Origin of the sequence: Chromobacterium sp. Panama (assembly GCF_003052555.1) — a bacterium.
GTDB lineage: Bacteria > Pseudomonadota > Gammaproteobacteria > Burkholderiales > Chromobacteriaceae > Chromobacterium.
Genome location: NZ_QARX01000001.1, coordinates 2,231,140 through 2,344,833, shown reverse-complemented (window position 1 = coordinate 2,344,833; position 113,694 = coordinate 2,231,140). Strand labels below are relative to the sequence as shown.

General features: G+C 65.1%; 99 protein-coding genes and 1 pseudogene (2 of these 100 cut by a window edge). 53 read left to right on the top strand and 47 right to left on the bottom strand.

The annotated features are described in order from the left end of the window. Positions 1 to 827 carry the end of a TonB-dependent receptor gene (locus DB032_RS10515; protein ID WP_233246679.1) on the top strand. 1,747 nt of this gene lie to the left of the window's left edge, so the window shows 827 of its 2,574 coding nt (coding positions 1,748-2,574); its start codon lies beyond the left edge, outside the window; its stop codon occupies positions 825 to 827. A gap of 154 nt (positions 828 to 981) precedes the next feature. Here the strand turns inward: DB032_RS10515 and DB032_RS10510 are convergent, their stop codons facing one another. The 3 genes from DB032_RS10510 to DB032_RS10500 all read right to left on the bottom strand — a co-directional run bounded on the left by DB032_RS10510 (position 982) and on the right by DB032_RS10500 (position 5,330). Then, a complete protein-coding gene (locus DB032_RS10510; RefSeq protein ID WP_107799439.1) occupies positions 982 to 2,355 on the bottom strand; it encodes an aminotransferase class III-fold pyridoxal phosphate-dependent enzyme in 1,374 nt (457 codons plus the stop codon). A 64-nt stretch (positions 2,356 to 2,419) separates the two neighbouring features. Continuing rightward, entirely contained in the window at positions 2,420 to 3,934 is a 1,515-nt protein-coding gene (locus DB032_RS10505) for an aldehyde dehydrogenase (RefSeq protein WP_107799438.1), read from the bottom strand. Next, on the bottom strand, positions 3,924 to 5,330 hold the full coding sequence (locus DB032_RS10500; RefSeq protein ID WP_107799437.1) for an amidase family protein: 1,407 nt from the start codon (positions 5,328 to 5,330) through the stop codon (positions 3,924 to 3,926). The genes DB032_RS10505 and DB032_RS10500 overlap by 11 nt, the downstream gene beginning before the upstream one ends. Positions 5,331 to 5,633: 303 nt before the next feature. Between DB032_RS10500 and DB032_RS10495 the strand changes: the two genes are divergently transcribed. The 3 genes from DB032_RS10495 to DB032_RS10485 all read left to right on the top strand — a co-directional run bounded on the left by DB032_RS10495 (position 5,634) and on the right by DB032_RS10485 (position 7,529). Continuing rightward, positions 5,634 to 6,590, top strand: a complete 957-nt coding sequence (locus DB032_RS10495; RefSeq protein WP_107799436.1) for a LysR family transcriptional regulator — start codon at positions 5,634 to 5,636, stop codon at positions 6,588 to 6,590. Between the two features lie 7 nt (positions 6,591 to 6,597). After that, positions 6,598 to 6,864, top strand: a complete 267-nt coding sequence (locus DB032_RS10490; RefSeq protein WP_146176645.1) for a hypothetical protein — start codon at positions 6,598 to 6,600, stop codon at positions 6,862 to 6,864. Between the two features lie 299 nt (positions 6,865 to 7,163). After that, the gene (locus DB032_RS10485) at positions 7,164 to 7,529 is read left to right on the top strand and encodes a DOPA 4,5-dioxygenase family protein (protein ID WP_107799434.1); all 366 of its coding nucleotides are present in this window, start codon (positions 7,164 to 7,166) and stop codon (positions 7,527 to 7,529) included. A gap of 72 nt (positions 7,530 to 7,601) precedes the next feature. On the opposite strand, the gene DB032_RS10480 is transcribed toward DB032_RS10485, so the two are convergent. Together DB032_RS10480 and DB032_RS10475 are read right to left on the bottom strand one after the other, a co-directional pair. Beyond that, a complete protein-coding gene (locus DB032_RS10480) occupies positions 7,602 to 8,780 on the bottom strand; it encodes an acetyl-CoA C-acetyltransferase (protein ID WP_107799433.1) in 1,179 nt (392 codons plus the stop codon). A 314-nt stretch (positions 8,781 to 9,094) separates the two neighbouring features. Next, a complete protein-coding gene (locus DB032_RS10475) occupies positions 9,095 to 10,792 on the bottom strand; it encodes a PHA/PHB synthase family protein (protein WP_370445215.1) in 1,698 nt (565 codons plus the stop codon). 345 nt (positions 10,793 to 11,137) lie between these two features. On the opposite strand from DB032_RS10475, the gene DB032_RS10470 reads away from it, so the two are divergent. The 3 genes from DB032_RS10470 (at position 11,138) to DB032_RS10460 (ending at position 13,436) form a co-directional block, all read left to right on the top strand. Continuing rightward, a complete protein-coding gene (locus DB032_RS10470) occupies positions 11,138 to 11,794 on the top strand; it encodes a fumarylacetoacetate hydrolase family protein (RefSeq protein WP_107801800.1) in 657 nt (218 codons plus the stop codon). Further along, positions 11,794 to 12,195, top strand: coding sequence for an RNA-binding S4 domain-containing protein (locus tag DB032_RS10465; protein ID WP_107799431.1), 402 nt, complete (start codon positions 11,794 to 11,796; stop codon positions 12,193 to 12,195). Before DB032_RS10470 ends, DB032_RS10465 begins: the two co-directional genes overlap by 1 nt. Positions 12,196 to 12,263: 68 nt before the next feature. Continuing rightward, complete coding sequence (locus DB032_RS10460) at positions 12,264 to 13,436, top strand: MFS transporter (RefSeq protein ID WP_107799430.1); 1,173 nt, start codon at positions 12,264 to 12,266, stop codon at positions 13,434 to 13,436. On the opposite strand, the gene DB032_RS10455 is transcribed toward DB032_RS10460, so the two are convergent. The 3 genes from DB032_RS10455 to DB032_RS10445 all read right to left on the bottom strand — a co-directional run bounded on the left by DB032_RS10455 (position 13,424) and on the right by DB032_RS10445 (position 16,704). Then, a complete protein-coding gene (locus DB032_RS10455; RefSeq protein ID WP_107799429.1) occupies positions 13,424 to 13,954 on the bottom strand; it encodes a GNAT family N-acetyltransferase in 531 nt (176 codons plus the stop codon). The genes DB032_RS10460 and DB032_RS10455 overlap by 13 nt on opposite strands. A gap of 85 nt (positions 13,955 to 14,039) precedes the next feature. Then, entirely contained in the window at positions 14,040 to 15,440 is a 1,401-nt protein-coding gene (locus DB032_RS10450) for an L-serine ammonia-lyase (protein WP_107799428.1), read from the bottom strand. A 619-nt stretch (positions 15,441 to 16,059) separates the two neighbouring features. Further along, positions 16,060 to 16,704, bottom strand: a complete 645-nt coding sequence (locus tag DB032_RS10445; protein WP_107799427.1) for an NAD(P)-dependent oxidoreductase — start codon at positions 16,702 to 16,704, stop codon at positions 16,060 to 16,062. Between the two features lie 114 nt (positions 16,705 to 16,818). On the opposite strand from DB032_RS10445, the gene DB032_RS10440 reads away from it, so the two are divergent. Then, positions 16,819 to 17,703 carry a LysR family transcriptional regulator gene (locus DB032_RS10440; RefSeq protein ID WP_048412147.1) on the top strand — a complete coding sequence of 295 codons (885 nt, stop codon included), beginning with the start codon at positions 16,819 to 16,821 and terminating at the stop codon, positions 17,701 to 17,703. Positions 17,704 to 17,755: 52 nt separating this feature from the next. Here DB032_RS10440 and DB032_RS10435 read toward each other — a convergent pair whose 3' ends face one another. From DB032_RS10435 to dinG, 3 genes and pseudogenes are all read right to left on the bottom strand, one after another. Further along, entirely contained in the window at positions 17,756 to 18,925 is a 1,170-nt protein-coding gene (locus DB032_RS10435) for a porin (protein WP_107799426.1), read from the bottom strand. A 210-nt stretch (positions 18,926 to 19,135) separates the two neighbouring features. Further along, positions 19,136 to 19,420 (bottom strand): annotated as a pseudogene (locus DB032_RS10430) (DUF3579 domain-containing protein); the annotation flags it as partial. A gap of 126 nt (positions 19,421 to 19,546) precedes the next feature. Then, on the bottom strand, positions 19,547 to 21,673 hold the full coding sequence (gene dinG, locus DB032_RS10425) for an ATP-dependent DNA helicase DinG (RefSeq protein ID WP_107799425.1): 2,127 nt from the start codon (positions 21,671 to 21,673) through the stop codon (positions 19,547 to 19,549). A 215-nt stretch (positions 21,674 to 21,888) separates the two neighbouring features. On the opposite strand from dinG, the gene DB032_RS10420 reads away from it, so the two are divergent. The 5 genes from DB032_RS10420 (at position 21,889) to DB032_RS10400 (ending at position 27,547) form a co-directional block, all read left to right on the top strand. Continuing rightward, a complete protein-coding gene (locus tag DB032_RS10420; protein WP_107799424.1) occupies positions 21,889 to 23,847 on the top strand; it encodes an aminotransferase class I/II-fold pyridoxal phosphate-dependent enzyme in 1,959 nt (652 codons plus the stop codon). Positions 23,848 to 24,039: 192 nt separating this feature from the next. Continuing rightward, positions 24,040 to 24,963, top strand: a complete 924-nt coding sequence (gene argF, locus DB032_RS10415) for an ornithine carbamoyltransferase (protein WP_107799423.1) — start codon at positions 24,040 to 24,042, stop codon at positions 24,961 to 24,963. A gap of 97 nt (positions 24,964 to 25,060) precedes the next feature. Then, positions 25,061 to 26,287: an argininosuccinate synthase gene (locus DB032_RS10410; protein ID WP_107801798.1), complete on the top strand. Its 1,227-nt coding sequence runs from the start codon at positions 25,061 to 25,063 to the stop codon at positions 26,285 to 26,287. A gap of 45 nt (positions 26,288 to 26,332) precedes the next feature. Next, a complete protein-coding gene (locus DB032_RS10405) occupies positions 26,333 to 27,229 on the top strand; it encodes a DMT family transporter (protein WP_233246678.1) in 897 nt (298 codons plus the stop codon). 114 nt (positions 27,230 to 27,343) lie between these two features. Then, the gene (locus DB032_RS10400; protein WP_019099892.1) at positions 27,344 to 27,547 is read left to right on the top strand and encodes a DUF2788 domain-containing protein; all 204 of its coding nucleotides are present in this window, start codon (positions 27,344 to 27,346) and stop codon (positions 27,545 to 27,547) included. A gap of 76 nt (positions 27,548 to 27,623) precedes the next feature. Here DB032_RS10400 and DB032_RS10395 read toward each other — a convergent pair whose 3' ends face one another. The 6 genes from DB032_RS10395 to DB032_RS10370 form a co-directional block, all read right to left on the bottom strand. After that, positions 27,624 to 28,262 (bottom strand): LysE family translocator, encoded by a 639-nt coding sequence (locus DB032_RS10395; RefSeq protein ID WP_107799421.1) that lies wholly within the window; start codon positions 28,260 to 28,262, stop codon positions 27,624 to 27,626. Positions 28,263 to 28,362: 100 nt separating this feature from the next. Continuing rightward, positions 28,363 to 29,901, bottom strand: a complete 1,539-nt coding sequence (locus DB032_RS10390) for an amino acid permease (RefSeq protein WP_199225871.1) — start codon at positions 29,899 to 29,901, stop codon at positions 28,363 to 28,365. A 145-nt stretch (positions 29,902 to 30,046) separates the two neighbouring features. Then, complete coding sequence (locus tag DB032_RS10385) at positions 30,047 to 30,757, bottom strand: gamma-glutamyl-gamma-aminobutyrate hydrolase family protein (protein ID WP_107799420.1); 711 nt, start codon at positions 30,755 to 30,757, stop codon at positions 30,047 to 30,049. Next, on the bottom strand, positions 30,757 to 31,917 hold the full coding sequence (locus tag DB032_RS10380) for an iron-containing alcohol dehydrogenase (RefSeq protein ID WP_107799419.1): 1,161 nt from the start codon (positions 31,915 to 31,917) through the stop codon (positions 30,757 to 30,759). Before DB032_RS10380 ends, DB032_RS10385 begins: the two co-directional genes overlap by 1 nt. Positions 31,918 to 31,921: 4 nt before the next feature. Beyond that, the gene (locus DB032_RS10375; protein WP_107799418.1) at positions 31,922 to 33,307 is read right to left on the bottom strand and encodes an aldehyde dehydrogenase family protein; all 1,386 of its coding nucleotides are present in this window, start codon (positions 33,305 to 33,307) and stop codon (positions 31,922 to 31,924) included. Next, a complete protein-coding gene (locus tag DB032_RS10370) occupies positions 33,308 to 34,645 on the bottom strand; it encodes a glutamine synthetase family protein (protein WP_233246677.1) in 1,338 nt (445 codons plus the stop codon). Positions 34,646 to 34,977: 332 nt separating this feature from the next. Here DB032_RS10370 and DB032_RS10365 point away from each other — a divergent pair, with 332 nt between their 5' ends. Both DB032_RS10365 and DB032_RS10360 read left to right on the top strand, forming a co-directional pair. Further along, positions 34,978 to 35,859, top strand: a complete 882-nt coding sequence (locus DB032_RS10365; protein WP_158274281.1) for a MurR/RpiR family transcriptional regulator — start codon at positions 34,978 to 34,980, stop codon at positions 35,857 to 35,859. Positions 35,860 to 35,914: 55 nt separating this feature from the next. Next, complete coding sequence (locus DB032_RS10360) at positions 35,915 to 36,415, top strand: YajQ family cyclic di-GMP-binding protein (RefSeq protein ID WP_019099884.1); 501 nt, start codon at positions 35,915 to 35,917, stop codon at positions 36,413 to 36,415. 76 nt (positions 36,416 to 36,491) lie between these two features. On the opposite strand, the gene dapA is transcribed toward DB032_RS10360, so the two are convergent. Both dapA and DB032_RS10350 read right to left on the bottom strand, forming a co-directional pair. Continuing rightward, a complete protein-coding gene (gene dapA / locus DB032_RS10355) occupies positions 36,492 to 37,394 on the bottom strand; it encodes a 4-hydroxy-tetrahydrodipicolinate synthase (protein ID WP_107799415.1) in 903 nt (300 codons plus the stop codon). An 82-nt stretch (positions 37,395 to 37,476) separates the two neighbouring features. Continuing rightward, positions 37,477 to 38,121 (bottom strand): TetR family transcriptional regulator, encoded by a 645-nt coding sequence (locus DB032_RS10350; RefSeq protein WP_107799414.1) that lies wholly within the window; start codon positions 38,119 to 38,121, stop codon positions 37,477 to 37,479. A gap of 57 nt (positions 38,122 to 38,178) precedes the next feature. Between DB032_RS10350 and DB032_RS10345 the strand changes: the two genes are divergently transcribed. Beyond that, positions 38,179 to 39,825 carry an acyl-CoA dehydrogenase family protein gene (locus DB032_RS10345; protein WP_107799413.1) on the top strand — a complete coding sequence of 549 codons (1,647 nt, stop codon included), beginning with the start codon at positions 38,179 to 38,181 and terminating at the stop codon, positions 39,823 to 39,825. A 7-nt stretch (positions 39,826 to 39,832) separates the two neighbouring features. Here DB032_RS10345 and prpF read toward each other — a convergent pair whose 3' ends face one another. From prpF to prpB, 6 genes are all read right to left on the bottom strand, one after another. Then, complete coding sequence (gene prpF / locus DB032_RS10340; RefSeq protein ID WP_107799412.1) at positions 39,833 to 41,023, bottom strand: 2-methylaconitate cis-trans isomerase PrpF; 1,191 nt, start codon at positions 41,021 to 41,023, stop codon at positions 39,833 to 39,835. 52 nt (positions 41,024 to 41,075) lie between these two features. After that, on the bottom strand, positions 41,076 to 41,414 hold the full coding sequence (locus tag DB032_RS10335; RefSeq protein WP_107799411.1) for an endonuclease domain-containing protein: 339 nt from the start codon (positions 41,412 to 41,414) through the stop codon (positions 41,076 to 41,078). Between the two features lie 810 nt (positions 41,415 to 42,224). Next, positions 42,225 to 44,834 (bottom strand): Fe/S-dependent 2-methylisocitrate dehydratase AcnD, encoded by a 2,610-nt coding sequence (acnD, locus tag DB032_RS10330; protein ID WP_370445195.1) that lies wholly within the window; start codon positions 44,832 to 44,834, stop codon positions 42,225 to 42,227. Positions 44,835 to 44,886: 52 nt separating this feature from the next. After that, positions 44,887 to 46,035, bottom strand: coding sequence for a 2-methylcitrate synthase (prpC, locus tag DB032_RS10325; RefSeq protein ID WP_107799410.1), 1,149 nt, complete (start codon positions 46,033 to 46,035; stop codon positions 44,887 to 44,889). 32 nt (positions 46,036 to 46,067) lie between these two features. Beyond that, positions 46,068 to 46,397, bottom strand: coding sequence for a cupin domain-containing protein (locus DB032_RS10320; RefSeq protein WP_107799409.1), 330 nt, complete (start codon positions 46,395 to 46,397; stop codon positions 46,068 to 46,070). Next, positions 46,384 to 47,271, bottom strand: coding sequence for a methylisocitrate lyase (gene prpB, locus DB032_RS10315; protein ID WP_107799408.1), 888 nt, complete (start codon positions 47,269 to 47,271; stop codon positions 46,384 to 46,386). The genes DB032_RS10320 and prpB overlap by 14 nt, the downstream gene beginning before the upstream one ends. A 293-nt stretch (positions 47,272 to 47,564) precedes the next feature. On the opposite strand from prpB, the gene rpoE reads away from it, so the two are divergent. The 16 genes from rpoE (at position 47,565) to nagZ (ending at position 60,477) form a co-directional block, all read left to right on the top strand. Then, a complete protein-coding gene (gene rpoE / locus DB032_RS10310) occupies positions 47,565 to 48,164 on the top strand; it encodes an RNA polymerase sigma factor RpoE (RefSeq protein WP_043641588.1) in 600 nt (199 codons plus the stop codon). A 2-nt stretch (positions 48,165 to 48,166) separates the two neighbouring features. Continuing rightward, positions 48,167 to 48,691 carry a sigma-E factor negative regulatory protein gene (locus tag DB032_RS10305; protein ID WP_107799407.1) on the top strand — a complete coding sequence of 175 codons (525 nt, stop codon included), beginning with the start codon at positions 48,167 to 48,169 and terminating at the stop codon, positions 48,689 to 48,691. Then, on the top strand, positions 48,692 to 49,651 hold the full coding sequence (locus DB032_RS10300; protein ID WP_107799406.1) for a MucB/RseB C-terminal domain-containing protein: 960 nt from the start codon (positions 48,692 to 48,694) through the stop codon (positions 49,649 to 49,651). 229 nt (positions 49,652 to 49,880) lie between these two features. Beyond that, positions 49,881 to 51,299, top strand: coding sequence for a DegQ family serine endoprotease (locus DB032_RS10295; RefSeq protein WP_107799405.1), 1,419 nt, complete (start codon positions 49,881 to 49,883; stop codon positions 51,297 to 51,299). Next, entirely contained in the window at positions 51,296 to 51,535 is a 240-nt protein-coding gene (locus DB032_RS10290; protein ID WP_107799404.1) for a glutaredoxin family protein, read from the top strand. The genes DB032_RS10295 and DB032_RS10290 overlap by 4 nt, the downstream gene beginning before the upstream one ends. Positions 51,536 to 51,708: 173 nt before the next feature. After that, positions 51,709 to 53,502, top strand: a complete 1,794-nt coding sequence (gene lepA / locus DB032_RS10285; RefSeq protein ID WP_107799403.1) for a translation elongation factor 4 — start codon at positions 51,709 to 51,711, stop codon at positions 53,500 to 53,502. Next, positions 53,503 to 54,471: a signal peptidase I gene (gene lepB, locus DB032_RS10280; RefSeq protein WP_199225869.1), complete on the top strand. Its 969-nt coding sequence runs from the start codon at positions 53,503 to 53,505 to the stop codon at positions 54,469 to 54,471. It abuts the gene before it with no gap. Positions 54,472 to 54,502: 31 nt separating this feature from the next. Further along, on the top strand, positions 54,503 to 54,865 hold the full coding sequence (locus DB032_RS10275) for a DUF4845 domain-containing protein (protein ID WP_107799402.1): 363 nt from the start codon (positions 54,503 to 54,505) through the stop codon (positions 54,863 to 54,865). Next, positions 54,862 to 55,581 (top strand): ribonuclease III, encoded by a 720-nt coding sequence (rnc, locus tag DB032_RS10270; protein ID WP_370445214.1) that lies wholly within the window; start codon positions 54,862 to 54,864, stop codon positions 55,579 to 55,581. The genes DB032_RS10275 and rnc overlap by 4 nt, the downstream gene beginning before the upstream one ends. Next, entirely contained in the window at positions 55,578 to 56,468 is an 891-nt protein-coding gene (gene era / locus DB032_RS10265; protein WP_048410780.1) for a GTPase Era, read from the top strand. Before rnc ends, era begins: the two co-directional genes overlap by 4 nt. Before the next feature lie 7 nt (positions 56,469 to 56,475). After that, entirely contained in the window at positions 56,476 to 56,799 is a 324-nt protein-coding gene (locus DB032_RS10260; RefSeq protein ID WP_107799400.1) for an antibiotic biosynthesis monooxygenase, read from the top strand. Then, the gene (recO, locus tag DB032_RS10255; RefSeq protein ID WP_107801790.1) at positions 56,796 to 57,524 is read left to right on the top strand and encodes a DNA repair protein RecO; all 729 of its coding nucleotides are present in this window, start codon (positions 56,796 to 56,798) and stop codon (positions 57,522 to 57,524) included. Before DB032_RS10260 ends, recO begins: the two co-directional genes overlap by 4 nt. A 22-nt stretch (positions 57,525 to 57,546) precedes the next feature. Then, positions 57,547 to 58,272: a pyridoxine 5'-phosphate synthase gene (pdxJ, locus tag DB032_RS10250; protein WP_107799399.1), complete on the top strand. Its 726-nt coding sequence runs from the start codon at positions 57,547 to 57,549 to the stop codon at positions 58,270 to 58,272. 5 nt (positions 58,273 to 58,277) lie between these two features. Next, positions 58,278 to 58,841 carry a metal-dependent hydrolase gene (locus DB032_RS10245; protein WP_199225868.1) on the top strand — a complete coding sequence of 188 codons (564 nt, stop codon included), beginning with the start codon at positions 58,278 to 58,280 and terminating at the stop codon, positions 58,839 to 58,841. Then, positions 58,838 to 59,227: a holo-ACP synthase gene (gene acpS, locus DB032_RS10240; protein ID WP_107799398.1), complete on the top strand. Its 390-nt coding sequence runs from the start codon at positions 58,838 to 58,840 to the stop codon at positions 59,225 to 59,227. Before DB032_RS10245 ends, acpS begins: the two co-directional genes overlap by 4 nt. 161 nt (positions 59,228 to 59,388) lie before the next feature. After that, positions 59,389 to 60,477: a beta-N-acetylhexosaminidase gene (gene nagZ, locus DB032_RS10235; RefSeq protein ID WP_107799397.1), complete on the top strand. Its 1,089-nt coding sequence runs from the start codon at positions 59,389 to 59,391 to the stop codon at positions 60,475 to 60,477. 271 nt (positions 60,478 to 60,748) lie between these two features. Here nagZ and DB032_RS24405 read toward each other — a convergent pair whose 3' ends face one another. From DB032_RS24405 to DB032_RS10215, 5 genes are all read right to left on the bottom strand, one after another. After that, positions 60,749 to 60,904, bottom strand: a complete 156-nt coding sequence (locus DB032_RS24405; RefSeq protein ID WP_167604380.1) for a hypothetical protein — start codon at positions 60,902 to 60,904, stop codon at positions 60,749 to 60,751. Between the two features lie 17 nt (positions 60,905 to 60,921). Then, positions 60,922 to 61,500, bottom strand: coding sequence for a LexA family transcriptional regulator (locus tag DB032_RS10230; RefSeq protein WP_107799396.1), 579 nt, complete (start codon positions 61,498 to 61,500; stop codon positions 60,922 to 60,924). 137 nt (positions 61,501 to 61,637) lie between these two features. Further along, the gene (locus DB032_RS10225) at positions 61,638 to 62,192 is read right to left on the bottom strand and encodes a thymidine kinase (RefSeq protein WP_107799395.1); all 555 of its coding nucleotides are present in this window, start codon (positions 62,190 to 62,192) and stop codon (positions 61,638 to 61,640) included. Positions 62,193 to 62,359: 167 nt separating this feature from the next. Beyond that, positions 62,360 to 63,208: a 23S rRNA (adenine(2030)-N(6))-methyltransferase RlmJ gene (locus DB032_RS10220; protein ID WP_107799394.1), complete on the bottom strand. Its 849-nt coding sequence runs from the start codon at positions 63,206 to 63,208 to the stop codon at positions 62,360 to 62,362. A 21-nt stretch (positions 63,209 to 63,229) separates the two neighbouring features. Beyond that, entirely contained in the window at positions 63,230 to 63,997 is a 768-nt protein-coding gene (locus DB032_RS10215; RefSeq protein WP_107799393.1) for a tRNA pseudouridine(65) synthase TruC, read from the bottom strand. Between the two features lie 492 nt (positions 63,998 to 64,489). Between DB032_RS10215 and DB032_RS10210 the strand changes: the two genes are divergently transcribed. The 7 genes from DB032_RS10210 (at position 64,490) to DB032_RS10180 (ending at position 71,178) form a co-directional block, all read left to right on the top strand. Next, positions 64,490 to 65,473: a BMP family protein gene (locus DB032_RS10210; protein ID WP_107799392.1), complete on the top strand. Its 984-nt coding sequence runs from the start codon at positions 64,490 to 64,492 to the stop codon at positions 65,471 to 65,473. A gap of 118 nt (positions 65,474 to 65,591) precedes the next feature. Continuing rightward, positions 65,592 to 67,118: an ABC transporter ATP-binding protein gene (locus DB032_RS10205; protein WP_107799391.1), complete on the top strand. Its 1,527-nt coding sequence runs from the start codon at positions 65,592 to 65,594 to the stop codon at positions 67,116 to 67,118. Further along, positions 67,115 to 68,221, top strand: a complete 1,107-nt coding sequence (locus tag DB032_RS10200) for an ABC transporter permease (protein WP_233246676.1) — start codon at positions 67,115 to 67,117, stop codon at positions 68,219 to 68,221. The genes DB032_RS10205 and DB032_RS10200 overlap by 4 nt, the downstream gene beginning before the upstream one ends. After that, positions 68,221 to 69,186, top strand: a complete 966-nt coding sequence (locus DB032_RS10195) for an ABC transporter permease (protein ID WP_107799390.1) — start codon at positions 68,221 to 68,223, stop codon at positions 69,184 to 69,186. Before DB032_RS10200 ends, DB032_RS10195 begins: the two co-directional genes overlap by 1 nt. A gap of 260 nt (positions 69,187 to 69,446) precedes the next feature. Continuing rightward, the gene (locus DB032_RS10190) at positions 69,447 to 70,010 is read left to right on the top strand and encodes a cytochrome b (RefSeq protein ID WP_107799389.1); all 564 of its coding nucleotides are present in this window, start codon (positions 69,447 to 69,449) and stop codon (positions 70,008 to 70,010) included. Then, a complete protein-coding gene (locus DB032_RS10185; protein WP_107799388.1) occupies positions 70,007 to 70,564 on the top strand; it encodes a YceI family protein in 558 nt (185 codons plus the stop codon). The genes DB032_RS10190 and DB032_RS10185 overlap by 4 nt, the downstream gene beginning before the upstream one ends. A gap of 32 nt (positions 70,565 to 70,596) precedes the next feature. Next, complete coding sequence (locus tag DB032_RS10180) at positions 70,597 to 71,178, top strand: YceI family protein (RefSeq protein WP_233246675.1); 582 nt, start codon at positions 70,597 to 70,599, stop codon at positions 71,176 to 71,178. Between the two features lie 92 nt (positions 71,179 to 71,270). Here DB032_RS10180 and DB032_RS10175 read toward each other — a convergent pair whose 3' ends face one another. The 5 genes from DB032_RS10175 to DB032_RS10155 all read right to left on the bottom strand — a co-directional run bounded on the left by DB032_RS10175 (position 71,271) and on the right by DB032_RS10155 (position 74,681). Beyond that, a complete protein-coding gene (locus DB032_RS10175; protein ID WP_107799387.1) occupies positions 71,271 to 71,840 on the bottom strand; it encodes a hypothetical protein in 570 nt (189 codons plus the stop codon). Beyond that, complete coding sequence (locus DB032_RS10170; protein WP_107799386.1) at positions 71,837 to 72,490, bottom strand: DUF484 family protein; 654 nt, start codon at positions 72,488 to 72,490, stop codon at positions 71,837 to 71,839. Before DB032_RS10170 ends, DB032_RS10175 begins: the two co-directional genes overlap by 4 nt. 67 nt (positions 72,491 to 72,557) lie before the next feature. Then, positions 72,558 to 73,388 (bottom strand): diaminopimelate epimerase, encoded by an 831-nt coding sequence (gene dapF, locus DB032_RS10165; protein WP_107799385.1) that lies wholly within the window; start codon positions 73,386 to 73,388, stop codon positions 72,558 to 72,560. A gap of 145 nt (positions 73,389 to 73,533) precedes the next feature. Next, a complete protein-coding gene (locus DB032_RS10160; protein WP_107799384.1) occupies positions 73,534 to 73,818 on the bottom strand; it encodes a hypothetical protein in 285 nt (94 codons plus the stop codon). 209 nt (positions 73,819 to 74,027) lie between these two features. Beyond that, positions 74,028 to 74,681, bottom strand: coding sequence for a hypothetical protein (locus DB032_RS10155; RefSeq protein ID WP_107799383.1), 654 nt, complete (start codon positions 74,679 to 74,681; stop codon positions 74,028 to 74,030). Positions 74,682 to 74,993: 312 nt separating this feature from the next. On the opposite strand from DB032_RS10155, the gene DB032_RS10150 reads away from it, so the two are divergent. Further along, positions 74,994 to 75,854: a methionyl-tRNA formyltransferase gene (locus DB032_RS10150; RefSeq protein ID WP_107799382.1), complete on the top strand. Its 861-nt coding sequence runs from the start codon at positions 74,994 to 74,996 to the stop codon at positions 75,852 to 75,854. A 32-nt stretch (positions 75,855 to 75,886) separates the two neighbouring features. On the opposite strand, the gene blaCRH is transcribed toward DB032_RS10150, so the two are convergent. Continuing rightward, a complete protein-coding gene (gene blaCRH, locus DB032_RS10145) occupies positions 75,887 to 76,759 on the bottom strand; it encodes a CRH family carbapenem-hydrolyzing class A beta-lactamase (RefSeq protein WP_107799381.1) in 873 nt (290 codons plus the stop codon). Positions 76,760 to 77,033: 274 nt separating this feature from the next. On the opposite strand from blaCRH, the gene DB032_RS10140 reads away from it, so the two are divergent. From DB032_RS10140 to DB032_RS10130, 3 genes are all read left to right on the top strand, one after another. Beyond that, positions 77,034 to 77,444: a CesT family type III secretion system chaperone gene (locus DB032_RS10140; protein ID WP_081544576.1), complete on the top strand. Its 411-nt coding sequence runs from the start codon at positions 77,034 to 77,036 to the stop codon at positions 77,442 to 77,444. A 54-nt stretch (positions 77,445 to 77,498) separates the two neighbouring features. Beyond that, on the top strand, positions 77,499 to 78,470 hold the full coding sequence (locus DB032_RS10135; protein ID WP_107799379.1) for a hypothetical protein: 972 nt from the start codon (positions 77,499 to 77,501) through the stop codon (positions 78,468 to 78,470). Positions 78,471 to 78,977: 507 nt separating this feature from the next. Further along, positions 78,978 to 79,238, top strand: coding sequence for a hypothetical protein (locus tag DB032_RS10130; RefSeq protein ID WP_107799378.1), 261 nt, complete (start codon positions 78,978 to 78,980; stop codon positions 79,236 to 79,238). 52 nt (positions 79,239 to 79,290) lie between these two features. Here the strand turns inward: DB032_RS10130 and DB032_RS10125 are convergent, their stop codons facing one another. The 7 genes from DB032_RS10125 to DB032_RS10095 all read right to left on the bottom strand — a co-directional run bounded on the left by DB032_RS10125 (position 79,291) and on the right by DB032_RS10095 (position 92,629). Continuing rightward, positions 79,291 to 80,682, bottom strand: coding sequence for an efflux transporter outer membrane subunit (locus tag DB032_RS10125; RefSeq protein ID WP_233246674.1), 1,392 nt, complete (start codon positions 80,680 to 80,682; stop codon positions 79,291 to 79,293). Positions 80,683 to 80,687: 5 nt separating this feature from the next. Further along, a complete protein-coding gene (locus DB032_RS10120) occupies positions 80,688 to 83,786 on the bottom strand; it encodes a multidrug efflux RND transporter permease subunit (protein ID WP_107799376.1) in 3,099 nt (1,032 codons plus the stop codon). A 160-nt stretch (positions 83,787 to 83,946) separates the two neighbouring features. Next, on the bottom strand, positions 83,947 to 87,033 hold the full coding sequence (locus DB032_RS10115; protein WP_107799375.1) for an MdtB/MuxB family multidrug efflux RND transporter permease subunit: 3,087 nt from the start codon (positions 87,031 to 87,033) through the stop codon (positions 83,947 to 83,949). Between the two features lie 15 nt (positions 87,034 to 87,048). Next, a complete protein-coding gene (locus DB032_RS10110; RefSeq protein ID WP_146176643.1) occupies positions 87,049 to 88,302 on the bottom strand; it encodes an MdtA/MuxA family multidrug efflux RND transporter periplasmic adaptor subunit in 1,254 nt (417 codons plus the stop codon). 116 nt (positions 88,303 to 88,418) lie between these two features. Beyond that, on the bottom strand, positions 88,419 to 89,672 hold the full coding sequence (locus tag DB032_RS10105; protein WP_107799374.1) for a nucleotide disphospho-sugar-binding domain-containing protein: 1,254 nt from the start codon (positions 89,670 to 89,672) through the stop codon (positions 88,419 to 88,421). A gap of 204 nt (positions 89,673 to 89,876) precedes the next feature. After that, positions 89,877 to 91,613, bottom strand: a complete 1,737-nt coding sequence (locus DB032_RS10100) for an L-tyrosine/L-tryptophan isonitrile synthase family protein (protein WP_107799373.1) — start codon at positions 91,611 to 91,613, stop codon at positions 89,877 to 89,879. 35 nt (positions 91,614 to 91,648) lie between these two features. Beyond that, positions 91,649 to 92,629 (bottom strand): isocyanide synthase family protein, encoded by a 981-nt coding sequence (locus tag DB032_RS10095; RefSeq protein WP_107799372.1) that lies wholly within the window; start codon positions 92,627 to 92,629, stop codon positions 91,649 to 91,651. On the opposite strand from DB032_RS10095, the gene DB032_RS23700 reads away from it, so the two are divergent. The 8 genes from DB032_RS23700 (at position 92,628) to DB032_RS10060 (ending at position 100,522) form a co-directional block, all read left to right on the top strand. Next, the gene (locus DB032_RS23700) at positions 92,628 to 92,867 is read left to right on the top strand and encodes a hypothetical protein (RefSeq protein ID WP_146176642.1); all 240 of its coding nucleotides are present in this window, start codon (positions 92,628 to 92,630) and stop codon (positions 92,865 to 92,867) included. The genes DB032_RS10095 and DB032_RS23700 overlap by 2 nt on opposite strands. Positions 92,868 to 93,568: 701 nt before the next feature. Continuing rightward, a complete protein-coding gene (locus tag DB032_RS10090; RefSeq protein WP_107799371.1) occupies positions 93,569 to 95,095 on the top strand; it encodes an amino acid permease in 1,527 nt (508 codons plus the stop codon). Between the two features lie 267 nt (positions 95,096 to 95,362). Further along, positions 95,363 to 96,064 (top strand): MarC family protein, encoded by a 702-nt coding sequence (locus tag DB032_RS10085; protein ID WP_107801780.1) that lies wholly within the window; start codon positions 95,363 to 95,365, stop codon positions 96,062 to 96,064. Positions 96,065 to 96,163: 99 nt separating this feature from the next. Further along, a complete protein-coding gene (gene yiaY, locus DB032_RS10080) occupies positions 96,164 to 97,294 on the top strand; it encodes an L-threonine dehydrogenase (RefSeq protein WP_107799370.1) in 1,131 nt (376 codons plus the stop codon). A gap of 270 nt (positions 97,295 to 97,564) precedes the next feature. Continuing rightward, a complete protein-coding gene (locus tag DB032_RS10075) occupies positions 97,565 to 97,984 on the top strand; it encodes a DUF488 domain-containing protein (protein WP_107799369.1) in 420 nt (139 codons plus the stop codon). A 4-nt stretch (positions 97,985 to 97,988) separates the two neighbouring features. Continuing rightward, positions 97,989 to 98,417 (top strand): MarR family transcriptional regulator, encoded by a 429-nt coding sequence (locus DB032_RS10070; RefSeq protein ID WP_107799368.1) that lies wholly within the window; start codon positions 97,989 to 97,991, stop codon positions 98,415 to 98,417. A gap of 72 nt (positions 98,418 to 98,489) precedes the next feature. After that, entirely contained in the window at positions 98,490 to 99,140 is a 651-nt protein-coding gene (locus DB032_RS10065; protein WP_107799367.1) for a response regulator, read from the top strand. Continuing rightward, complete coding sequence (locus DB032_RS10060; protein WP_107799366.1) at positions 99,137 to 100,522, top strand: ATP-binding protein; 1,386 nt, start codon at positions 99,137 to 99,139, stop codon at positions 100,520 to 100,522. The genes DB032_RS10065 and DB032_RS10060 overlap by 4 nt, the downstream gene beginning before the upstream one ends. 33 nt (positions 100,523 to 100,555) lie before the next feature. Here DB032_RS10060 and DB032_RS10055 read toward each other — a convergent pair whose 3' ends face one another. From DB032_RS10055 to DB032_RS10040, 4 genes are read right to left on the bottom strand one after another with little or no spacing between them, the layout of a single operon-like run. Then, a complete protein-coding gene (locus DB032_RS10055; protein ID WP_158274280.1) occupies positions 100,556 to 101,956 on the bottom strand; it encodes an efflux transporter outer membrane subunit in 1,401 nt (466 codons plus the stop codon). Continuing rightward, positions 101,953 to 102,873, bottom strand: a complete 921-nt coding sequence (locus tag DB032_RS10050) for an HlyD family secretion protein (RefSeq protein WP_107799364.1) — start codon at positions 102,871 to 102,873, stop codon at positions 101,953 to 101,955. Before DB032_RS10050 ends, DB032_RS10055 begins: the two co-directional genes overlap by 4 nt. Beyond that, entirely contained in the window at positions 102,870 to 103,589 is a 720-nt protein-coding gene (locus tag DB032_RS10045; protein WP_107799363.1) for an ABC transporter ATP-binding protein, read from the bottom strand. The genes DB032_RS10050 and DB032_RS10045 overlap by 4 nt, the downstream gene beginning before the upstream one ends. Positions 103,590 to 103,599: 10 nt before the next feature. Beyond that, complete coding sequence (locus DB032_RS10040) at positions 103,600 to 104,727, bottom strand: ABC transporter permease (protein ID WP_107799362.1); 1,128 nt, start codon at positions 104,725 to 104,727, stop codon at positions 103,600 to 103,602. 715 nt (positions 104,728 to 105,442) lie between these two features. On the opposite strand from DB032_RS10040, the gene DB032_RS10035 reads away from it, so the two are divergent. Both DB032_RS10035 and DB032_RS10030 read left to right on the top strand, forming a co-directional pair. Beyond that, the gene (locus DB032_RS10035; protein WP_107799361.1) at positions 105,443 to 112,153 is read left to right on the top strand and encodes a type I polyketide synthase; all 6,711 of its coding nucleotides are present in this window, start codon (positions 105,443 to 105,445) and stop codon (positions 112,151 to 112,153) included. Between the two features lie 241 nt (positions 112,154 to 112,394). Beyond that, positions 112,395 to 113,694: the 5' end (the start) of a beta-ketoacyl synthase N-terminal-like domain-containing protein gene (locus DB032_RS10030; RefSeq protein WP_107799360.1), read on the top strand. It continues 3,035 nt past the right edge of the window; only the first 1,300 of its 4,335 coding nucleotides appear in the window; its start codon is at positions 112,395 to 112,397; the stop codon falls past the right edge of the window.

Genomic DNA, 113,694 nt, shown 5'->3' with positions numbered 1-113,694 from the left:
ATGTGGATTACGGTGCTTGTCCCAATGGCAAAACCCCGGTGCCGGGCGCGAACGCCTTGGCATGCCAGAGCATTCAGCGCGATATCCGTTACGGCGGTAACAAGAATCTGGAGCCGGAGAAGTCGTCCTCCTTGTCCTTTGGCATCGTAATCGAGCCGGTGAAGAGCTTTACCGCCAGTGCCGACTTCTGGTGGACCATGATCAAGAATCAGATCAATGTCATTCCGGAAGACACCATCTTCGCCAACCCGTCCAAATATTCGGATCGTTTCATCCGCGATAGCAACGGCAATCTGTCTTATTTGGTCGATGACTATTCCAACCTGGGCAACCTCAGTGCCGCCGGGGTGGATATCAAGATGAACTGGCTGCTGCCCAGAACCGCGATTGGCACTTTCAATGCTTCTCTGGATGGCACCTATCTGTCCAAGTACTCCTACCAGAAAGAGAAAGAAGGCCCGTACTTCAGCAACTTGGGGTCTTACATTGATGCGAATGGCCCTGCTTTCCGCTGGCAGCACACTCTGTCGATGAACTGGTCGCTGGGTGCTTGGAGCGGGGTGCTGGCGCAGAATTACCGTTCGGGCTACACCGACAGCAACTCGAAGAAAGGTCAGAACAATACTGTGCGGCCTTACTCCACGTGGAATCTGTCTGGATCCTACGCCTGGAACAAGCAACTGACCGTGACCGCCGGCATCAAGAACCTGTTCGATCAAGAGCCTCCGTACTCCAATCAAAGCGATACCACGCCGCGTAGCTACGATCCGCGCTTTACCGATCCGATGGGCCGTTCCTTCTTCCTCAAGGCTAATTACAAGCTCTAAGGCGGCGGGAAACTGGATGGGGCGGACTGGAGTCCGTCCCGTTCTCGGGCCCGGCGGCGCGCCGCCGCCGGGCGAATCAGAAGACAGTGGATATAAACATGACGAGCATCACAACCGTGTTTCAAAGCACAGATAAAAGAACGTAAACAGGTTCTTACCGTAGCAAGGCTTTCTCCGCGGCCTCAATGGCTTGCTCGAAAGTGTCCGCGATGAGATCGGCCTGCTCCAGGCTCAGGGTCAACGGCGGCGAAATGATGAAGGTGTCCGCCAGATTGCGTATCAACACCCCGTGTTGACGGCAGTAGTCGGAGATATAAGCGCCGAAGCCCAGATCCAGATCAAAAGGCTGTTTGCCGGCGGGGTCGGCCACCAGTTCCACGCCTATCATCAGGCCCAGGCCGCGGACATCGCCCATATGGGGGTGCGTGCTCTTTATCCTTGTCAGGCGCTGCAATAAATGACCGCCCACCTTGGCCGCGTTTGCCGTCAGCTTGTCCCTTTCGATGATCTCCAGATTGGCCAGCGCCGCCGCGCAAGCCAGCGGATGGCCGGCATAGGTGTTGCCGTGATAGAAGGCGGTTGGGCTGAACTGACGGGCGTCGCTGGAGTGAAACGCCGACTCCACCCGCTGGTTGATCAAAGTCGCGCCCAGCGGGATGTAGCCGCTGTTAATCCCTTTGGCGAATACCATGATGTCCGGCTTCACTCCCCAATGCCGGCTGCCGAACAGCTTGCCAATGCGGCCGAAACCGGTGACCACTTCGTCCGCGATCAGGAGCACGCGATGTCGATCGCACACCTCGCGCGCCAAGGGCCAGTAATTGGCGGGCGGGACGATGACGCCGCCGGCGCCTTGCACCGGTTCGGCAATGAAGGCCGCCACGGTGCCGGGGCCCTGATGCAGGATTTCCCGCTCCAGCAATTGCGCGCATAAGCGGCCTAGGGTGTCTGAATCGTCGGTGTAGGGGTTGCGGTATAGATGGGGGGTGTCCACTTGGCTGAAGCCCGCCAGCAAGGGCTCGTAAGCCTGGCGATAAGCGGTGCTGCCGTTCGCCGACAAGGCTCCCAGGGTGACGCCGTGGTAAGCCTGCTTCAGCGAGATGATTTTATGGCGCTCCGGCTCGCCGCTTTGCCGCCAGTACTGGCGGGCCAGTTTAAACGCCGCCTCATTGGCTTCCGAGCCGCCGGAGGAGAAAAAGGCGGCGCTCATGCCTTCCGGCTCCGTCATCCGGCATAAGCGTTCGGCCAGCGCCAGGGCCGGCTGCGTGGTGGTGCCGCCAAAAATCGAATAAAAACCCAGCTGGTTCAATTGTTGGGTGATCGCCTCCTTGATTTCCGGATGGTCGTGCCCGACGTTCACATTCCACAAGCCGCCTTGCCCATCAAGATAGCGTTTCCCGGTTTGATCGAAGACATGGCAACCCGAAGCGCGATCGATCCGCAACGGCGGATGCGCGGCAATATGGCTGGCATTGGCGAAGGGGTACAAGAGATGGCCGGTGGGATGGCGATTGGCCGTGCTGCTCATGATGTTCTCTCCTCGGTTTTACGATGCGGCGCCGGTTGGTTTCGATGGCCGGCGTTCTGCTGTCCTACTGCTCCTGATTCAGCGTCATCCACACCCCCTTGGTCTGGGTGTAGGCCAGCAACGCGTCAAAGCATTTGTCGCGGCCATTGCCGGACTCTTTCCAGCCGCCGAACGGCAGTTGCATATCGCCGTCCATATAGCTGTTGACGTAGACCATGCCGGCTTCGACCTCGCGCGCGAAGCGATGCGCGTGGTTGAGGTTTTGGGTCCAGATGCCCGCCGCCAGGCCAAAGCGGCTGTCATTGGCGATGGCGATGGCCTGGTCCAAGCCGGATACCGGCATCACGCAGGCCACCGGGCCAAAGATCTCTTCCCGCGCGATGCGCATGCCGTTGTCCACGCCGGCGAACACCGTGGGGTTGACGTAGGCGCCGTGTTCCAGGTGGCGCGGGGCGTCGCCGCCCAACAGGCATTGCGCGCCGGCTTGCCGGCCCAGCGCGATGTAATCCAGCACGCGCCGCTGCTGACCGCGGCTCACCAGCGGGCCCATGCTGGTGGCCGGGTCCAGCGGGTCTCCCGGGAGGTGATGGCTGCGCGCGGCGCTTAGGAAGGCGTCGAGGAAATCGGGAAGAATGCTTTGCTCCACCAACAGGCGGGAGCCGGCGCAGCATACCTGGCCTTGATTGCCGAATACGCCCATGGCCGCCCAGCGCGCGGCGGCCTCCAGGTCCTGGACATCGGCCAGAATCACATGGGGGGACTTGCCGCCGCACTCCAAGGACAGTTGCTTCATATTGGACTGGCCCGCGTAGCCCAGCATTAGCTTGCCCACTTCCACCGAACCGGTGAAGGCGATCTTGTCGACATCCCGATGCAAGGCCAGCGGCCGGCCGCAGCCAGGCCCGTCGCCGGTCAGCACATTGAATACCCCGGGCGGGCCGCCGGCCTCGATGAAGAGCTTGGCCAGCCATAAAGCGCTGAGCGGAGACTCCTCCGCCGGCTTGAGCACCACGGAGTTGCCGGCCGCCAGCGCGGGCGCGATCTTCCAGCAGCTCATCAGCAGGGGGTAATTCCAGGGCACCACGCAGGCCACCACGCCCAAGGGCTGACGCAGCACAAAGCTATGGATGTGGTGGGCGGTTGCGCCCACTGTGCCCTGCACCTTGTCGATGGATTCCGCGGTAAAGCGCAGGCATTGCACGCTCAGGGGCAGGTCCACCGTCAGCATCTCGCTGATCGGCTTGCCCATGTCCAGGCAGTCCAGCAAGGCGAAGGTGCGCTGATGTCGTTCGATCAAATCGGCGAGCCGATTGAGCACGGACATACGCTCCCGTGGCGGCCGTCTGGACCAGGCGCCGGACTGAAACGCGCGCCGCGCGGAATTGACGGCGAGATCCACATCCTGGCTATCGGCGCTGGGCAGCTCGGCCAGGATTTGGTCATTGCTGGGATTGACGCTGGCGAAGCGCCGGCCGGAACGTGCTTGGCGAAAATCCCCGTCAATGAACAGTCCCAGTTCCAAGGGCGGCTCCTTGGCCAGGGCGCGCCAGTCGGCGGCGGATAGGGGTTCAGCGCTCATCATCGGCTCCTGAGTCTAATAGATGGGGAAAGGCGCCCAGCGCTTCAAACTGGCCGGCCAGCGACAGCAATTGCCGGTCCGCCCCGCGCGCGCCGATGAATTGCAGCCCAAGCGGTCTGCCGTCCGGAGTCAGGCCGCAGGGGACGACGCAGGCGGGATGCTGGCTCAGATTGAGCGGGAAGCTGAAGCCCGCCCACTCCGTCCAGGCCGCGCCATCGCCGGCCGGCTGTCGCGAGGCGATGGGGAAGGCCGCCAAGGGAGTGGCCGGCGCCAGCAGCAGATCGAACCGGTTCATCGTCTGGTCCATGAAGGCGCCAAACTCGGCGCGCCGGGTCTGAGCCGCGACCAAGTCCGCCGCGCTCAGGGCCAGGCCGCGTTCGGCTATCTCGACAAAGCCCGGGTCCAGTTGTCCGCGCAGGGCCGGCGCCACCCTGGACAGCCGGTTGGCCGCGCCGCTGAACCAGTGCTTTTGGAAAACATCGAGCAGATCGATATCGGGGAGCTCGAATGGCTGGATCTCCACCCCCAAGGAGCGCAGCAGATTCAAGGCCTGTTCCATGACCGCGGCCACTTCCGGCCGCAGCTGGCCGCAGGCCGGGGTGGACCAGTAAGCCACCCTGGCCCGGCTGAGCGCCAGGGGCGGGAAGGAGGGCGGGTTGCCGATGGGCTGATGCCAGTCGCGCAGGTCGCGGCCGCTCATCGCGTCCAGCATGGCGCTGACGTCGCCGACGCAGCGCGCGATCGGACCAAGATGCGCCAGGGTGCCGAAGGCGCTGCCGGGATAGGCGGGCACCCGGCCAAAGCTCGGCTTGTGTCCGACCAGGCCGCAGAAGGCCGCCGGGATGCGAATGGACCCGCCGCCGTCCGTTCCCAGGTGCAATACGCCCGCGCCGCCGGAAGAGCCGCCCGGCGTCAGCTCAGGCCGCCAAGGATTGCGCGTAATCCCATGCAGCGGATTATCGGTGACGGCTTTCCAGCCGAATTCCGGCGTTGTCGTCATGCCCAGCAAGACGGCGCCGGCGGCGCGCAAGCGAGCCACCGACGGCGCGTCGCTGTCGCAAACCGCCGCGCTGCTGCTGTGGCTGCCATAGCGCACGCTCCAGCCTTGCACCTGGACGATGTCCTTGATCGTGACCGGCACGCCATCGATGGGCGACAAGGGACGGCCCCGCCGCCAACGCTCATCGGCCGCGGCGGCGGCGGCGAGCGCGCCGGCGCGGTCGATGGAAGCGAAGGCGTTGTATCGGTCTTGGACCGCCGAGGCCCTGGCCAGCGCCGCGTCCGCGACTTCAAGCGGAGAAAGGCTTGCCGCGGCGTAGCGGGCGGTCATGGTTTGCACGTTCAGCCGGCAGAGCGGGGACGCGTCCGCCAGTGGATTTGTAGAAATAGATGACATACTCAGCTCCAAGGCAAGGAGCGGCGTGGCCGCAATGGCATGACTGGGCGGTGGTGTTGCCTGGCGATGATGGTAAGCAAACGAGGCGGCGCGGAAAAACGCATTTTTCGCGGCAAGTTGCGCTGTTTTTATGTGTAAGAGCCTGTTCAAAGTCTTGCGAGCGAGAGCGAGACAAGGCGTTGCGGCTGAAGAAGCGGAATGGTCATACGGTGTATGAGCATTCGGAAGCTGTTTTCAAGGCCGTATCGCTGAAGCGCGGCGGACTTTTAACAAGCTGCTAAATGCCGGCGAGGGGGCGGGGCCATGAATATTTCGATTAGACAAATCCGTTATGTCTATGAGGTGGCGTTGACGGGAAGCATCGCGGCGGCGGCGGAGTCGATACCGATTTCCAAGTCCGCCTTGTTGAGCGCCATCATTCATGTGGAACACCAAATCGGATTTCGGATTTTTGAACGCCGCCCGGCGCGAGGCGTAAAAATCACCCCGGCGGGCAAGCAATTCATGCTGGCGGCGCAGGATATGTTGGAGGCGAAGTCGACGTTTAATCGCAGCATCGCCAATCTGACGCGGCCGGGCGCCGTGCAATTGCGGATTGGCTGTTTTGAGCCGTTTGGCGCTTTATTCATGCCGGATGTGCTGAAGCGCTATATACAGGGCCAGGGCGAAGTCGACATCCAGCTGCGGGAAGGAGATCAGTCGCAATTGCGCGGCTGGCTGGCGGCCGACGAGGTGGATTTGATCGTGACCTACGATATCGGCTTTCACTTGGACGAGGAGGTCAGCCGTATCTGCAAAGTGCCCTGTCATGCCTTGCTGTCGAGACAAGACCCGCTGGCGGAACAAGAGTCGGTCTCCTTGGCGGATTTGGCGCTGCGGCCGTTGGTATTGCTGGATTTGCCGCAGACGGCGGCGTATTTGCTGGCCTTGTTCGCGATATCGCCTTGTCAGCCTCATGTGCGCTTCAGGACGCGCTCTTATGAAACCGTGCGCGCGGCGGTTTCCGCGGGATTCGGCTGTTCCATCCTGAATATGTGCCCGTCCGGCAGCGCCACTCGGGACGGACCGGCGTTGATACGAAGACCGTTCTCCGATTTCAGCCCCGCGCCCACGCTGATCGTGCAGGATAAACATGGTCGGGAAAAACCCGCTTTCATCCAGGATTTTATTAGCGCGACGCAGCAGCATTTTCGCCAACTGGGGCCAGAGGGTTTCGCCGTGGCGATCCCGGCCTTGGCGGCGACTTTGTTTCAGGTGTAAGTATTGATTGAACCATTTAAAAGACGATTGGAACCGCCGCTCTGGCCTTGACGCCCGGATGGGTATTTTATCGCCATGGCAAGCCCGGATGAGGTCTATACTGGAGCCGGCATTGGCACCGCCGATGCACGCCAAGGAGCTGATCATGAGTAAATCAAGACACAGCAGCAAGGAAGCCAAAAAACAGCCGTTGATGACGCCCAAGGAGAAGCGGGCGGCCAAACATCAGAAGAAGCATGGGCCGGACGGGGCGCCCATCATTGTCCCTCACTAAGGCGAGCGCCGCGGCGATGCGGCTGCCTTGATGTGCTGAGCGCCTCGCTGGTTTTGATCCGTGCGCTGTTTCCCTTCACGGTCCATCCGACCGTCTACGCCGGCCAGCGGGCCGGCCAATCGCCCAAACCTCCTGCCTTTGCGGCCAGGAGGTTTTTGTTTGGCGCGGATTGCTTGCGGATCAAGGGCAGGCGCGCGCCGCCAAAATATGCTTGTTGATTTTTTTCGGCGGAGGCGATAGCTTTACCGGCTTTATTCGGGGCCGGCCGCCGTGAACGCGGCGGGGGCGGGGGACAGGCGATGCAACAGGTCATCGAGGCGACGGGCTATCACGCCCATGTGTATTTCGACGCGGCGCAGCAAGCCGCGGCGCGGCGGCTGCGCGAGGCGGTGGCGCAGCGCTTTGCCGTGGAGTTGGGGCGCTGGCGAGAGCAGGCTTACGGGCCGCATCCGGTGGGCGCGTATCAGATCGCCTTCGCGCCGGCCTTGTTCGGCCAGATCGTGCCGTGGCTGATGCTGAACCGGGAAGGGCTGAGCGTGCTGCTGCATCCGCTGACCGGCGACGATGTCGAGGATCACAGCGACTTCGCCATGTGGCTGGGCGCGCCGCTGGAGTTGAACATGGACTTTCTGCGCCAGCACGGTGACAACGGGCGCTCGGGCTAGCCGCGGAGGGCGCGGCCAAAACAAAACCCACCGGCCGGAGCCGGTGGGTTTTGTGATTGACGGGTACCGGTTTTAGCGCCGTTCCACCGCCAGCGCCACGCCCATGCCGCCGCCTATGCACAGCGTGGCCAGGCCCTTCTTGGCGTCGCGGCGCTGCATTTCATGCAGCAGGGTGACCAGCACGCGGCAGCCGGAAGCGCCGATCGGGTGGCCCAGCGCGATGGCGCCGCCGTTGACGTTGACCTTGTCCGGGCCCCAGCCCAGTTCGCGCGCCACGCCCAGCGCCTGGGCGGCGAAGGCTTCGTTGGCTTCCACCAGATCCAGCTCTTCCACCTTCCAGCCGGCCTTGTCCAGCGCCTTGCGGGTGGCGGCCACCGGGCCTATGCCCATGATTTCCGGCGCGCAGCCGGTCAGCGCGTAGCCCTTGATCGCGGCCAGCGGCTTCAGGCCCAGCTGGTCCGCCTTCTGGGCCGACATCAGCAGCACCGCGGCGGCGCCGTCATTGATGCCGGAAGCGTTGCCGGCGGTGACGGTGCCTTCCTTCTTGAAGGCTGCGCGCAGCTTGGCCAGGCCTTCGGCGCTGGCGTCGTGCTTGATGAACTCGTCGTTGTCGAAGGCCAGCGGATCGCCCTTGCGCTGCGGCACCAGCACCGGGGTGATTTCGTCCTTGAACTTGCCGGCTTTCTGAGCGGCGGCGGCGCGTTGCTGCGAGGCCAGCGCCAGCGCGTCCTGCTCTTCGCGGCCGATGCCGTACTTTTCCGCCACGTTTTCAGCGGTGATGCCCATGTGGTAGGCGTTGTAGGCGTCGGTCAGGCCGTCGTTGACCATGGTGTCGATCAGCTGGGCGTTGCCCATGCGGAAGCCGTCGCGCGAGCCGGGCAGGATGTGCGGCGACAGGGACATGCTTTCCTGGCCGCCGGCGATGACGATGTCGGCGTCGCCGTTGACGATGGCCTGGGCGCCCAGGTGCACGGCACGCAGGCCGGAGCCGCAGACCACGTTGAGGGTGGTGGCCGGGGTGGTGACCGGCAGGCCGGCCTTGATCAGCGCCTGGCGCGCCGGGTTCTGGCCGCTGCCGGCGGTCAGCACCTGGCCGAGAATGACTTCACTGACGTCTTCCGGTTTCAGGCCGGTTTTGGCCAGCAGGGATTTGATGACGGTGGCGCCCAGTTCCGGGGCCGGGATCTTGGCCAGCGCGCCGCCGAAACTGCCGATGGCGGTGCGGGTTGCTGCGACAATCACGACTTCCATGTTTTTCTCCGTCTCTCTCTTCAATGTGACCGCGAAGGTCGGTGTGTCGGCCAGCGCGCCGGCGGCGGGGCGGGGAAGCCGCTAAAGCGTTTCGAAGCGGCTTTCAACGCCCTTGCCCAAGCATCCCGCCGAGGCGCGGCAGACTTTAGAACAGTTTTTCTTGGAGCCTGTTTATGATCTCGCGAGCTAGGGCGAGACAAGGCGAAAACGAGCGAAAAAGCGGAATGTGCATGTGGTACATGAGCATTTTGAGCTCGGTTTCAACGCCCATTTCTATCCATCCCGCCGACGCGCAGCAGATCGTAAACAGGTTCTTATTGCAGGCTGGCCACCACGCTGGGCATGGCCTTGGCCAGCACATAGCTGCCCGGCGCCGCTTGCAGCGGTGGGAAGTCCTTGCTGCCCAAGGCCTTGGGCGCGGCGACTTTCTTGCCGGATTGAGGGGCCAGCCAGGCGTCCCAGTCCTTCCACCAGCTGCCGGGGCGGCTTTCCGCGGTTTCCAGCCAGGCGTCCGCGTGCTGGGGCTGGGCGTCGTTGACCCAGTAATTGCGCTTGTCCTTGGTCACCGGGTTGATCGAACCGGCGATATGGCCGGAGGCGCCCAGCACGAAGCGCCGCGACGGCGCGCCGGTCAGGTAGTGGATGCCGGAGTAGGCGGAGCTCCACAACACGATGTGATCTTCGCGCGCGGCGAAGATGTAGACAGGTATGTCGATCTTGGAAACGTCGATGGGCACGCCGCACAGGGTGATGGAACCCGGCTTGGTCAGCGCGTTGTTCATATAGAACTGGCGCAGCATGAAGGTGTGCATCGGCAGCGGCAGGTCCACCGCGTCGTTGTTCCAGTAGAGCAGGTCGAACGGCGCCGGCGTCTTGCCCAGCAGATAGTTGTTGACCACGTAGTTCCACACCAGATCGTTGGCGCGCAGGCTGGCGAAGGTGCGGCCTATCTCCTTGCCGCTGATGATGCCGCCGGCGGCGATCTTGGCTTCGCGGCTGGCCACCAGGTTCTCGTCGATGAAGTAGGAGATCTCGCCCGGTTCGGCGTGATCTATCAGCGAGGTCATGAAGGTGGTGGAATCGAAGTATTTGAGTCCGCGCGCCTGCAGCACGCACTGGGTGGTGGTCAGGATCACGCCGCCGACACAGAAGCCCAGCGCGTTCATGCTGTCCTGCTTGCTGATCTTGCGCACGGTTTCCGCCGCGGCGATCACGCCTTTCTCGATATAGCTTTCCCAGGTGAAATGCTTCATCTCCGGTTCCGCCGAGCGCCAGCTGATCAGGAATACGCGGTAACCCTGGGCGACGAAGTGACGGACCATGGAGTTGTCCGGCTGCAAATCCATCAAGTAGTACTTGTTGATGCAGGGCGGCACGATCAGCAGCGGCTTTTCGTAGACCTGGCCGGTGGTGGGGGTGTACTGGATCAGTTCGATCAATTCATTGCGGAACACCACCTCGCCCGGGGTGACCACGATGTTTTTGCCGATCTCGAACTGGCTCTCGTCCGACATCGAGATATGGCCCTTCTGGAAATCCTCCAGCATGTTCTTCATGCCGTCGACCAGGCTTTCGCCCTTGGTCTCTATCGCCCGTTTCATTACGTCCGGGTTGGTCAGCATGAAGTTGCTGGGGGAGACCGCGTCCAGGTATTGGCGGGTGGCGAAGGCCAGCTTGTCCTTGGCTTCTTCCTCCAGCTGGGCGTTGTCCACCAGCTCGGTCATCCATTTGCTGGTGAGCAGATAGCCTTGCTTGAGGAAATGGTAGAACGGGTGTTCATCCCATTCCGGCGAGGCGAAGCGGCGATCGCCCTTTTTCGCCGAGGCGTCGCCGTTGGCGGGCGCCTGGCCCAGGAATTGCGACCACAGATTCATCTGCTGCTGATACAAGCTGCTTTGCCAGGCGAACAGCTGGCCGGCGTTGCTGAGCATGGCGCCCCAGGCGTTGGCCAGCGGCAGTTCAGCATTTCCAGGTTGCGGCGGCAGCGGCAGGTTGTTGACGAACTGCTGCATCCATTGTTGGTTGGCCTCGGATAGGCTGGCGAAGAAACTATCCAGCGGGTTTGTACTTTCTTGGGTCAAAGCTGTCTCCTGAAACGTGCCGAAGCGTTATCGAAGCTTTCCTGCATTGGACCGTGTAACAAAGTGTGCGGTCGCAAGGTACGCCATGACTGTAACAGGGTTGCATGACATTTTCACCGGGAGGAGGACGATAAGGCGCGTCGAAAGCCGCATCTTGTTGCCGCAGTGCACAATCTGCCTAGCTGTCCTTTCGGCCTGGCATGCCGGGGGGGTGGAAATTATGGGATAATCGCGAGCTGGTAAGCTTGGCGTTGAACAGAACGGGAAAGGATGGTCATGACGGCATTCAAGGCGCGCTTGGGCGATCAAGAGGTCGCGGTGGGCAATATCTTCTGCATCGGGCGCAATTACGCCGCCCACGCGGCGGAATTGAACAACCCGCTGGAGGACGAGCCGCTGGTGTTCCTGAAACCGACGTCGGCGCTGGCCGGAGAGGGCGAGCTCCTGCGTTTGCCCGACTATTCCCGCGACGTTCACCATGAGTGCGAACTGGTGCTGCTGATAGGCAAGGGCGGCCGCGACATTGCGGAGTCCGAAGCGCTCGGCCATGTGGCCGGCTACGGCATCGGTCTGGACATGACGGCGCGCGACGTGCAATCGGCGGCCAAGAGCAAGGGCCATCCGTGGACCAAGGCCAAGGGCTTTCCCACCGCCGCCTGCCTGTCTCGTTTGGCGCCGGCGGAGCAGGTGGCCGATCCGCAGCGGCTGAGCTTCGAATTGCGCGTCAACGGCGAGCTGCGCCAGCAGGGCGACACCGGCCTGATGCTGTTTCCGGTGGCCGCCGTCATCGCCTATCTGTCGCGGATCTACGGCCTGCAGGCCGGCGATCTGATTTATACCGGCACGCCGGAGGGCGTGGCCGCGGTGCGTTCCGGCGACCGGCTCAGCCTGAAGCTGGAGGGCCTGGCCGCCGCCGAATGGAGCGTGCTCTGATGGCGGCCTCAGGCGAGGACGACGGCAAGGTCCGTCTCGACAAATGGCTGTGGGCCGCCCGTTTCTTCAAGACCCGGCAACTGGCGCACGAGGCGCTGGAGCTGGGGCGGGTGCAGGTCAACGGCGACCGGGTCAAGGCGTCGCGGGTGGTCAAGGAGGGGGACCAGCTGGTGATGCGCATCCATCAGCTGGAATACCGCGTCGAGGTGCTGGCGCTGAGCACCCAGCGCCGGCCGGCGCAGGAGGCGCGGCTGCTCTACCGCGAGGACGAGGCTTCTCAGCGCGCGCGTGAAGAGCAGGTGCTGCTGTTGAAGTCGGAGCGCGCCAGCTTCCCGCACGGGGACGGCCGTCCCACCAAGAAGGCGCGGCGGGATATCGGCAAGTTCAAAGGGCAGTTCTGAGCGCGCGCTTGCCACGCGCCGTTTTACGTTTTCAACCAGGAGCCCGTTTAAGGGCCGAGCTTCAGATCATGTCGTCTTCCGCGTCACCCGCCGTATCCCTGCTGCCGTTCAGCCTGTTCTATTTCAGTTATTTCGCCTTCCAGGGCCTGTTCAGTCCGTTCTGGGGGCTCTATCTGCAATCGCTGTCCTTCTCCGCCTGGCAGATCTCGGTGCTGATGGCCTTGTCCACGCTGGCGCGCATCGTGGCGCCCGGCTTCTGGGGCTGGCTGGCGGACCGCCGCGGCCGCCGGCGCGCCATCATTCTGACGACGTCGCTGTTGTCGGCGGCGGCCTTCCTGCTGGTGGGACTGGACCGCGCTTTCTGGTGGGTGTTCGTCAGCCTAGCGGTGTCCCACTTCTTCTGGGCGGCGGCGCTGCCGCTGGTGGAGGCCAGCACCGCCCACCTGACGCGCGCGCAGCCGGGGCGTTACAGCCGGGTGCGGGTCTGGGGCTCGATAGGCTTTGTCTGTCTGGCGATGAGCGGCGGCCTGCTGCTGGACGGCATCGGTATTGGCAATCTGCCCTGGGCGCTGTGCGCGCTGCTGGCCCTGGTGGCCGCGGCGGCCTGGCGGGTGCCGGAGGTGGCCGCCGAGCGCAAGAGCGGACCGTCGGCGCCGATAGCGGCCACGCTGCGGCGGCCGGAGGTGATGGCCTTGTTCGGCTGCTGCTTCCTGATGGCCTTCGCCCACGGCCCTTACTACACTTTTTTCTCCATCGGCCTGAAGCAGGCGGGTTATGAGCAAGGCGCGATCGGCATGCTGTGGGGGCTGGGCGTGGTCAGCGAGGTGGCGGTATTCCTGTTGATGCCCAAGATCATGGCGCGCGCGCGTTTGGAAACGCTGATGCTGGCGTCGCTATTGGCGGCGGCGCTGCGTTTCGCCTTGATCGCCGCCGCGGCCGAGCTGGCCTGGGTGGCGATAGGCGCGCAGCTGCTGCACGCGCTGACTTTCGGCCTGCACCACGCCGCCTCGGTGGGCTTGATCCACCGCATGTTCGACCCACATCACCACGGCCGCGCCCAGGGTCTGTACATCATCGCCTCGTTTGGGGTTGGCGGCAGCGCCGGCGGCCTGATCGGCGGGCTGGTGTGGCCGCACGGCGGCATGGCGACGACGTTCGCGATGTCGACGGCCGCCGCCGCGCTGGGCGTGTTGCTGTGCCGGCGCTGGCTGCGGCCGGCGGCACCTGCTCAGGCGGGCTGATCTTTGAACAGGGCCGGCGGCACGAAGTAACAGCTGTCGCCGTCGATGCCGGGCAGTTCGATACGGCCCTGATAAAGCAGGCCGATTTTCTCCAGCACGCGGATGGACGCCAGGTTGTGCGGCGCGGTGATGCCCACCACCACCGCGTGGCCCAGTTGCTCGCGGCCGTGTTCTATGGCGGCCAGCGCGGCTTCGCTGGCGTAGCCGCAGCCCCAGTATTGCTCCAGGAAGGCGTAGCCGATGTCCGGGTAGTCCAGGCCGTCGCGCTTGACCAGGCCGCAGATGCCGACCGGGGCGCCGTCGTCCAGCCGTTCCACCAGCAAGAGGCCGTGGCCGTGCTTGCGATAGCTGGTTTGCGGGCCTTCCTCGATATAGCGCAGCGCGCCGAGCAGATCGTGGGCGTCCTTGTCGCCGATATTGGCGATGAAGGCCGGCTCGTTCAGCAGCTTGAGCATGAAGGGGGCGTCGCTGGCGTGCAGCGGACGCAGTTGCAGTCTGGCGGTGGCGATGTGATGCATGGCTGGTTCGGATTTCGCGGGATGAGGTCGTAAAAAAAGCCGACGGCGCAAGCGCCATCGGCTTTGATGCTAACAGGCCTGCGGCTCAGCACTCAACAATATTCACCGGCACTTCGATGACATTGATGGCCAGGCCGCCGCGCGCGGTTTCCTTGTACTTGGTGCTCATGTCCATGCCGGTGTCGCGCATGGTCTTGATCACTCGGTCCAGCGACACGAAGTGCTGGCCGTCGCCGCGCAGCGCCATGCGCGCCGCGTTGATGGCCTTGACCGAGGCCATGGCGTTGCGTTCGATGCAGGGCACTTGCACCAGGCCGCCCACCGGATCGCAGGTCAGGCCCAGATTGTGCTCCATGCCGATCTCGGCGGCGTTTTCCACCTGTTCCGGGGTGCCGCCCAGCACTTCGGCCAAGGCGCCCGCGGCCATGGAGCAGGCCGAGCCCACTTCGCCCTGGCAGCCCACTTCGGCGCCGGAGATGGAGGCGTTGAGCTTGAACAGCACGCCGATGGCGCCGGCGGTGAGCAGGAAGCGCACAATGCCGTCGTCGCTGGCGCCGGGCACGAAGCGGGCGTAATAGTGCATCACCGCCGGGATGATGCCGGCTGCGCCGTTGGTGGGCGCGGTGACCACGCGGCCGCCGCCGGCGTTTTCCTCGTTCACCGCCAGCGCGTACAGATTGACCCAGTCCATCACCGTCAGCGGGTCGCGCAGCGCCGCCTCGGGCGAGGCCAGCAGTTTGCGGTGCATGTCGGCGGCGCGGCGCTTCACCTTCATGCCGCCGGGCAGGATGCCTTCGCGCTCGCAGCCGCGCTTGACGCAGTCCTGCATCACTTGCCAGATCTTCAGCAGCTCGGCGCGCACTTGTTCCTCGCTGCGCCAGGCCAGCTCGTTCTCCAGCATGATCTGGCTGATGGATTTGCCGTGGCGCTGACACAGCGCCAGCAATTCCGCCGCGCTCTTGAACGGGTGCTTGAGCTCGGTGACGCCCGGCGGCACGAAGCCGGCGTCGATGGCGGCTTCGTCAACCACAAAGCCGCCGCCCACCGAGTAATAAGCGCGTTTGGACAGGCTGGCGCCGGCAGCGTCGAAGGCTTCGAAAATCATGCCGTTGGGGTGGTAGGGCAGGGTTTTTTTCTTGTGCAGAATCAGGTGTTCGCCTTCGACGAAGGGCACGGTCTGCTTGCCCAGCAGGGCGACGGACTTGTCGGCGCGGATGGCGGCCAGCATGCCGTCCACCGCGTCGGTGTCCACCAGGTCGGGCTGTTCGCCCTGCAGGCCCAGCAAGACCGCGACGTCGGTGCCGTGGCCCTTGCCGGTGGCGCCCAGCGAACCGAACATTTCGGCGCGCACGCTGGCGGTCTGAGCCAGCAACTCGTCTTTTTCCAGCCGGGCGATGAATTGGCGCGCGGCGCGCATCGGTCCAACCGTGTGGGAGCTGGACGGGCCGATGCCTATCTTGAACAAATCAAAAACACTGATGGCCATAATGCTTCTCTTTAAGGGCTGTGTCCCGCTAAGCGGGTTGTTGTCCGGACAGCCTGGGCCGTCCTTATTATTGTCGTTGTCATGGTTTCGCACGGCTTTGGCGCGAGGGCCGGCCTGCGCCTCGCCATCTTGCGGCAGCCGGGCAATCTAGACAAGCCGGCGACGGCTGTCAATTTAGAATTATAGAGTCAGGACTAAGTTGCGTCGGGGATTCGACGAGTTGAAACCGCTTCGCATTCGGACGGCATGAACCGGGCGGGCGGATGGCCCTTTGTACAAGGCGAGGAGGGGAATGGGGCGTGAAAAAGCCCGGGCGAGCCGGGCTTGGAGCTTAGAACCTGTTTACGATCTGCTGCGCGTCGTGAGACGTGACACGGTGAGTACCCCTTCGAATGCTCATGTACCACGCGTACATTCCGCGTTCTCAGCCGCTTTCGCCTTGTCTCGCCCTAGCTCGCGAGATCGTAAACACGTTCTTAGAACCTGTTCAAGGTCTGCTGCGCTTCGGCGATACAGCGTTGAAACCGAGCTCAAAATGCTCATGTACCACGTGTACATTCCGCGTTCTCAGCCGCTTTCGCCTTGTCTCGCTCTTGCTCGCAAGACTTTGAACCGCCTCTTAGACTGCGGCGGCGGTGAAGCGGCGGCGCAGATGCTGCGGTTTTTCCAGTTCGTCGACGATGGCCACGGCCAGGTCTTCCACGCTGATATCGGCCGGCTTGTCGCCGTTGAACAGCAGCTGATCGCCGCCCAGCCGGTATTTGCCGCTGCGCTCGCCCGGGTGGAGGAAGGCCGGCGGGGAGACGAAGGTCCAGTCCAGCGCGGTTTCTTCGCGCAGGCGGCGTAGCGCCTCGCGCACGCCCAGCGCGCCTTCCTTCCATTCCGCCGGGAATTCCGGGGTGTCCACCAATTGCACGCCGGGCGCCACTTCCAGGCTGCCGGCGCCGCCCACTTCCAGGAAGCGCTTGACGCCCGCCTGCTTGACGCCGGCGACGATGGCGTCGTGGCCCTTGACGGCCAGCGCCTGGATGTCGGCCTTGTCCCAGCCGGGATTGAAGGCGCTGACCACGGCGTCGTGGCCGGCCACGGCGGCGGCGATCTGGCCGGCCTGGTAGGCGTCGGCGGCCACGCCGCTCAGTTGCGGGTGTTGCGGCAGCTTGGACAGAGTGGTGACGATGGCGCTGACTTGATGTTTGCGGGCCAACAGTTCTTGCAAGATGGCCGAGCCGACAAAGCCGCTGGCGCCGATCAGAGCGATTTTCATGGGGATTCCTTTTCGCGATAAACGTGATGAAGTTTGATGGCGTTCAGAATAGCAGCTTGATTATAGAGCGATAATCCGGCAAAAATAAGATTGATAGTTTAGATGGACTTAATAATGGATGCGTTGAGACGGATGGCGGTCTTCGCCATGGTGGTGGACAAGGGCTCGATGAACGGCGCGGCGCGCGAACTGGGCATGACGCCGTCGGCGGTCAGCCAGCACATCAGCAAGCTGGAGCAGCAGCACGGCGTCAGCCTGTTGCACCGGACTACCCGCAAGCTGACGCTGACCGAGGCCGGCAGTCTGTTCTATCAGGGCTGCGCCGATATGCTGGCCGCGGCGCAGCTGGCCGAACAGCGCTTGCTAGAGCTGCGCGACGCGCCGGTGGGCGAGCTGCGCATCGCCGCGCCCACCGGTTTTGCCGGCGCGCTGTTGAGCGAGGCGCTGACGCCGCTGCTGAGCGCGCACTCGGGCCTGAAGCTGCGTTTGTTCTTCCACGATGAAATGATAGATCTGGTGGACAACCGCATCGATCTGGCTTTGCGCGCCGGCGTGCTCAAGGACTCCAGCCTGGTGGCGCGCCACCTCGCGGATTGGCCCAATGTGCTGTGCGCGTCGCCGGCTTATCTCGCGCGTCAGCCGGCGATCACGCGGCCGGAGCAATTGTCCGCGCTGCAGTGGGTGGCTTTGTCTGACCGCAAGCTGGGTTGGCTGGCCTTCGAGCATGCGGACGGCAGCCGCTTCACCGCCGAGCCGGACGCGCGCCTGGTCAGCAACAATATCGTCGCCGCGCGCCAGTTCGTGCTGGCCGGCATGGGGGTGGCGGTGCAGCCGGAGCCGGAGATTCGTCAGGAACTGGCCGATGGCCGCTTATTGCGAGTATTGCCGGAGTGGAGCTTGCCGCCGCTGGCGATTTACGCGGTGACGCCGCGCCGCGACATTCAGCCGGCCAAAGTGCGTTACGCGATCGAGGCCTTGCGCGCCAGCCTGAGCAAATGAAAAACGCCGCCGGCAGGGCCGGCGGCGTGATTGGAACGGCAGTCGTTCAGGATCAGAAGGCGATCTTGAAGCCTACGCCGAAGGCTTGCGGGTCGTTGCCGGCTGTCAACGAAGCGTTGCTGGCGCCCAGATTGCTATCGTATACCGGGTTGTTGGCGAAGTTGGCCTTGGCCTTGGCGTTGTTGCTGATCTTGGTGTAGTAAGCCAGCACTTGAGTGGTTTTGGACAGGTTGTAAGTGCCGCCCAGAGTCCATTGCTTGGCCTTGAAGTCGTCGCCGTTAACGCCGGCGGAAGTGTTCTTCAGCGTGCCCAGTTGGCCGTAGGACAGCTTGACCGAAGCCGCGCCGAAGTCCTGACCCAGCGCGATCAGCCAGTCGTCTTGCTTAACTTGGCCGCCGCCTACCTGGTCGTAGGTGCCCCATTCGTAGTTGCCGCCGACGAAGGTGCCGGTGTCGAACTTATAGCTGGCGGCCAGGCCGTAGAAGGTGACGTTCTTGCCGGAGTTCAGCGACAGTACCGCCGGGCTGGAGTTGTTGTACGAGTTGCTGTTGGCGATAACGGCCGTATCGTACTGGCGATCCCAGGCGGCGGCCAGGTTCAGGCCTTGCCAGGTGTAGCCCAGGCCCAGGGAGATGCGTTTGGAGTCGTTGCCGGATACGCGGCTCTCGTCCACGCCCCAGGACGCGCCCAGCTTGAAGCCGGCCCAGCTCGGGGAGAAGTAGTGAACCGAGTTGGCCATACGCGCTTCGCCGCGGCTGTTGACCGAGCTGCTGCCGAAGTTGTCGGCGGTGGTGTTGACCATCAGGTCGGTGCCCAGCGCGCTGTTGCTGCTGCCGGTGAACATCTTGTAGGCGGAGTCGTGTTGGCCCAGCAGCACGCGGCCGAAATCGCCGTTGTCGAGGCCGATGAAGGTGTTGCGGGTGGCGAAGGTCGCGCTCTGACCTTTGTCGTTGGTGCCGCCTTGTTCGAAGTTGCGCAGGCTGTTTTCCACCTGCCAGATCGCCTTGGTGCCGCCGCCGATGTCTTCAAAGCCCTTGAAGCCGATGCGGGAGTTGTGGTCGACGATGCGGGTGCGGCTGCTGTATTCGCTGCCGCCGGAACCGGTGGCTTTGCTCGATTCGATGCCGCCGCTGAGGAAACCGTAGATGGTTACGTCAGCGTGGGCGACAACGGGCAAGGCGAACATTGCGGCAAGCAGGGCTGCCAGATTTTTCTTTTGCATCTTGAATGCTCCAAGTCAGTTTTTGCTTTACTAAAGTCAGGTGCCGAAGCTGGCGGACCTGCAATATCTATAGTAGATAAGTGCGGTATCGCCACAACACATGTCTTAGTTTAGCCACAAAATATGACGTGGGTGTTGCAATGTTGTTGCATCAAGACAATTCGGACAGGGGTAGTGTTGCAATTACGCCAAGAATTGATTGGGGTAGACCTCGTCCAGCAGGGTGCGGCAATCGACGATGCGCAGATCGTTGTCCTTGGCGAAGTCCATCAGAAAGCAAAACACCTGCGGGCTGATTTTCTCCAGTTTCTTGTCCACCGCCACGCAGCGCACGCCGTCCAGCATCATCGGGCGGACATGGGCGTGGTAGTGCAGTTTCTGATCGTCGAAGGAGGCTAGGATGCCGGCCAGGCGTTCGGCCCAGTCGCTGGGGCGGAAGGTGCGCCCCTCGGAAGTGATGCCCTGGATGACTATTTCGTATGGATTGCAGATCATGGCGGTGGACCGGAGTGTTTGCTTTTGGTTTAGCCTGTTTTTTATCGTCTGCTAAGCGATTTGCGCTTGGCGTTTTATGTTCAGGCGTTTTGTTTGTTGCTGAATATTTAGCATTTTACCCGAAAATCAGATGCGCTTGAATGGCGGCAGCGAGGCGAGCAGCCGCTTGCCGTAGCTTTGTTTTTGCAAGCGGTTGTCCAGAATGGTGACGCGGCCGTAGTCGCGTTCGGTGCGGATCAGCCGGCCCACGGCCTGCACCAGCTTGATCGAAGCTTCCGGCACCGTGATCTCGATGAAGGGATTGCCGCCGCGTTTCTCTATCCAGCGCGACAGGGTTTTGCCTACCGGATCGTCCGGCATTGCGAACGGCAGTTTGGCAATAATCACGTGCACGCAGCTTTCGCCGGGCAGGTCCAGGCCTTCGGAGAAGGAATCCAGACCGAAGATCACGCTGGGTTCGCTCTGTTTCAGCCGCTGATGGTGCTGTTCTATCAGCAGGCTCTTGGGGATTTCGCCCTGAATCAGCAGCCGCTCGCGCAGCGCGGCCGGCAGGCCGGCGGCGACTTCCTGCATTTGTTTGCGGGAGGAGAACAGCACCAGGGTGCCGACCGGTTCTTTCACATCGATCAGCTTGGGCAGCCATTCCACGATTTCGCGGGTATGGCCGCCGGCGTCCTTGGGGCTGGCCAGCATCGGCGGCAGATACAGCTCGCCCTGCTCGTCGAAATTGAACGGGGAATCCAGCGCCACGCAGCTGACTTCCGGCATCCACTTCAGGCCGGTCTGCGACAGCAGCAGGTCGAATTCGCCCAGCGAGCGCAGCGTGGCCGAGGTCAGGATGGCGCCGGCTGCGCGGCGCCACAGCGTGGCGGCCAGGCTGGCGGCGGCGCTGACCGGCGAGGCGGAGAACAGGTAATCGCCCTTGCCCTCGGCGCGGCGGGTGATCCATTTGGCGATGGGCGGGCTGGCGGGCTCGGTTTCTTTTTCAAACAACTCCCACACCGCCAGCAGTTGCTCGGCGCGCGCGGTCAGAAAGCCCAGGTCGGAGGCGGTCTTGTCGACTTGCGCCGCTTCGCCGCCCTTGTCCTTGCGCGCCTCGCCCAGCGCGTCGCTCAGCAGGCTCAGCTGTTTGAACAGCGAGCGCGCCGAGGTGGCCATATTGGCGGTGGGGCCCTGGAAGCGTTCCGGCAGCACGCCGTCCTCTATCAGCCAGGTGGGCTCCAGATTGTCGCTGGAGGCGGCCAGCGCGTCTTCGCCTTCCAGCAGCCACAGCCACTCGGTCAGCGTTTCGGAACAGGCGCTGGCGGCTTCTATCGCCTGGCTGACGATGTCCACCTTGTCGGTCAGCGCCTCCACGCGGATGGCGGCGGCGGCCACTTTGTCCAGCCAGGACATGGCCTGAGCCAGCGAATGTTCGGCGGAAAACTGGTTAACCGCCTTTTTGGCCAGGTGGTGCGCCTCGTCGATACAGTAGTAACTTTCTTCCGGCGCCGGCAGGATGACGCCGCCGCCCATGGACACGTCGGCCAGCATCAGGTCGTGGTTGGCCACCACCACGTCCACGTTTTCCAGCACGTCGCGCGCCAGATAGAACGGGCATTCCGGCCGGTTGGGACAGGCGGCTTTCAAACAGCCGTGGCGGTCGTTGGTGACGCGCGACCACAGGCCGTCCTCTATCACGCTTTCCCAGGCGTCGCGGTCGCCGTTCCAGCGGCGGTAATAGAAGGCGTCGGCCAGCTGGCGCAGGGTTTCGATTTCGCCGGCTTCCGGCTTGCGGTCCCATAGCGCCAGCGTCGGGTCCAGGTCCAGCAACTGGCCTTGGGCGTTCTCGGCGGTCAGCGCGTAAATGCGCTGCGGACACAGATAGCGGCCGCGGCCCTTGGCCAGGGCGAAGGTCAGCGGCAGGCCGCTGTTTTCGACGACGAAGGGCAGGTCGCGGTTGACCAGTTGCTCTTGCAGGGCGACGGTGGCGCTGGTGACCACCAGTTTCTTGGCGCGGGATTTGGCCATCACGCCGCCGGCCAGCAGGTAGGCCAGGCTTTTGCCGACCCCGGTGGGGCCTTCGATCACGGCGATGCTTTCGCCGGCGCGCTCCGGCCAGTCGTCGCCTTCCTTGTCCTTGCTGCGCGACAGCGCGTTGGCGATCTCCGCCAGCATGCGGCGTTGCGCGGCGCGCGGGCGGAAGCCCGGCAAGTTGTCGGCTATGGTCCGGTAATGGTCGCGAATCGCGTCTTTTTCAGCAGGGGTCAGCATGGCGGCGATTGTACCGCAAGGGGGCGGCCTTGTCTGGCCGCGCCAAGCCGGGCGTCGAATATGGGGAAATCCTGATGTGCGACTGCAAAATGACGGCGACGCGCGGATGTGGATAGGATAGGCAAATATAAAAACAAGCGAAATTGCGCGAGCGACTTAGGCAGACAAATCCATCAATAACAGCGCAAAGCAATATCAACAGGAGAAACCCGATCATGACACCCGTTAGCCGAGTGCTGGTGGTCAGCGACGACGCCAAATGGCAGGCCGATGTGCTGGCCGGACTGGGCGCCGCCGCGGTCCGGCTGGAAAACCCCTACGGCCTGACTTTCGTCGGCGTCGCGCGCAGTCAGGACGCGCTGGATCAGATCGCCCGAGACGGCGACGTCCAGGTGGTGCTGGTGGACAAGCAGTTGCAGGAGAAGGGCGTCAGTCAGGCGGCGGCGCAGCTGGCCAATCGCATCAGCGCCTTCCGTCCGGAAATTTCGCTGTATGTCTTATTGTTCGACGACGACGAGCGCGCGCTGGTGGAAGACCTGGCCAGCCACGCGGTGGACGGCTATTTCTACCGCGACGAGCTGGATTTCCACGGCTGGTTCCGCATTTTGTCGGCGGAGCTGGCGGAAAAGTCCGCGACGCCGTTCTACGACAAGCTCAAGCAATACGTGCGCATGGCCAAGGATTCCTGGCACACGCCGGGCCATTCCGGCGGCGATTCCTTGAAAGGCAGCCCCTGGGTCGGCGATTTCCATGATTTCGTCGGCGAGAGCATGCTGCGCGCCGACCTGTCGGTGTCGGTGCCGATGCTGGATTCTCTGCTGCACCCCACCGGGGTGATAGAGGAGGCGCAGATGCTGGCGGCCAAGGCCTTCGGCGCCAAGCGCACCTACTTCGCCACCAACGGCACCTCCACCTCCAACAAAGTGATTTTCCAGACCTTGCTGGCGCCCGGCGACAAGCTGCTGCTGGACCGCAATTGTCACAAATCGGTGCATCACGGCGTGATCCTGTCCGGCGCGCTGCCGGTGTATCTGGATTCCTCGATCAACAAGCAGTTCGGCATTTTCGGACCGGTGCCCAAGGAAACCATCTTCGCCGCGATCGACGCCAACCCCGACGCGCGGGTGCTGATCCTGACCTCCTGCACCTACGACGGGCTGCGTTACGATCTGAAGCCCATCATCGAAGCCGCGCACGAGCAGGGCATCAAGGTCATCGTCGACGAGGCCTGGTACGGCTTCGCCCGTTTCCACCCGGCGTTCCGGCCGACGGCGCTGGAGTCCGGCGCCGACTATGTGACCCAGAGCACGCACAAGGTGCTGTCGGCGTTCTCCCAGGCCAGCATGATCCACGTCAACGACCCCGGCTTCGACGCGCATCTGTTCCGCGAGAACTTCAATATGCACGCGTCGACCAGCCCGCAGTACAACCTGATCGCCAGCCTGGACGTGGCGCGCAAGCAGGCGGTGATGGAGGGCTACCGGCTGCTGGACCGCACGCTGAAGCTGGCGCAGGAGTTGCGCGACAAGATCAACTCCACCGGCGCTTTCCGGGTGCTGGAACTGTCGGACCTATTGCCGGAGGAGGTGAGGGAGGACGGCATCCAGCTGGACCCGACCAAGCTGACCGTGGATATCACCCAGTCCGGCTTCACCGCGGACGAATTGCAGCAGGCGCTGTTCGAGCGCTACAACATCCAGGTGGAGAAATCCACGTTCAGCACCATCACCCTGCTGCTGACCCTGGGCACCACCCGCAGCAAGGTGTCGCGGCTTTATGACGCCATGCTGCGTTTGGCCAAGGAAAAGCGTCCGCCGCGACCGCTGGGAAGGATGCCGGAGATTCCGCGTTTCTCCCGTCTGGCCAGCTTGCCGCGCGACGCTTTTTACGAGGCCGGCGAGCGCTTGCCGCTGCTGGACGACGATGGCCGCCCCAACGCGGCCCTGGTCGGACGGGTCTGCTGCGACCAGATCGTGCCGTATCCGCCCGGCATTCCGGTGCTGGTGCCCGGCCAGGTGATAGACGACACCATTCTCGCTTATTTGGCGCGGCTGCAAAAAACCCAGAAATCCATAGAAATGCATGGTTTGGCCGAGGATGGCGGCGAGTTTTTGCTGCGAGTGCTCAAAGAAGGGGAGCTGGCGCAACTGCCTGGACGCGCCTTGTTCAAATGAATGCTTGTCAGACAGGCTGATTTCCGATAAATATAAGTCTTGTCGCAATTATGTAAATCATGCGCTTTGCGTAGGCATGCTTGCGACGCCTGTGAATGACTTGAGACCAGCGTGTAGTAATGTGCCATCGCGCATGAAGGACACTGAAACGGTGTCGAACGCGCGGTGGCTTTTTTTTTGAAATGGAGCACCATGACGTCCCCTAGGCATTACTTGCAATTCAGCGACCTGACCCACGAGGAATACCGCCATCTCTTCGAGCGCAGCAAGGTCCTGAAACGACGACGTAGCGACGGCCAGCTGTACCAGCCGCTCGTCGGCAAGGTGATGTCCATGGTGTTCGAGAAGAATTCCACCCGCACCCGCGTTTCTTTCGAAGCGGGCATGGCGCAACTGGGCGGCCACGCGATGTTCCTGGACTCGCAAAGCTCGCAGATGGGCCGCGGCGAGCCCATCGAGGACACCGCCCGCGTGCTGTCCCGGATGAGCGACATCATCATGATCCGCACCTATGAGCAGGCGCTGGTGCAGCGGCTGGCCGCGCATTCCAAGGTGCCGGTGATCAACGGCCTGACCAACGAATACCACCCGTGCCAGATTCTGGCGGACATCTTCACCTATATCGAGCAGCGCGGCTCGATCAAGGGCAAGACCGTGGCCTGGATAGGCGACGGCAACAATGTCTGCCGCACCTGGCTGCAGGCGGCTCGCATCCTGGGCTTCAAGCTCAAGGTGGCGACGCCGGTGGGCTTCGAGCTCAAGGCCTTGGACGGCCAGCATTACGGCCCCGAGCACTTCGAACCCAGCCACAGCGCCAGCCATGCGGCGACCGGCGCGGACCTGGTGACCACCGATGTGTTCACCAGCATGGGCTTCGAGGCGGAGAAGGAAGCGCGGCTGGAAGCTTTCCGCGACTACCAAGTGACGCCGGAGCTGATGAAGCTGGCCAAGCCGGACGCCTTGTTCATGCACTGTTTGCCGGCGCACCGGGGCGAGGAAGTGGCCGCCGCGGTGATAGACGGGCCGCAGAGCGTGGTCTGGGACGAGGCGGAAAACCGCATGCACGTGCAGAAGGCGCTGATCGAGTTCCTGCTGCTGGGCCAGCGCTACGACTGAACTGACGACGCGGGCGAGCCCGCCGTTTACGCGATTCGGCAAGGCCGCGCCAGGCGCGGGCCGGATCCGGCAATCAATGGATTTGAAAGAATACAAAATGTCTGACATCAAGAAAGTGGTACTGGCTTACTCCGGCGGTCTGGATACTTCGGTAATTCTCAAGTGGCTGCAGGATACCTATCAATGCGAGGTGGTGACCTTCACCGCCGACATTGGCCAGGGCGAAGAAGTGGAACCGGCGCGCAAGAAGGCGGTGTCGCTGGGCATCAAGCCGGAAAACATCTTCATTGACGATCTGCGCGAGGAATTTGTCCGCGACTTCGTGTTTCCGATGTTCCGCGCCAACGCCGTTTACGAAGGCGAGTACCTGCTGGGCACCTCGATCGCGCGGCCGTTGATCGCCAAGCGCCAGATCGAGATCGCCAATCAGGTGGGCGCCGACGCGGTGTCTCACGGCGCCACCGGCAAGGGCAACGACCAGGTGCGCTTCGAGCTGGGCTATTACGCGCTGAAGCCGGACGTCAAGGTGATCGCGCCGTGGCGCGAATGGGATCTGCTGTCGCGGGAAAAACTGCTGAACTACGCGGAAACCCACGGCATCGACATCAGCAAGAAGAAGAACGGCGGCAGCCCGTATTCGATGGACGCCAATCTGCTGCACATCTCCTATGAAGGCACGGTGCTGGAAGACCCGGCGGCGGAGCCGGAAGAGGATATGTGGCTGTGGACGGTGAGCCCGGAGAACGCGCCGGACCAGGCCGAATACATTGAGCTGAGCTATGAGAAGGGCGACATCACCGCGATCAACGGTGTGGCGATGAGCCCGGCCCAGGTGCTGACCGAGCTGAACCGCCTGGGCGGCAAGCACGGCATCGGCCGGCTGGACATCGTGGAAAACCGCTATGTGGGCATGAAGTCCCGCGGCTGCTACGAAACCCCGGGCGGCTCCATCATGTTGAAGGCGCACCGCGCGATCGAATCCATCACCCTGGACCGCGAAGTGGCCCACCTGAAGGACGAACTGATGCCCAAGTACGCCAAGCTGGTCTACACCGGCTACTGGTGGAGCCCGGAGCGTCTGATGCTGCAAGGCATGATCGACGCCTCCCAGGCCACGGTCAACGGCTGGGTGCGGCTGAAACTGTACAAGGGCAATGTGATCGTGGTGGGCCGCGAATCCAAGACCGACTCGCTGTTCGACCCCGCCATCGCCACCTTCGACGAAGACGGCGGCGCCTACAATCACGCCGACGCGGCCGGTTTCATCCGCCTGAACGCGTTGCGGATGCGGATTGCCGGCAACGCCAAACAGAAACGCGGCTAAAGCGCCGCGTTGGACCCCAAAAGCCCCCGCAGGGGGCTTTTTTTAATGACGCAAAATATGGAAACCAATCATCGATCCAATGCCTGGATCCCCTGGGCCTTCGTGCTGCTGTGGAGCACCGGCTTCATCGGCGCCAAACTAGGCCTGCCTTTCATCGGCCCGTTCACCTTTTTGGCGATACGGATGGGTCTGACCCTGCTGTGCTTCGGCGCGCTGATCGCCTGCTTCCGGCCCGCCTGGCCGGGCCTGGCGGCGGCCAAGCACCAATGGGCTTGCGGCGCGATGCTGCACGGCCTTTATCTGGGCGCCAGCTTCGCCGGCATCAAGCTGGCGGTGCCGGCCGGCATCACCGCGCTGATCGTCGGCCTGCAGCCGATACTGACCGCGATACTGAGCTGGCTGATGGGCGAGCAGCGGCTGAGCCGCATGCAATGGCTGGGCCTGGCGACAGGCTTTGGCGGCGCGCTGCTGGTGGTGCTGGGCGGCAAGGGCTTGCAGTTAGGCGCCAATCCCGGCCTGTGGCTGACCGCGCTGGCCTTGTGCGCGATCACCGCCGGCACCTTGTACCAGAAGCGTTTTGGCCAGGGCGTGCATCCGTTGACCGGCGCCTTCCATCAATACCTGGCGGCCTTTCTGATTACCGGCGCGCTGGCGCTGGGGCTGGAGCGCGGCGAGGCCATCCACTGGAACGCGCAACTGGCGCTGGCCCTGGGCTGGAGCGTGCTGGCGCTGTCGGTGCTCGCCATCCTGCTGCTGATGCGCATGTTGAAAGACGGCGATGTCAGCAAGGTGGCCAGCTATTTCTATCTGACGCCGGGTCTGGCTGCGGTGCAGGCCTGGTGGCTGTTCGACGAGCAATTGAGTCTGCTGGCGGTGGGCGGCATGTTGTTGGCCGCGCTGGGCGTCGCCCTGGTGTTGCAGAGGTTGCGCTGGCGCCGATAGGCGCGCGCGGGCATTGAGCCGGAGGGCGATGGCGAGTATCTTATTACGGCCAGGCGGGGCGCATCGCTAAGACCCCGCCGGTCCGTGATCTGCTGTGGACGCAAAGGATAACAAGTGTCGGAAGAACAATTCACCAATATTTCCATGATCGTGTGCCTGGGCGGCCTGATCATTTTCATGGGCTTCATCATCTGGGACCTGGGCAAGAAGGCTCAGGCCGGCAAGATGGGCATGTTCATCCTGTTCCTGGTACTGGGCTTCGGCGTGTCCGGCTTCCTGTTCAAGAATGTGCTGGTGGAGTTCCTGATCCAGAAATGAAGGCTCGCGAGACAGCGAACGGCCGGCAAGCGCGCTTGCCGGCTTTTTTATCGCCTACGGAAAGCGTGCGACGCCTCTAGTGACCGCGGTCCAGTATCAGCTTCAAGCCCAGCGCGATGAAGACGCTGCCGGCGACGCGGTCCAGCCACTGGCTGGCGCGGCGGCTCTTGGACAGCCATTGGCCGATGGTGCCGGAGAAATAGCCGAGGCAGCCGAAGATCAGCGCGCCTTGCAGCGTGAAGACCAGGCCGAGCGCGGCGATCTGCAGCCCGGCCGGACCCTGGGCCGGGTTGACGAATTGCGGCAGGAAGGCGAGGAAGAACAGCACCACCTTGGGGTTGATCGCATTGGCGATCAGGCCTTTGCGGAAGGTGGCGGCCAGCGGCGTGGCGTCCCGCCCGGCGGCGGCGGCCTGGAAGCTGGCGCCGGGGCTGCGCAGCGCCTGCCAGCCCAGATAGATCAGATAGCCGCCGCCGGCGAACTTCAGCAGCGTGAAGGCCAGCGGGGAGGCGGCGATCAGCGCGCTGACGCCGAGCGCGGCCAGCACCGTGTGGTTCAGGCAGCCCAAGGCGCAGCCCAGGCCGAAGGCCATGCCCTGGCGGCGGCCGCGGGAGATGCCCTGGCTCAGCACCATCAGATTGTCCGGGCCGGGCGACAGCGTGATCAGCATCGCGGCGGCGGTGAAGGCGAGCAATTGTTCCGGGGTGACGAGCATGGGCTTCTCTGGCGGTGGTTCGTGTCCGGATGATTCCGCATTTGCCGCCGGGAGACAAGCGCTTTGTCCGGCCGCGCCGGTCTCCCTTTGGACTGCGCGTTCAGCCGGCCTCGTCCAGCGCGCTTTCGATTTCGCGGATGTGCGCTTGATGGCCCTGGATGCGCTGGCCGGTGGGCGGTCCCTTGAATTGCTTGCGCACGCCCAGCGCGAACCAGAACAAGGCCAGCACCAGCAGCAGCGCGACGGTCAGGTACAAGACCTTCTCATTCGGCGGCTGGATGCCGACGAAGACCAGCACCGCGCCGCCCAGCGTGGCCAGCGCGGCGATGGGTTTGGATGCCCGGCCCAGATCGAACGGCCCCTTGTGGGTCCAGCTGCGGCCCTCGGCGAACAGGCCGGCGGCGGACGGCAGGATGTAGGAGATGTACAGGAACACCGCGGCGCCGGTGGACAGCACCAGGAAGGCGTCGCCGTACAAGGTGGCGGCAATGGCGAGCGCGGCGCTGACCCAGATCGCCGGGCCCGGAGTGCGGTGTTGCGGATGCACCTGGCGCAGCCAGCGCGAGGCCGGCAGGCCGCCGTCGCGGGCGAAGGCGTACATCATGCGCGAGGTGGAGGTCAGGCAGGCCAGGCCGCATAGATAGTTGACCAGAAAGATGCCTATGCCCAGCGCCGCCTTCAAGGCCGGCGGCAGCGCGCTCAGCAGCAGATCGAAAAAGCCCATGCCGGCCTTGACCCCGGCGCCCAGGTCCGGCAGCACCAGCACGAAGGCGCAGATCATCAGATAGCCGAACACGCCGGACCACAGCACCGAGCGCAAGATGCCCTTGGGCACGTTGCGCGCCGCTTCGCGGGTCTCCTCCGAGGTGTGGGCGGAGGCGTCGTAGCCGGTCAGGGTATAGACGGTGAGCAGCAGGCCGGCCAGGAAGACCATCACCGTGTTGTCCATCCGCGGCCAGGCGCCGCCGTCGGCGCCGCTGTAATTGTGGAAGGTCCACAAGCGGGAGAAGTCCAGCGGTCCAGGCGCGTAGATCAGCAGCGACACCACCAAGGCCAGGGTGACGACGAAGATCAGATAGCCGGACAGATCGGTCAGCCGGGTGGTGAGCTTGATGCCCAGATGGTTGAGCCAGGCCTGGCTCAGCGCCACCACGGCGAGGAACAAGGTCTGATGGCCCCAGCCCAGCTGTTCCGGATTCAGGCCCAGCAGCGGCGCGACCAGGGTTTTGAAGAAGGGGTCGTAAACGCCGAAATTGACCGCGGCGGTGACGAAGATCAGTCCCAGCAGATTGATCCAGGCGGTGGTCCAGCCCAGGCCCTTGCCGCCCAGAATGGACGCCCAGTGGTAAAGCCCGCCGGCGGTGGGGTAGGCGGAGGCGATCTGGGCCATGGCCGCGGCGACGATGGCGGCGAACAGCGCGCCCACCGGCCAGCCTATGCCGATGGCCGCGCCGCCGCCGGCGCTGAGTCCGGCCGGGAAGGCGGTGATGCCGCCGGCCAGCACGCAGATGATGGAAAAGGAGATGGCGAAGTTGGAAAAGCCGCTCATGCGTCGGGACAACTCCTGAGCGTAACCCATGCTGTGCAACAGTTTCTCGTCCTCGCCGACGGGCGCGGACTCATGCCTAACTGGTTCCATGATGTTCCTCTCTCATTGTGCATGTCTGTGGTTTTCCGCCTAGGCGCGCGTACGCGCCGGCGCCCGAACGGCGGCGGAGGCCGGCCGGGCCCTGGCCCGGTGATCCGGGCTTCGTGTCTATTTAGGAAGCGAGGCGCGGCGGCGCTCAGCCGGGCGGCGGCGTTCCGCTCATGGTGACCAGCGCGTCGAACAGCCTTTGCTGGCCGCTGTCGCGCTCGGCGGAGAGCTCGGGGTGCCATTGCACCGCGATCAACTGGGGAAAGTCGGCGATTTCTATCGCCTCGATCACGCCGTCCGGCGCCCAGGCCACCGGCACCACGCCGTGGCCGGGGCGGTCTATCGCCTGGTGGTGCCAGGACTGGGTGAGGACTTCGGTGCCGATCAGGCCCGCCAGGCAGGAATCGGCGGCGACGCGCACCGGGTGCGGCGTCGGCACGCGCGGCGGCGCGCGATGGGGCACGGCCTCGCCCACCACGTCCGGCAGGTGCAGGTGCAGGCTGCCGCCCAGCACGGTGTTGAGGATTTGCAGGCCGCGGCAGATCGCCAGCGTCGGCAGCTTGCGTTGCAGCAGCGCGCGCGCCAGCGCGATTTCGGTGGCGTCGCGCTCCGGGCTGAGGTTGTAAATGGTCGGGTGGCCGTCGCGGTCGAAGCGGGCCGGATCGATGTCGCCGCCGCCGATCAGCACCACGCCGTCCAGCTTGTCCAGCCAGCCGTCCACCATCTCCGGGCCCAGCGCCGGCAATTGCACCGGCGCGCCGCCGGCGCGCACCACTGCCGCCACGTATTCCAGCGGCGTGTGATAGCCGTGCTCGGGCGTGGCCGGGTAGGTGGTCAGGCCGATCAGCGGGCGCCTCATCACAGCCTGCCTTGCTGCGCGGCGAGGAAGATCGCGCGGTAGTCGTCGGCGGACAGGGGCAAGGGGTTGCCGCCGTCGCTGGGGTCGGCCTTGGCCATGCGGCCGATGTCGGCGGCGGCGTCCGCGCCGATGCCGATCTCCGCCAGGGTGTGCGGAATGCCCAGGCCGGCGCGCAATTGCAGCACCCAGGCCAGGAAACCGTCGAAGCCGGCGTCGGCCAGGCCCAGGTAGCGGGCGGCGGCGCTCAGCCGTTCGGCTATCGCCGGCCGGTTGCGCACCAGCACATAGGGCAGCAGCACGGCGTTGGCCAGGCCGTGGTGGGTGTCGAACACCGCGCCGATGGGATGCGCCAGCGCGTGCACGCCGCCCAGGCCTTTCTGGAAGGCGGTGGCGCCCATGATGGAACAGGACAGCATCTGGGCGCGGGCTTCCAGATTGCCGCCGTCGGCGTGGGCCGCCGGCAGCCAGTCGTGCGCCAGCCGCATGCCTTCCAGCGCCACGCCCTGGGCGATGGGGTGATAGAACGGGGAGCAGAAGGCTTCCAGATTGTGCACCAGCGCGTCGACGCCGGTGGCGGCGGTCAGCGCCGGCGGCAGGCCGACGGTCAGTTCCGGGTCCGCCAGCACCAGCTTGGGCAGCATGGCCGGGTGGAAGATGATGACCTTGCGGTGCGCGGCCTCGTCGATGATCAAGGACGCTCGTCCCACCTCGGAGCCGGTGCCGGCGGTGGTGGGCACCGCCAGCGTGGGCGCGACGCCGGCGGGATCGACGCGCAGCCAGTTGTCGCCCACGTCCTCGAAGTCCCACAGCGGGCGTTTTTGTCCGGACATCAAAGCGATGGCCTTGCCCACGTCCAGCGCGCTGCCGCCGCCGACGGCGACCACCCCGTCGTGGCGGCCGTCGCGGAAGGCGGCGACCCCGGCGTCGACGTCGCGGCCCACCGGATTGGGGCGCATATCGCTGAACAAGGCCGTCTCCAGGCCGGCGTCGCTCAGCAAGTTCCGCAGCCGGGCCAGCATCGGCAGCCTGGCCAGGCCGGGGTCGGTGACCAGCAGCGGGCGGCGCATGCCCAGTTCGCGGCACAGCGCCGGCAGCTCCACGGCGCGGCCGGCGCCGAAGCGGATGCTGGTCGGATAATTCCAGTTGCCTTGCAGTTGCATCGCCTTACCCCTTGAGATGGAAGGATTTGACCCGGGTCAGCTGCTGATAGCCCAACACGGACAAGGACACGCCGCGGCCGGTGTCCTTGACCCCGGTCCAGGCCAGGGCCGGGTCCAGGTAGTCGCAGCGGTTCATGAACACGGTGCCGGTCTCCAGTTGCTGGCCCAGGCGGACGGCGGCGTCGCGATCCGCGGTCCAGATCGATGTGGTCAGGCCGTAGGCGCTGTCGTTCATTAGCCGCAGCGCCTCCTCGTCGGAGTCCACCGCCATGATGCCGATGACCGGGCCGAAGCTCTCCTCGCGCATCACGCTCATGGCGTGGTCCACGTCCACCAGCACTTGCGGCGCCAAATAGGCGCTGCCCGGCGCGTCGGCGGCGAAATGGCCGGCCGGAATCAGCGCGCGCGCGCCGGCGGCCAGCGCCGCCTGGATCTGGCCGCGCACGAAGTCTGCGGCGCCGGCGCGCACCATGGGCCCCAGATTGGTGTCCGGGTCCAGCGGATGGCCGAAGCGATAGGTCCGGGTCAGCTCGACGAAGCCGTCGACGAAGTCGCGGTAGCGCTGGCGTTGCACATAGATGCGTTCGATGCCGCAGCAGGACTGGCCGGAATTGAAGAAAGCGCCGTCCACCAGGTTTTCTATCGCCGCCGGCAGGTCGGCGTCGGCGCGCACATAGGCCGGGTCCTTGCCGCCCAACTCCAGGCCGACGCCGATGAAGCGCTCGGCGGCCGCCCTTTGCACCGCGCGGCCGCCGCTGACCGAACCGGTGAAGGCGACGAAGTCGATCTCCGGCGCGGCAGTCAGTTTCAAGGTGGCGGCATGGTCCAGCTCCAGGGTCTGGAACACGCCGATGGGCAGGCCGGCGGCGGCGCAGGCCTGGCGGAACAGATCGGCGATCAGCGGGGTTTGCGAGGAATGCTTGAGCAGCACGCAGTTGCCGGCGGCCAGCGCCGGCGCGATGGTGTTGATGGCGGTGAGGAAGGGGTAGTTCCACGGCGCCAGCACCAGCACCGTGCCCAGCGGTTCGCGGCGCAGCCAGCGCTCGAAGCCGGGCTTGGGCGCGGGGTGGAGGTCGGCCAGGGCCTCCTCGGCGATGTCCAGCATATGGCGCGCGCGCTCGGCCAGGCCGCCGATCTCGCCGGGGGACTGACGGATGGGCCGGCCTATCTGGCGGGTGACGGCGTCGGCGCAGTCGCTCTTGTGGGCGATCAGCCAGTCCACCGCCCGGCCGATCAAAGCCTTGCGTTCGGCCAGCGGCGTGGCGCGCCAGCCGGCCTGGGCGGCGCGGGCGGCGTCCAGCGCGGCCTGGGTCTGGACCGGGCTGGTGTAGCCGCGCTGCAGCAGGGTGGAACCGTCCAGCGGGGTGATGACGGAGTAGTTTTCGCTCATTTAGATGATCTCGAAGTAGCGTTTCAATTCCCAGTCGGTGACATGGCGCTGGAACTCGCGTTCCTCCCATTCGCGGGTGGCGGCGAAGTGATCGACGAAGTCGTCGCCGAACCAGTCGCGGGCGGCGGCGGAGCCGCGCAGCGCCTGAGCGGCCTCCCACAAGGTGCGGTGAAGTTTCAAATGGGGCGGCGCGTCCAGCAGATAGCCGTTGGCGCTGACCGGTTCTTCCGGCTCGATCCGGTGTTCGATGCCGTAGAGGCCGGCGGCCAGGCCGCTGGCCAGCGCCAGATAGGGGTTGCTGTCGGCGCCGGGCAGGCGGTATTCGACGCGTTGCGATTTGGCGCTGCCGGGAATCGCGCGGATGGCCACGGTGCGGTTGTCCACGCCCCATAGCGAGCTGGTGGGCGCCCAATAGCCGGGCACCAGCCGGCGGAAGCTGTTGACCGTGGGCGCGGCCAGGCTCATGAATTCCGGCATCAGCCGCTGGATGCCGCCGATGAAGTGGCGCATCGCGTCGCTGATCGCGTGTTCGCGGCCCGGCTGGTGGAAGGCGCTGTCGCCGCCGTCGCGGCGGCGCAGCGAGATATGGATGTGGCCGCCCTGGCCGGATTGCTCCTGGTGCCACTTGGCCATATAGCAGAGCATGCGGCCCTGTTTCTCCGCCAGCACCTTGGAGAAGGTCTTGAAACAGACGGCGTTGTCGGCGGCGCGCAAGGCGTTGTCCACGCACAGCGCGGCTTCCAGCGCGCCGGGTCCGGTTTCCTCGTGCAGGCCTTCGATCGGCATCTGCATCTGTTCGCACAGGTCCAGCAGCGCGCGGTAGAAGTCGGTGTTTACCGAGCTGCGCAGAATGGAGTAGCCGAAGGCGCCGCTGCCCAGCGGCTTGGGGTGCTGGTACAGCCGCTGCTGCAGTGCGTCGTTGTCTTCGTCCACCGCCAGAAACTCGTATTCGAAGCCGGCCAGCACGTCGAAGCCCATGTCGCGCGCGCGCTCCAGCACCCGGCGCAGCAGGCCGCGCGGACAGAGGCTTTCCAGCCGGCCCACCACCTCGCCCTGGACGAAGATCATATCGCCTTCCAGCGGCAGGTCGCGGCAGGATTCGGGAATCAGCCGCACCTCGGCGTCGCCGTAGCCGCGGCCCCAACCGGTGAGCAGGGTGTTGTCGTACAACTTGTCGCCCACGTCCCAGCCGAACACCACGTCGCAGAAGCCGAAGCCGCCTTCCAGGGCGCACAGGAATTTGTCGCGCGACATGTATTTGCCGCACATCACCCCGTCCATGTCCACCAGGCCCACCTTGATCTGACTCAGGCGGCGTTCTTCGATCAAAACCTTCAAATCCGCGATTGTCTTTACGTCGCGTGCTTCCATCGCTGTCTCTCCCTGATTGCCGCGGTCTAACTTCCCCGATACCGGCCGAGCGTTCATCGTCTGGCTTGCAACTGTCTGTTTTGGCGGTGATTTATCGCTGCCTTGCGGGCTGCTTTTTTGTCGCCGCCATGTTGTTTGGGTAGTATTATTCGTTAAAAAAAAATGAATCAAGCCAAATTTGTAATAAATATTAGAATCAGGGCGGCAGTGTGGGCGCAATGACACAATGCCGTTTTTACACCGGCGCTGTTATGCTGCGCGGCACGAGGGCAGTCGTGCATCGCCAAAGGGGCAACAGAATGAGCCAAAGCCGCTCGATCGCGGAACAAGTCCGCGCGCTGTTTGAAGCGCTGACTCCTACCGAACGCAAGGTGGGACGGGCGCTGCTGGCCAACTACCCGGTGGCCGGCCTGGAAACCATCGCGCAATGGGCGCAGCGCGCCGACGTCAGCGGCCCGACGGTGCTGCGCCTGATCGGCAAGCTGGGTTTCGACAATTACGCCGCCTTCCAGTCCGCGCTGCGCGCAGAACTGGAATTGCGCTTGCAATCGCCGCTGATGCGCCATGATCCGGGACAGTTGCAGGGAGACCATGATTTTCTGGCCAGCCACGCCGAGCGCATCGCCGAGCTGATGCGCCAGACCGCGGCCCAGGTGCCGCGCGCCGAGTTCGACGGCGCGGTGGACCTGCTGGGCGAGCGCAAGCACCGGATCTGGCTGCTGGGCGGGCGGCTGACCGATCCGCTGGCGGCCTATCTTTGCCACCATCTGAAAGTGGTGCGGCCGGACGTGGTGCATTTGCGCGGGGTGCCGGCAAGCTGGGCGGATTCGCTGGTGGACATGGGCCGGCCGGACGTGCTGGTGATCTTCGACATCCGCCGCTACTGGGACGACGCGCTGCGCATCGCGGAAATGGCGGCGCAGCGCAAGGCCAGCGTGCTGCTGTTCACGGATCAGTGGCTGTCGCCGGTGGCGCGCGTGGCGCGCTACACCTTGGCGGCGCACACCGCCGGACCGGCCGGCTGGGACAGCAACACGCCGCTGATGATGCTGGTGGACGCGGTGATCGCCGCCTTGAACGCGCGGCATTGGGACCGCATCAGCGGCCGGCTCAAGGAGGTGGAAGCGATGCGGGCGCGTTTGGGCGAAGGCGGCGAGGGCAACCAACGGGCGGCCGAGTGACAAGGGCGGAGCCAGCCTCTAAAATGTCGGCATCAAGCATTATTAGGAATATTTCATGCCGTCTTTCGATATCGTGTCCGAAGTGAACAAGGTGGAAGTGCGCAACGCCGTGGAGCAAGCCAATAAAGAGGTGTCCACCCGTTACGACTTCAAGGGCAGCGACGCCCGCATCGAAACCGGAGACAAGGAACTGACCTTGTACGCCGACGCCGAGTTTCAACTGGACCAGGTCAACGACATTCTGGTGAACAAGCTGTCCAAGCGCGGCGTGGACGTGCGCTGCATGGAGTACGGCAAGCTGGAAAAAGTCAGCGGCAACAAGGTGAAGAAAGTGCTGACGGTGAAAGAAGGGCTGGAGTCCGACCTGGCCAAGAAAATCGTCAAGCTGATCAAGGACGCCAAGCTCAAGGTGCAGGCCAGCATCCAGGGCGAAGCGGTGCGCGTGTCCGGCGCCAAGCGCGACGTGCTGCAGGAATGCATCGCGCTGATGCGCAAGGAAATCGCCGACGACAAGGAAAACGGCTTCCCGCTGCAGTTCAACAACTTCCGCGATTGAACGCCGTCGCGCGACATGAACACGCGCGAAATGAAAAAAGGAGCCGACAGGCTCCTTTTTTCATTGCCGTTCCGCTTTAACAGGCGGCGGCGCGGCGCAGCTGCAGCCGCTCCCATACCAGCCGCGCCTGTTCCTCCTCGGCGGCGCCGGTGGGCGGCAGCGGCAGCCGGCATTGGCCCACCGGCAGACCCTGCACCCGCAGCATGGCTTTCACCGACATCGAAAACACCGAAGCGTCGGTGTTGGAGAAGGCGAAGGATTCCTGCAAGCCGGCGTTGACGCGCCGCGCCTGCGCCGTGTCGCCCTGTTCGAAGGCGGCGATCATGCGGGCGAACTCCGGCCCGGTCCAGTGCGTGGAGGTGCCGACCACGCCCACCGCGCCCACCGCCAGCAAGGGCAGGGTCAGCGCGTCGTCGCCGGAGTAGAGCGAGAAGTGCTCGCCGGCGGCGGCCAACAGCGCGGCCGCCGCGGCCGGGTCGCCGGTGGCGTCCTTGAAGGCGACGATATTGTCCACCTCGCGGAACAGCCGCAGCAGTACGTCGGCGGCGATGCGGCGGCCGGTGCGGCCCGGCACGTCGTAGACCATCAGCGGCAGCCGGGTGGCCGCGGCCACCGCGCGGAAATGGGCTTCGATGCCGGCTTGCGGCGGGCGGTTGTAATAGGGGCCGACCACGAAGACGCCGGCGGCGCCCAGGCTGGAGGCCTCGCGCGTCAGCGCGATCGCGTGTTCGGTGTGGCTGCTGCCGGTGCCGGCCAGCACCGGGATGGTCACCGCCTCGCTGACCGCGCGCACCAGATCGCGGCGTTCCTCGTCGCTCAGCGTTGGCGCCTCGCCGGTGGTGGCCGCCACCACCAGGCCGTCGCTGCCGTTGGCCGCCAGATGTCTGGCCAGTTGCCGCGCCGCGTCCAGATTCAGCCGGCCGGCTTCGTCGAAGGGCGTGACCATGGCGGTCAGCACCTTGCCCCAATGTTCTGTCATTTTGCTTCCTTTGTTCTTCTTGGCCGCCTTGGCGGCGGCTGGGGCCGATTCTACTCCTTATTGCGACGCCTTTCCCGCGGTTTCAGCCCAGGCAGGCCTTGAGCGCCGCTTCCAATTCCGGGCGCAGGGCCGCGAGATCCGCGGTCGGCCCTTGGGTCAGCAAGGCCTGCGAAATGCTTCCGTAGCAAAGACAGTGAGCCATGCGCGCGGCGGCGTCCAGCCGCGGCGGCGGCTCGGCGGCGGCGGCCAATGCGGCGCGCCAGATGTCCACGTATTGCTGGTAGTGGCGGCGGTAGGCGTCCATCGGGGAGACCCGGCGCTCCAGCAGGAACAGCGCGTTCCAGGCCGGCGCCTGGCGTTGGATCGTGTCCAGTTGCAAGGCCAGCAGCGCGGCGGCGATATCGCGACGATCCGCGCCGCGGCGGGCGGCGGCGCATTGGCGCAGCGCGCCGGCCAGCGCGTGCACATGCTGATGGATGCACAGCGCGGCCAGGCCGTCCATATTGCGCACGTACTGATAAAAGGTGCCGACTGCCACGCCGGCGACGGCGGCCACCTCGCGCACCGTGGTTTTGGCGTAGCCGCGCGTGAGCAAAACCTGAACAAAGGCCTGTTGCAGCGCGATCAGGCTGGCGCGCGAACGCGACTGGCGCGGACGCCGGCGCGTGGCCGGCGCGGCCTGTTCGGCTTGCTGCGCCGCGGTGGGGGAAACCCGAACATGTCGCATCGCCGCTTTCCTTATACTTTCGTCATGGCCGCGAACGCGGCGCGAGGAGACGGAACGATGATCTGGCAAACCCATGAAGTGAGCAACCAGTACGAAGAACTGGCGGATTACTCGCTGTACGACAGCGACCCGGCCTTGCGCGAGGCGCTGCGGCGCGCCGACGCGGGCTGGGCCGAGGCCGGGCTCTGCGCCTACGGCGAGCGCCTGGGGCGGGCGGACAGCTTCGAACTGGCCGAGCAAGCCAACCGCCATGCGCCGGAGTTGCGGGCTTTCGACCGCCGCGGCCGTCGCGTCGACCAGGTGGATTCCCACCCGGCCTGGCACCAGTTCTTGGCGCTGTATCGTGAGCAAGGCCTGGTGAGCCTGCCTTTCGACAGTCAGCGGCCGGGACGCTGGACCGCTGCGATGGCCGGCCTCTATCTGCATGGCCAGGTGGAGGCCGGCAGCTTGTGCCCGGCGACGATGACCCAGGCCGCCATTCCCTTGCTGCGGCGCGAGCCGGCGCTGTGGGCGCAGCTGGGCGACAAGCTGTTCAGCCGCGTTCACGACAGCCGCGATCTGCCGCTGGAACGCAAGACGTCGGCCTGGATAGGCATGGGCATGACCGAGAAGCAGGGCGGTTCCGACGTGCGCGCCAACACCACCCAGGCGACGCCCTTGGGCGCCGGGGGCCGCGGCGGAGAATACCTGCTGCGCGGCCATAAGTGGTTCTGGTCGGCGCCGATGTGCGACGCCCATCTGGTGGTGGCCAAAACCGCCGACGGCGCGCCGTGCTGCTTCTATCTGCCGCGCTGGCGGCCGGACGGCGAGCGCAACGCGGTGCGGATCCAGCGCCTGAAGGACAAGGTGGGCAATCGCAGCAACGCCGGTTGCGAGGTGGAGTTCCAGGACGCTTGGGGCGTGCTGATCGGCGAGGAGGGCCGCGGCATTCCCACCATCATCGAAATGGCCGGCTACACCCGGCTCAACTGCGTGATCGGCAGCGCCGCGCTGCTGCGCCAGGGCGCGGTGCAGGCGCTGGCCTACGCGCGGCGGCGCATGGCCTTCGGCAAGCGGCTGGCCGAGCAGCCGCTGATGCGCGCGGTGTTGGCGGACCTGGCGCTGGAAAGCGAGGCGGCGCTGCAATTGGCGGCGCGCTTGTCCGAGGCCTTTGAACGAGAGGATGAGCCGGCGCAGCGGGGTTGGAAGCGCATCGTCACGCCGGCGGCCAAGTTCTGGGTGTGCAAGCGCGCGGTGGAGCTCAGCGGCGAGGCGATGGAAGTGTTCGGCGGCAACGGCTATGTCGACGGACCGATGGCGCGCCTGTATCGCGAAGCGCCGTTGAATTCGATCTGGGAGGGCTCCGGCAATGTGATGTGCCTGGATCTGATCCGCGCGCTGCAGCGCGAGCCCGAAGCCTGGCAGGCGCTGCTGGAGGATTTGGCCGGCCTGTCCGGCGGCGAGCCGGCGCTGGCGGCGGCGCTGGCGCAATTGCGCCAGATGGCCGCCAGGCCGGCCGAGCTTGAGCCTTTGGGGCGGCGTTTCGCCCAATTGCTGGCGCTGACGGCGCAGGCCTGCCTGCTGGCGCGCCATGCGCCGTCGGCTTCGGCCCAGGGTTTTATCGCCAGCCGTTTGGACGACGGGCAATGGGGGCGGGTGGCCGGCGCGCTGAACGGAAGCCGGCTGGATATCGAGGCTATCCTGCAGCGCGCCTTGCCGGTCTGAGTCGGACTCAGAGCGCGTCGCCCGGCACCCGCACCCAACCCTCCATCAACACCCGCGCGCTGCGGCTCATCACCGCCTTGGTCACGGTCCAGGCGCCGTTTTCCTGACGGGCTTCGGCGCCGACGCGCAAGGTGCCGGACGGATGGCCGAAGCGCACCATCCGGCGCTTGCCGCCGCCGGCGGCCAGGTTGACCAGGGTGCCGGGGATGGCCGCGGCGGTGCCTATGGCCACCGCGGCGGTGCCCATCATCGCGTGATGCAGTTTGCCCATGGACATGGCCCGCGCCAGGAGGTCGATGTCGGCGGCGCGCACCGGCTTGCCGCTGGAGGCGGTGTAGTCGGCCGGCGGCGCGACGAAGGCGAGTTTGGGCGTGTGCTGGCGGCTGGCGATTTCTCCCAGCGTTTCGATCAACCCCATCTTCAGCGCGCCGTGGGCCCGGATGGCCTCGAAGCGCGCCAGCGCCACCGGGTCGGCGTTGATCGCGTCCTGCGACTCGGCGCCGCTGTAGCCGATGTCGGCGGCCTTGACGAAGATGGTGGGGATGCCGGCGTTGATCAGCGTGGCCGGGAAGACGCCGACGCCGGGGACTTCCAGCGTGTCCACCAACTGGCCGGTGGGGAACATCGCGCCGCCGTCGCCATCGCCTTCATCGGCCGGGTCCAGGAACTCCAGCGCGATCTCGGCGGCGGGGAAGGTGACGCCGTCCAGCTCGAAATCCCCGGTTTCCTGCACCTGGCCTGCGGTGATGGGCACATGGGCGATGATGGTCTTGCCGATATTGGCCTGCCAGATGCGCACGCTGCACACGCCGTTGGCGGGAATGCGCGCCGGATCGATCAGGCCGCCGGCGATGGCGAAGGGGCCGACCGCGGCGGACAGATTGCCGCAGTTGCCGCTCCAGTCGACGAAGGCTTTGTCTATGCCGACCTGGCCGAACAGATAATCGACGTCGTGGCCCGGGCGGGAGGAGGGGGACACGATCACGGTCTTGCTGGTGCTGGAGCTGGCCCCGCCCATGCCGTCTATCTGCTTGCCGTAAGGGTCCGGGCTGCCGATCACGCGCAGCAGCAGCGCGTCGCGCGCCGCGCCCGGCCGGCGCGCGGCCTCCGGCAAGTCCTGCAAACGGAAGAACACGCCCTTGCTGGTGCCGCCGCGCATATAGGTGGCGGGGATGCGGATCTGGGCAGACTGAGTCATATGCTGTTTTTCCTGTGCTTGCGGCGGTTCCGTGGTCGGGACGCCGCTGTGTTCATTGTGTCCGGGCGTTTAGCGCTTGCCAGATCGCTTCTAGGACCGCGTCCTGATTGTGCAGAATATCGTTGTTCCAGAAGCGCATGACTCTGAAGCCCTGCGCCTGCAGCCAAGCGTCGCGAGCGGCGTCGCCGCGGCTTTCATGATGCTGGCCGCCGTCCGCCTCTATGATTAGCCGCGAGCCGAAGTGGACGAAATCGACGATGTAGGGGCCGATCGGCTGTTGGCGGCGGAATTTCTCGCCGTTCAGCCGGTGGGCGCGGAGCCGCTTCCAGAGTCGCTGTTCGGCATCGGTCATATTGCGCCGTAAGGACTTGGCGAAATCGAGCTGGCGCATACCCCTCTCCCCAACCCCTCTCCCGCAGGGGGAGAGGGGCTTGCTGAGCTGCTGACAGTTAGCCTGCGTGCCTTACCTTGTTGGCAAACCAAGCGAGGGAATCGTCGGCTCACGCCATAAATAAAATGAAGTTGAAAGTCCCCTCTCCCGCGAGGGAGGAAGGGCTTGCTGAGTTGCTGACAGTTAATCTGCCTACCTTACCTTATTGGCAAACCAAGCGAGGGAATCGTCGGCTCATGCCATAAATAAAATGAAGTTGAAAGTCTTCCCCTCCCATGAGGGAGGAAGGGCTTGCTGAGTTGCTGACAGCTAACCTGCCTACCTTACCTTATTGGCAAACCAAGCGATGGAATCGTCGGCTCGTGCCATAAATAAAATGAAGTTGAAAGTCTCCCCTCCCGCGAGGGAGGAAGGGCTTGCTGAGTTGCTGACAGTTAACCTGCCTACCTTACCTTAATTGGCAAACCAAGCGATGGAGTCGCTGGCTCGTGCCAGAAATAAAATGAAGTTGAAAGGCTCCCCCTCCCGCGAGGGAGGAAGGACTTGCTGAGTTGCTGATAGTTAACCTGCCTACCTTACCTTATTGGCAAACCAAGCGATGGAGTCGCTGGCTCGTGCCAGAAATAAAATGAAGTTGAAAGTCTCCCCCTCCCGCGAGGGAGGAAGGGCTTGCTGAGTTGCTGACAGTTAACCTGCCTACCTTACCTTATTGGCAAACCAAGCGATGGAATCATGGGCTCATGCCATAAATAAAATGAAGTTGAAAGTCACCCCTCTCCCCTTGAGGGAGAGGGGCCGGGGGAGAGGGGTTCAGCCTCCCTCCCCCTCCAAAAAGTCCTGGGCGAAACGCTGCAGCACGCCGCCGGCCTCGTAGATCGACACTTCTTCCGCGGTGTCCAGCCTACAGGTCACCGGCGCTTGTTCCGTGCTGCCGTCCTTGCGGTGGATCAGCAGCGTCAGCTCGGCGCGCGGCTGGCGCTGGCCGATCACGTCGTAAGTCTCGCTGCCGTCCAGCGCCAGCGTCTTGCGATTGACGCCGGGTTTGAACTCCAGCGGCAGCACGCCCATGCCGATCAGATTGGTGCGGTGGATGCGCTCGAAGCCTTCGGCGACGATGGCCTCTACGCCGGCCAGGCGCACGCCCTTGGCCGCCCAGTCGCGCGAACTGCCCTGGCCGTAGTCGGCGCCGGCGACGATGATCAGCGGCTGCTTGCGCCGCATATAGGTTTCGATCGCCTCCCACATCCGCATCGTCTCGCCTTCCGGCTCCACGCGCGCCAGCGAGCCCTGGCGCACCGAGCCGTCTTCGTTCAACACCATTTCATTGAACAGCTTGGGGTTGGCGAAGGTGGCGCGCTGCGCGGTCAGGTGATCGCCGCGGTGGGTGGCGTAGGAGTTGAAGTCCTCCTCCGGCAGGCCCATTTTCGCCAGGTATTCGCCGGCCGCCGAGTCCAGCAGAATGGCGTTGGAAGGCGACAGGTGGTCGGTGGTGATATTGTCCGGCAGCAGGGCCAGCGGACGCATGCCGCGCAGCGTGCGCTCGCCGGCCAGCGCGCCCTCCCAGTACGGCGGGCGGCGGATATAGGTGGACTGCGGCCGCCATGCGTACAGCGGGCTGGCCTTGGCGGCGCCGTCGCGCCGGATGGCGAACATCGGCTCGTAGACCTGGCGGAAGTGTTCGGGCTTGACCGCCCGGCGCAGCACCGCGTCTATCTCCGCGTCGTCCGGCCAGATGTCCTTGAGCCGGATCTCCTTGCCGTCGGCGACGCCGAGCACGTCTTTCTCGATATCGAAGCGCATGGTGCCGGCGATGGCGTAGGCGATCACCAGCGGCGGCGAGGCCAGGAAGGCCTGTTTGGCGTAGGGGTGGATGCGTCCGTCGAAGTTGCGGTTGCCGGACAATACCGCCGTCGCGTACAGATCGCGTTCCACGATCTCCTGTTGGATCTTGGGCTCCAGCGCGCCGGACATGCCGTTGCAGGTGGTGCAGGCGAAGGCGACGATGCCGAAGCCCAGCTGTTCCAGCTCGGACAGCAGGCCGGCTTCCTTCAGATAGAGCTCAACCGCCTTGGAGCCGGGCGCCAGCGAGGACTTGACCCAGGGTTTGCGGACGAGGCCCAGCCGGTTGGCCTTGCGCGCCAGCAGGCCGGCGGCGATCACATTGCGCGGGTTGGAGGTATTGGTGCAGCTGGTGATGGCGGCGATGATCACCGCGCCGTCCGGCATCAGGCCCTGGGCTTCCTGCGCGCGCGCCTGCGCCAGATTGACGGCGATGCCGCGTTCGGCCAGCGCCGACACCGGCAGCCGCTTGTGAGGGTTGGACGGGCCGGCCAGGTTGCGGCCCACGCTGGACAGGTCGAAGCGCAGCACTCGCTCGTACACGACGTTTTGCAGCGTGTCGGCCCACAGGCCGGCGGTCTTGGCGTAGCTTTCCACCAGCCGGACCTGCTCATCGCTGCGGCCGGTCAGCTTCAGATAGGAGAGGGTCTGCTCGTCGATGAAGAACAGCGCCGCGGTGGCGCCGTACTCCGGCGCCATATTGGAGATGGTGGCGCGGTCGCCCAGGGTCAGCGCCGCGGCGCCCGGGCCGTAGAACTCCAGATATGCGCCCACCACTTTCTGCTGGCGCAGGAATTCGGTCAGCGCCAGCACCACGTCGGTGGCGGTGATGCCTGGGCCGGGCTTGCCGGACAGTTCCACGCCGACGATGTCCGGCAGCCGCATCCAGGAGGCGCGGCCCAGCATCACGTTTTCCGCTTCCAGACCGCCGACGCCGACGGCGATCACGCCCAGCGCGTCCACGTGCGGGGTGTGGCTGTCGGTGCCGACACAGGTGTCCGGGTAGGCCACACCGTTGTCGGCGTGGATCACCGGCGACATTTTCTCCAGATTGATCTGGTGCATGATGCCGTTGCCGGCGGGGATCACGTCGACATTGTCGAAGGCGCTCTTGGTCCACTCGATGAAATGGAAGCGGTCTTCGTTGCGCCGGTCTTCGATCGCGCGGTTCTTTTCGAAAGCCTGCGGGTCGAAGCCGCCGCATTCCACCGCCAGTGAATGGTCGACGATCAACTGCACCGGCACCACCGGATTGACCTGGGCCGGGTCGCCGCCCTGATCGGCGATGGCGTCGCGCAGGCCGGCCAGGTCCACCAGGGCGGTCTGGCCCAGGATGTCGTGACAGACCACGCGCGCCGGAAACCAGGGGAAATCGCGCTCGCGCTTGCGATGGGCGATTTGCTCCAGGCAGTCGCCCAGCAGCGCCGGTTCGCAGCGGCGCACCAGGTTTTCGGCGTGGATGCGGCCGGTGTAGGGCAGTTGCTCCCAGGCGCCGGGGCGGATGGCGTCGACGGCGGCGCGGGCGTCGAAATAGTCGAGCCCGGTGCCGGGCAGGGGAATGCGGTAAGCGGAATTCATCATGTCTTGGCCAATTTGAAAATCAGGGGCGGGGGCGCGACGGCCCCCGGTCCGGTCAGCGCTGTTCCAGCGGCACGAAGACCTGGTCTTCCGGGCCGACGTAATTGGCGCTGGGGCGGATGATCTTGCCGTCCTGGCGCTGCTCGATCACGTGCGCGCTCCAGCCGCTGGTGCGGGCGATGACGAACAGCGGGGTGAACATGGCGGTGGGCACGCCCATCATGTGGTAACTGACCGCGGAAAACCAGTCCAGATTGGGAAACATCTTCTTGATGTCCCACATCACGGTTTCCAGCCGTTCGGCGATGTCGAACATCTTGCTGTTGCCGGCGGACTTGGACAGTTCGCGCGCCACGTCCTTGATCACCTTGTTGCGCGGATCGGAGATGGTGTAGACCGGGTGGCCGAAGCCGATCACCACTTCCTTGCGCTCCACGCGCTCGCGGATGTCGGCCTCGGCGTCGGCCGGGCTTTCATAGCGCTGCTGGATGTCGAAGGCCACTTCGTTGGCGCCGCCGTGCTTGGGGCCGCGCAAGGCGCCGATGGCGCCGGCGATGGCGCTGTGCATGTCCGAACCGGTGCCGGCGATGACGCGGGCGGCGAAGGTGGAGGCGTTGAATTCATGCTCGGCGTATAGATTGAGCGAGGTGTGCATCGCGCGCACCCATTCCTGAGACGGTTTTTCGCCGTGCAGCAGGTGCAGGAAGTGGCCGCCTATGCTGTCGTCGTCGGTTTCCACCTCGATGCGCTTGCCGTTGTGGCTGAAATGATGCCAGTACAACAGCATCGAGCCCAGGCTGGCCATCAGCCGGTCGGCGATGTCGCGCGCGCCGGCCTGGTTGTGATCGTCCTTCTCCGGCAGCGCGCAGCCCAGCGCGGACACGCCGCTGCGCATCACGTCCATGGGATGGGCGCTGGCCGGCAGCGCCTCCAGCACCGCCTTCACCGCCGCCGGCAGGCCGCGCAGCGATTTCAGCTTTTTCTTGTAGCCGACCAGCTCGGCCTTGTTCGGCAGCTTGCCGTGAACCAGCAGATAGGCCACTTCCTCGAATTCGCAACGGCCGGCGAGGTCGAGGATGTCGTAGCCGCGGTAGTGCAGATCGTTGCCGCTGCGGCCCACGGTGCACAGCGCGGTATTGCCGGCGGCGACGCCGGACAGGGCTACGGATTTCTTGGGTTTGATGCCAACAACGGTTTCGCTCATGTTTTTCTCCTGATCGCAGACCTGCGGAATGATTATTTTTCGTAGAAAACGGCCAGCCAGACGCTGTCCCGCTCCGGCTCGGTCCAGGCCACCCGGTGCCGGCGACGCGCGGGGATGGCCACGCAATCGCCCGGTTTCAGCCTGAGACGCCGGGGCGGGTCCTGGTATTCCAGTTCCGCCGCGCCGGACAGCAGCAGAACCCATTCATCTTCGTCCTGTTCGTACCAGAATCCCTCCGGCGAAGCATGGCCGCGCGAGACGATGCGCTCGACGCGGAAGCCTTTTGCGCCGCTGAATAAAGTCTGCAGCAACTCTTCCGGCAACTGCGCCGGGATGTCGCCAAACAGATTATTCGGCACCATGGCCTTCCTGGCGGAACAGCGCGTCCAGCTTTTGTTCGTAGGCGTGGTAGTCCAAGTGCGCATAAAGATCGGCGCGAGTCTGCATGGTGTCCAGCACCGCCTGTTGGCCGCCGTCGCGGCGGATCGCGCCGTAGACGTCGAGCGCGGCCTGGCTCATCGCGCGGAAGGCGGACAAGGGATAGAGCACCAGGCCGACGCCGTGTTCGCCCAGCTCGCGGGTATTGAACAGCGGGGTGGCGCCGAACTCGGTGATATTGGCCAGCACCGGCACTTTCACCGCCTCGGCGAAGCGGCGGTACATGGCCAGATCGGTCATCGCCTCCGGGAAGATCATGTCTGCGCCGGCCTCGACGCAGGCAACGGCGCGCGCGATGGCGGCGTCCAGGCCCTCCACCGCCAGCGCGTCGGTGCGCGCCATGATCACGAAGCCGTCGTCGCGGCGCGCGTCCACCGCCGCCTTGACTCGGTCCGCCATTTCCTCCTGGCTGACGATGGCCTTGTTGGGGCGATGGCCGCAGCGTTTTTGCTGCACCTGGTCCTCGATATGCACCGCGGCGGCGCCGGCCTTCTCCAGGCTGCGGACCGCGCGGGCGATATTGAAGGCGCCGCCCCAGCCGGTGTCGATGTCCACCAGGAGCGGCAGTTCGGTGACGTCGGTGATGCGGCGCACGTCGATCAGCACGTCTTCCAGCGTGGTGATGCCCAAGTCCGGGATGCCGCAGGAGCAGGCGGCCACGCCGCCGCCGGACAGATACAGCGCCTTGAAGCCGGAGTGCTCGGCCAGCCGGGCGGCGTAGGCGTTGACCGCGCCCACCACCTGCAAGGGCTGTTCTTGTGCTACCGCCAGACGGAAGCGTTGGCCGGGAGTGCTCATCGCGTTGGATTCCTAAAAGTTGCGGAGAAACGGCAAAGCCGTGAAGTCTGAAACTATTTGGCTTTGCATTGTTATCTTTATGTCATTCAAGCAAGTGCTTGGTAGGAGTGTAAGGGCTGGTTTGAGCGCTGGCAATACGGTTAAAACAAATGTTCAAGTTTTGTTCGAGGTCTGTTATGTTTCGCTGCTGAATCGCGTGGGGGAACTCATCGCAAGCGCGGTGGTCTAGTCACAGTCCACATACAACGACCACAAACACGACTAGTGGGCAAATCAGGGAGCATAACAACGACATGAGTGATCGGGATCTCGATCAACAGTTGGTGGAGCGTGCCCAGCGAGGTGAAAAAAGAGCTTTCGATCTGCTTGTTGCCAAGTATCAGCGACGTCTCGCCAGGTTGTTGTCGCGGTTTATCCGCGACGGCGCAGACATCGAGGATGTGACGCAAGAGGCGTTTGTCAAAGCGTATCGTGCCTTGCCGTCGTTTCGTGGCGAGAGCGCGTTTTACACATGGCTGTACAGAATCGGCATCAATACTGCCAAGAATTTCCTTAGCGCCTCCGGACGTCGTCCGGTGGTCAACAGCGAGATAGAGGACGAGGACGGCGAGAGCTTCGACATGGCGTCGCAGCTGCCCGACCTGAACACGCCCGAAACCGAGCTGATGAATAAGGAGATTCTGGCAACGGTCAATGCCGCCGTGGAGGCTTTGCCGGAGGAACTAAGAACCGCAATTTCGCTCAGGGAAATGGACGGTCTATCCTACGATGAAATCGCCAAGGTGATGGATTGCCCGATAGGCACCGTGCGCTCGCGGATTTTCCGGGCGCGCGAGGCGATTGCTGCCGAGCTCAGGCCTTTGCTGGATACGGCCAAGAACAGAAGGTGGTAGGTATGAAAGAAACGATATCCGCGATGATGGATGGCGAACTGGACGACTCTGACATAGGCAGAGCCATCGCCTCCATTTCATCTGACAAGCAACTGGATGCCGCCTGGGGCGAGTATCACTTGATTGGCGACGCGATGCGCGCCAACCGCATGGTTGCGCTCAATGTGCGAGAGCAGGTCGCCAGCCGGCTGGCGGACGAGCCCACGGTGCTTGCGCCGCGGCGCTGGTTGCGCCCGGCGCGCGGCCGCGCCGCAGGCGGGGTGGCCTTGGTCGCCAGCGTCCGCACCGCAGGCGCGGTGGCGCTGGCCGCCAGCGTGAGCTTCGCCGCCGTAGTGGGCTGGCAGCAGCTCTCGCACCGCGGCGAGCCGGCCTCGCTGGTGGCGGACAAGGGCGTGCCGGTGCAAGTGGCCCAGCCGGCGCAAGCCAGCCAGCCCGAGCGCGACGACCCCTATCTGCTGGCTCATCAGGAAGTGACCTCCGAACAAGGCAATATGAAAGTATCCTACGGAAACGGAGCTCGCCGTTAAATGCGTGTAATTCCTCTGATCAGTTTGATGGTTGTGGCGGCCGCGCCTGCCGCCCATGCAGAGGATGACTGGCAGCTGCTGCGCAATGTGGCGGCTGCCGGACGCCAGCAGGCGCTGAACGGCACCTATCTGCACCAGATGAACGGCACGCTGGAAACCTTCCACATCGTCAGGGAAGGCCAAGGCGAAGCCATGCGGGAAAAGCGGACGTCCTTGGACGGGCCTTCCCGCGAAATTGTCCGCAAAGGCAATGAGCTGGCCTGTTTCGCGCCGGACAAGAAAGCCTTGAACGCGGCCAAGATCAGCGCGATGCGCCTGTTTCCGGCCTTGCTGCCGGAGGACATGAGCGAGATCAACCAGTCGTATGCGCTCAAGCACGTGGGCAGCGACCGGGTGGCTCAGCGCGATTGCAATCTGCTGGAGCTGCGGCCCAAGGACAGGCAGCGCTACAGCCTGCGCATGTGCGTGGAGCCGCTGACCTCGCTGCCTTTGAAGATGGTGACCTTGTCGCCCAAGGGCGAGGCGGTGGAGCAGTTCACCTTCACCGACATCGACCTGAACGGCCCCAAGGACAAGCGAGCCTATCGGCCCAAGTTCGCGCAGAAGTTCCTGCTGCGCTCCGGCGGCGCGTCGACGCCGCAGGCCGGCGCGCAAGTGGACAACGATGTGTCCGGGCTGCCCAATGGCTTCCATCTGCTGCGCTCGGTGCAGCGCAGTCTGCCGGGCCAGGCGGGCAAGTCGGTGCGCCACATGGTGTATTCCGACGGCTTGGTGATGCTGTCGCTGTTCGTCGAGACGCAGCCGGAAGGCGCGCGGCTGGAACGCAGCAGCAATCTGCACGGCGCCATCAATATGGCCACCGGTCCGCAAGGCAGCTACCAGCTGACCGCGGTGGGCGATATGCCCGAGCCGGCGATGATGGGGCTGCTGAAAGGGTTGAAAGTCAGCCTCAAGCCATGACGGCCAAGCTCGTGGACGTTCCTGCAAGCCCATCCGGAGGCCCGGCCTCCGGCGGCGCACTTGCGCGGAACGGACCGGGCGGCGCCGGCGCCTTGACGCCGGCTTTCCAGTTTTTCTCGGCGGCGAACGCCGCGGCCGGGCGCCTGGCGCGCGGCCGGTTCGACGCTGAAATTCCCCAGCCGGCTTCCGCCGGCGCGTCTCAAACACAACATATCAAGATGGAGCGCTCATGCCGGTTAAAAAACTGATTGTTTCCGCCATGCTGGCGGCCTCTATTATGGCGGGCGCGGTGCCCGCTGCAATGGCCGCGGAACTGCCGGACTTCAGCCAGATTGTCTCTAACGAGGGCAAGGCCGTCGTCAACATCAGCACCAAGTCCACGGTGCGCGAGGTCAGTAACGATCTGCCCGAGGGCATGAGCGGCGACCCCTTCTTTGAATTCTTCCGTCGTTTCGCGCCGCCGCGCGCCCAGGAGCGGCAAGAGTCGTCGCTGGGTTCCGGCTTCATCATTTCCGCCGACGGCTATGTGCTGACCAATGCGCACGTGGTGGCCCGCGCCGATGAAATCACCGTCAAGCTGACGGACAAGCGCGAGTACAAGGCCAAGGTGATAGGCTCCGACGCCCGCACCGACGTGGCGCTGCTGAAGATTGAGGCCGACAAGCTGCCGGTGGTGCGCCGCGGCGACGCCAACGCCTTGAAAGTGGGCGAGGGCGTGTTGGCCATCGGCTCGCCGTTCGGCTTCGAGAACACCGCCACTTCCGGCATCGTCTCCGGCAAGAACCGCATGCTGCCGGATGAAACCTTCGTGCCCTTCATTCAGACCGACGCCGCGATCAACCCCGGCAATTCCGGCGGCCCGCTGTTCAACGCCAGGGGCGAAGTGGTGGGCGTCAACTCCCAGATCTTCAGCCGTTCCGGCGGTTTCATGGGCATTTCCTTCGCCATCCCTATTGACGTGGCGATGGACGTGGTGGCTCAGCTGAAGGCCAAGGGCCATGTCAGCCGCGGCAAGATCGGCGTGGTGATCCAGGAGTTGAGCCAGGATCTGGCCGCCTCCTTCGGTCTGGCCAAGCCGGCCGGCGCGCTGATCAACGCGGTGGAGCCGGGCGGGCCGGCGGCCAAGGCCGGCGTCAAGCCCGGCGACATCATCCAGCAAGTGGACGGCAAGCCGGTTGAATCCGGCTCCGATCTGCAGCGGCTGATCGGCAGCATTCCGCCCGGCAAGCCGGTGACCTTGGGCCTGTGGCGCGCTCGCGCCGCGGTGTCGGCCAAGGTGGTGCCGGTGGAGCAGCAGGATCAGGACCCGAGGCTGGCGCAGCGCGAATACCGCGGCTCGCAGCAGGAACGTCCGGCCGAGCAGAGCTTCTCGCAGATCGGCTTGCGGCTGCAGGTGCTGAATCCGGCGCAGTTGCAGCGCGCCGGCATCAAGTACGGCCTGCTGGTGCGCGGCGCCAATAATGTGGCGATGCGCGCGGGCATTCAGCCGGGCGACGTGATCGTGGGCATCGGCAGCGAGCCGCTGGCCAATGTCGAGCAGCTGAAGTCCGCCTTGTCCGCGGCCAAGAAGGGCTCGTCGATCGCGCTGCAAGTGCTGCGCCAGGGGATTACCCAGTTCATCCCGCTGCCGGTGGGCGACGGCAAGTGAGGCTGACGCTGTATTTCCGCGAATACTGCAGCTTGTGCCATCAGATGCTGGCCGAGCTGCAGCCCTGGCGCGAGCGGTACGGCTTCGAGCTGGACGTCGTCGATGTCGACGCCGACCCGGAGCTGGAGCGCCGCTTCAACGAACTGGTGCCGGTTCTGATGGCGGATGAGACCGAAATCTGCCATTGGCGCCTGGATCAGGCCGCATTGGCTGCACATTTGGGCGAAATCGGCTAAAATCCGCGCCAGTGTGAGTTTATATCGGGGGCACTTGGGTGCCCCCGCTTGCTGGATGGGCTGTTAACGGCTTTAGAGGTCGCAATCCTGATGATGAGCCGCTTTCATCAGGCCCGCGGCTTCCATCGGCAGTTCCGGGCACGCTAGCGTGCCCTTATCTTTTGCTGGATATCATGAAAAACATTCGAAATTTCTCGATCATTGCCCATATCGACCATGGCAAATCGACCCTGGCCGACCGCTTCATTCAATTCTGTGGCGGCCTGGAAATGCGCGAAATGAGCGCCCAGGTGCTGGACTCGATGGACATCGAGAAAGAGCGCGGCATCACCATCAAGGCGCAGACCGCGGCCTTGAGCTACAAGGCGCGCGACGGTCAGGTCTATAACCTGAACCTGATCGACACCCCCGGACACGTGGACTTCTCCTATGAAGTGTCGCGCTCGCTGTCCGCCTGCGAAGGCGCGCTGCTGGTGGTGGACGCCTCGCAAGGCGTGGAAGCGCAGACCGTGGCCAACTGCTACACCGCTATCGAGCTGGGCGTGGAAGTGGTGCCGGTGCTGAACAAGATCGACCTGCCGGCCGCCGAGCCGGAGCGCGTCAGCCAGGAAATCGAAGACATTATCGGCATCGAGGCGGCGGACGCGGTGCGCGCTTCGGCCAAGTCCGGCATCGGCATCGAGGACATTCTGGAAGAAGTGGTCAGCAAGGTTCCGCCGCCAAAGGGCGATGCGGGCGGCCCTCTGAAGGCTTTGATCGTCGACTCCTGGTTCGACAACTACGTCGGTGTGGTGATGCTGGTGCGCGTGATCGACGGTTCGCTGAAGCCCAAGGACAAGATCAAGTTCATGGCCACCGGCGCCGAGCATCTGTGCGAGCAGGTGGGCGTGTTCACGCCCAAATCCGTCCAGCGTCCGAATCTGAACGCGGGCGAGGTGGGCTTCGTCATCGCCGGCATCAAGGAATTGAAATCGGCCAAGGTCGGCGACACCATCACCCTGGTGTCCAAGCCGGCCACCGAGGCGCTGCCGGGCTTCAAGGAAGTGCAGTCCCAGGTATTCGCCGGCCTGTATCCGGTGGAAAGCCACGACTACGAAGCGCTGCGCGACGCGCTGGAAAAACTGCAGCTGAACGACGCTTCGCTGAAGTACGAGCCGGAAGTGTCGCAGGCGCTGGGCTTCGGCTTCCGCTGCGGCTTCCTCGGCCTCCTGCACCTGGAGATCGTGCAGGAGCGCCTGGAGCGCGAGTTCGACATGGACCTGATCACCACCGCGCCCACGGTGAACTACGAAGTGGTGATGAAGGACGGCGTGGTGGAAGTGGTGTCCAACCCGTCGCGGATGCCGGACGCCGGCAAGTACGACGAGTTGCGCGAACCCATCATCACCTCCACCATCCTGGTGCCGCAAGACTATGTCGGCGCGGTGATGACGCTGTGCAACCAGAAGCGCGGCGTACAGCGCAATATGCAGTACATGGGCCGTCAGGTGATGCTCACCTACGATCTGCCGATGAACGAAGTGGTGATGGACTTCTTCGACAAGCTGAAGTCCACCAGCCGCGGCTACGCCTCGCTGGATTACGAATTCAAGGAATTCCAGAGCGCCGATCTGGTCAAGCTGGATGTGCTGGTCAATGGCGAGAAGGTCGACGCGCTGTCGCTGATCGTGCACCGCGCCTCCAGCGTCTACCGCGGCCGCGAACTGGTGTCCAAGATGCGCGAACTGATTCCGCGTCAGATGTTCGATATCGCGGTGCAGGCGGCCATCGGCGGCCACATCATCGCGCGCGAGACGGTCAAGGCCTTGCGCAAGAACGTGTTGGCCAAGTGCTACGGCGGCGACATCACCCGTAAGAAAAAACTGCTGGAGAAGCAGAAGGCGGGCAAGAAGCGCATGAAGCAGGTGGGCAATGTGGAAATTCCGCAGGAAGCATTCCTGGCAATCCTTCAAGTAGGGGACAAATAAGTGGGCGGAAATCTGTTCTGGGTGTTTGTCGTGGCGGTGGCGATCGGCGGCATGCTGATCGCTTTTGGCGGCAAGAAGCAAGAGGGCGCCAAGGATTGGCCGCAGGCGGTGCAGTGGGGCTACCTGGCGGTGCTGATCGGCGGCTTCGGCCTGCTGTCCAACTATATGAGCTTCACCGCGGTGATGCTGGTCTTCGTGCTGATCACCGGCGCGGTATGGCTGGCGGACAAGCTGGTGCTGGCCAAGCGCCGCGCGGCGGAGACCCCGGCCGGCCATTTCGTCGACTATTCTCGCGGCTTCTTCCCGGTGATCCTGGTGGTGTTCCTGCTGCGTTCCTTCATCGCCGAGCCGTTCCAGATTCCCAGCAGCTCGATGCGTCCGGGCCTGGTGGTGGGCGATTTCATCCTGGTAAACAAATTCACCTACGGCCTGCGCGTGCCGGTGCTGAACACCGTGTTCGCGCCGGTGGACAAGGTGGAGCGCGGCGACGTGGTGGTGTTCAACTTCCCGCCCAACCCCAAGGTCAACTACATCAAGCGCGCCATCGGCCTGCCGGGCGACGTGGTCGAGTACCGCGACAAGCGCCTGAGCGTCAACGGCAAGCCGCTGCCGGACGCCGACGACGGCAACTATGAATACCTGGAGCAGGGCTTGATGATGATCAACGCCAAGCGCTACAAGGAAACCATGGGGTCGCGCACGTACTCGGTGCTGAACAACGACGGTTCGCCCACTGTGGCTTTGAGCCAGGTGCAGGACTTCCCGTTCCGCGACAACTGCCGCTATGATGACAATGGTTTTGTCTGCAAGGTGCCGGCCGGCCATTACTTCATGCTGGGCGACAACCGCGACAACAGCCTGGACGGCCGCTACTGGGGCTTCGTCAACGACAAGCTGATGGTGGGCAAGGCCTTCATGATCTGGATGAACTTTGGCGACCTGTCCCGCATCGGCAAAACCATTCACTGATAAACGCAAGATCGCAAGCTCGGAGCGCATTATGCATTTCAGTCGTCAGAAGGGCCTGTCGCTGTTTTCCGTACTGCTGGTGATGATCGTGCTGGGCGCGATCCTCGTGCTGGGCATGAAGGTGATGCCGGTGTACTCGGAGTACGCCGAGGTGCGCCAGGCGATCACCGCCTTGTCCGCTCAAAGCAATGTCGGCGAGCTATCCGTTCGCCGGGATTTCAACCAGCGGGCCGCCGTGGCCGGCATCGCCTCGATCAAGGGTGAAAACCTGGTGGTGGTGACCGGCGGCAATTACGTGTACATCCGCGCCGCTTATCAGCGCGAAGTGCCCTTGTTCTCCAATGTCAGTCTGCTGTTCAAATTCGATACCCAAGCGGGCCAGCCCCCGCAATAAGCCAAGTGATACCAACCGACAATAGATTCCGGCGCCTGAGTCAGGCGCTGGATTACGCATTTCAGAAGCCGGAGTTGCTGCGCCAAGCCTTGACGCATCGCAGTTACGGCGCCGGCAACAACGAGCGTTTCGAATTCGTGGGCGACAGCATCCTCAATTACACCGTCGCCCGCATGCTGTTCGATCAATTTCCCAAGCTGACCGAGGGCGAGCTGTCGCGGCTGCGCGCCAATCTGGTCAACCAGAACACCCTGGCCGAAATCGCCCACGAACTGAAGCTGGGCGATTACCTGTACCTGGGCGAGGGCGAGTTGAAAAGCGGCGGTTTCAACCGTCCGTCCATCCTCGCCGACGCGCTGGAAGCCACTTTCGCCGCGGTCAGCTTCGACTCCGATTTTCTGCGCGCCGAGCAAGTGGTGCGCAGGCTCTACGCCGAACGCGTGTCCTCCATCGACACCAGCCGCCAGGCCAAGGACGCCAAGACCCGTTTGCAAGAAGCGCTGCAGGCGCGCAAGCTGGCCTTGCCCAAATACCGGATACTGTCGCAAAGCGGCGAAGCCCATGAGCAATGGTTCCGCGTGGAATGCGACCTGGGCGAGCTGGCGATAGGCTCCACCGGCGAAGGCGGCAGCCGCCGCGCCGCCGAACAGCAGGCCGCCGAAGCGGCGCTGATCCTGCTGGAACAAAAACTCGCTGCGAGCAAGAAACGTATATGACTGACATCCAATATCACTGCGGCTTTGTCGCCATCGTCGGCCGTCCCAACGTCGGCAAGTCCACGCTGATGAACCATCTGATCGGCCAGAAGATCAGCATCACGTCCAAGAAGGCGCAAACCACGCGTCACCGCGTCACCGGCATCCACACCGAGAACAACGCCCAGTTCGTCTTCGTCGACACCCCGGGTTTCCAGACCTTTCACAAGGGCGCGCTCAACGAAACCCTGAACAAGAGCGTCAAGGACTCGCTGGGCAGCGTCGATTGCGTGCTGTTCGTGCTGGAGGCGATGCGCTTCACCGGCGCGGACCGCGAAGTGATGGCCTTGCTGCCCAAGCGCACCCCGGTGATCCTGGTGGTGAACAAACTGGACAAGGCCAAGGACCGCGACGCGCTGCAGGCCTTCATCGCCGAGGTGCAGGCGGAATTCGCCTTCGCCGGCGTGGAGGTGGTCAGCGCCAAGCACGGCCAGCGCCTGAGCGAGCTGCTGGAGCAAGTGCGTCCGCATCTGCCGGAATCGATGCCGCTGTATCCGGAAGACATGGTCACCGACAAGAGCGAACGCTTCCTGGCCGCCGAGATCGTGCGCGAGAAGCTGTTCCGCTACCTGGGCGAAGAGCTGCCGTACGAAATGAACGTGGAAGTGGAAATGTTCGAAATGGACGGCGAGCTGCGCCGCATCCATATCGGCGTGCTGGTGGACAAGGAAAACCAGAAGCCCATCGTCATCGGCCGCGGCGGGGAGAAGCTGAAGAAAATCTCCACCGAGGCGCGGATGGACATGGAAAAATTGTTCGACGGCAAGGTCTTCCTGCAGGTCTGGGTCAAGGTCAAATCCGGCTGGGCCGACGACGTCCGCTTCCTGCGGGAATTCGGCCTGGACTGAAGCCCTCATGCACTATCATTTGGCGCCGTCCTGTTGGACGGTGATTTTTTCTCTGCAGCAAGGGCAGGACTTGCCCGGCAGCCGCGACTTGCTGGAGCGTATCGCCCGGCTGGCGGCCTGCCAGGCCGGCTTCCTGGGCCTGGAGCGCGGAGAGCCGGGACGGGACACCGTGTCCTACTGGGACAGCGTCGAGGCCATCGCCGCCTGGCGTCAGTGCGCCGAGCGCCTGATCGCCCAGCGCTACGGACCGGAAGCCTGGTATCGGGTATTCGCTTTCAATGTGAGCGCGGCCGCGGTGTGCCCGCGGCCGGCGGCCGGGGGCGCCGGATGAGCCAGCCGGGCAGGGTGGATCGCCAGCCGGCCTATGTGCTGCACGCGCAGCCCTACCGGGAAACCAGTTTGCTGGTGGAGGTGCTCAGCCGCGACCACGGCCGTTTTTCGGTGGTGGCGCGCGGCGCGCGGCGGCCGCGGGCCGATCTGCGCGGCCTGCTGCTGCCTTTCCAGCCCTTGACCCTGTCCTGGTTCGGCAAGGCCGAACTGCGAACCCTGCACAGCGCGGACTGGGACGGCGGCGTGCCGCAGCTGTCCGGCCTGCCGCTGATCTGCGGTTTTTATCTGAACGAACTGATGATGAAGCTGACCGCGCGCGACGACCCCGAGCCGCGCGCCTTCGCCGTTTACGACGCAGCGGTGCGCGGCCTGGCGCGGCAAGGCGGTCTGGCCGCGGTGCTGCGCCGCTACGAATTGCGGCTGATCCAGGTGTTGGGCTACGCGCCCAGCCTGCTGCGCGACGGCGACGGCGCGGACGTGGACGCCGGACTTGATTATTGGTGCCAGGGCAACGCCGCGCCGGAGCGCGACGCCGGCCAGAGCCTGGAGCGCGGGCTGCGGCTCAGCGGCGCCAGCCTGCTGGCGATAGAGGCCGACGATTACGCGGCTGCGGCCACCCGGCTTGAAGCGCGGGCGCTGATGCGAGTATGGTTGACCGCTTTATTGGGCGAGGAGCCGCTGGCTTCGCGCGAACTGTTACAGGCCGTCAATTCGCTGTCGGATTGAGGCCAAGCTATCGGGAGTGAATATGATTCTGTTGGGCGTAAACATCGATCACGTCGCCACCTTGCGCCAGGCGCGCGGCACCCGTTATCCCAGCCCGGTGGAGGCCGCGCTGGTGGCGGAAACCGCCGGCGCCGACCTGATCACCCTGCATCTGCGCGAGGATCGCCGTCACATTCAGGACGCCGACGTGGTGGCGATGCGCCAAGTGGTCAAGACCCGGGTCAACCTGGAAATGGCGATGACCGAGGAAATGCTGGCCAATGCGCTGGCCGTGAAGCCGGAAGACGTGTGCCTGGTGCCGGAAAAGCGCGAGGAAGTCACCACCGAGGGCGGCCTGGACGCCATCGGCCATTTCGCCGATGTCAGCCGCTACACCCGCAGCCTGCTGGACGCCGGCATCCGCGTGTCCATCTTCATCGATCCGGACCGCGCGCAGATCCAGCGCGCCTGGGACGCCGGCGCGCGCGTGGTGGAATTGCACACCGGCGCTTACGCCGACGCCCATGACGCCGCGGCGCGCGACGCCGAGCTGGCGCGCATCCGCGACGCCGCCGCCTTCGCCGCCGAGCTGGGCATGGTGGTCAACGCCGGCCACGGCCTCAACTACCACAATGTGCAGCCGATCGCCGCCATTCCGCAGATCGCGGAACTGAATATCGGCCACGCCATCGTCGCCCAGGCGCTGTTCGTCGGCTTCGCCGAGGCGGTGAAGGAGATGAAGGCGCTGATGGCGGCCGCGCGCGGCTAAGTCCGGTGCCCACCGTCGTCACCCACGCCCTGGCCGGCGCGACGCTGGCCGGCCTGTGCGCGCCGCGTCCGCTGCGCGCGCCCGGTATGGCCGGCTGGCTGCTGCTGTGCGGCGCGGCGGCGATGTTGCCGGATCTGGACGTGATCACTTTCAAGTTGGGCATTCCCTACGCCAGCCCCTGGGGGCATCGCGGCGTCTCTCATTCGCTGACGCTGGCCTTGATCGCCGGCGGCGCGCTGGCCGCGCTCGGGCGCCGCTGGTGGTCGCGGCTGGGTCTGGGGCCGCTACGCGCTTTTGTCGTGCTGAGCCTGGCTGTGGCCTCCCACGCCTTGCTGGACATGTGGACCGACGCCACCCATGGCCCGGCTTTGGCGATGCCCTGGCATCCGGGGCGCTTCTTGTTTGATTGGCGGCCTATCGAAGGCTCGCCGTTGACGCCCGGCCGCTGGCTGGGCCCCAAGGGGCTGCGGGTGCTGAGCTCGGAGTTGCTTTACGTCTGGCTGCCCTGTCTGCTGCTGTGGCTGTCCCGCGCTTTTTGGCTGCGCGGACGCGGGGAGGGCGGACGATGATTTACGGCATCGGCACCGATCTGGTGGACATCGAGCGCATGCGGGGGATGTTCCAGCGCTGGGGCTTCAAGCTGGGGCGGCACATGCTGGCCCCGGCCGAGCGGCGGGCTTTCGCCGACAGCGCCGATCCGGCGCGCTTTCTGGCCAAGCGCTTCGCGGTCAAGGAGGCCCTGGCCAAGGCGCTGGGCACCGGGGTGCGCGCGCTGGTGTTGCTGACGGCGATCTGGGTCGAGCATGATGAATGGGGTAAGCCGCTATTGGCGCTAAGCCCTGAATTGGAAGAATTTTTAAGCCGGCGCGGCGTGGGCGCGCGTCATCTGTCCATCAGCGACGAACGCGGCCACGCGCTGGCTTTTGTGGTGCTGGAGCGCTCCGCGCCCGGCTAAGAACGTGTTTACGATCTCGCGAGCAAGGGCGAGACAAGGCGTTGCGGCTGAAAAAGCGGAGTGTACACACGGTACATGAGCATTTTGAAGACGTGCTCACCGTGTAACGCTCCACAAGGCGTTGCGGATCGTAAACAGGTTCTAAGAGAGAGAGCAAACCGATGCAGCAGACTCAACAGAGCGCGGCCTTGCCGCGCGGGCCGGTAATGGCGGGCGTGGCCGGCCTGCGGCTGACGGACGAAGAGAAACAGCGCTTGGCGCATCCGCTGGTGGGCGGGGTGATCCTGTTTCGCCGCAATTTCCAGGACATCGAACAGCTGAAGGCGCTGACCGCGGAAATCCGCGCCTTGCGCAGCCCGCATTTGCTGATCGCGGTGGATCACGAGGGCGGCCGGGTGCAGCGCTTCCTCGACGGCTTCACCCGTCTGCCGCCGATGCAGGTGCTGGGCAGGATGTGGGAGCAGGACCGCGCGGCGGCCTTGGAGCAGGCGGAGAACGTGGGCTATGTGTTGGCCGCCGAGCTGTCCGCCTGCGGCGTCGACCTGTCCTTCACCCCGGTGCTGGACCTGGATTGGGGGCGCTGCGCGGTGATAGGCAACCGCAGCTTCCACCGCGATCCGGCCATTGTGGCCGAGTTGGCCGAGGCGCTGCAGCGCGGCCTGGCGCGCGGCGGCATGTCCACTTGCGGCAAGCACTTCCCCGGCCATGGCTTTGTCGAGGGCGACAGCCATCATCTGATGCCGGAGGACGGCCGCAGCCTGGCCGAGCTGGAGGCGGACGATCTGGTGCCCTTCGGCCGCTTGGCGGCCGCCGGCATGGGCTCGGTGATGCCGGCGCATGTTCTGTACCCGGCGGTGGACGCGCAGCCGGCCGGTTTCTCGCCGGTGTGGCTGCAGCAGGTGCTGCGCGGCCGGCTGGGTTTTGACGGCGTGATCTTCTCCGACGCCTTGGACATGGAGGGCGCGGCCGGTGCCGGCGACTTCGTGCAGCGCGCCGACGTGGCCTTGGCCGCTGGTTGCGATATGGTGCTGGTCTGCAACGATCCCCGGCAGACCGATCTGATTCTGGCCCATCTGCGGCCGCCGGCGCAGCCGGAACTGGCGCGGCGGCTGGAGCGCATGGCCGGCAAGGCGGCGGATTGGGCGGCGGAGCTGGCCGGCCCGGCCTTCGCCGCGGCGCGCGCCCAGGTGGAGCGTTTGAACATGCCGGCGGACGCGATGCGCGGGCCGGATGTGGGCGAGGCCAATTAAGCGTGACGCTTGCTTAGAGCGGCTAACAAACCCCTGATGCTGCGTTGCGCCGACTTGTCGTACTCAAGTACTGCCTGCGTCGGCGCGCCTTGCCTCAGCCGTGAAACTGACAATGTTAGCCGCTCTTAAAGGGGGAGCGGAAAACGTCTTTTGCCACGGAAACACACGGAAAAACACGGACCAAAGACGGTAGAAGGTTTTGTGGGCCTCCTGGCCGAAGGAGTTGTCTTTTGCCGTGTCTTCCGTGTGTTTCCGTGGCGAATAAAGGTGGCTAAACAAACTGCACCGGCACGTAGAAGTCTCGCCCCGGGCGGCTGACCAGCACTTGTGGCTGGCCCTGGATCACCGCGCGGAAGGCGCGCGGCAGCCGGCGCCAGTCCATGAACTTCATCTTGATGCTGTCGTACTGCGCTTGAGTGTGTTCCATGGTGTTCTCCCGAAGGTTCAGTCCACTTTGTGGATGACGTTGGTGACGACGCCCCAGATATGGAAGGCGGCGTCTTCCGGCACCGGAATCGGCTGAAATTCCGGGTTTTCCGGCAGCAGGCGGATGCCCTTGGCGGTTTTTTCCAGCCGCTTCACCGTCAGTTCGCCATTGAGCGCCGCCACCACAACCTTGCCGTTGCGCGCCTCCGTCGCGCGGTCCACCACCAGCAGGTCGCCGTCGTGGATGCCGGCGCCCAACATGGATTCGCCCTTGACCGTGACGAGGAAGGTACTGCCCGGCCGCGGCGCCAGCCTGGCGTTGAGGTCCACGTCGTCTTCCTTGAGATCGTCCGCCGCCACCGGCGAGCCGGCCGGCACGCTGTTGGCGAACAGCGGCAGCGACAACTCGCTGAGGTGGCGCGCCAGGGTGCGCACGTCGTCGGCCTGGGCGTTGTGGGCGGTGCGCCAGCTGCGGTAATCGCGCAGCCAGTCTTCCAGCACCGGTTTCAACGGTTCCGGCACGCGGAGGGCGACGGTCTTGTCGCCGCCGTAGCTGGATTTGCGGCCGGCGCCGCTGCGTTTGCCCCCATGGCTCATTGGCTAATCCTCTGTAATGCAAGCAGATTTGATTGTGTACATTATCAAAGCCCAGGGCAAGTTTTTTTTGAGCGCGCCGGCGGCGGGCGCAAAAAAGCCCGCTGAGGCGGGCGGGTTTCGGCGGGCGGGCGGCGGCTTCAGAGCCGGTAGAAGCAGCGGGCGCAAACCGCGCGGTAGCGGGCGTTGCCGCCGATTTCCACCTGCGGGCCCTCTTTGACGCGGCGGCCGTCGGCGTCGATGCGAATGTGCATGGTGGCTTTTTTGCCACATTCGCAAATGGTCTTGATCTCTTCGATTTCATCGGCCAGCGCCAGCAGCATGCCGGAGCCGACGAAGGGTTCGCCGCGGAAATCGGTGCGCAGGCCGAAGCAGATCACCGGAATGTTGCGGGTGTGGGCCAGCTCATGCAACTGGTGCACCTGCTCCGGGGTGATGAACTGGGCTTCGTCGATCAGGATGCAGGCGGTCTGGCCGAAATCCTCGGCCAGGAAGTTCAGCTCCGGCGAGAAGGTGCGGGCGTCGCGCTGCAGATTGAGGCGGGAGGTGATCTTGCCGAAGCCGTAGCGGTCGTCCATCGCGCTGGTGAACAGCGCCACGGTCTTGCCCATGGATTCGTAGTTGTTGGCGATTTGCAGCAGCTGGGTGCTCTTGCCGCTGTTCATCGCGGCGTAGCGGAAAAAGAGTTTTGCCATCGATGGGTTCTCGCTGGGGCTTAGGGCCTGTTTACGATCTCGCGAGCTAAGGGGAGACAAGGTGAAAACGGTTGAAGAAGCGGAGTGTACAAGAGGTACATGAGCATTCTGAAGCCGTACTCACCGTGTAACGCTCCACGACGCGCAGTAGATCGTAAATAGGTTCTTTAAAGGTCGCCGCCGGTTTCCAGCACATAGCTGGCGCCGGCATCCTGCGCCAGATGCTGGGCGAGGTAGGGCAGCACTTCGCGCAGCGTCTGCGGCAGCGTCCACGGCGCGTTGAGGATGAACATGCCGCTGCCGTGCATGCCGAAGCCGTCGCTGGACGGCTTTTGCACATGCAATTCGGCGCGCAGCCAGTTCTTGGCGCCCAGCTTCTTCATTTCCTTGGGCAGTTCCTTCATCTCCGCGCGTTGCAGGCAGGGATACCAGACCGCGTAGACGCCGGTGGCGAAGCGTTTCAGGCTTTCCTTCAGCGCGGTGATCACGTGCTGGTAATCGCGCTTGTCCTCGTAGGGCGGGTCGATCAGCACCAGCGCGCGGCGCGGCGGCGGCGGCAGAATCGCCTTGATCGCCTCGAAGCCGTTGGCTTGCTGGATTTGCACGCGGCGGCCGGCGTCGGCGAAGGTGTCGGCCAGCAGTTGGTGGTCGGTGGGGTGTAGTTCGAACAGGCGCAGCTTATCGCTGGCCGGCATCACTTCCGCCGCGCACCAGGGCGAGCCGGGGTAGAGCTTGAGTTCGCCGTCGGCGTTCAGGCTGCGCACTACCTCGACGTAGTTGGCGACGGCTTCCGGCAGGTCCTCGCGCCGCCATAGGCGGGCGATGCCGGATTCGAATTCGGCGTTCTTGGTGGCGTAACCTTCCACCAGCGAGTAGGCGCCGGCGCCGGCATGGGTGTCGATATACCAGTAGGGCTTGGCTTTCTGGCCCAGGTAGTTCAGGAGTTCGATCTGGATCAGATGCTTGAGCACGTCGGCGTGGTTGCCGGCGTGGAAGGCGTGGCGGTAACTGAGCATGGCTGCGGGATATGGCGTTCGTCAGCCGCGAATTGTACCGGATTCGGCGTGGCCGCGCAGCGCGTCCTCCAGCGCGGCGCGCCAGCTCAGTTGTTCCGCAAGCTGCATGAAATCGTCGGCCGGCGGCGCTTGCAGCCAGAGCGGCTTCCCGCTGTCAGGGTGGCTCAGCCGCATTGCGACGCAGGCCAGCAGCAGGCGCCGGCTGCCGAAATGCTCGGCGAACATGCGATTGTGGCGGCCCTTGCCGTGGGTGGCGTCGCCGATGATGGGGTGGGCGATGTGCTTCAGATGACGGCGCAGCTGGTGGCGGCGGCCGGTGTGAGGCGTCAGCTCCAGCAGGCTGTAGCGGCTGCTGGGGTAGCGTTCCACCTCGATCGGCAGCTCGATGCGCGCCAGCGTGCGGTAATCGGTGACGGCGGCCTGCGGCGTGGTGTCCACGGTTTCGCCTATCCATTCCAGATCGTCCGGGCGGCGGCTCAAGGGGTAGTCGATGCGGCCGGCGTCGTCGGCGTGGCCGCGGACCACGGCGATATAGCGCTTGTCCACCTGCTGGCGTTCGAACTGCCAGCTCATTTCGCGGCACATGTCCTTGTCCAGTGCGAACAGCAGCACGCCGGAAGTGCCCTTGTCCAGCCGGTGCACCGGGTAGACCCGCTGGCCGATCTGGTCGCGCAGCAGCTGCACGGCGAAGCGGGTTTCGTTGCGGTCCAGCGCGGTGCGGTGCACCAGCAGGCCGGAGGGCTTGTGGATGGCGATCAGCCGGTCGTCGCGGTAAAGAATGGGCAGCATGGGGCGGCTTGAAGCGGGTGGGGAAGGCCGGCATTGTAGGCGTTGCCGGCCGGCTTTGGAAGGCGCGCGGGCGACGGGCGATGCCCTTGTGCTGTAGTTTTATGTCTTACGCTTCCATTACGCGAAAACAACAGCGTTTTGTCATGCTATTGGCGTTTTTGTGCGCGGACTCGGGCTTTGCCGGCTTTCGTTGCGACATGATATTTCAAAGTAGAGAGGAAGTTGTTTACAGGCCATGGGTGCGTCATTACAATTCGCCGCGCTCAAACAAGAATGACAGGGCGGCGTCTGTGCCGATTGCGATCCCGTTTGCCACGGGATGGCGGCAGGACCGCATCCGCGCAACCAGGCGTGTAGTTGCGACGCTACATGACAAAGGGTTGGCGGGCGCTTTGCTTCGCTGCACGACACGGGAACCACAGGGGGTGATCGACGTGCGGGTTGACCAACAAACTCCATAGAGTCATAGAGATGAAAATCCAGCTGAAACGAATGAGCTTTGCCGTAGCGGCCGCGGTGTTGTCCACTTCCGCCTTCGCCAAAGAATTCTCGCCCGCCGTGGTCTACGACATGGCCGGCAAGTTTGACAAGAGCTTCAACGAGTCCGCGTACAACGGCGCCGAGCGTTTCAAGAAGGAATTCAAGATCAACTACCGCGACGGCCAGATCGCGTCCGAAGCCCAGAAAGAACAGCTGCTGCGCAATATGGCGCGCCGCGACGCCGACATCGTGGTGGCCATCGGCTTCTCCTTCACCCAGGCGGTGGAAACCGTGGCCAAGGAGTTCCCCAAGGTCAAGTTCACTCTGATCGACGCCGTGGCAAAAGGTTCCAACGTTCAGAGCATTGTGTTCAAGGAACAAGAAGGCGCCTTCCTGACCGGCGTGGCCGCGGCGATGGCCTCCAAGAGCGGCAAGGTGGGCTTTGTCGGCGGCATGGACGTGCCGCTGATCCGCGCCTTCGGCTGTGGCTATGTGCAGGGCGTCAAGTTCACCAACAAGAACGCCAGCGTGATCCAGAACATGACCGGCACCACCCCGCAGGCCTTCAACGACCCGGCGCGCGGCACTGAGCTGGCCAAGAGCCAGTTCGACCGCGGCGTGGACGTGGTGTTCGCCGCCGCCGGCGGCACCGGCCTGGGCGTGCTGCAAGCCGCCAAGGCCGCCGGCAAGTACTCCATCGGCGTGGACAGCAACCAGAACCATCTGTACCCGGGTTCGGTGCTGACCTCCATGGTCAAGCGCGTGGACGTGGCGGTGTTCAACACCTTCAAGGACGCCAAGAACGGTTCCTGGAAGCCGGAAGTCAAGGTGCTGGGCCTGAAGGAGGCCGGCGTGGATTGGGCGCTGGACGCCAACAACCGCAAAGTGATCACTCCTGCGATGGAGAAGAAGATCAACGCGGCCAAGGCGGACATCATCGGCGGCAAGATCAAGGTGGTGGATTACCGCGCCAACAACAGTTGCCCGATGCAATAAGCTGAGCTGAGTTTTCCCTGATCCGTTTCGGGGACGCAGGCACGATGCATTCCATCGTGCCTGTTTGTTCATGCCGGAGCGGAATCAGGTTGACCCTAACCAGGGAATATGAATAAGCATGACCGAGTTTGCCATTGAGCTGGCGGGCATCAACAAGAGTTTTGGTGCCGTCAAAGCCAACCGCGACGTCTCGATGAAAATCGCCAAGGGCACCGTCCATGGCGTCATCGGCGAAAACGGGGCCGGTAAATCCACGTTGATGAGCATTCTGTACGGCTATTATCAAGCCGACAGCGGCGCCATCCGGGTGAACGGCAAGGAAGCGCCGATCCGCAACAGCCAGGAAGCCATCGCGCTGGGAATCGGCATGGTGCATCAGCATTTCATGCTGGTGGACACCTTTACCGTGCTGGAAAACATCGTGCTGGGCGCCGAAGGCGGCCTGGTGCTGAAAAAGGGGCTGGACGAGGCCCGCGAGCATCTGAAAGAGCTCAACCGCAATTACTCGCTGGAGGTTGATCCGGACGCGCTGGTGGGCGATCTGGGCGTGGGCCTGCAGCAAAGGGTGGAAATCCTCAAGGCGCTGTACCGCGGCGCCGACGTGCTGATTCTGGACGAGCCCACCGCGGTGCTGACGCCGCAGGAAGCCGATCACCTGTTCCACATCCTGCGTTCGCTGAAGGCGCAGGGCAAGACCGTGATCCTGATCACCCACAAGCTGCGCGAGGTGATGGACATCACCGACGGCGTCAGCGTGATGCGCGCCGGCACCGTGGTGGCCAATGTCGCCACCTGCGACGTGGACAAGGAAAAGCTGGCGGACTTGATGGTGGGCCGCAAGGTCAGCCTGAAAGTGGACAAGGCCGAGCGCGAGCCGGGCGCGGCGGTGCTCAGCGTCAAGAATCTGTGCCTGACCGACGCGCGCGCGGTCAAGCTGCTGGACCAGCTGAATTTCGAAGTGCGCGCCGGCGAGATCGTCGGCATCGCCGGCGTGTCCGGCAACGGCCAGTCGGAACTGTTGGAAGTGCTGGCCGGCATGCTGGAGCCCAGCGCCGGCGAGATGGTCTACAAGGGCGAGGATTTGCTGCGCCGTTGCGGCGGCGAGCCGCGCGCCGCGCTCTACCGCAAGCTGGGCATCGCCCACGTGCCGGAAGACCGCTCGCGCGAGGGCCTGGTCAAGGCCTTCTCCAGCTATGAAAACGCCATTCTCGGCTACCACGGCGAAACCGGCCTGGGCCGCGGCCCGTGGTATTCGCGCAAGCGGCTGCTGGCGCGCACCCGCGACTTCATCCAGCAATTCGACATCCGCCCGGGCAATCCGCTGCTGCGCGTGGGCCTGCTCTCCGGCGGCAATCAGCAGAAAGTGGTGCTGGCGCGTGAAATCCACGCCAATCCGGACCTGTTGCTGATCGGCCAGCCGACGCGCGGCGTCGACATCGGCGCGATCGAGTTCATTCACAAGCGGCTGGTGGAACTGCGCGACGAGGGCAAGGCCATTTTGCTGGTCTCGGTTGAATTAGAAGAAATCCTGGCGCTGGCCGACCGCATCCTGGTCATGGCCGGCGGACAGATCTCCGGCGAAGTGGCGGCCAAGGACGCCGACACCATTTCGCTGGGCCTGCTGATGGGGGGGCACAAGCATTGAAATTCGGACAACCTTCCACCTTGCCGCGCTGGGCGCAACTGACGGTGCTGCCGGCGCTTAATCTGATGGCGGCGCTGCTGGTGACCGGCCTGGTCACCTGGCTGATAGGCGAAGACCCTTGGGAATGCCTGAAGCTGCTGATCAACGGCGCCTTCGGCTACGGCGAGGGCATAGGCTACACCCTGTTCTACACCACCGGCTTCATTTTCACCGGCCTCGCGGTGGCCACCGCTTTCCACGCCGGCCTGTTCAATATCGGCGGCGAAGGCCAGACCTATCTGGCCGGCCTGGGCGTCACCCTGGTGGTGCTGGGCTTCGACCACAGCCTGCCGCCGGCGGTGCTGGTGCCGCTGGCCATCCTGGCGGCGATGGGCTTCGGCGCGGCCTGGGCCTTCGTGCCGGGCTGGTTGCAGGCCAAGCGGGGCAGCCACATCGTGGTGACCACCATCATGTTCAACTTCATCGCTTATTCCTTGATGTTGTACCTGATCAGCCATCACTTGATCGAGGCCGGCTCGCAGAACCCGACCACGCGCGAATTCGGCCAGGCGGCCTGGATTCCCGCCATCCATGAAGTGGCGGCGCGCTTTGGCGTGGAGATTCCCACCTCGCCGCTGAACCTGAGCTTCGTGATGTCCTTGCTGGCCGCCGCGCTGTTCTACCTGGTGGTGTGGCATAGCCGTTGGGGCTTCGAACTGCGCACCGTGGGCACCAGCGAACCGGCCGCCCGCTACGCCGGCATGAGCGTCAGCCGCGTCATCATCCTCGCCATGTGCGTGTCCGGCGCGCTGTCCGGTCTGGCCGCGGTCAACGAGCTGATGGGCTCCGCCCACCGCATGAACGTGATGTTCACCAACGGCGTGGGCTTTGTCGGCATCGCCGTGGCGCTGATGGGGCGCAACCACCCGGTGGGCATCATCCTGTCCGCGCTGTTGTTCGGCGCCTTGACCCAGGGCGGCTCCGATCTGTCCTTCGAGAAGCCGATGATCACCCGCGAGATGATCATCTTCATCCAGGGTCTGATCATCCTGTTCTGCGGCGCGCTGGAAAACCTGTTCGAGCCGTTCATCGCCGGCCTGTTCAAGCGCAAGGACGACAAATAATGGAAATCTTCTTCAGTCTGCTCGATTCCACGCTGCGCGTGGCCACGCCGCTGATCCTGGCCGCGATGGCCGGCATGTTCTCCGAACGTTCCGGCGTGGTGGACATCAGCCTGGAAGGCAAGATGCTGGTGGCGGCCTTTGCCGCGGCCGCCGCGGCCTTCGCCACTCAGAACCCGTGGATAGGCATGGCCTGCGGCATCGCCGCCTCGGTGGCGATGGCGATGATCCACGCCTTCGTGTCCGTCACCTACAACGGCAATCAGCTGATTTCCGGCATGGCGCTCAACACCGTCGCTTCCGGCATCACCCCGGTGCTGGGCCTGGCCTGGTTCCAGCAGGGCGGCAATACCCCGCAGCTGCCGGATGAAGGCCGCTTCCACGAGATCGCGCTGCCGTTCGCCCATGAGCTGCGCGAGGTGCCGTTGCTGGGCCAGCTGTACAGCAAGCTGCTGTCCGGCCACAGCATCCTGGTGTATCTGACTCTGTTCCTGATTGTGCCGCTGGTGGCCTGGGTGTTGTACAAGAGCCGCTTCGGCCTGCGTCTGCGCGCCGTGGGCGAGAACCCGCACGCGGCGGACACCGCCGGCATTTCGGTGGCCAGGGTGCGCTACACCGCCTTGTTCTGGGGCGGCGTGTTGTGCGGCATCGCCGGCACCTATCTGTCCGTGTACCAGACCGGCAGCTTCATCAAGGAAATGACGGCGGGCAAGGGCTTCCTGGCGCTGGCCGCGTTGATTTTCGGCAAATGGAAGCCGCTGCCGGCGGTGCTGGGCTGCCTGGTGTTCGCCTTCGCCGACGCCATCCAGATCCGCCTGGAAGGCGTGGCGCTGCCGGGCATCGGCCAGATCCCGTCCCAGGCCATCGCGGTGATTCCCTATGTGCTGACCGTCTTGCTGCTGGCGGGCTTCGTCGGCCGCGCGGTGGCGCCCAAAGCGATAGGCATTCCCTTCGTCAAGAGCCGTTGACCGGCTTTTGAGCCAGGTCGGAAACCGCCAGCGGGCTTTGCCCCTGGCGGTTTTTTGTTTTATATCGCATACGGGAACCTTGCCGTCGTTTGTTATTCATAGTGATTCCCAATCTCAACCGCCATTGCGTCGCCTGGCGGTTGTTCAGAAAATTTGAATCTTTTGCGCTAATAATTTCGCTATGACGGCAATGTGAGCGCTTTTATGATTAACGGGCATGATAAGTTTTAATCTGCCGCTCATTTGTAATAAGGAATTCGATGCAACGCTACAGTCCGACACAGATAGCCCTGCACTGGCTGATTGCGCTGTTGATCATTGCCGCCCTGATCATGGGCTGGTATTTCAACAGCATGCAAATCACTTCGCCGGCCAGTTTCAAACTGAAAGCCTCTTTGATCGCCTGGCACAAATGGGTGGGCATCAGCGTGCTGGCGCTGGCCGTGCTGCGCCTGGTCTGGCGCGCGCGCCGCGGCGCGCCGGCGCCTTTGCCCGGGCAGCCGGCCTGGCAGCTCAAGGCCGCCGGTCTGATCCACGTGCTGCTGTACGCGCTGATGTTGGCCATGCCCTTGGTGGGCTGGCTGATGAGCTCGGCCAAGGGCTACCCGGTGGTGTGGTTCAACCTGGTGCAACTGCCGGACCTGGTGGACAAGAACGAAGCGCTGGGCCATGTGCTGGGCTGGAGCCACGCGCTGATGGCTTACGCCATCGTCGCCATTGTCGGCCTGCACGCGCTGGCGGCATTGAAACATCACTTTATCGATCGCGACGCCACACTGGCGCGGATGTTGCCGTCCTGTCGCAAAGGAGATCCTCAAGCATGAAATTTCTGACTTCCCTCGCCCTGAGCGCCGCCGTGGCGCTGGCCATGGCGCCGGCCCAGGCCGCGCAAACGCTGAACGCGGCCAAGAGCACGCTGGGCTTTGCCTTCAAGCAGATGAACGTGCCCACCGAAGGCCGCTTCAAGAGCTTCGCCGCCAACGTCAGCTTCGACGCCGCCAAGCCGGAGGCCACCAAGGCGGTGTTCACCGTGGACCTGGGCAGCGTGGACGTGGGCAGCGCCGACGGCAACACCACGGTGCGCGGCGCGTCCTTCTTCAATATCGCCAGCCTGCCCAAGGCCACCTTCACCGCCAAATCGGTGAAGGCCCTGGGCGGCGGCAAGTTCGAAACCCGCGGCACCCTGAGCCTGAAGGGCGTCAGCCGCGAGGTGGTGTCCACCTTCACCGCCGCCAGCGCGGGCAATGAAACCACGCTGCAAGGCAGCTTCCCGCTGCAACGCCTGCAGTTCAAGGTGGGCGACGGCGCTTGGGACGACACCGAGGCGATCGCCGATCTGGTGACCGTCAAATACAAATTCGTTCTGACCGGCAAGTGATCTTGCCTTTCTTTACCCTGGAGAAAACCGACGTGACGACCAAAATGAAGACTCTGTTTGCCGCCGTGATGACGCTGGGCGTGCTGGGCAGCGCGCAAGCCGCCCCGGTCACTTACGAAGTGGACAGCTCGCACACCCATGCCGGCTACTCGCTGAGCCACCTGGGCTTTTCCACGCTGAGCGGCCGTTTCAACGATACCAAGGGCACCGTGGTGCTGGACCAGGCCAAGAAAACCGGTTCGGTGGACATTGTGATCAAGACCGCCAGTCACGACAGCGGCTGGGCGGCGCGCGACAAGCATATCGCCAGCCCGGACTTCCTGGACGTTGAGAAGTACCCGACCATCACGTTCAAATCCGACAAATTCACCTTCAACGGCGACAAGCTGGCGGCGGTGGACGGTCAACTGAGCCTGCACGGCGTGACCAAGCCGGTGACGCTGACGGTGACCAACTTCAAGTGCGTGGATTCCCATCCGATGGCCAAGAAGCCGTGGTGCGGCGCCGACGCCACCGCCACCATCAAGCGCAGCGAGTTCGGCGTGGGCGCTTACGCGCCGGCGGTGGGCGACGATCTGCAGCTGAACATCACCATCGAAGCCGGCAAGAAATAAGCCGATTCGATAAAGCGCCGGAGACCTTGCCCGGCGTCAAAAAAACCCGAGTCGAAAGACTCGGGTTTTTTTATGGACGCCGTTGCGGGGGATCAGGTCAGGCCCAGCACGATGGGGGCCAGCCAATCGGACAGCCACATCACCAGCAGGGGGCTGATCACGGTCATGCCGCCGAACACCGTCCAGGGCAGACGCGCTTCCGGCTGACGGCGCATCACGTACAAGAGCGCGCGGTAACAGGCGTAGCTGACGACCATGATCAGCGGCGGAGCCATCAGATAGGACAGCAGCGGCCGCCAGTCCAGCAAGCGTGAAAAAGCGACGATGCCCAGATGCAGGCTGAGCTGGCTGGCCATCAGCGCCGCCAGCTGCGGCTGGCGTTCGGGGAAGGCCAGGCCAAGCCGGCTGACCCGCAAGCTGCTGGCGGACCACAGCACGGCGGCGATGCCCAGCCAGGCGTAGGCGTAACAGAAGGGCAGCAACACCGGCGACAGCACGGTGAGGAAGGGGTCCGCGCGGAAGATCAGCGCCAGGATGAAGAAGGACGCCGCGAAGCATAGCTGGGCGATGCCGTCGCGGCTGGCGATCAAGCGCCACAGAATGTGCAGGTAGAACAGCGCGACCAGAACGAGCAGGAACCAACCGGTGGGCGTCGCCGTCATTGAGCCTCCAGTACGCGGACCAGGACGGCGGACACCTGCTCGCCTATCTGGGCCAGGTAGTGGGTGTGCATGTCGAAGGTGAAGCGTTGCGGATCGTCCGACGCCAGCGCCAGCAGGCCGAAGGCCTGGCCCTTGTCGTCGCGCAGCGCCAGTTGGGCGAAGGACTGCAATACCGGCGCGGCCGGGAACCAGGCCAGCACGTCGTCGTTGACGTAGGGGCCGCAATAGGGCGCGGATAGATTGCGCGCCAGCGCGGCCACCTCGCTGCGGGCGTCGTAGGCCGGGCCGGCGGACTCCGCCGCCGGATGCCACAGCCGCAGCGCCACGCGCTTCAGCTTGAAATGCTCGGCGAAGCAGGCGGGCAGCGCGTTCAGCACGTCTTGCAGGCTCAGGCAGGCTTGCAGCGTCAGCGCCAATTGATGGGCGCTGGCGATGATGCGGTCGTTGGCTTCGCTGTGGCGGATCAACTGCTGCAAACGCGATTCCAACTGGCGGTTGCGGTCCTTCAGGTCCAGCATTTGGCGTTCCGCCAGCGAGACCACCACGCGGTCTTGCGGCGCGCCGCCCGACTTCAGGCCGAGTCTTTCGGCATGGTGGGCGAGAAAGTCCGGGTGTTGGTCCAAAAACGCCAGCACATCATCTGTCTGCATGATTCATAACCCCCTATACGGCTGTGTTGTTGTTGCGAGCCCGCCGCCGTTTGCCGGCGGCGGGCCGTTAAATCTCGATTTCGCCCTGGAACACGGTGACGGCGGGGCCGGTCATGGTGACCGCGGCGTCGTCGGCCGGCCATTCCACCGTCAGTTCGCCGCCGCGGGTGTGCACCCGCACGCGCCGGTCCAGCAGGCCGCGGCGGATGCCGGCCACCACCGCCGCGCAGGCGCCGGTGCCGCAGGCCAGCGTTTCGCCGGCGCCGCGTTCAAACACGCGCAGACGGATTTCATCGCGGGCGAGCACCTGCATGAAGCCGGCGTTGACCCGTTCCGGGAAGCGGGGATGGTTTTCGATGGCCGCGCCGACGCGCGTCACCGGAGCCAAGGCTACATCTGCGACTACCTGCACCGCGTGGGGGTTCCCCATCGACACCACGCTGACCGACAAGGTCGCATCCTCGACTTGCAAATCGTGGCATACCGCCTCGCGCTCGGCCTGGAACGGAATCTCGTCCGGAGCGAAGCGCGGCCGGCCCATGTCCACCCGGGCCTGGCCGTCGCCCAGATACTCCGGCGCGATCACGCCCTTGGCGGTTTCCACCCGGATCCGCGATTTGGCGGTGAGGCCGCGGTCGGACACGAATTTGGCGAAGCAGCGCGCGCCGTTGCCGCATTGCTCCACCTCGCCGCCGTCGTTATTGAAGATGCGGTAGCGGAAATCGTTGTCCGGAGAGCGCGGGGGCTCCACCAGCAGTAATTGATCGAAGCCGATGCCGAAGTGGCGATCCCCCAGCTGACGGATGCGCTCCGCGCTCAGGGGAATGGTTTGACTCACGCCGTCGACAACCATGAAGTCGTTGCCGAGGCCGTGCATTTTGGTGAAGTGCAATTTCATTGGCGCGCCAGATCCTGCGTAAACAAGCGGCCCGCTATCGGGCCGGCGGTCGGGCGGCGGGCCGCGCGCGCGGAAGCGCGGACGGGGCGTCGCCGCCAATAAGGCAGGTTAGCACAGTGGCGTAGATAGAGGTACAGGCGCGCGCTCAGGCGCTGCTCAGCGGCTTGCCGGGCGGGGCGCCCGCGCCGGCGTAGGCCTGCAGGGCGGCGCTGGACGCGGCCGTCTGCGGCATGGCTTCGCCGCCGGCTTGAACTGCGGCGGCTTGCGCGTCGGCGGCGGCGGCCTGGCCGGCGTCGTCGATCAGCGAGCCGGACGAAGACGCCGGCGCGTCTTGTCCGGTGGCGAGTTTGAGCGTGTCCTCGGCGGCGTCGCCGGACTGGCTGAGCTTGAGCTGCATTTGCATCAGCAGCAGCCGGACCAGCGTCGCCATGTCCAGGCGTGGACGGCTGGTTTGAGCGGGCTCCGGCGTCGGCTCCGGGGCGGCCGGCGCAAGCTCGGGGTCGAAGGCGGCGGTGTCCGCGGCGCGGGGCCTTGGAGAGAGGGCGGGCGGCGTTATCGGCGTGGAATGGATTTTCATTTCAACGGTAAAAATAATTAGCCGGACCCGGCTTAAACCGAGGTCCGGCGGGAAAAGGGCGCTCAGCCCGCGGAAGCTTGAGTCTGGCCGGCGTCGCCGCTATTGGCCTGGTAGGCGGCCAGCGCAGCCTGGACCTGAGCGCCGCCATGGTGATGGTGGCGATGGTGAGGCGGCTGGTTTTGCGCCGCCGTCTGCAAGCTTTGCTGCAACTGCTGGTAATCCTGCTGTGCCTGCTTAAGGTTGCCGCTGCCCAGATCCTGGCCCAGGTTGTTGAATAGCGAGTTGGGCGATGAGGCCGAGGAAGCGCCGCTCAGCGCGCTTAAGGCGTCGTCGGCGTCGCTATTGCCCGAACCGCCGAAGCTGGCCGCCTGCAACTGGCTCAGCATCTGCTGGAACAGCACGGCCAGATCGCCGTTGCCGCCGGCATTGCTGGCTGACGCGTCGCCGGCGGCGGCGACGCTGCCGTCGGTCTGCATGGAGTTGATCAGGCTGGCGAAGTCCTGGCCGCCGGCGTTGGCGGCGTTTGAGCCGCTTGTCGCGCCGCCGGACGCCGCGGACTGCAGGCTGGCGAGGGCTTGCTGCGCGCCGCCCAGATCGCCTTGCCGCACGTCGTTGATCATGGTCTGGAAATCCTGGCGGCGCTGCTGGTGAACGGCTTTACGTTGTTGCCAGGCGTTGCCGCCGGCGTCGATGCCGCTGGTATTGCTGACTGACATGAATGTTCTCCCGCAAAGTCATGATGGAGTTGTCGGTCGTGAGCCTCACGGAGCAGCTCGACTTCCATTGCCGGCCTGGTTCTGACGTTTTGCCGGCGCGGGCGGCAATCCATGCCGCCGTGGCGGAGAGAATTGCCGTCTGGCGGCGAGTTTGGCCTGTTTTCGCGTCAGAACAAGGACTTGACCCGTTGCCAGTTGCAAACGGCGTGCCAGCCTTGCGGGGAGATTCTGTTAATTTCCGTGAGACAAGCAGTCTCGTTCGGATGGTCTTGTTATAAACAAGTCAGCCCTCTGAACCGCCGGGATGCCGTCATGCGTTTTGCCATTACCTTGTCCGATCGCTTCAAGCCGGTGCTGGACGTGTTCCTGCACGCCGGCTGGCAGCCGTTGAAGTTGTTCTGCACCCCGGTGGACCATCGCATGCATCACCACAAGGAGTCGCTGGCGGCGGCGGAGCGCCTGGGCGTGCCGGTGCAGCTGTCGCGGATGCGCGAGCGCGATTTGCTGGAGCTGGCGGAGCAGGATTGCGAAGTCCTGCTGGTGGCCAGCTACAACTGGCGGGTGCCGGACTGGGAGCCTTATCTGAATTACGCGGTCAACTTCCATCCGTCGCCGCTGCCCATCGGCCGCGGGCCTTACCCCATGGTGAAGGCGATCCTGGACGGCCATAGGCAATGGGGCTGCAGCTGTCACCAATTGACCCGGGAAATGGACGCCGGCGATGTGCTGGCGCAGGAGCAGTTCGCCTTGAGGCCGGACGAAACTCATGAATCGCTGGACGCGAAACTGCAACTGGCGCTGTACCGGCTGGCGGGGCGAGTGGCCGGCGACTTCGCCTCCTTATGGGATCAGGCCCAGCCGCAAGGCGAAAACAGCAGCTATTGGCCGCTGTGGCGGGACGAAGAACGGGTGTTGGATTTCAGCCTGCCGGTGGAGGACGTCATGCGCCGAGTGCGCGCCTTCGGCGATTTCGAATGCCTGGCCGCGGTCAACGGCGTCACCGTGCACGTGCACCGCGCGCAAGGCTGGCGAGAGAGCCACGCTTACCCGCCGGGCTCCTTGATCCTGTCCAATGCGCTGAGCCTCCTGGTGGCCGCCGCCGACGGCATGGTGCTGATCAGCGAATGGAGCCTGAACCCGCCCGGCGGCGTCAGCGGCCGGCTGAGGGGGTGAGGCGCGGCCCCTCGGCCGCGCCTCATCCCGCCTTATTTCTTCACGTTGAATGCTTCCAACGCCGCCCGCGCCGCGGCGGCGATCACCTCGTCGCTGTGCTTGGCTTCTTTCTTGGCGTGCTTGGTGTAGACCGCCAGCACGATGGGCGCACGCTTGGGCGGCCAGATCACCGCGAAGTCGTTGGCGGTGCCGTAGACGCCGCAGGTGCCGGTTTTGTCCCCCACATCCCAGCCGGCCGGCACCGCGGCGCGGATTCTGGCGTTGCCGGTGGTGTTGCCTTTCAGCCAGTCCGCCAGCTGTTGGCGTTGCGGCTCCGGCAGCACCTTGCCCAGCGTCAGCTTTTGCATGCTCTCCGCCACCGCCTTGGGGGTGGAGGTGTCGCGCGGGTCGCCGGGGATGGCGGAGTTCAGTTCCGGCTCCCGGCGATCCAGGCGGAAGCTGGCGTCGCCGATGGAGCGCATGAAGGCGGTCAGCGCGGCGGGGCCGTTGATTTCCTCGAGCAGCAGATTGGCCGCGCCGTTGTCGCTGTATTGCACGGAGGCGGCGTTGAGTTCGGCCACGGTCATGCCGTTTGCCTGGTTTTTAGTCGTAATCGGGGACCAGTTAGGCAGAGTCGTCTTGCTGTAGCGGATGCGTTTGTCCAGCAGGCCCGGTTTTGCTTGGCTCTGCGCCAGCACCCCCGCCGCCAGAAAGCCTTTGAAGGAGCTGCACATGGGAAAGCGTTCGTTGGGACGATTGGCCACGGTGGCGCCGGAGCCGGTGTCGATGGCGTAGACGCCGATGCTGCCGCCAAAGTCGCGCTCCAGTTTTGCCAGCTTGTCGGCGGCGACGGCGAGCGGGTCCGCGGCGACGGCCTGGGTCAGCGGCGCGGCCAGCGATGCGAATAAAATCAGATGCTTGAACATGGTTTGGGTCCTTCTGTCTGGTGGGAAAGTGTGGCGCTATCCTGATGGCGAAGGCTTGGGCTGTAAATCGCGCAAACTGTAACGTCTGTAACTTTTTGCGCCGGCGGCAGCGGTGAGGCGGGGTGTCGCCGCCGGGCGTAATCAGGCGCGGAGCCGTCTGAGGAGGGACTGCGTCATGCCGGCGCAGGTGGCGCGCTTGGGCGAATTCTGGAAGTGCGTCGCGCACCGGCGAAGGTATAAAGCGGCATTCGCCATTTCGCTTGTAGCGATTTTCATGCCGGACCTGATCGCTTTTCATCGCTGCGTCGCGGAGCTGTTGCAACACCTGGGTTTTGACGCGCCGGAACTGGCCGCGGATCAGGAGGTGCTCAGTCTGCAGTTGGAGCAGCGCTTCTCCCTCCATTTTGTCTGTCTCGATCAGGATAGCTGGTTCATGCAGGCGGACCTTGGCGACGCCTTGCCGTCGCCCGGTCCCGCCGTGTTGGCGCAGGCCTTGCGCCGCAATCAGCTGGCGATTCAAGCCTGGCAGCCGGTGGTCAGCCTGGATCAGGACGAGCGGTTGGGCTGCTGGTTGCGTTTGCCGTGCCAGGGCTGCGATTTGCCGTCGATGGCGTCCGCCCTGGACGCCGTGATTGTCTGCGCCGAAGAGTTGTTGTCGGCGGTGGACGAACTTGTCGTTTGTTAAACCCTTGTTCCGCCTATAAGCCCTGATGGGCAAACTCCTAAGAAAAGGACACTCATGAGCACGATTTCCACCCATATCCCCATGCGCGGGCTGCACTCCGCCCAGGCTTTGCGCGAGAGCTGCGCCGATGTGAACGCCGACAAGGCGCGCATCGGCATGCGCAAGGACGGCACTTTGGTGCTGTACACCGGCCGTTCTTATTTGCTGCATCCGGATCAGACCCGACGCGCCAGCGAGTTTCTGCGCCAGCTGGACCCGCAGCAGGCGGAGTCGGGGTCGCGCCGTTTCCGCCTGGTCGATCTGATCACCAGCCTGAATACCGTCTCCAATGGCCGTCGCGCCGAGCGGCAGGCGGATGAGCCGGCTGCCGCTAGCCGCACCCGCCGTTTGCGTTTTGCCGACGAGACCGCTCCAGTGGCGGAGAAGCGGCCGGTTCAGTCCGCGCCGCGCGCCGAGGCCGATGGCGCCGGCAAGGGTTTCAGCGCCGCCGGCTCTCGCGGCCGAGTGCAGCAGGCCGGCGATATGGTGGTCAAATCCTTCAAGGCGATGGACAAGGGCGCCGTCGCTCATGAGCTGGCGATGTGCAACAGCCATCTCAAGGCCAGCCAGCGGGCCCTGCCGGAGGCGCGGATGCAGGGCGATACGCTGGCGATGCCCTTTATCGCCGGCTCGACGCCGACCACGGAGGAGGTGAAGGGCGCGGTGGGCGAGTTGTTCCGCCTGGGCTTCATGATGGGGGACCCGTCTTCGGCCAATTTCGTCAAAACCGAGGGCGGCAAGGTGGTGCCGGTGGATTTTGGCCTGATGTTCAAGACGGGCGAGCGCGGCGCGGTGTGCCGCAGCGTGATGAGCGAGATCGTGCATGACTACGTCAAGGGCGGCTATCGCTTTGTGCCGGAGCCTTTGAAGGGCGATTATCTGGCGGCGATGCGCGAGTTCGATCAGGTGTTGGGCAAGGACAGCCCGGCGCGCAATGTCAACGTCAAGAAGCTGCAGATGGCGGGCTGGTTCAATAAGACCCGCTAACAAACCCCCTGATCCTGCGTTGCGCCGACTTGCCTAGGTCGTAAAACTGAGTTTTGTTAGCCATGGCCCATCCGTCTGATGGGTGGCTGTGGAAACGGCGTGCTCCTGCTCGGGATGCACGCCGTTTGGCTTTCTTTCCGTCCGCGACGCCGGCGCCTTGACGCTGCTTGCCCGGCTCAGTACCCTGTGGCTCGCGCTGCACCCAATCACGCCGCGCCGGGAGTAGAAGCCCAGAGTCACTTGATCGCAGACAGGAGGTGTCCGCTTTGGCACTTCTACGTCTGCTGCCATGCATGCCCATCCTGGGCGGGCCGTGGCAGGGAGCCTTAACGGGCTACCGGTCTTTGGTCGAGTGAACCGGTCTTCTACCCTTGTCACGAGCCTGCTCAAACCTGCCGCTCGAGCGGGCCTTCTCTCAGGAAACGACTTGGAGGCCGCGATGCGATCCTTCCTTTTTTCTCCCCGTTTTTCTCTTGATCCGCTGTCCTGGCCACAGGAGGCGCGGCTATGAACGCCCTATGCGAGGTAGACGAGCGCCGGCAGTTGCTGGGCCGCGTGCTGGACGCGAGCCAGCTGGGGCTGGAGGCTTTGGACCTGGTGGTCCCCGCCGTGGAGGCGGCGGAGCGCTTGTGCCTGAGTCTGGATGCCGAGGACGGTGTGCCGATTGCCGGGCTGTGCCGGCTGGTGCGTTGGGCGATGGAGGACTACCACGGCATGCTGGACAATGTGCGTGAGGAGGCGGCCACGGCTTTGAGCGATGAGGGGTGAGAGGGGGCGCTCCGCGAGTCTTGCAATCTCCCGCCCTAGGCGCCGCCGCTCGCTATGGGGCCGGCGTCGGCACCTGCCAGCCGCCGCCCAGCGCGGCGATCAGCGCCACGCTGCCGGCGTATTGCCGGTTCTTCACGTTCCACAGCGTGCTTTCCGCGTTGATGCGGCCGCTTTGCGCGCTTAAGACATTGAGATAGCTGACGGTGCCGGCGCGGTACTGGTTCAGCGCGATGGTTTCCGCGCGCCGGGCGGCGTCCAGCGCGGCCTGTTGCGAGGCGGCTTCCTCGCCCAGCAGTCTTTGCGCGGCCAGATTGTCTTCCACGCTCTGGAAGGCGGACAGCACGGTCAGGCGGTAGCCGGCGACGCTGGCGTCGTAGGCGGCGACGGCTTGCTCTTTCTGGGCGCTGCGCAGGCCGGCGTCGAACAGGCTGAGCGCCAGCGCCGGGCCCAGCGACCAGACGCGGTTGGGCAGGCTGACCCAGTCGGCGAAGCTGGCACCGCGATAGCCGCCGCTGGCGGACAGGGTGAGGGTGGGGAAGAAGGCGGCCTGGGCGACGCCGATTTCGGCGTTGGCCTGCGCCACCGCGCGTTCGGCGGCGGCGATGTCCGGGCGGCGTTCCAGCAGTTGCGAGGGCAGGCCGGCGGGGATGCTGGGCAAGCGCGGTTCGGCGCCGGGCGCCGGCAGGCTGAAGCTGGCCGGTGTCTGCCCCAGCGCGGCGGCGATGGCGTGTTCCAGCTGGGCGCGGGTTAGCTGTTTGTCCGCCCGCTGCGCCTGGGCGCTTTGCCATTGGCTTTCGGCCTGGGCCACGTTGGCGTCGGAAACAATGCCGGCCTGGTATTGATTGCGGGTCAGCTTCAGCGTTTCCGCCAGCGCTTGTTCATTGGCTTGCAGTTGCCGCAGTTGCAGGTCGGCGACGCTGATTTGCAGATAGGCGGTGGCCAGCTGCGCCTGGGCGCTGAGGCGTATCGCCGCCAGTTGCGCGGCGCTGGCTTGGGCTTTGGCGGAGCCGGCTTCCACGGAGCGGCGCAGGCCGCCCCACAGGTCCAGCTCCCAGCTGGCGTTGGCGCTCAGGTTATAGCTGGTGGACGTGGCCTGGCCGGGGGAACTGACGCCGCGGCTTTGGCCGGCGCTGAGGCCCAGGCTGGGAAAGAGCCCGGCTTCGGCCTGCTTCAGCAAGGCCTGGGCCTGGCGGTATTGGGCTTCGGCCTGGGCGATGCCTGGGCTTTGCCGGTTCAGGGTGTCCATCAACTGGTCCAGCCGCGGGTCTTGGTAGATGCGCCACCAGTCGCCGCGAGGCACTGCATCTTGCGGCTGGGCGCTTTTCCAGCGGCCGTCCTCTTTGTATGCAGCCGGCACGTCCAGCTTGGGCTTGGCGTAGTCCGGGCCCAGCGCGCAGCCGGCCAGCAAGAACGCGCAGGCCAGCGTAAGGCTTTGTGTTTTCATGGGTTTCATTCCTCGGCTCCGCGGTTCAGCGCGGCGCGCGCGGGCCGCCAGCGGCGGCACCACAGCCGGAAGCGGTCCAGATACAGGTAAACGACGGGGGTGGTGTACAGGGTCAGCAGCTGGCTGAGCAGCAGGCCGCCGACGATGGAGATGCCCAGCGGGGTGCGCAGCTCGGCGCCGTCGCCGCGGCCCAGCGCCAGCGGCAGCGCGCCGAACAGCGCGGCCAGCGTGGTCATCATGATGGGGCGGAAGCGCAGCAGGCAGGCCTGGCGTATTGCCTGTTCCGGCGTTTGTCCTTGTTCGCGTTCGGCGCTGAGCGCGAAGTCTATCATCATGATGGCGTTCTTTTTGACGATGCCGATCAGCAGCAGCACGCCGATCAGCGCGATGACGTTGAATTCGCCGCCGGTGGCGATGATGGCCAGCAGCGCGCCGACGCCGGCGGAGGGCAGGGTGGAGAGAATGGTGACCGGGTGCACCACGCTTTCGTACAGCATGCCCAGCACGATGTAGACGGCGATCAGCGCGGCCAGGATCAGCAGCGGCTGGCTGTCCAGCGAGGCCTGGAAGGTCTTGGCGCTGCCCTGGAAGCTGCCGTGGATGCTGCTGGGCAGGCCGACGCCGGCCAGCGCCTGGTTGATGGCGTCGGTGGCGTCGGACAGCGCGGCGCCCGGCGGCAGATTGAAGGAGACGGTGGAGGCGGCGAACTGGCTTTGGTGGTTGACCGACAGCGCGGTGTTGCCGGGCGCCCAGCGGGCGACGGCGGACAGCGGGGTGGGCTGGCCGCCCGGCGTTTGCAGGAAGATGCTGTCCAGACCGTCCGGGCCTTGCCAGTATTGCGGCGCCACTTCCATCACCACGCGGTATTGGTTGAGCGCGTTGTAGATGGTGGATACCTGGCGCTGGCCGAAGGCGTCGTTGAGCGCGGCGTCCACTTGCGCCTGGGTCAGGCCCAGCCGCGCCATGGCGTCGCGGTCGAAGACCAGGGTGGTTTGCAGGCCTTTGACTTCCTGGTCGGTGTTGACGTCGGCCAGCATGGGCAGCTTCATCAGCGCTTGCTGCACCTTGGGCGTCCATTCGCGCAGTTCGGCCAGATCATCGCCTTGCAGGGTGTATTGGTACTGGGCGTTGCTGGAACGGCCGCCGATGCGGATGTCCTGCACCGCCTGCAAAAAGAGCTGGGCGCCGGGTTCGCGCGCCAGGGTTTTGCGCAGCCGGGCAATGACTTGGTCCGAGCTTTCTCCGCGTTGGCTCAGCGGCTTGAGGCTGACGAACATATTGGCGCTATTGCGTTGGCCGCCGCCGGTGAAGCCGAGCACGGCGTCCACCGCCGGGTCTTGGCTGACCACGGTGATGAAGCGCTGCAGCTTTTGCTGCATGGCCTGGAAGGAGATGTTCTGGTCCGCGCGTATCATGCCGTTGAGCCGGCCGGTGTCTTGCTGCGGGAAGAAGCCCTTGGGCACCGCCAGATAGAGGTAGACGTTGAGGCCTATGGTGGCGGCCAGGATCAGCATCATCAGCGGGCCGTGGCGCAAGGCCCAGTCCAGGCTGCGGCGATAGCCGTCCAGCATGGCGTCGAAGACGCGTTCGCTCCATTGAAACAGCCGGCCGGGAGGCCGTTCTTCGCGCGGTTTGAGCCAGCGCGCGCAGAGCATGGGCGTGGTGGTCAGCGAGACCAGCAGCGACACCAGGATGGCCACGGACAGGGTGACGGCGAATTCGCGGAACAGCCGGCCGATCACGCCGCCCATCAGCAGAATGGGAATGAAGACGGCGATCAGCGAGACGCTCATGGACAGCACGGTGAAGCCCACTTCGCGCGCGCCGCGCAAGGCGGCCTGCATCGGTTTCATGCCGTCTTCGATGTGGCGGGCGATGTTTTCCAGCACCACGATGGTGTCGTCGACGACGAAGCCGGTGGCGATGGTCAGCGCCATCAGGCTGAGGTTGTTGAGGGAGAAGCCGGCCAGGTACATCACGGAGAAGGCGCCCACCAGCGATACCGGCACGGTGATGGCGGGAATGGCGGTGGCGCGGCCGTTGCGCAGGAACAGGAAGACCACCAGGATGACCAGGGCCACCGAGATCAGCAGCGAACGCTCCACTTCCTGCAGCGAGGCGCGGATGGTGGGGCTGCGGTCCATCACCACTTGCATGTTGATGGCGGCGGGGATGGAGGCTTGCAGCTGCGGCAGCAGCGCCTTGACCCGGTCTATGGTTTCGATGATGTTGGCGCCGGGCTGGCGGAACAGCATCAGCATCACCGCCGGCTGCCGGCCTAGAAGGCCGGCGTTGCGTAGGTCCACCACGGAGTCCTTGACCTCGGCCACGTCGGCGATGCGCACCGCGGCGCCGTTTTTGTAGCTGACGATCAGCGGCAGGTAGTCGCTGGCCTTGGTGGCCTGGTCGTTGGCCTGCACCTGCCAGTGGCGCTCGTCGTTTTCCAGAAAGCCCTTGGGCCGGTTGGCGTTGGTGCCGGCGATGGCGCTGCGCACGGTTTCCATGCCGATGCCGTAGTGGTTGAGCTGGCGCGGGTTCAGCTCCACCCGCACCGCCGGCTGCGCGCCGCCGCCCACGTTGACGTCGCCTATGCCGTCCACCTGGGCCAGCTTCTGGCCGAGTATGGTGTCGGCGGCGTCGTACATCTGGCCGCGGCTCAGGCTGTCCGAGGTCAGCGCGATGATCATGATGGGCGCGTCGGCGGGATTGACCTTGCGATAGGTGGGGTTGGACGGCATGCCGGTGGGCAGCAGGGAGCGGGCGGCGTTGATGGCCGCCTGCACGTCGCGCGCGGCGCCGTCGATGTCGCGGTCCAGCTCAAACTGCAAGGTGACGCGGGTGGAGCCTAGGGAACTGGACGAGGTCATTTCGGTGACGCCGGCGATGCGGCCCAGCGCCCGTTCCAGCGGGGTGGCCACGGTGGCAGCCATGGTTTCCGGGCTGGCGCCGGGCAGGCGCGCGCTGACGGAGATGGTGGGGAAGTCCACCTGCGGCAGCGGCGACACCGGCAGCAGCTTGAAGGCCAGCAAGCCGGCCAGCAGGATGGCCAGGGTCAGCAAGGTGGTGGCCACCGGGCGGCGGATGAAGGGGGCGGAGGGGATCACGAGAAAATCCTCATCGGCCACGGAAACACACGGAAGGACACGGACAAAAACCAGTCATGCAAGGGTTTGATGGCGGTTAGCGTTGTTTGGCTAAGGGCGATCCTGTCGAAAATGTCACGGAATTCCGTGTTTTTCCGTGTGCTTCCGTGGCGAATAAAAATCATGCTTCCGCCTCCGCCGTCTTGGCGCCAAAGCGTTTGCCCAGCCGGTCAAAGGCCAGGTAGATCACCGGAGTGGTGAACAGGGTCAGCACCTGGCTGAGCAGCAGGCCGCCCACCATGGCCACGCCTAGCGGCTGGCGCAGCTCGGAACCCATGCCGCCGCCCAGCATCAGCGGCAGCGCGCCCAGCAGCGCGGCCAGCGTGGTCATCAGGATGGGGCGGAAGCGCAGCAGGCAGGCCTGGTAGATGGCGTTGCGCGGGCTCATGCCGCGTTCGCGCTCGGCCTCCAGCGCGAAATCTATCATCATGATGGCGTTTTTCTTGACGATGCCGATCAGCAGAATGATGCCGATGATGGCGATGACCGATAGATCGTTGCCGGATAGCAGCAAGGCCAGCAGCGCGCCGATGCCGGCCGAGGGCAGGGTGGAGAGAATCGTGATGGGATGAATATAGCTTTCGTAGAGCACGCCCAGCACGATGTACATGGTGACGATGGCGGCCAGGATCAGCCACAGGGTATTGGACAGCGAAGCCTGGAAGGCCAGCGCCGCGCCCTGGAACTTGGTGTCTATGCTGGCCGGCAGGCCCAGTTCGGTTTCTGCCTGACGGATGGCGTCCACCGCCGCGCCCAGCGAGGCGCCCGGCGCCAGATTGAAGGACACGGTGGCGGTGGGGAATTGCCCCAGGTGGTTGACGGCGAGCGCGGCGGGGCGCTCCTCTATGCTGGCCACCGCGTCCAGCGGCACCGGTCCGCCGTTGGCGGTGGGCACGTACAGGCTTTTCAGCGACAGCGGGTCTTGCTGGTGCTGCGGGTCCACTTCCAGCACCACGCGGTATTGATTGGTCTGGGTGAAGATGGTGGAGATCAGCCGCTGGCCGAAGGCGTCGTAGAGCGCGTTGTCGATGGCGGCGGTGCTGACGCCCAGGCGCGCGGCGGTGTCGCGGTTGATGTTGACGTAGGCCTGCAGGCCCTGGTCCTGCAAATCGCTGGCCACGTCGGCCAGCTGCGGCAGCCGGCGCAGCGTCTCCACCAGCTTGGGCGTCCAGGCGGACAGGTCCTCGGCGCTGGTGGCTTGCAGGGTGAACTGGTATTGGGTGCGGCTGACGCGGGAATCTATGGTCAGGTCCTGCACCGGCTGCAGGTAGAGCGCCATGCCCGGCAGCGCGTCGGCCTGGCTTTGCAGCCGGGCCAGCACGGTGCGGATGTCGTCGCGTTCCGCCTTGGGTTTGAGGTTGATCAGCAGCCGGCCGTTATTGAGCGTGGCGTTGTTGCCGTCCACGCCGATGAAGGAGGACAGGCTGTCCACCGCCGGGTCTTTGAGCAGACGCTGGGCCAAGGCTTCCTGCCGGCGCGCCATGGCGCTGAAGGAGATGGATTGCGAGGCCTCGCTGACGCCCTGGATGGCGCCGGTGTCTTGCAGCGGGAAGAAGCCCTTGGGCATGGCCAGGTAGAGCGCGGCGGTCAGCGCCACGGTGGCTAGCGCCACCAGCAGGGTCAGCGTCTGCCGCTCCAGCACCCAGCTGAGCATGCGGCCGTAGCGGGCGATCACCCGGTCGAAGAAGCGGCCGCTGGCGTGGTAGAAGCGGCCTTGCTTGTCTTCCGGCACGTGTTTGAGCAGGCGCGCGCACATCATCGGCGTCAGCGTCAGCGAGATGAAAGCCGAGATCAGGATGGACACCGCCAGGGTGACGGCGAATTCTCGGAACAGCCGGCCCACCACGTCGCCCATGAACAAGAGCGGAATCAGCACGGCGATCAGCGAGATGGTCAGCGAGATGATGGTGAAGCCGATCTGCTTGGAGCCTTTCAGCGCCGCGGCCATCGGCGTTTCGCCGTCTTCGATGTAGCGCGCGATGTTTTCTATCATCACGATGGCGTCGTCCACGACGAAGCCGGTGGCGATGGTCAGCGCCATCAAGGTGAGATTGTTGATGGAGAAGCCGGCCAGATACATCACGCCGAAGGTGCCCACCAGGGACAGCGGCACCGCCACCGCGGGGATGACGGTGGCCGGCACATTGCGCAGGAACAGGAAGATGACCATCACCACCAGGGCGATGGCCAGCATCAGCTCGAACTCCACGTCCGCCACCGAGGCGCGTATGGTCACGGTGCGGTCGCTCAGCACCTTGACGTCCACCGCGCCGGGCAGGGCGTCGCGCAGCTGCGGCAGCAGGGTCTTGATGCGGTCCGCCACCTGGATCACGTTGGCGCCGGGCTGGCGCTGCACATTGAGAATGATGGCCGGGGTGGCGCCGGCCCAGGCGGCCAGGCGGGTGTTTTCCGCCGAATCCACCACCTGGGCCACGTCGGACAGGCGGATGGGCGCGCCGTTGCGGTAGGCGATGACGACGCCGCGGTATTCGTCGGCGGACTTGAGCTGGTCGTTGCCGTCTATGGTGGAGGCCTGGCGCGGGCCGTCGAAGCTGCCCTTGGCCTGGTTGACGTTGGCGCTGGCGATGGCGGTGCGCACGTCTTCCAGCGTCAGGCCCAGCGAGGCCAGCTGGCGCGGATTGGTCTGGATGCGCACCGCGGGGCGCTGGCCGCCGCTGATGCTGACCAGGCCCACGCCGGGCACTTGCGACAGCTTCTGCGCCAGCCGGGTGTCGACCAGATCCTCCAGCTTGGTCAGCTGCAGCGTGGGCGAGGTGACGGCGATGGTCATGATGGGGGTGTCCGCCGGATTGACCTTGCTGTACACCGGCGGATTGGGCAGATCGGAGGGCAGCAGATTGCCGGCGGCGTTGATCGCCGCCTGCACTTCTTGCTCGGCCACGTCCAGGCCCAGTTCCAGGCCGAACTGCAAGGTAATCACCGAAGCGCCGCCGGAGCTGGTGGACGACATTTGCGACAGGCCGGGCATCTGGCCGAACTGGCGCTCCAAGGGCGCGGTGATGGAAGAGGTGATCACCTCCGGGCTGGCGCCCGGGTATTGGGTGACCACCTGGATGGTGGGATAGTCCACCTCCGGCAAGGCGGACACCGCCAGCATGCGCCAGGCGGCGAGGCCGGTCAGCAGGATGGCGACCATCAGCAAGGTGGTGGCCACCGGCCGCTGGATGAACAGACGGGAGGGATTCATGCCGTCTCTCCGCGCTTACTGCGCCGCCGAGGCGCGGCGTTTGCCGGCCGGGCCGCTGCCGTCGCGCTTGTGGCGCCCGTTTTTGCCCGCGCCCTGGGCGGCTTGGCGGTTTTGCGCGGCGCGGTCCACCACGGTGACCTTGGCGCCGTCGCGCAGCTTGTCCAGGCCGTCCACCACCACGCGCTGGCCGGGCTGCAGGCCTTGCTCGACGATGACGATGTCGCCGACGCGCGCGCCGGCGCTGATCTTGTTCAGGCTGACGCTGCTGTCGGCGTTGACGGTGTAGACGTAGCTGCCCGCCTTGCCCAGCTGCACCGCGGCGGCCGGCACGGTGACGGCGTTTTCCTGCTCGCCCAGGCTCAGACGCACATTGACGAATTGATTGGGGAACAGGGCCTCGTCGGCGTTGGCGAAGCGGGCTTTGAGGTTGACGGTGCCGGTGCTGGTGTTGAGCTGGTTGTCTATGGCCAGCAGCGCGCCGTCGGCCAGCTTGTTGCGGTTGTCGCGGTCCCAGGCTTCCACCGCGAGGCCGGGCTTGGCGCGGCTGGCCCGCAATACCGGCCCCAGGCTGACTTCCGGCACCGAGAACAGCACGTTGATGGGCTGGGTCTGGGTGATCACCACCAGGCCGTTGGCGTCGCTGGCGTGGACGATGTTGCCCGGGTCCACCTGACGCAGGCCGGCGCGGCCGGACACCGGCGCGGTGACGCGGCTGTAGCTGAGCTGCAGCCGGGCGTTGTCCACCGCGCCCTGGTCCAGCTTGACCGTGCCCTGGTACTGGCGCACCAGCGCCGCCTGGGTGTCCACCTGTTGTTTGGCGATGGAGTTCTGCTCCAGCAGCTGGCGGTAGCGGTTCAGGTCCAGCTGGGCGTTTTGCAGCAAGGCCTGGTCGCGCAGCAACTGGCCTTCGGCCTGGGCCAGCGCGGCCTGGAACGGGCGCGGGTCCAGTTCCGCCAGCAGCTGGCCTTGTTTGACCGGCTGGCCTTCCTCGAAATGCAGTTTGTCCAGCTGGCCGTCCACGCGGCTGCGCACGGTGACGGTGTAGGTGGAGTTGACGGTGCCCAGCGCGCTGATCTGCAAGGGCACGTTTTGCCGCTGCGCGGCGGCCACGCCCACGGCCGCCGGCGGCGCGGCGCGGCGTTGGCCGGCGGCGTCCGCGGCCGCGTGCTGCCGCCACCACCAGCCGCCGCCCAGCGCGAGCGCGACGACAAGGCCCCAGCACAGCGGGGAACGGTAAAACGGGCGGCGAGGCGCGGCGGATTGGGTCACGGCGGGGCTCCAGAAAAACGGCCTTGGAGCGGCGAGGGCCGCTCCGGATCATTCGAAGGCGACCGCCGGCGCGGATGGGGCGAGGGATGGCGCCGCAGCAGGCTGAGGGTCGATGCTTACGGCATTATGCGCTCCGTGTTTGAACCGGGCTTTGCTTGCGCCGGCGATTGTATGTCGAATTGTTGCAAGACTTGACGGAATGTAAGGTGAGGCCGGGCAGCGGCGAAATGCCAGGCCAGTTGCTGCGCGCGCTGGCGGTAGGACGGCGTGGCCAGCATGCGCCGCAGCAGCGGCGGCAGCTGGCCGGTTTCGATGTGGCGGCGGCGCAGCGTGGCGCCGGCGCCGTAGGCTTCGATATGCCGCATCGCCAGCAGCTGGTCCATATTGGACGGGATGCCGATCACCGGCCGGCCCTGTTCCAGCGCCTGGTAGCTGGTGGGGCTGCCGCCGTTGCAAATGACCAGGTCCGCGCGGGCGGCGGCGGCCTCGCCGGGCAGGAAGTCGGCGCTGAACAGGCCGGAGCGTTGCGGCAGCCGCTGGCGGCGGCCGGTGCTGGCGATCACTTGCAGGCCTTCGCCCAGAAGCTGCTCAATCAGCGTGGGCAGCAAGGCCAGATTGCCGGAAGAGCCCAGCGACAGGTAGACGGTGGGACGGTCTTGCAATTGCGGCCACCAGTCCGGCAGCGCGCCGCCGGGCGACCAGGTGACCGGGCCCAGATAGCGGTGGTGGGCGGGCAGCGGATCCAGCGGCACCAGTTCCGGGGAATCGTAGTAGAGCACTTGATCGCCGTGGCTCCAGGCCTCGAAGCAGTTGGCGAAGGGCGCCAGGCCGTAATGGGCGCGGGCGCGGTTGAGCGAGCGGGCCAGCAGCCGGGTGGCCAGCGGGGTGATCCAGCGCATCAGCGCGGGCATGACGGGCAGGCGGTGCAGATTGATCTTGGCCAGTTCCGGCACCGGCAGCGGCTGCGGCCGGCGGTAGGGGCTCCAGTAGGCGTTGATCAGATGGATCAAGGGCTTGCCGGAGAGCGCGGCGCTGATGCCCAGCGAGTGGCGGAAGTCGCCGACGATGATGTCCGGGTCCAGGCGTTCGATCAGGCGCAATTCTTCTTCGACGTAGGCGATGATTTCCTCGCGCCGGTACAGCGGCTTGCCGTTGTCCACGGCGTCAAGAAAGTCTTCGCAGCGCTTGGTGATCAGCGGGTGGTATTGGATGTCCTGGCGTTGGTAAATATGATCGAAGCGCGGCGCGGCGGCCAGGTGGATGTCGTAGTCCGCTGCGGGCAGCGCGGCGGCCAGGGTGTAGGGGCGGGCGACATGGGCCAGGGTGACGGCCTCGCCGACGAAGAGGATTTTCTGCTTGCGTGGGTTCATGGCGGTTTTCGGGGGATGGGGGGCGATGCCGCCCGGCGGGGCCGGACGGCGCGGGGCGGGCCTTAGAACGTGTTTACGATCTCGCGAGCTAAGGCGAGACAAGGCGTTGCGGCTGAGAAAGCGGAATGTACGCGTGGTACATGAGCATTTCGAAGCCTTTTTCAACGCTGTATCGCCGACGCGCAGCAGATCGTAAACAGGCGCTTAGCCTTTGTGGACCTGAACGCGCCACAGCTCGCGTCCGCGCGAGGCGCGGGTCATCGCGCGGCGGCCGTGCAGGCTGTTGTAGTTGTCTATCAGCGCCAGGTCGCCGTCGTGCCAGTCGTGCTCGATCAGGTTTTCCGGCGCATAGGCCCGTTCCAGCAGTTCCTGCACCAGGTTGGGATAGTCGTCGGCGCGCTCTTCCACGTCGACGAAGAACTTCTGCAGTTCGGAGTTGCTGTTTTCCTGGAAACGCAGCACCGCTTCGCCGGTGTCCGGGTGGGCTTCCACCAGCGGGTAGACGCGAGCGTCGCCGCCGAAATAGGTGAACTTGGTGTGGTAGCGGATTTCCAGCCGCTCCCATTCGGCCAGGGTGGCCACCGGCACCTGGCGCAGGATGTTGCGCGCGTCCACCAGGGTGGTCTGGCCTTCGCCGTGCTGCGGCGCGGTCTTGCAATACAGCGCGAACAGGCTGGCGCTGAAGCGCGGATTCTTGCGCACGAACGCATTGTCGGCCGGCAGCATGCTCAAGTCCCAGTGCAGCGGCAGCTCCTCGAAGGAGTGGACGAAGCCGTCGGCGTCTTCCTCCGGCTTGACCTTGTGCACCGCGCCGAACTGCCAGATATACGGGGTGCCGAACTGGGCGCTGAAGTCGATCAGATTGTCCTCGTCGGCCACGGCGAAGCCGCGCAGGGCGACGAAGCCGAACATCTGGGCCAAGCGGGTCAAGGCCGGGCGCGGCAGAGACAGGCAGTTGGCGCCGGGACGGCGGTTTTCTATCAGCAGGCCGAAGCGGCCGGCCCGCATCACCGACAACTCGCAACCTTCCCATTCCGCGCCGGCCTGTTCCAGATAGAGCCAGGGCTGCCCGTCGAAGCTCACCGCCTTGGCGCGGCGCGCGTCCAGCGCCTGGCGCTTGGAGACCAGCTCGCCGTGACCGGCCAAGTTCAGCAGGTAGACGCGGTGCCAGGGCAAGGCCGCCTCGGCCTGGGCCGGAGACAGGCGGATGGGGAATTTGCCGCCGGGCGCGCCGGATTGGTGGATGGTCAGCCGGATGGCTTCCGGGAAGTGCTCGGCCAGCATCGCGTCCAGCGCGATGCCGCGCCAGGCGAGGCGCCGCGCGCGCTGCGGCCAGTCCTCGGCCTCGGCGATGCCGCGCGCCGCATTGTCTTCGCGCAGCAGGCCCAGCCATTGCGGCTGGCGTCCGGCCTGGTTTTCCGGCAGCGGCTGGGAGAAGTCCGCGGCCGCGGCGGGCAGGTAGCGGCGCAGCACGCTTTCCGCGCGGTCGCGCAGGCGGTCGAAGCCGGGCTGGACGCTGGCGTAATCATGCCAGCGCAGCACCGGGCTGGCGTAGAGCGCGCGCAGCCGGCGGTGGTAGTCGTTGGCGGTGTCGCGCGGGATGTCCAGCAGGTCGTGGAAACTCAGGCCGTCGCTGAACAATTCCAGCGCGCAACCGGCCGGGTAGACGCGGCCGACGGCGCGGCACAGCCGGTCCAGCCGTTCCAGCGCCGCGTATTCGGCGTAGTCGGGGCGGTCGGACGCGGTCTTGTCGCGGGTGTTGGGCGATTTCAGCGGAAAGCCCGGCAGCAGCAATTGCAGCGGCTGCTGCCGGCGCACGAAGCCTTCCACTTGGGCGCTCAGCGCCTGGCGGTAGGATTCGCGCCGCGGGTGGTCGGCTTCGCCCTGGAAGGCGTCGAGCAGAATGGAAACAATGGAAGCGACAATAGGTTCGTTTTGCATGGTGATACTCGAAATGAACAATGAAAGGCGGGGCTTCAGGCGGCGGTGGCGATGAAGTGGCTGGGCCGGCCGTCGACAAAGACCAGCGCGGACTGGTTCTCGTCGATGTCGCTGCGTTTTTTCAGCATCACGCCGTGCTCGTGCTTGATCGCGGCGGCGTGCCAGGGCGTCAGCCAGGCGTCGGTGCTGTCCACCAGGCGCACGCCGATTTTGGCGGAGACGCGGAATTGCGGATGAATGGACAGGCGCAGGCTGTCCGGAAACGCGCGCTCCAGCAGCCGGCTCCAGGCATTGCTGCGCTGGATCACCCGGTAGGCGTTGGCGCGCGCCATTTTCTGCAAGCTGGTCTTGCTGTGGCCGGCGAAGCGCGGCATGCCTTGCGCGTCTTCGAACAGGAAGCGGGTAATGCCCTGGTACATCGCGCGCATCGCCGGTTCGTCCTGGCATTGACGTTTGATCTGTTCGATGGAGTCGCTGTAAAGAATCAGCAATTCTTCGCGCTGGGAATCCAGATCGCCGATATAGCTGAAGTGGTCTTTCAGATCGTAAAAACGGAAGCTGTCGCCATGGCGTTGCCGCGCGTAGCGAATCAAGTCGTCCATATAGGCGGCGACTTCCGCGTCCGGGATATACACCACGTCGGAAAAGCAATAGCCGTCCGAGCAAATGGCGACTTGAGCGCCCGGCGGGTAGATGCTCTGAATGTCCCGGCAGAGTTGGTGCAGATTATCCAGCGCGTGGCGTTCGGCCAGATCGGGCATGGCGCCCAGGGTTTTATTGCGGTTGGGCGATTTGCCGGGAAAGGCCGGCAAAATCATTTGCAGCGGCTGACGTCGGCTGACGGCGGCCTGAATCTTGGGCAGGTGAGGGGCCATTTCCGCGGCAAGGTCCTCCGGCGCGGCAAGGTCTTCCGGGTGGACGCGGCGCAGCTTGAAAACCCGTTCCAGTATTTGCCGGGCGAGATCCGAGGCGGAAACTCCAAAAGGGTGAAAAACAGGGTCGACAATGGCGTTCATGGTTTATCTCAAATGGTTGTGGAATCAAAAGCGATTGAATTGCGACTGGCCCGCGTTCATGCGCGGGCGTTTCACTTATCGTTATGTGATAACCAAAATAAAAATGATGGAAAGAACAGGTTTAGCTTCAGTTAGCGCGGCCATTCTATGGCAGATGTCGGGAGCGGGCGAACAAATTAGCCGCTATAGGGTTATGAGCAATCGTTATATTGATATGGCGAAGGGATTGGATGAATAAAGGCGGATGGAAATTTTATTTGTTTTAGGTGGGTTTTTATTCAATGGGGCGGTGTGAAAATTGTAAATGCGATTGTGACGGTTTGTGATGTCTTATTTGTTTTAATTTGGATTAAATTTAAATTTGTCTTTATATGACAAGATCTTATTTGTCATTTTTGCAAATGAGATTCATTCCTATTTGTAAATGGCGGGAGACCGTCGGAGACTGTGAGTTTTCCCATGCAACCACGTTGCGGCGCTGCGGTCGCGGCGCCTTTCCTGCGGCGCGCCGGCGCGGGCGGGGCGGGTGAAAACTGTATGATTCACGCGACAGATGCGGCGCGAGATGACGATGAAGCGCGGCGAACAAACCCCGGATGCTGCGTTGCGCCGACTTGTCGTACTCGAGATCCGCCGCGTTTCAGAGCGCCGCGCCGCGGATGGGCAAAGCCTCGTCTTCCGCCGCAGGCCCGGCCCGTGCCGGCCGGCGGGGCTTTGGGCCGGCTTTCGGCCGCAATCCAAGCGGGTGCGGTATTCCTTTGCGAACATGACATTTTCGTTTTTTAAGCTTCAAAGCCATGTTTGACTAGTCAACAGTCGTGGTTGCTGTCATTCTTTTGCGTTTCGATTACGACTGCCTGTCGTAGCGACAGCAGGCCGCCGGCTGGCCGCAGCGAGCCGAAAGCAATGTCGCCGAGCAGGCGCACTTGAGACAAAGAGATGGAAAAAAAGCAAGAAAGCCAAGAGCTTAGGCGCACCTTGCAGGCGCGCCACCTGTCGATGATCGCCATCGGCGGCTCCATTGGCACCGGCCTGTTCCTGGCCTCCGGCGCCACCGTGGCGTCGGCCGGCGCCGGCGGGGCCTTGATCGCCTACGCCCTGATCGGCCTGATGGTTTACTTCCTGATGACCAGCCTGGGCGAAATGGCCGCCTTCATGCCGGAATCCGGCTCTTTCCAGGTATACGGTTCGCGCTTCGTCGATCCGGCCTTCGGCTTCGCCCAAGGGTGGAACTACTGGTACAACTGGGCCATCACCGTGGCGGTGGAGCTGGCCGCGGCCGCCATCATCATGCATTACTGGTATCCGGCGGTGCCCGGCATCGTCTGGAGCGCCGGCTTCCTGTTGATCATCTTCGTGCTCAACTATTTCTCGGTGAAGGGCTTCGGCGAGGCCGAGTTCTGGTGCTCGATGCTCAAGGTGGCCACCATCATCGCCTTCATCGTCATCGGCTTTTTGATGATCTTCGGCATCATGACCGACCCCAATCCGCAGCGCATCGCGCCGGGTTTGTCGGTGATGCAGCAGGGGCAGGGGCCGTTTGTCGGCGGCCTGGCCGCCTTTGTCGGCGTGGCCATGATTGTGGGCTTCTCCTTCCAGGGCACCGAGCTGATCGGCGTCGCCGCCGGCGAATCCGCCAATCCGGGCAAGACCATCCCGCGCGCGGTGCGGCAGATCTTCTGGCGCATCCTGATGTTCTACATGCTGTCCATCCTGATCATCGGCCTGATCCTGCCGTACAACGATCCGCTGCTGCTGAAGAACGATATGAAGGATGTCGGCGCCAGCCCGTTCACCCTGGTGTTCAACCGCGCCGGCTTCGCCATGGCCGCCAGCCTGATGAACGCGGTGATCCTGTCCGCCATCCTGTCCGCCGGCAACTCCGGCATGTACGCGTCCACCCGCATGCTGTACACCATGGCGCGCAACAAGATGGCGCCCAAGCGCTTTGCCGAGCTGTCCAGCAACGGCGTGCCGCGCAATGCCTTGTACGCCACCAGCGTGATCGCCGCGCTGTGCTTCCTGACCTCCTTGTTTGAAACCAACGCGGTCTATCTGTGGCTGCTGAACTCTTCCGGCATGACCGGCTTCATCGCCTGGCTGGGCGTGGCCATCAGCCACTACCGTTTCCGCCGCGGCTACGTCAAGCAGGGCCACGATCTGGCGGACTTGCCCTACCAGGCCAAGTGGTTCCCGCTGGGCCCGCTGTTCGCCTTCGCGCTGTGTCTGCTGATCATGCTGGGCCAGAACTACGAGGCCTTCATCGGCGGCCATATCGACTGGAGCGCGGTGATCGCCACCTATCTGGGCATCCCGCTGTTCCTGGCGCTGTGGCTGGGCTACAAGTACAAGCACAAAACCCGGATGGTGGCGCTGGAAGAGATTGATTTCAGCGAGGCGCTGGTCAAGGCTCGCGCCTTGCGCCAAGAGAATAAGGACGGCAAGCTGGCCGCCGCCACGCGCTGATCCTCTGTGAATTCTGCCAGCCTTAGCGCGGCAGTTCGCCAACAGCCCGGCCATGCCGGGCTGTTTTGCGTAAGGGCTTGATTGTTTTGGATTCGGCGCCGGCCCATGCCGGCGCCGCGGACGCGCGCGGCGCGCCGGAACCGGGGCGGGGCGCCGCAGTCCGAGCGAGAGCCGGCTTGCAATACTGATGAATTGTGTAATATGGCGGCTGGCGCGGCGCCGCCCGCCGGCGTTCCCGATCTGAATTCGATGGCTTCGGAGTCATTCATGCAGTTGCTGACAATATTCATAACAAAGTTTCTGTTTGTGATGGCCGCCTTGCTGCCGATCATGAACCCTCCGGGCCTGGTGCCCATCTTCATCTCGATGACGGCGCGCAATACGCCGCAGCAGCGCCGCTACCTGGCGCGCCGCATCGCCATGTATTGCGCCTTGCTGCTGCTGGGCAGCATGTTCACCGGCGGCTATGTGCTGTCCTTCTTCGGCGTGTCCTTGCCGGTGGTGCAATTGTCCGGCGGCCTGCTGATCACCTTTGCCGCCTGGCGCATGCTCAACGACGCGCCGCCGGAAAGCAGCCCCACTTCCACCGACCAGCCCATCCAGGCGGAAAACCAGGACGCCCTGAAGCAGCGCGCTTTCTATCCGTTGACCTTCCCGCTGACGGTGGGGCCGGGCTCCATCTCGGTGGCCATCACCATGGGCGCCTCCTTGACCGATACCGGCAAGGGCATCGTCAAATACGCGATCTCGCCGCTGGCCGGCAGTTTCGCGGTGCTGGTGTGCAGCTTGCTGGTCTATCTGTGCTACCGCCACGCCGACAAGCTGCTGCGCTATCTGGGCCAGACCGGCTCGGTGGTGTTCCTGCGCTTGTCCGCCTTCATCCTGCTATGCCTGGGCGTGCAGATCATGTGGGACGGCTTCGGCGCCCTGATCACCCAGCTGGCGCAGGATGTGTTGCCGCATAAGTGAGCGGGGCGATTGGACATCTTTTGATGTGAGGCAAATGCCGCATCGGCCAAATTGAGCATACTGCGATTATGACAAATGTCTTAAGAACAGGAGTTTGCCATGGCCACCAGCGCTTTCTTCATCCCCTGCGTCAATCTGATGGGCGCGGGCTGTCTGCAACAAGCCGTTGAAACCATGCGCGGCTACGGTTACCGCAAGGTCTTGATGGTGACCGACGCCGGCCTGGTGAAAACCGGTCTGGCCGGCCGAGTGACCGAGCTGCTGGGCGGCGTCGGCATCGCCACCGTGCTGTTCGACGGCGTGCATCCCAATCCCACTACCGCCAACGTAGGCGCCGGCCTCGCGCTGTTGCGCGAGCACGGCTGCGACGCCGTGGTGTCCTTGGGCGGCGGCTCGCCGCACGACTGCGCCAAGGGCATCGCCCTGGTAGCAGCCAACGGCGGCAAGATCCAGGATTACGAGGGCGTGGACAAGTCCGCCAAGCCGCAACTGCCCTTGGTGGCGATCAACACCACCGCCGGCACCGCTTCGGAAATGACTCGCTTCTGCATCATCACCGACGAGAGCCGTCACATCAAAATGGCCATCGTCGACAAGCACACCACGCCGGTGCTGTCGGTCAACGATCCGGAAACCATGGCCGGCATGCCGGCCGGGCTGACCGCCGCCACCGGCATGGACGCGCTGACCCACGCGGTGGAAGCCTATGTGTCCACCATCGCCACGCCCATTACCGACGCCTGCGCCTTGAAGGCGGTGACGCTGATCGCCGGCCATCTGCGCCGCGCGGTGCGCAACGGCATGGACATGGAGGCGCGCGAGCAGATGGCTTACGCGCAATTCCTGGCCGGCATGGCCTTTAACAACGCGTCGCTGGGCTATGTGCACGCGATGGCGCACCAGCTGGGCGGTTTTTACGATCTGCCGCACGGCGTGTGCAACGCGGTGCTGCTGCCGCATGTGCAGGCTTACAACGCCAAGGCGGCCGGCCAGCGGCTGGCCGATGTCGGCGCGGCGCTGGGCGTGGAAGCCAGCGCCGAGGCGGCGATCGCCGCCATACGCCAATTGGCGGCCGATGTAGGCATTCCGGCGGGATTGACGCAACTGGGGGTCAAGGAAGAGGATATTCCTGAACTGGCCGCCAACGCCTTGAAGGACGCTTGCGGTCTGACCAATCCGATCCAGGCCAGCCACGAGGAAATCTGCGCGATCTTCAAGGCCGCGCTGTAGCGGTAAAGGGCCGCGGCGATTCGCCGCGGCCTTCACGATCTGCTGCGCTGCGGCGATACGACGTTAACAACCCGCTCAAAATGCTTATGTGCCACGAGTACATTCCGCTTTTGCGCTCGTTTTCGCCTTGTCTCGCTCAAGCTCGCAAGATTTTGAACACAGCTTCCCATGGCGGCCCAGCCGCCTTTTTTTGACCATTAAATATCGTAATACGATATTTCTGACGACGCCGCACCGCCTCCGCCGCCAGATGAAATAAGGAGTGACGCAATGGACGCAACCATTCGCCTATTGCCGGTGAGCGAATACCGGCCGGGGCTTGATAACGCTTTTCTGATCGAGGAAACCTGGCCGAAGGGCTTGCCGCGGCAGGCGCTGGACGCCGCCCACTGGCTCAAAAGCGTGGCGCCCGCGCCCGGCTTGCTGAAATGGCTGCGCCAGGACGACCGTCATTGGCCCACCTTCTGCGAGGTGTATTGGGCCGACCTGGCGGCGAACCCGCAGCGCTGGTGGCCCTTGTGGAAGGCCAGCCGCCGCGGCGGCCTGGTGCTGCTGCACGCGGGCGGCGGCGACAAGCAGCCGGCGCAGGCCTTGGCGCAATTCCTGGGCGACAAGCTGGACGAGATAGCGCGCATCGAGGCCGGAGAGCTGGCGTCGCCGGTGTGCTACCGCGCCTTGCTGGATCATTGACCGCATGCCCGAGCCATCCAGCTTCTCCAAACAGGATTTCGAACGTCTGGCGGACTTCCGCTATCGTTTGCGCCGCTTCCAGCGTTTCAGCGAGGAGGCGGCCCAGCGCCACGGCATCACCATGCTGCAATACCTGCTATTGCTGCAGATCAAGGGCTTTCCCGGCCGCGACTGGGCCACGGTGGCCGAACTGGCCGAGCGGCTGCAGTCGCACCACCACAGCGTGGTGGGCCTGATCAGCCGCTGCGAGCAACAGCGGCTGGTGGCGCGCAGCCCGGGGCGGGACGACCGCCGCTGCGTGGAAGTGCGGCTGCTGCCCAAGGGCGAGGCGCTGGCGGAATGTCTGGCGCGAGAGCATCGCGAGGAGTTGCAGGCCCTGCGGCGGCTGGGCGATGTGCTGTCGCTGGATCATCTCTTGCAGCCCGAGGATTGACGCCGGCGCGGTAGCTTTTGCCATGGCGCTCTGGCATGATTTTGACATTGTTTTGGCGAGCGGAGATATCCCGTGAACATACTGTTGGTGGAGGACGATCTGGCATTGGGCGAGGCGCTGGGGCAGGCTTTGCGCCAAGCCGGCTTTCGCACCGTCTGGGTGAGGCGCTTGAAGGAGGCGCGCACCTTTCTGGCCGAGGAGCCGCAGGACGCGCTGCTGCTGGACCTGGGCTTGCCGGACGGCGAGGGCCTGCATTTGCTGCAGGAGCTGCGCGGCAACGGATCGACGCTGCCGGTCATCATCCTGACCGCGCGCGACGCGCTGGAGAGCCGGCTGGCCGGCCTGCACAACGGCGCCGACGATTACCTGGTCAAGCCCTTCGCGATTCCCGAGCTGCTGGCCCGGCTGCAGGCGGTGACCCGGCGCAGCAGCGGCTTCGTGTCGGCCAATTGGCAGATCGGCGATTTGTGCATCAACGCCGAAACCCGAGAGCTGTCGATGGGCGGCGCGGCGGTGGCCTTGTCGCCGTCCGAGTTCGCGCTGGTGTTCGAACTGGTGCGCAAGGCCGGCAAGGTGGTCAGCCGCGAGCACCTGGTCGAGCATCTGTGCTGCGAGTCCGACAACGCGCTGGAAGTGCATGTCCACAATCTGCGACGCAAGCTGGGTTCGGACTGGATCCGCACCATACGCGGCGTCGGCTATCTGCTGCCCAAGCCGGCATGATCATCCCCTCGCTGGCGCGGCGCTCGCTCTACCGGCGGCTGTTATGGACCAGTCTGAGCACCCTATTGGCGGTGTGGCTGGTCCTGTTCGCCTGGTTTTATTGGGAAGTGACCCGGGTCGGTTCCGGCTATCTGGACGGCGATTTGCGCGGGCTGGCGCGCACCCTGGCCACCGTCTACAGCGCCGACATCAAGGAAAGCGAGCGCGCCCGCGTCGTCGATCAGTTGATCGGCCAGTTCGGCCACGGCTATAGCGAAAGGCCGCCGGTCAAGGACGAGCTGGCCTACCGCATCGTCGACAAGCGCCAGCGCCTGCTGGCGGTGTCCAGCGCCTGGCCGGAGCTGGAGCAGCCGCCCAGCGGCGGCGCGCCGGCCAACCAGGGGCGCTGGCGCATGCTGACGGCGAGCGGCGACGAGGTCCGGGTGCAGTTGGCGATCGCGCGCAGCTTCGTGCAGCGGGTGCAGGCCGAAATCCTGATCTTCTTCCTGCTGCCGCTGATCGCCGCGGTGCCCATCATCATGCTGCTGCTGCGCGTCGGTTACGGCCGCGCCCTGCAGCCCTTGGCGACGCTGGCCACCACCATCACCTCGCGCGATGTGCAATCGACGGCGCCGCTGGCCTGCGCCGACCCCGAATATCAGGAATTGCGGCCGGTGTTCAATTCCGTCAACGAGCTGTTGTCGCGGCTGGCGACCTTTCGCGAGGGCGAGCAGCGCTTCTTCGCCGACGCGGCGCACGAGCTGCGCACGCCTCTGGCGGCGATAGGCGCGCAAGTGCATCTGCTGGCGCGCGCGGAGTCCGAACAGGAGAGGGCGGCGCTGGCGGCCTTGCTGGACGCCAGCATAGGCCGCAGCGGCGAACTGGTGGGCAAGCTGTTGACGCTGTCGCGGCTGGACGCGGAATCGGCGCGGGTGCTGCCGGTATCTTTCGATCTGGCGGCCTTGGCGCGCGCGGCGCTGGCGCGCCAGGTGCCGCGAGCGATGGAGCGCAACATCACGCTGGCCTACGACGGCGCGCAGACGGCGGCCTGCTGCGGCGACGCCAGCGCGATGGATAGCCTATTGGACAATCTGCTGGACAACGCCATCCGTTACTGCCCGGACGGCGCTTGCATCAATGTGGAAGTCAGCGAGGGGTTTTCCAATGTGAGGCTGGCGGTGCTGGACGACGGGCCGGGCATCGAGCCGCAGTGGCGGGAGCAGGTGCTGAAGCGTTTCGTGCGCCTGCCCGACAATACCGTGACCGGCAGCGGCCTGGGGCTGGCCATCGTCAAGCGGGTGGTGGAGCTGCACGGCGGCAGCCTGCTGTTGACCGACGGCCTGCACGGCAACGGCCTGGGCGTGGAAATCCGCCTGCCGCGCTGCGACGCGCGGCCGGCTTGAGGCCGCCGCGCTCCCGCATCGCTTCATCGCTTCTCAGGGCGCGCTCTTGTCCGCGCCCTCCCAGCCGCCGCCCAGCGCGGCGATCAGATTGGCCGCCGCCAGCAATTGCTGGCGGCGCGCGCCTTGCACGCCCTGTTCCGCCTGCAGTTCCGCCAGTTGCGCGCGCCATTCCGCCTGACCGTCGCTGAGCCCCACGCCGCGCGCGTCGCGCTCGGCGCGCAAGCGGCGGCTGGCGTCCACGTATTGGCGCTGCCTGGCCTCCTGATCGGTTTTGGCGAAATGGGCGGAGGCGGCGGCGTCTTCCACCTCGTACACCGCGCGGGTGACGGCGCCGCGCCAGGCCGCGTATTGCTCGGCGGCGGCGGAGCGCGCGCGCTGGGCCTCGGCCTTGCGCTTGCCGGCGTCGAACAGCGGAATGTCCAGCTGCGGCAGCAGCGACCAGTTCAGCACCTTGCTGCCGCGCAGACCGGACCAGCTGCCGGCGCTGATGCCCAGCCCGCCGTTCAGGGTCAGCGACGGCCAGCGGGCGGCCTCGGCTTCGTCGATGCGCGCGCGCGCGGCGTCGTAGCGGGCCTGGGCCGCGTTCAGATCCGGCCTGCGCTGAAGCAGCCGGGCCGGCACGTCGCCGCCCACTTCCGGCAGCCGGAGTTCGCGCAGCGGACGCGCCGGCGGTAGCCCGCAGGCGTCCGGCATCTTGGCGGCCAGCTGGCACAGGCTGCGCTCCACCCGCTTCAGCGCGTCGCCTTGTTGAGCGACCAGGCGGGCGGCTTCGCTGGCCTCGCTGTCCGGTTCCAGCAGTTGCCGGCCGCTGGCCAGGCCGACGCGGCGTTTGGCGGCGACGCCGGCCAGCAGCCGCTGGCGCAGCCGCGCGGCCTCCTGGACCAGTTCGATGTCGGCGGCCAGCTCCGCCCGGGTCAGCCACAGTTCGGCGGTTTGCCGCGCCAGGCTCAGGCCCAGCGCGTCGAGGTCGCCGCCGCTGGCCTTGAGGTCGGCGCGGCCGGCGCGCGTCGCGGCGCTGACCCGGCCGCGCAAGTCCACTTCATAGCCCAGCGCCAGCCGCGTGCTGTAGCGGGTGCTGGGATTGGCGGTGTCTTCGCTCACTTCGCCCAAATCGAATTTGGACAGTTTGCGCCGCTCCACCGATTGTTCGAAGTCCAGCTTGGGATAGCGGTCGGCGTTGAGCACGCCCAGTTCGGCGCGCGCGGCGTCCAGCCGCGCCAGGCTGGCGGCGAGATCGGTGTTGCCCTCGCGCACCGCGGCTATCCAGCGGCTGAGGCCGGGATCGCCGAAACCGTCCCAGGCCTGGGCGTCCGGGCCGGCGCGGGGCAGGGTCCGGCCGTAGCGTTCCGGCAGCGCCGGCGTCGGGCGCGAAGGCTCCAGCCCGGCGCAGCCGCCAAGCGCCAGGAGCAGCAGCAGAGCGATGGGGCGCATCATGGCTTGCCCGCCTTGTCTTGTCGGGCGATGCGCACCAGCACTCGCTGGCCGATGCGGATTTCCGGCGCGTCCACCAGCGCCAGCACGCATTCGATCACGCGCACGTCCTGTTTCTCATTGGGGTCGTCGTTGTCCGGGCGGTTGCCGAACACCTGGCCCAGCCGCAGCACCTTGGCCTTGTAGACCTTGGTTTCGTCCGCTTCCAGCGTCACCTCGGCCGCCTGTCCCGCCGTCACCAAGCCCACATAGCGTTCTTCCAGGTCGGCGCGAACGATGCGCGGCCCGTTGGGGGCGAACATGAACAGCGGCGTCACGTTCAGCGTGGAGGTGCCGTCGCCGGGGCGGGCCTGGCGGCGGATGATGCGGCCGGCCAGCGGCGCGCGGACCACGTGTTGATCCACTTCCAGCTTGCTGGCCGCCACTTGCGCGTCGGCGGTGGCCACCGCCGCCTGCTGGCGGGCCAGTTCGGACGCGCTGAGCTTGACCTGATCGCGGGCGTTGTCTTTTTCCTGCTTGGACACCACCTCGTCGCTGCTCAGCGCGGACACCCGTTGCAGCTCGCGCTGGGCGATGGCGTGCTTGACCTGCAGCAGCGTCAGCGCCTGCCGCGCCTCGTCGCGCTCCTGCTCGCGCACCTTCATCGCCAGATTGGCCTCGCGGTCATCGATGCGGGCCAGCACCGCGCCGGGTTTGACCTCGGCGCCTTCTTCCACCGACACCTCGCGAATGATGCCGGCGCGCGGCGCGGCGATATTGATCACCCCGCCTTCTATGCTGACGCGGCCCTTGGCGATGGCGGCCCACGGCGATTGCTGGACCGGCGCGGGAGGCGGCGGTTCGGAGCAGCCGGCCAGCAACAGGCTCAAAGCCAGCAGCGGGCCCAGGCGCAGCGGGGTCTTGGGAATAGGGCTGCTCATGCTACCTCCATCGGCGTGTTGTGGACGCGCAGGTCTTTGACCACCTGGCCGTCTTCCAGGGTGATGACGCGGTCGGCGTGTTTGATCAGGCGGTTGTCGTGCGACACGCCCAGCACCGTGGTGCCTTGTTCCTGGGCGATCTGGTGCAAGAGGTCGATCACCACTTGGCCGTTATGGCTGTCCAGCGCGCTGGTGGGTTCGTCGGCGAACATCAGCTTGGGCCGCTTGACCAGCGCGCGGGCGATGGCGACGCGCTGCTTTTCGCCGCCGGACAATTCCATGGGCCGCAGCTTGGCGCGCGGGCCCAGGCCCACCAGTTCCAGCGCCTCCTGGGCGCGCTTCTCGGCTTCCGGCTTGCTGATCTTGGGGCCGTAGTTCAGCGGCAGCAGCACGTTTTCCAGCGCGGTCAGCGAGGCGAACAGATTGAAGCCCTGGAACACGAAACCGCAATGCTCCAGGCGGAAGCGGCTCAACTCCTCGATGGAGCGCCGGGTCAGCTCCAGCCCCAGCGCGGTGACGCGGCCGGAGCTGGGCGGCAGCAGGCCGGAGAGCACGGACAGCAAGGTGCTCTTGCCGGAGCCGGACGGACCGATGATCAGGGTCAGTTCGCCGGGCAGGATGGACAGCGAGATATTGGTGAGCACGGTTTGCTCGGTCTTGCCGTTGCTGAACGAGCGGTTCAGGTTTTCGCCGACGATGGCGGGAGAGGCGGACATGAGAGTCTCCTTATCGCAATAGGGTGGAGGGTTCGGCCTGGTTCAGCGCGCGCAGCGCGGACAGACCGGACAGCAGAGCGATGCCCAGCACCAGGGTGCCGGTGGCCAGGCAGCCCCACACCGGCACTTCCAGCGCGATGTGGGCGTGGCGCGCGGCCATCACCAGCAGCGCGCCGACCACGGCGGTGATCACCAGGCCGGCGAGGCCGACCCAGAAGGACTGCTCCAGAATCACGGCGCGCAAGGAGGAGGAGGACACGCCCAAGGCGCGCAGGGTGGCGTATTCGCGCAGCGCGGCGACGATGGCCGCCATCAGCGTCTGGCTGGTGATGACGATGCCGACCAGCAGGCCCAGCGCGGAGGAGAACAGGAAGCCGGAGCCGGCGCCGGACTCGAATAGCCAATACACCTGCGACTGGATGGAGAACTCCTCGGCGGTCCACACCTGGAAGGGCTTGAAGCTGCCGGCCGGTTGCAGCTGGTCGCGCACCAGTTCGGCGCGGCTGGGGTCGCGCAGCCGGGCCAGGAAGTAGTCGGTGGCGTCGTTGCGCAGATTGGGGTCGATGCGGCGCGCGGTGTTCAGCGAGGTCAGGATGTTGGCCCCGCCCATCGCGCGCATGCCGTTGACGGTGCCGCCGATGCGCACCCGCTTGCCGCTGAGTTCGGCGTAGTCGCCGATCTTGACGCCCAGCTTTTCCAGATCGCTCTCATCCACCAGCACGGTGCTGGGCACCGTCAGCTCCTGGCGCAGCGCCGGGGTGAGCAAGGTGGCGAAGGTCATCGCCTGCGGGCGCGGGTCGATGCCGATCAGCACCGCGCTGAGCTTGCCGCCGCCGGGGCGCTGCCAGTCCGCCATGGTCCAGGTGAAGCGTTCCACCGAGGTGACCTCGGGATGCGCCCAAAGGTTGTTCTCGGTCTTGCCGGGAATCGGCCGGGCCAGATCCACGCTCTGAGTGGCCGGGTAGCCCACCCAAAGATCGGCGCTGGAGCGGTCTATGTAAACGCCTACCGAGCTGAACATGCCCAAGAGCAGGCTGAGCTGCACTTGCACCAGCAGGCCGGCGAAAGCCACCGCCAGCACCGCCGGCAGGAAGCGGCGCCACTCGTAGATCAGCGAGGCGCGAGCGAGGGAGACCATGGTCAGGCCTCCGCGCTGCAGCCGGGCCGGCAGGGGGGATGGTTGGGCTGGGGCATGACTGTCTCCGGGGTGAAATGAGGGCAGTATGCCTATTCCTGCTTAGGGTTTTCTGAGCGCGGCCAAGCGTGAATAAGGCGGAGTCGGCGTACGGGATTTCCCTAGTATTAATACCACTGGTATTAGTCTGGATATTGAATTTGAATGCCAATTCAATAAGCCGCTGTTCTTATTGCCTGCTCAGACTCTCCTCAGTTTTCTTTTTCAAGCTTGGTTTTTTTATTTTTCAGTAATGGATTTACTAAAAAATAATGACTTTGGCATTGGTGTGTCAATAAAGATACATCATTAAAATCAATGATTTGCTTTGTTCTGTATATATTTTTCTCCAGATCTGTGGAGGTAAATCAGTCAACTGCAAGAAAGCCCTAAGGAAACACTAAGATTTCAACGTCATAATTTTCCAAAACCGGATTTGACAGTTTCGGTTGTAAAGATTTTGTCAAGTTGAGATCGCGGTTTTGGATGTGGTTTGCGTAATAGGCAGCAGGCGCGTGCGGCGGTTCGCCGGACGCGAATTCGATCCAGGCTTTGCGTGCGGGACCGGATTTAAAGAAAGGCAGTCGACCCTGGCCGTGCGGCCGGCGATTGCGCTTCCCGGTTGGTGCGCGGCGGCAAGCGAATGATGCGAAACAGCAGGTTCACCGCGGGAGGAGCAATGAGCAAGACCGTAGCTAGCAGGATAGGACCGGGCACGGTGGATATCGCGATTGTGGGCATGGCCAGCCACTTTCCCGATGCGGCCACCTTGTACGATTTCTGGACCAATATCGTCGACAAGAAGGATTCCCTGACCGACATCGACCAGAAGAACGGCGATGAATACTGGCGCAAGGAAGACTATTACAGCGCGGACCCGAGCGCCGCCGACAAGACTTACGGCCATCGCGCCGGTTTCGTGCCGGCCATCGATTTCGATCCGGTGGAATTCAAACTGCCGCCGCTGATGCTGGAGTCCATCAGCACCGCGCAGATCTTCGCGCTGCACGTGGCCAAACAGGCGATGCTGGACGCCAGGCTGGTGGGCGAGGACGCCTTGCCGGTGGATAAAGACCGCGTGGGCGTGATCCTGGGCGGCGCCGGCAACGGCAACACTTCCTTCTCGCTGGCCTTCCGCCAGCAGGAGCCGTATCTGCGCAAGGTGCTGAACCACGCCGGCCTGCCCGGCGCGGTGGCCGATGAGGTCATCGACCGCGTCAACCATCTCTATCTGGAATGGAACGAGGACAGCTTCCCCGGCTTCCTCGGCAATGTCGCCTGCGGCCGCATCGCCAGCTACTTCGATCTGGGCGGCACCTCTTATATGGTGGACGCCGCTTGCGCCAGCAGCCTGGCCGCGATCAAGGCGGCGGTGGGCGAGTTGGTGGACGGCAGCTGCGACGTGGTGCTGACCGGCGGCGTCAACCTGGAAAACTCGATCTTCTCCTTCCTGTGCTTCAGCAAGACGCCGGCCCTGTCCAAGAGCAATCTGTCGCGGCCCTTCGACGAATCCTCGGACGGCATGATGCTGGGCGACGGCGTGGGCTTCCTGGTGCTCAAGCGCCTGGAAGACGCCGAGCGCGACGGTGATCGCGTTTACGCGGTGATCAAATCCTTGCAGGCCTCCAGCGACGGCCGCGCCAAGAGCATTTTCGCGCCGCGTCACGAAGGCCAGGTCAAGGCGATGCAACGCGCTTACGCGCGCGCCGGCATTTCTCCGGCCGAGATCCAGCTGGTGGAGGCGCACGGCACCGGCACCCAGTCCGGCGACGAGACCGAGATCAAGAGCTTGCGCGCGGTGTTCGAGGCCGGCGGCGCTCAGCCCGGCTCGGTGGCCATCGGCAGCGTCAAATCGCAGATCGGCCATACCCGTTGCGCCGCCGGCGCGGCGGCGATGATGAAGGCCGCGCTCGGCCTCTATCACAAGGTGTTGCCGCCCACCATCAACGTCAGCCAGCCCAGCCGCGAACTGGCGGACAGCGCCAGCCCCTTCTACGTCAACATCGACAGCCGGCCCTGGCTGAGCCCGGTGGACGGCGCGCCGCGCCGCGCCGCCTTGAGCGCCTACGGCTTCGGCGGCACCAACTACCACGCCATCATGGAAGAGCATCAGGCGCGGCCGCAGGGCGATTTCCGCCTGAACCTGCGCCCGGAAGTGGTGCTGCTGCACGCGGACGGCCCGGAGCAGCTGCTGGCGCTGGCCGAGCACAAGCTGGATGCCTTCCGCGCCGAAGACGCCGGTTATCAGTTCCGTCTGCACCAAGGCGCGGCGGCGCGCGCGCCGGCCGATTCCGCGCGCCTGGCTTTCGTCGCGGGCTCCGCCGAACAGGCGGCCGGCCTGCTGGACGAGGCGATCAAGCTGCTGCGGGCGCGGCCGGATCAGGACTGGGAACACCCGCTGGGCATTTACTACAAGCGCGAGGCGGCTCCGCTGGCCGGCCGCGTGGTGGCCTTGTTCCCCGGACAGGGCGCGCAGTACGTGAACATGGGCCGCGACATCGCCAACGATTACCCGGCGATGCGCGAAACCCTGGAAGGCCTGGACGCCGCGGCGCACGCCGACGGGCTGCCGCTGCCTTCGGCGGCGATTTTCCCGCCGCCGGCCTTCGACGCGGAGACGGCGGACCGCCAGATGGCGGAGCTGACCCAAACCCGCACCGCGCAGCCGGCGATAGGCGCGATCAGCGCCGGCTACTACAAGCTGCTGCGCGGTCTGGGCCTGCGGCCGGACTTCCTGGCCGGCCACAGCTACGGCGAGGTGACCGCTCTGTGGGCCGCCGGCGTCTTGAGCGACGAGAACTTCTACCGCGCCTCGCTGGCGCGCGGCGCGGCGGTGGCCAGCCCGGTGCCGGGCGGCGAGCCGGGCGCGATGCTGGCGGCCTCGCTGCCGGAGAGCGAAGCCAGCGCGGTGCTGGAGCGCTTCCCGGAGCTGGTGGTGGCCAATTACAACTCGCAGCAGCAACTGGTGTTCGGCGGCGCCGGCGACATCATCCGCCAGGCCCATGAGTTCCTGAACGAGCGCAAGGTGCGCAGCCAGGTGCTGGCGGTGTCGGCGGCCTTCCACACCGACTTCGTGCGCCACGCTTGCGCGCCGTTCGAGGCCAGCCTGGCCGGCATTCCGTTCCAGGCGCCGCAAGCCGCGGTGTACTCCACCGCCAGCGGCGAGCGCCACGCCGACGACCCGGCCAAGATCAAGCAGTCCTTGATCGGCCAACTGGTCAGCCCGGTGCGCTTCCAGCAAACCATTGAACGCATTCATCAGCAGGGCGGCTATCTCTTCGTCGAGATCGGCCCCAAGGGCATTCTGGGCAAGCTGGTGGCGGACATCCTCAAGGACAAGCCGCACGCGGTGGTGTCGCTGAACCCCAGCGCCAACGGCGAGGAAGCCCTGCAATTCAAGCGCGCGCTGGCGCGGCTGGCGGTGGAGGGGGTGGAGCTGAGCTCCACCGATCCGCAGGCGGCGCTGCCGCTGGCGACGGCGCCCAAGAAAAAGGCGCTGACTTACACAATGAGCGGCGGCTTCTTCTACTCGGAGAAAGCCAAGCAGCGCCGCGCGCACGCCATGCGCAAGGATACGCGCGTCATCGACGCCTTCATCGACGAGCGGCTCGCCGCCAGCTCGCCGCCGCGGGCGCCGGAGACGGAGCGGGATAGTACGGTAGTGGTGGAAACTTTGGTCGACAACAGGGACGACATGGTGTGGCTGGAGCCGGTCCATGTCATAAGCGGAGAGGGAATCATGCAACGCAGTAGCTCGGACAACGAAGTATTGAGCGTATTGGACGCGCAAATCCAGGCGCAGAACATGCTCAGCCAGGTGCACCAGCAGTTCCAGCTGAATCAGAAGGACTACATTCAGCTGCTGGATTCGCTGATGAACAAGCAATACACCTTGCTGGAGAAATTCCAGGGCAGCCAGCAACTGACGGAAGTGGTGGCCAGCCTGGGCCAGAGCCTGCAGCTGCTGGACAAGAACCAGGAGCTCTACCACGTCAACCACGAACATTATTTCGACAACCAGCAAGCTTTGCTGGGCGCCGACGTCGCCGCCCGCGGCGGCCAGGTGGCCGCTCGCCTGCAACAGCGCGCGCCGCTGGAAGTGAGCTTGCCGACGCCGCGCGCCGCGGTGGAATTGCCGGCGGCCGCGCCCCTGGCTCAGCCCGCCGCCGCGCCCGCCGCCCCGGCGCCTCAAGTGAGCGCGGTGCAGGCGCCCAAGCCGACGCTGCAGGAGATTCCGCAAGCAGCCGCTCCGGTCGCCGCGCCGGCCCCGGTAGCCGCGCCCGCTCCGGCAGCCGCCGCGCCCGCCGCCGCGATCAGCGCCGAGGACCAGGCCCTGATCCAGCGCTTCGAAGCCTTGACCGAGGCCGACCTGATCAAGCAACTGATCGCCATCGTCAGCGACCGCACCGGCTACCCGGCCGACATGATCAATGAAGACATGGATCTGGAAGCCGACCTGGGCATCGATTCGATCAAGCGCCTGGAAATCTTCGGCGCCATGTTCGACCAGCTGTCCGCCGAGGTGCCGCACTTCCAGGACATGGAAAAACAGAAGGACATGGAAACCTTCGACATCGACGCCTTCAGCAACATCCGCAAGATGGGCGGCTTCTTCAAGCAGACCATCTCCGAACTGCTGACCGAGCTGAAGCAGGGCGGCGCCGCCGCGCCGGCCGCGGAAGCCGCTCCGGCGCCGGAGGCCGCGCCGGCCCCGGTCTCCAGCGAGCCCGCCTTGCACGAAACCCCGGCGGCGGAGGCCAAGCCCTTGCGTCAGCTGGGCGTGGTGTCGTCCACCAAGAAACTGGTGTCCGACGTTGCCGTGGAGGACTCCGCAGCAAAAAAATCCCTAGCTGAGCCCCGGGAGACGGCATCTGCCCTCGCTCAGCAATCCCCTGTAAGTGATGCCCATACGGTAGCCGCGTCCATCCATCGTTTTCAGGCGCGGAAACAAGCTTTGCCCAAGCCGGACCTGCTGGAGCTGGCCGCCGGCCGGCTCTGGCTGCTGACCGACGACGGCAAGGGTTTAAGCGAAGAAGTGGCCAAACAGCTGCTGGCCCACGGCCAGCAGGTGGCGCGGCTGGTGTTCAAGTGGCAGCAGGCCAAGGGCCAGCGCAAGGCGATCAAGCACGTCAACGACTACGTGCTGGAACGCGCCGACGAGCTGGCGCTGGAAGACGTGCTGTCGCGGATCGCGGTGGCCGAAGGGCAGGTGGGCGGCTTCATCCACCTGCAAGCGCCGGCCGGCAACGTCAAATCGCTGGCCAACGCCTTCGCCGCGGCCGAGTACGACACCGCTCAGGCCTTGTTCCTGCTGGCCAAGCTGCTGCAGCCCTCGCTGACGCAGCCCGGTCTCGGCCGCGCCTGCTTCTTCGTGGCCAGCCAGCTGGACGGCGAGCTGGGCACCGCCCGGCGCGCCGCCTTCCCGGTGGCTGCCGCCGGCGTCAGCGGCCTGAGCAAGGCGCTGAACATCGAGTGGGAAGACGTGTTCTGCCGCACCGTGGATTTCGATCCCAAATGCGGCAAGAGCGCCATCGCCGCGATGTTGCTGGAAGAACTGCGCGACGTGCAGTCCGACGTGGCCGAAGTGGGCCGCGGCGTCAAGGGCGAGCGGATGACGCTGGGCTTCGAGGCGGCGCCGACCGACCCGCAGGCCGTGGCCGGCATCGACGCCAAGACCGTGTTCCTGGTCACCGGCGGCGCGCGCGGCATCACCGCCGAGTGCGTGATCGCGCTGGCCAAGCGTTATCCGGCCCGCTTCGCGCTGCTGGGCCGCACCCGCATCGACGCGCCGCTGCCGGAATGGGCGGAGGGCGGCGGCGAAGTGGCCGAGCTCAAGGCGCGCGCCATCCGCCATCTGCAACAGCAGGGCGAGACGGTGACCCCGGTCAAGGTGGACGCCTTGCTCAAGGAGCTGCTGCAACTGGCTGAGGTGCGCGCCACCATCGCCCGGATCGAGCAGGCCGGCGGCCAGGCCATCTATCTGGCTTGCGACATCGGCGACGCCAAGGACGTGGCGCGGGCGGCGGCGGAAGCGCAGCGGCAGCTGGGCCCCATCCGCGGCATCATCCACGGCGCCGGCAACCTGGCTGACAAGCGCATCGAGAAAAAGACCCCGGCCGATTTCCGCTCGGTGTTCCACACCAAGGTGAAAGGGCTGGAGAACCTGCTGGCGGCGGTCAAGCCGGACGGTTTGCGTCATCTGGTGCTGTTCTCCTCGGTGTCGGGCTTCTTCGGCAACGCCGGCCAGACCGATTACGCGATGGCCAACGACGCGCTGAACAAGTTCGCCTATCTGTACCAGACCCTGTACCCGAAACAGCAGGTGCGCAGCATCAACTGGGGTCCGTGGGACAGCGGCATGGTCAACGACGTGCTGAAGAAGGCCTACGCCGACCGCGGCCTGGCCATCATCCCCACCGCCGTGGGCGCGCAGTTCTTCGTCGACGAGTTCGCCGCCGGTCTGGTGCCGCAGGTGATCGTGGGCGGCGGCAGCTACAAGGTGGGGCGCAAGCAGAAGACCCTGCCGGCGCTGACCCGGGTGGAGCGCGAGCTGGACCCGGCCGTCAACGGCTTCCTGGGCGATCACGTGGTGGGCGGACAGCCGGTGCTGCCGGCCACCGCCGCGGCCGGCTGGATGGTGCAGCTGTGCGAAGACCTGCTGCCCGGCTATCGGCTGGAGACGCTGACGGACTTCCGCGTGCTCAAGGGCGTGGTGTTCGACGCCGGCGAACAGCGGCGCTTCATCGCCGAACTGCGGCCGGTGGCTGAAGCCGGCGGCAACGGCGACCGCCACACGCTGGAGGTGAGCATCTACAACCAGGTGGACGGGGCCGCGCTGAACCGCTACCAGGCGCGGGTGACCATGAGCCGGCTGGCGGCGGAAGCGCCGCTGGACGGGCCCAAGGCGCCGGCGGGCGAGCCGCTGGAGCATGCGCCGCTGTACGGCGACATGCGCGACGGCGCCTGGCTGTTCCACGGCCCGGCCTTCCGCGGCGTGCAGTCCTTGTTCCGTCTCGACGGCCAGGGCTTGCAAGCCGGCGGTAGGCTGGCCGCCGCGGGCGGACAGGGGCAGTTCCCGGTGAACTCCTTCAACCCCTACCTGGCGGACGTGGCTTTGCAAACGCCGCTGATCTGGCTGATGTCGCAGTCGGACAAGGCGGGGCTGCCGCTGCAGATCGCCGAGTGGCGGCAGTACGCGCCGCTGGCTTTCGACCAGGCCTTCTATCTGAGCATGGCGGTCACGGCGCAAACCGCGACCACTCTGCTGGCCGACGTCACCGTCCACGGCGCCGACGGCAAGGTGTACAGCAAGCTGTCCGGCTTGCAGTTCACCGTGTCGAAGAAGCTGCGGCAGCTGATGTGCGACCCGGAGGCCAGCGTGGCGGTGTGACGCGAGCAAGGCTGCGCCTGCGGGCGCAGCCGGTCCGGAGCGCGGCGACGCGTTCCGGCCATACAGCCGAGGCGCGGCGGCGGAAGGTCCGCCTTGCCGCCGCCGCACTCGAAATCGGCCCGCGCCGGTTCAATCCTGATCCCGCGCCGCCGCCCGCCGCCTCAACAGCGGCCGGCGGCGGAGGGGGACGGTTGCGCCCAAGGTTTGGGAATGTTGGCTCTACTTTAGGCATGAATGCACTATGGAAGAAATCGCCATTATCGGATTAGGCTGCCTGTTTCCAGGCGCCGAAACGCCAGAACAGTACTGGCGCAACCTGCTGGAGCGGCGGGATTGCACCTCGGAATTGAGCCGGGAAGAGCTGGGCGTGGACCCGGCGTTGTATCGCCACCCGGTGCCGGGCACCGCGGACAAGATCGCCTACAACAAGAACGGCCATGTGCGCGGCTTCAAGCTGGACGCCGGCCGCTACCGCCTGCCGGCCGCGCAGCTGGAAGCGCTGGACCCCTTGTTCCAATGGACGCTGTACGCGGCGGAACAGGCTTTGATCGACGCCGGCCAGGGTGTGGGCCACAGCGCCGAGGCGCTGGAGCGCTGCGGCCTGATCATCGGCAATATCGGCATGCCCACGCACGCCGGCAAGAAGCTGCTCAACGGTTTCTACCAAGGCATCCTGGAACCCTACGTCCAGGAACTGCTGCAACGCGACGATTTCCATTTCCGCCAGCCCTGGCAGGCGGAAGGCTTGTCCGATCTCAATCTGATGACCGGCAGCCACAACGCCACGCTGGCGGCCCAGGCGCTGGGCCTGGCCGGCCCCAGCTTCGCGCTGGACGCGGCTTGCGCCTCCGCGCTGTACGCCATCCGCGTGGCCAGTTACTACCTGCAAAGCGGCAAGGCCGACCTGATGCTGGCCGGCGCGGTCTGCCACGCCGACCACATCTACATCGATCACGGCTTCAATGTGTTGCAGGCCTTCCCGGCCGACGGCCAGTCGGTGCCGTTCGACCGCAACTCCCAGGGTCTGAAGGCCGGCGAGGGCGCCAGCGTGATCGCGCTCAAGCGCTACGCCGACGCGGTGCGCGACAAGGACCGCATCTACGGCGTGATTGAGTCCATCGGCCTGTCCAACGACGGCGGCGCCAAGCACATCCTGGTGCCGGACCTCAACGGTCAACTGCTGTCGCTGAAGCGCGCCTACGACGGCGTGGACAAGAACATCGATTATCTGGAATGCCACGCCACCGGCACCCCGGTGGGCGATCAGGTGGAGCTGGGCTCGGTGGAGACCTTCTTCGCCGACCAGGCGCAGCGGCCGCTGATCGGCGCCAACAAGGGCAATATCGGCCATATGCTGACCGCCTCCGGCATGGCCAGCATCCTCAAAGTGCTGCTGGCGATGCGCAGCGGCGTGATCCCGCCGACGCTGAACGTGGAAGACATGGTCAGCACCCCGGGCGGCCAGCTGGACATCCGCCACGTGGTGCGCGACACCACGCCGTGGCCGCAGCGCGGCCAGGCCAAGCGCGCCGGCATCAACG

What these genes read in the sequence shown, in the direction of transcription:
- DB032_RS10055 (WP_158274280.1), bottom strand. Translation starts at nt 101,956, where the DNA reads ATGATGCGCCCCATCGCTCTGCTGCTGCTCCTGGCGCTTGGCGGCTGC.
- DB032_RS10060 (WP_107799366.1), top strand. Translation starts at nt 99,137, where the DNA reads ATGATCATCCCCTCGCTGGCGCGGCGCTCGCTCTACCGGCGGCTGTTA.
- DB032_RS10275 (WP_107799402.1), top strand. Translation starts at nt 54,503, where the DNA reads ATGCATTTCAGTCGTCAGAAGGGCCTGTCGCTGTTTTCCGTACTGCTG.
- DB032_RS10500 (WP_107799437.1), bottom strand. Translation starts at nt 5,330, where the DNA reads ATGTCATCTATTTCTACAAATCCACTGGCGGACGCGTCCCCGCTCTGC.
- DB032_RS10205 (WP_107799391.1), top strand. Translation starts at nt 65,592, where the DNA reads ATGACCGAGTTTGCCATTGAGCTGGCGGGCATCAACAAGAGTTTTGGT.
- DB032_RS10220 (WP_107799394.1), bottom strand. Translation starts at nt 63,208, where the DNA reads ATGCTCAGTTACCGCCACGCCTTCCACGCCGGCAACCACGCCGACGTG.
- DB032_RS10225 (WP_107799395.1), bottom strand. Translation starts at nt 62,192, where the DNA reads ATGGCAAAACTCTTTTTCCGCTACGCCGCGATGAACAGCGGCAAGAGC.
- acpS (WP_107799398.1), top strand. Translation starts at nt 58,838, where the DNA reads ATGATTTACGGCATCGGCACCGATCTGGTGGACATCGAGCGCATGCGG.
- DB032_RS10070 (WP_107799368.1), top strand. Translation starts at nt 97,989, where the DNA reads ATGCCCGAGCCATCCAGCTTCTCCAAACAGGATTTCGAACGTCTGGCG.
- DB032_RS10445 (WP_107799427.1), bottom strand. Translation starts at nt 16,704, where the DNA reads ATGAAAATCGCTCTGATCGGCGCCAGCGGCTTTGTCGGCTCGGCCATC.
- DB032_RS10155 (WP_107799383.1), bottom strand. Translation starts at nt 74,681, where the DNA reads ATGTCAGTCAGCAATACCAGCGGCATCGACGCCGGCGGCAACGCCTGG.
- DB032_RS10360 (WP_019099884.1), top strand. Translation starts at nt 35,915, where the DNA reads ATGCCGTCTTTCGATATCGTGTCCGAAGTGAACAAGGTGGAAGTGCGC.
- lepA (WP_107799403.1), top strand. Translation starts at nt 51,709, where the DNA reads ATGAAAAACATTCGAAATTTCTCGATCATTGCCCATATCGACCATGGC.
- DB032_RS10435 (WP_107799426.1), bottom strand. Translation starts at nt 18,925, where the DNA reads ATGCAAAAGAAAAATCTGGCAGCCCTGCTTGCCGCAATGTTCGCCTTG.
- DB032_RS10365 (WP_158274281.1), top strand. Translation starts at nt 34,978, where the DNA reads ATGAGCCAAAGCCGCTCGATCGCGGAACAAGTCCGCGCGCTGTTTGAA.
- DB032_RS10505 (WP_107799438.1), bottom strand. Translation starts at nt 3,934, where the DNA reads ATGAGCGCTGAACCCCTATCCGCCGCCGACTGGCGCGCCCTGGCCAAG.
- yiaY (WP_107799370.1), top strand. Translation starts at nt 96,164, where the DNA reads ATGGCCACCAGCGCTTTCTTCATCCCCTGCGTCAATCTGATGGGCGCG.
- DB032_RS10125 (WP_233246674.1), bottom strand. Translation starts at nt 80,682, where the DNA reads ATGAAAACACAAAGCCTTACGCTGGCCTGCGCGTTCTTGCTGGCCGGC.
- dapF (WP_107799385.1), bottom strand. Translation starts at nt 73,388, where the DNA reads ATGAAATTGCACTTCACCAAAATGCACGGCCTCGGCAACGACTTCATG.
- DB032_RS10305 (WP_107799407.1), top strand. Translation starts at nt 48,167, where the DNA reads ATGAAAGAAACGATATCCGCGATGATGGATGGCGAACTGGACGACTCT.
- DB032_RS10485 (WP_107799434.1), top strand. Translation starts at nt 7,164, where the DNA reads ATGCAACAGGTCATCGAGGCGACGGGCTATCACGCCCATGTGTATTTC.
- DB032_RS10230 (WP_107799396.1), bottom strand. Translation starts at nt 61,500, where the DNA reads ATGAGCCATGGGGGCAAACGCAGCGGCGCCGGCCGCAAATCCAGCTAC.
- DB032_RS10035 (WP_107799361.1), top strand. Translation starts at nt 105,443, where the DNA reads ATGAGCAAGACCGTAGCTAGCAGGATAGGACCGGGCACGGTGGATATC.
- DB032_RS10050 (WP_107799364.1), bottom strand. Translation starts at nt 102,873, where the DNA reads ATGAGCAGCCCTATTCCCAAGACCCCGCTGCGCCTGGGCCCGCTGCTG.
- DB032_RS10150 (WP_107799382.1), top strand. Translation starts at nt 74,994, where the DNA reads ATGCGTTTTGCCATTACCTTGTCCGATCGCTTCAAGCCGGTGCTGGAC.
- DB032_RS10465 (WP_107799431.1), top strand. Translation starts at nt 11,794, where the DNA reads ATGGCGGCCTCAGGCGAGGACGACGGCAAGGTCCGTCTCGACAAATGG.
- DB032_RS10160 (WP_107799384.1), bottom strand. Translation starts at nt 73,818, where the DNA reads ATGGCGACGCTGGTCCGGCTGCTGCTGATGCAAATGCAGCTCAAGCTC.
- blaCRH (WP_107799381.1), bottom strand. Translation starts at nt 76,759, where the DNA reads ATGTTCAAGCATCTGATTTTATTCGCATCGCTGGCCGCGCCGCTGACC.
- DB032_RS10085 (WP_107801780.1), top strand. Translation starts at nt 95,363, where the DNA reads ATGCAGTTGCTGACAATATTCATAACAAAGTTTCTGTTTGTGATGGCC.
- DB032_RS10260 (WP_107799400.1), top strand. Translation starts at nt 56,476, where the DNA reads ATGCACTATCATTTGGCGCCGTCCTGTTGGACGGTGATTTTTTCTCTG.
- DB032_RS10140 (WP_081544576.1), top strand. Translation starts at nt 77,034, where the DNA reads ATGCCGGACCTGATCGCTTTTCATCGCTGCGTCGCGGAGCTGTTGCAA.
- DB032_RS10135 (WP_107799379.1), top strand. Translation starts at nt 77,499, where the DNA reads ATGAGCACGATTTCCACCCATATCCCCATGCGCGGGCTGCACTCCGCC.
- DB032_RS10420 (WP_107799424.1), top strand. Translation starts at nt 21,889, where the DNA reads ATGACACCCGTTAGCCGAGTGCTGGTGGTCAGCGACGACGCCAAATGG.
- DB032_RS10510 (WP_107799439.1), bottom strand. Translation starts at nt 2,355, where the DNA reads ATGAGCAGCACGGCCAATCGCCATCCCACCGGCCATCTCTTGTACCCC.
- DB032_RS10385 (WP_107799420.1), bottom strand. Translation starts at nt 30,757, where the DNA reads ATGAGGCGCCCGCTGATCGGCCTGACCACCTACCCGGCCACGCCCGAG.
- DB032_RS23700 (WP_146176642.1), top strand. Translation starts at nt 92,628, where the DNA reads ATGGTTTATCTCAAATGGTTGTGGAATCAAAAGCGATTGAATTGCGAC.
- DB032_RS10460 (WP_107799430.1), top strand. Translation starts at nt 12,264, where the DNA reads ATGTCGTCTTCCGCGTCACCCGCCGTATCCCTGCTGCCGTTCAGCCTG.
- argF (WP_107799423.1), top strand. Translation starts at nt 24,040, where the DNA reads ATGACGTCCCCTAGGCATTACTTGCAATTCAGCGACCTGACCCACGAG.
- DB032_RS10130 (WP_107799378.1), top strand. Translation starts at nt 78,978, where the DNA reads ATGAACGCCCTATGCGAGGTAGACGAGCGCCGGCAGTTGCTGGGCCGC.
- dinG (WP_107799425.1), bottom strand. Translation starts at nt 21,673, where the DNA reads ATGCTGACCCCTGCTGAAAAAGACGCGATTCGCGACCATTACCGGACC.
- DB032_RS10300 (WP_107799406.1), top strand. Translation starts at nt 48,692, where the DNA reads ATGCGTGTAATTCCTCTGATCAGTTTGATGGTTGTGGCGGCCGCGCCT.
- pdxJ (WP_107799399.1), top strand. Translation starts at nt 57,547, where the DNA reads ATGATTCTGTTGGGCGTAAACATCGATCACGTCGCCACCTTGCGCCAG.
- DB032_RS10405 (WP_233246678.1), top strand. Translation starts at nt 26,333, where the DNA reads ATGACGCAAAATATGGAAACCAATCATCGATCCAATGCCTGGATCCCC.
- DB032_RS10380 (WP_107799419.1), bottom strand. Translation starts at nt 31,917, where the DNA reads ATGCAACTGCAAGGCAACTGGAATTATCCGACCAGCATCCGCTTCGGC.
- DB032_RS10045 (WP_107799363.1), bottom strand. Translation starts at nt 103,589, where the DNA reads ATGTCCGCCTCTCCCGCCATCGTCGGCGAAAACCTGAACCGCTCGTTC.
- DB032_RS10395 (WP_107799421.1), bottom strand. Translation starts at nt 28,262, where the DNA reads ATGCTCGTCACCCCGGAACAATTGCTCGCCTTCACCGCCGCCGCGATG.
- DB032_RS10320 (WP_107799409.1), bottom strand. Translation starts at nt 46,397, where the DNA reads ATGGTGCCGAATAATCTGTTTGGCGACATCCCGGCGCAGTTGCCGGAA.
- DB032_RS10350 (WP_107799414.1), bottom strand. Translation starts at nt 38,121, where the DNA reads ATGCGACATGTTCGGGTTTCCCCCACCGCGGCGCAGCAAGCCGAACAG.
- DB032_RS10495 (WP_107799436.1), top strand. Translation starts at nt 5,634, where the DNA reads ATGAATATTTCGATTAGACAAATCCGTTATGTCTATGAGGTGGCGTTG.
- DB032_RS10215 (WP_107799393.1), bottom strand. Translation starts at nt 63,997, where the DNA reads ATGCTGCCCATTCTTTACCGCGACGACCGGCTGATCGCCATCCACAAG.
- DB032_RS10040 (WP_107799362.1), bottom strand. Translation starts at nt 104,727, where the DNA reads ATGGTCTCCCTCGCTCGCGCCTCGCTGATCTACGAGTGGCGCCGCTTC.
- DB032_RS10375 (WP_107799418.1), bottom strand. Translation starts at nt 33,307, where the DNA reads ATGAGCGAAAACTACTCCGTCATCACCCCGCTGGACGGTTCCACCCTG.
- DB032_RS10185 (WP_107799388.1), top strand. Translation starts at nt 70,007, where the DNA reads ATGAAATTTCTGACTTCCCTCGCCCTGAGCGCCGCCGTGGCGCTGGCC.
- nagZ (WP_107799397.1), top strand. Translation starts at nt 59,389, where the DNA reads ATGCAGCAGACTCAACAGAGCGCGGCCTTGCCGCGCGGGCCGGTAATG.
- DB032_RS10390 (WP_199225871.1), bottom strand. Translation starts at nt 29,901, where the DNA reads ATGGAACCAGTTAGGCATGAGTCCGCGCCCGTCGGCGAGGACGAGAAA.
- DB032_RS10100 (WP_107799373.1), bottom strand. Translation starts at nt 91,613, where the DNA reads ATGCAAAACGAACCTATTGTCGCTTCCATTGTTTCCATTCTGCTCGAC.
- DB032_RS10450 (WP_107799428.1), bottom strand. Translation starts at nt 15,440, where the DNA reads ATGGCCATCAGTGTTTTTGATTTGTTCAAGATAGGCATCGGCCCGTCC.
- DB032_RS10105 (WP_107799374.1), bottom strand. Translation starts at nt 89,672, where the DNA reads ATGAACCCACGCAAGCAGAAAATCCTCTTCGTCGGCGAGGCCGTCACC.
- DB032_RS10470 (WP_107801800.1), top strand. Translation starts at nt 11,138, where the DNA reads ATGACGGCATTCAAGGCGCGCTTGGGCGATCAAGAGGTCGCGGTGGGC.
- prpF (WP_107799412.1), bottom strand. Translation starts at nt 41,023, where the DNA reads ATGACTCAGTCTGCCCAGATCCGCATCCCCGCCACCTATATGCGCGGC.
- DB032_RS10410 (WP_107801798.1), top strand. Translation starts at nt 25,061, where the DNA reads ATGTCTGACATCAAGAAAGTGGTACTGGCTTACTCCGGCGGTCTGGAT.
- DB032_RS10195 (WP_107799390.1), top strand. Translation starts at nt 68,221, where the DNA reads ATGGAAATCTTCTTCAGTCTGCTCGATTCCACGCTGCGCGTGGCCACG.
- DB032_RS10210 (WP_107799392.1), top strand. Translation starts at nt 64,490, where the DNA reads ATGAGCTTTGCCGTAGCGGCCGCGGTGTTGTCCACTTCCGCCTTCGCC.
- prpC (WP_107799410.1), bottom strand. Translation starts at nt 46,035, where the DNA reads ATGAGCGAAACCGTTGTTGGCATCAAACCCAAGAAATCCGTAGCCCTG.
- DB032_RS10345 (WP_107799413.1), top strand. Translation starts at nt 38,179, where the DNA reads ATGATCTGGCAAACCCATGAAGTGAGCAACCAGTACGAAGAACTGGCG.
- DB032_RS10295 (WP_107799405.1), top strand. Translation starts at nt 49,881, where the DNA reads ATGCCGGTTAAAAAACTGATTGTTTCCGCCATGCTGGCGGCCTCTATT.
- DB032_RS10480 (WP_107799433.1), bottom strand. Translation starts at nt 8,780, where the DNA reads ATGGAAGTCGTGATTGTCGCAGCAACCCGCACCGCCATCGGCAGTTTC.
- acnD (WP_370445195.1), bottom strand. Translation starts at nt 44,834, where the DNA reads ATGATGAATTCCGCTTACCGCATTCCCCTGCCCGGCACCGGGCTCGAC.
- DB032_RS10440 (WP_048412147.1), top strand. Translation starts at nt 16,819, where the DNA reads ATGGATGCGTTGAGACGGATGGCGGTCTTCGCCATGGTGGTGGACAAG.
- DB032_RS10170 (WP_107799386.1), bottom strand. Translation starts at nt 72,490, where the DNA reads ATGCAGACAGATGATGTGCTGGCGTTTTTGGACCAACACCCGGACTTT.
- rpoE (WP_043641588.1), top strand. Translation starts at nt 47,565, where the DNA reads ATGAGTGATCGGGATCTCGATCAACAGTTGGTGGAGCGTGCCCAGCGA.
- dapA (WP_107799415.1), bottom strand. Translation starts at nt 37,394, where the DNA reads ATGACAGAACATTGGGGCAAGGTGCTGACCGCCATGGTCACGCCCTTC.
- DB032_RS10335 (WP_107799411.1), bottom strand. Translation starts at nt 41,414, where the DNA reads ATGCGCCAGCTCGATTTCGCCAAGTCCTTACGGCGCAATATGACCGAT.
- DB032_RS10190 (WP_107799389.1), top strand. Translation starts at nt 69,447, where the DNA reads ATGCAACGCTACAGTCCGACACAGATAGCCCTGCACTGGCTGATTGCG.
- DB032_RS10090 (WP_107799371.1), top strand. Translation starts at nt 93,569, where the DNA reads ATGGAAAAAAAGCAAGAAAGCCAAGAGCTTAGGCGCACCTTGCAGGCG.
- DB032_RS10175 (WP_107799387.1), bottom strand. Translation starts at nt 71,840, where the DNA reads ATGACGGCGACGCCCACCGGTTGGTTCCTGCTCGTTCTGGTCGCGCTG.
- era (WP_048410780.1), top strand. Translation starts at nt 55,578, where the DNA reads ATGACTGACATCCAATATCACTGCGGCTTTGTCGCCATCGTCGGCCGT.
- prpB (WP_107799408.1), bottom strand. Translation starts at nt 47,271, where the DNA reads ATGAGCACTCCCGGCCAACGCTTCCGTCTGGCGGTAGCACAAGAACAG.
- DB032_RS10455 (WP_107799429.1), bottom strand. Translation starts at nt 13,954, where the DNA reads ATGCATCACATCGCCACCGCCAGACTGCAACTGCGTCCGCTGCACGCC.
- DB032_RS10095 (WP_107799372.1), bottom strand. Translation starts at nt 92,629, where the DNA reads ATGAACGCCATTGTCGACCCTGTTTTTCACCCTTTTGGAGTTTCCGCC.
- DB032_RS24405 (WP_167604380.1), bottom strand. Translation starts at nt 60,904, where the DNA reads ATGGAACACACTCAAGCGCAGTACGACAGCATCAAGATGAAGTTCATG.
- recO (WP_107801790.1), top strand. Translation starts at nt 56,796, where the DNA reads ATGAGCCAGCCGGGCAGGGTGGATCGCCAGCCGGCCTATGTGCTGCAC.
- DB032_RS10475 (WP_370445215.1), bottom strand. Translation starts at nt 10,792, where the DNA reads ATGCAGCAGTTCGTCAACAACCTGCCGCTGCCGCCGCAACCTGGAAAT.
- DB032_RS10115 (WP_107799375.1), bottom strand. Translation starts at nt 87,033, where the DNA reads ATGAATCCCTCCCGTCTGTTCATCCAGCGGCCGGTGGCCACCACCTTG.
- DB032_RS10075 (WP_107799369.1), top strand. Translation starts at nt 97,565, where the DNA reads ATGGACGCAACCATTCGCCTATTGCCGGTGAGCGAATACCGGCCGGGG.